Raw genomic sequence first — 115,343 nt, forward strand, 5'->3', positions numbered from 1 at the left:
GTAATAATTTGATTAGTAAAAAAGCAAATAACCAGTAGATAATTATTAGTATTATAGTTATAATTTGACTTAGGAATGCAGTTTCATAAAGCTATATTTTGACGCACTACACTTATATTAATGCACCGGAGGATGTTTTTGCAATAATTGCTTCTAGATATGCAGAGGAAGAAATAATTACTGTGGATGAAATGGCTAAAGATTGTGTAGGTGAATTTTTAAATTTAAATAATGGATTGTATCTTGTAGGTATGTCTAATGATGGAATAGAATTAGACATGGAGCCTCAGAGTGAATTTTTTGACAAAACAATTTATTCTACATATGTACTTCCGATACAATTACCTTTTGGAAGGGTAGAACTTATAATATCTCATTTGTAATATAAATAAATTAGCTATAGTAAATATAACAGCTAAGAAGCCTAAATTGCTTCTTAGCTGTTATATTATTTATATTAAGTTTAAATGAAGCATGGCCTAATTAAAAGCGAATATATTTGAATATAGTATAGGAACAGGATATAATATACTAAACATAATATATATTATTTATATATTTAAATAGATATATATTATGTTTAATATATATTATATATAGTTATATAAATATTTGGAGGTCACAAATGATTTGCATAAGTTGTAAGAATGAATTCACTAATATTAACGGATTAAAATTTTGCCCATATTGCGGAGAGAAAATAGATGGAAAACTAAATTTAGAAGGTGAAGAAAATCCTATTAGTACTGGAGAAGTTGATGCAGAAAGCATAAATAAATCGGACGTAAATAAAAAAGAACGTCAATTTACACAAGCCATGCCTGTGATATCACAGAAAGACATAAATAAGTATAAAAGAGATAAAATTTTTGCAACTTTTAAAAATACATTTATAAAAATGAAAGTAATTGTACCTATACTATTATTGCTGGCAATTATAGGGATAGGAACGTTTGTATACGCATTTTTTATTGTTAAGCCTGTAAATGATGCGCGTATAAAGGATGACTTGATAGGGAAGGTAGTTACGCTTCCAAAAGGGACAAGTATAAAAATAGATAAGGATAACATTGAAAGTTTTAGTATAAAGAGTAGGAATACAGAAAAGAGCAAGGATAACATAAAATTAGCAGTAACATTTAACAATGGTTATGTTGAGGCCAAAACAATTTTATCACTAGTATACTTAGATGAAGGCAAAAATCAATGGAAGGCTAGTGGAGGAATTGTATTAGATAGCCTTACTTCATTAAAACCTGTTGTAGGTATGGACGAGGTTAAATTCAAAACTGATTTAAAGAAGTTGAGTATTCCTATATCAGATGCAACAGTGACATTAGGTGATCAAGTTGTTAAAAAGCTTGATATTTCGCTCAGAACACCGGAACTAGAAAACTCAAAAGAAGAAATTTTGGTGTCAACGTCTATAGACAGTGGAATTATATCGTCTACGGGAACGATAAAGTGTAATCTTGTTTTTGAAAATGAGAAGTGGTCTATTGATACAATTGATAAAAATGGTATTCAAAAAGATGATATAGAGAACTTTAAATTAGTAATATCGAAAACTTTTTCTGATGAAACAGTTGTTAAGATTATAAGTGAACATGGACTTTCTGAAACGGTAGTTTATCCAAATCTTTTCGATGGCAAAGGTTTTATAATAAATGATAAATTTACTAAAAATATAAAAATAATTAATAAAAAATTTGATTCACAAAAAAATACATTAACTGTTACAGCTAACAGACAAAATTCAGCAGGAGAAATTAAATCAGTATTATCAACTGATTATACTTTCTCAATGTCATTTAATAAATTGTCATTTTTAAGTGGGTCAAAAACTACAGTTGATAGTGGAACTGTAGCTAATATATCAAAAGAAAAAATAATATCTACAATTGAAAGTGCTGAAATTCAAGGGAGTAATTTATTATTTTGGTGGTCTAATAGCCATAAAATAACGACTGAAGAAGCAAAGACTTTTAAAATAGATAAGACAATATCAAAAAAAGGATCACGTAATATAAAATATGTTTATGGAAGTATCGATTACGTCGATAAGAAAAAGAACGAAAATAAAAACACATCTTTTGTAGCACTATATTTTCTTGTTTATGATGTAGATAATGGTTACAATTGGAAGCTAGACAAACTATATGGTGAGGATTCACCTAACTATGATGTGTATAATAAGGAAAATGAAAATTAATAAGAAATAAGGGAATGAATTAATATTCATTCCCTTATTTCTTGAATAATTCTAAGTAATTACCGTATCCTTCATCCTCGAGTTTGGTAACAGGTATAAATTTAAGTGATGCGCTATTTATACAATATCTTAATCCACCTTCAGAGAGCGGACCGTCGTTAAATAAATGCCCTAAGTGACTATCTCCATACTTGCTTCTAACTTCAGTTCTCATCATTCCATGTGATACATCTTTATTTTCTTTCACATTCTCATCTTCTACTGGTTTTGTAAAACTAGGCCAACCGCAGCCTGAATCAAATTTATCAATTGATGTAAATAATGGCTCTCCGCTGTTGATGTCTACGTAAATTCCTGCTTCTTTATTATTCCAAAATTCATTTTCAAAAGATCTTTCCGTTCCGTTTTCCTGAGTTGTTTCAAACTGAACTTTAGTTAAAACCTTTTTTAGTTCTTCTTTACTTCTTTTAGTATAAACTTTTTTATCCATATTAAAACCTTTTTTATCCATATTAAACCTCCGATTATAATAAATATATAAATTTATGTTATTTGTAATTATACTCTTATATTTTATTGTATCAATTTATACGTATTATATACTAAAAACACTGTAAATAATAGGGCAAATATCTTAGAAATATAGTATTAGGTTTAGTAATAATCTTTTAATGTAGACAATATTATTTATAAAATGATGAAGATAAATTTGACGTATAGTACTTTATCTAATATAATAAAATTAATGGTTTACTGAATGCATTCAGTGAATTGATTATACAGACTTATAATTAATAATTTGGAGGGGTTAAGATGACGCATAAATACAAAAAGTTATTTGAATCAATAAAAATAGGATCTTTAGAAATAAAAAACAGATTTGTTATGGCACCTATGGGTCCGTTAGGCTTATCAGATTCTGAGGGCGGATTTAACCAGCGTGGTATAGATTATTACGTTGCCCGTGCTCGTGGAGGTACTGGTTTAATAATTACAGGTGTAACATTTATAGATAATGTAATTGAGGAACATGGTATGCCTAATTGTCCTTGTTCTACTCATAATCCTGTTCACTTTATACGTACAAGCCGTGAGATGACTGAACGTATACATGCATATGATAGTAAAATATTTCTTCAAATTAGTGGTGGATTTGGAAGAGTTACTATCCCTACTAACTTAGGTGATTTTCCACCAGTTGCTCCATCTCCCATTCAACATCGCTGGCTAGATAAAACTTGTAGGGAACTCACAAAAGACGAAATACACACTATTGTTAAACAGTTTGGTGAAGGAGCATATAATGCAAAACGTGCAGGGTTTGATGGCATTCAAATACATGCAGTGCATGAAGGCTATCTTATTGATCAATTTGCAATGGAGCTTTTTAATAAGAGAACAGACGAATATGGTGGCTCTTTAGATAATAGATTAAGGTTTGCTAGAGAAATTGTGGAAGAAATTAAGAAAAGATGTGGAGATACGTTCCCTGTTACTTTAAGATATAGTGCGAAAAGTTTTATTAAAGGCCTTCGCGATGGAGCTTTGCCGGGCGAGGTATTTGAAGAAAAGGGTAGAGATATTCCAGAAGGCATAGATGCAGCAAAATTACTTGTATCCTATGGGTATGATGCATTAGATGTTGATGCAGGTTCTTATGATGCATGGTGGTGGAGTCACCCACCGATGTACCAAGATAAAGGTCTTTATATTCCATTTGCGAAAATAATAAAAGACGTTGTAAATGTACCTATAATTTGTGCAGGGCGTATGGACAATCCTGATTTAGCAATGAGTGCTTTAGAGGATGGAGCCTGTGATATGATTGGTCTAGGTCGACCACTGTTAGCTGATCCGGATTATGTAAATAAACTTCGAGTAGGCAATGTACAGGATATTAGACCATGCTTGTCTTGCCATGAGGGCTGTATGGGACGTATTCAGGAGTATTCAGCTTTGAATTGCGCTGTAAACCCAGCAACTTGCAGAGAGAGAGTGGCGACACTTATCCAAGCAGCTAAAAGCAAAAATGTTATTATTATAGGTGGTGGGGTTGCCGGTTGTGAAGCCGCAAGAGTTCTTGCTCTACGTGGTCATAGACCAGTAATTTATGAAAAAACTAGTAGTCTTGGTGGGAATTTAATACCTGGTGGAGCACCGGACTTTAAGGAAGATGATTTAGCATTAGTTGCTTGGTATGAACATACACTTAAGCAATTAAATGTTGAAATAAAGTATAATTCAGAGGCAACTGCTGATATTATAAAAAGCAGTGGTGCAGAGGCTGTAATTATAGCAACTGGATCAAAACCAAAAATATTTGATCTAGGAGATAATAATAAGGTTTTCACTGCAGCTGATGTATTAGTTGGTAAGGCGACTCCTGGTGATAATGTAGTAATTATTGGAGCGGGATTAGTTGGATGCGAACTTGCATTATGGCTTGCGCGTAAAGGTAAAAAAGTCACTATTGTTGAATTACAAAATAAAGTACTAGCGGTCAATGGGCCCCTTTGTCATTCTAATTATGATATGCTTGAAAAGTTAATACCTTATAATGGTGTGGAGGTATTAACGTCATCAAAGGTTGTTAAAGCAACTGAAAATGGTGTACTGGTGGATACAAATGGAAGCAGGTACGAGATTTTAGCAGATACTGTTGTTTTAGCTGTTGGATACAGTGCAGAAAAATCTCTTTATGAAGAGATTAAATTTGAAATTAGTGAGCTACACTTAATTGGAGATGCTAGGAATGTTTCAAACATAATGTATGCAATTTGGGATGCGTATGAGGTTGCATCTAACCTTTAATATTTACTTGTTTTTCTAAATAAATTAAAGTATTATCTATATGTGAATTAAAATAGAAGCCTTGTTTAAAATGGCTTCTGTTTTAAACTTATTATGAGGTGATTATGATATGATTAAAATAACGAGCCGTACAAAACAGGCTGAGACAACTAAAAATAAAATTTATGAATGCGGAGTAAAACTTATACGTATTAATGGGTTTGATGGGGTTACGGTTGAGCAGATTGCTAAAGAGGCAGGGGTCAGTGTAGGCACATACTATTATTATTTTGAGTCAAAGTTTGAGCTCTTGCGTGAAATTTTTAAGCAGGCAGATGATTATTTCCTAAAAGAAGTTAAAGGGCATTTGAAGGCAGAAGATTTTAAAGGTCAAATTGTAGAGTTCTTTGGAAAATATGCTGATTTTAATTATCTAAATGGATTAGAGATGGTAAAAAAACTATATACTTGTGATAACAAAATGTTTAATATCAAAGGACGCGCTATGCAAAACATATTAGAGGATATTATTAAAAATGCTCAAGTTAAAGGTGAATTTTCTAATACTTACGTAGCTACTGAGATAACGCGTGTACTTTTTGTTGTAGCACGTGGGATAGTTTTTGAGTGGTGCCTTTTTGATGGAGAAATAGATTTGAAAAGTGAAATGGAGAAAATTATATCTAATATGGTAGTAGGATATATGTTTATTAAGTAAATGAGTATAAAACCTTTGAGATAGTTTTATTCGTATGTTATACAATGATGCTATTTTTATTGCAATTGTTTTATATATGTCACAAAGTAAATTTTTTTAGTTGTGGGTATACATCTGTAATATCTAAAATGACTCGTCAATAAATGTAGTTTATGTAAAAAACAATATTATCTTAAATCTAGCATAATAATATATGCTAGATTTTTTTATTTCCTTTTGCAAACTAATATAAAGAAAACTAACACTAAAAAATATTATAATATAAAAGGTTTAACAATAAATGGTGTTTGATGTTAAGCATACATTCATATTTGCTGAATATATTTCTAAAAATATAATAAATAAAATTATTAAAGTTCGTAAAAGCCTTTCATATAGCCAATTTTATAAATATATGAAATAAATAGAAAGATTCAAACAATTGAATGCTTGACAAAAGAACAATTATAATTTAATATTATATAAATCGTACAAGTAAACGCGATATGGAGTTTTTATAAACCTTTGGTACTACTATTTAAAAGAAATTATATTATACGAGGACATGTATTCAAATATTTTAGGATACATGTCGTAAATTAGGGGGGATTTTTATGTATTCATCAGTAGATACCATATGGGTTCTATTAGGAACGGTTTTAGTATTTTTTATGCAAGCAGGATTCGCAATGGTAGAGACCGGATTTACTAGGGCAAAAAATGCAGGAAACATTATAATGAAAAATTTAATGGATTTTGCAATAGGAACTATTGTATATTGGATTTTAGGTTTTGGACTTATGTTTGGAGCTAGTAAGTATGGAATTATTGGATCACTAGATTTCTTCGTAAAAGGTGATTATTCATCAACTATTCCAACATATGCATTTTTAATTTTTCAAACAGTGTTTTGTGCAACGGCTGCTACTATAGTATCTGGAGCAATGGCAGAAAGAACTAAGTTTATCTCTTACCTGATATATTCTGCTGTAATTAGTGCAGTTATATATCCTATATCAGGTCACTGGATATGGGGTGGCGGATGGTTATCACAACTCGGTTTCCATGATTTTGCCGGATCTACAGCAGTTCACATGGTTGGTGGTGTTGCAGCTTTTGTGGGAGCTAAAATTCTTGGAGCTCGTATTGGTAAATATGATAAAAATGGGGACGCTAAAGCGATTCCAGGTCATAGTGTTACACTTGGAGCTCTTGGAGTATTTATACTTTGGTTTGCATGGTTTGGATTTAATGGAGGGTCAACTGTATCTGCAACTGGTGACGCTACTATAATTTTAATGAGTAAAATATTTGTTACTACAAATATATCGGCAGCAGTAGCTACAACGGCTGTAATGATTATAACTTGGATTCGTTATAAAAAGCCGGATGTTTCAATGACTCTTAATGGCTCGCTTGCAGGCCTTGTTGCAATAACTGCTGGTTGTGATGTAGTATCTCCAGTTGGTGCATTTTTTATAGGTTTAATTGCAGCATTTGTAGTTGTATTTGGAATTGAATTTGTAGATAAAACTTTAAAAGTTGATGATCCAGTTGGTGCAATTGGAGTTCATGGAATGTGTGGTGCTACAGGTACATTATTAGTAGGTTTATTCTCATTAGATAAAGGATTATTTTACGGACATGGTGCTAGCTTTTTAGGAATTCAATTAATTGGAGTTCTATCTGTAATGGCTTGGGTTGCTATAACTATGACAATTGTATTTAAAATAATTAAAGCTACTGTTGGCCTAAGAGTTTCTAAAGAAGAAGAAATCATAGGTCTTGATATTGAAGAACATGGATTAATGAGTTGTTATGCTGACTTTATGCCAATAACTGCAGAATTTGCTACACCGGTATCCGAAGCAATTCCTGTTAGAATTGAGAAGGGTGATGAAGTTTCAGATGGCAAGGTAAGACAAGTAGTGGTAGTGATGAATCAAAACAAATTTGAGATATTTAAATCATCTATGGAAGCAATAGGTGTAACTGGTATGACGGTTATAAATGCTCAAGGCTGTGGAATGCAAAAGGGAAATACCGAATTCTACAGGGGTGTTGAACTTGAAATGCAACTACTTCCAAAACTTAAGGTTGAGATAGTGATTGCCGAAGTTCCATTAGAATTAGTTATTAATACTGCTAAGAAGGCTTTATATACTGGAAACATCGGTGACGGTAAGATTTTTGTATATAATGTAGAAAAAGTTATAAAAATTAGAACAGGTGAAGAAGGAGTAGATGCTATTAAATAGTTAGCTCCATGAATTAGAAAATATTACAATATTGATAATAAAAAGATCAAGAATGGCTAAGAGTCATTCTTGATCTTTTTATTACGCCATAAAAACAATTAAATATTAGTACGCTATTCCTTGGGAATACATAGCGGTAGCTACTTTAATAAAGCCTGCAATGTTAGCTCCTGCAAGTAAATTACCTTCAAATCCGAATTCTTTTGCTGCATTACTAGATTTTATATAAATATCTGACATTATAGCCTTTAATTTATCATCAACTTCTTCAAATGTCCACGAGTATCTTATACTGTTTTGTGACATTTCAAGTGCTGAGGTAGCGACCCCACCAGCATTAGCTGCTTTTGCAGGTCCGAAAAGTACTTTGCTTTTTAAAAATTCTTCAATTGCTTCTGGAGTCGACGGCATGTTTGCACCTTCTCCAACTGCTATACAACCATTTGCTATAAGAATTTTTGCAGATGATCCATCTAATTCATTTTGTGTAGCGCAAGGAAGTGCAATATCGCATTTTATTTTCCAAATTCCTATACAACCTTCATGATACTCTGCTGTAGGATGAAATTTAACGTATTCACTTATTCTTTTCCTTTCAACTTCTTTAATTCTTTTAACTGTATCCAAATTAATTCCGTTAGCATCATATATGTATCCACTAGAGTCACTTAATGCAACTACATTTGCTCCAAGCTGTATAGCTTTTTCTGCTCCATATATAGCGACGTTACCTGAACCTGAAATTACGACAGTTTTGTTTTTAAATGATTTGTCATTAGCTTTAAGCATCTCTTCAACAAAATAACACATACCATAACCGGTAGCTTCAGTTCGTGCAAGACTGCCGCCGTAAGAGAGACCTTTTCCGGTTAATACACCTGTAAATTCGTTTCGGAGTCTTTTATATTGACCATACATGAAACCAATTTCTCGGCCGCCAACGCCGATATCTCCAGCAGGTACATCGGTATCAGCTCCAATATGTTTTGAAAGTTCAGTCATAAAACTTTGACAAAATGACATTATTTCTCTATCTGATTTTCCTTTAGGATCAAAGTCGCTTCCGCCTTTGGCACCTCCAATTGGTAGGCCTGTTAATGAGTTTTTAAAAGTTTGCTCAAACCCTAGGAATTTAATAATGCTAAGATTAACTGATGGATGAAGTCTTAATCCGCCTTTATAAGGTCCGATGGCACTATTAAATTGGACGCGAAAACCTCTATTTACTTTGACTACGCCTTTGTCGTCAATCCAGGAAATTCTAAATATAATTTGTCTTTCTGGTTCTACAATTCTATCAAATATACCGGCATCCATCCACTCGGGATGAGCTGCAGCTACTGGTTCTAGCGACTCCAAAATTTCCTTTACTGCTTGCTGAAATTCTGGCTCATTTGGATTTTTATTAATTACTTGTTGTGATAAACCTGATAATAAATTCATTATATGGCCTCCTAAAATTATATAAATAACTATTATATTAGTTTTAAAATAATAGTTAGATCATTGATGAATTCAATTGTTTAAAAATTGAATTTATCTATTTGTATATTCTACCATTTTGATAACCTTATTACAACTTTTTTTAAAAGTAGAATTTGTTTATACTAAGTAGTGACAAGGGGTTGTGGTGAAGTGGTGGATAATAACTAATTAGTTCGAAATGATTTTTGTGAATCGTTTTATAAAATATGTTGCACAAATAAATTGCAATATATTTAATGGTCTTATATAAGTATATTTTTTTGAATGGACTCTAATGAGGTTATTAATAAGTTTTATATGGAATAATGAATTAATATTAAATGTTTTATGCAAAATATAAAATTTTATAATTAAATAAAATATATAAATAGATAAAATCGATGGAATAATAATATGCCTTAGGCTTAGAAAGCCTTTGATCAATGGAAAATAGAGATAGGATAATATAATTAACAGAACATTGAAAAACTTGACTTTTGTCGAAAAAGTAAGTAAAATGACATTTATAATAAATAAAAAATCATTGTAAAAACAATATGACATTATTTATAAGAAGAATTAATATTTAATTAGGGGGTATTATTATGAACGCAATAAATACAGCGGATACGTCATTTATAATTTTTGCAACGGCATTAGTAATGTTAATGACGCCGGGACTTGCTTTATTTTATGGTGGTATGGTTAGACGGAAAAATGTTCTTAGTACTACTGTTCACAGTTATGCAGCAATGGTGATTATATCACTTCAATGGGTACTAATAGGTTATACTTTATGCTTCGGAAAAGATATTGCTGGATTTATAGGCGATTTTCAATTTATTGGATTGCAGGGCGTGGGTTTTCTTCCAAATCCTGATTATGCAGCTACAATTCCGCAATCGTTATTTATGTTATTTCAGCTTATGTTTGCAATAATTACCCCAGCTTTAATTTCAGGAGCTATAGCTGAACGTATGAAGTTTATTGCTTTTGCTGTATTCATCTTATTCTGGTCACTAATTGTTTATGATCCGATAGCACACTGGGTTTGGGGTACTGGAGGATGGCTTAAAAATTTAGGGGCATTAGATTTTGCAGGTGGAAATGTTGTTCATATAAGTTCAGGTGTATCTGCACTTGTAGCAGCACTAGTAATAGGAAAGAGAAAAAAAATGAAATCAATTACTCCTCATAATATTCCTATGACACTTTTAGGCGCTGGCATATTGTGGTTTGGTTGGTTTGGGTTTAATGCAGGAAGTGCACTTGCTATAAACGGAGTGGCATTAAACGCATTTATTACAACTAATACATCAGCTGCGGCTGGTGCTATAGCTTGGAGCATATGTGAATTAGTTGTTAGAAAAAAAGTTACATCACTCGGCATTGCAAGTGGTATAATTGTAGGGCTTGTAGCAATAACGCCAGGAGCTGGTTTTGTAAGCCCATTATCCTCAATATTAATAGGAGGAATTGGAGGTACAATATGCTTCTTTTGTGTAACAGTTGTTAAACAAAAATTTGGATATGATGATGCATTAGATGCTTTCGGATGCCATGGAGTTGGAGGGATTTGGGGAGGCATAGCTGTTGGTATTTTCGCTTCAGAAGGTATAAATCCTGCTGGCGCAAATGGGTTGATATATGGTAATATAAAGTTGCTAGGAATTCAACTTATAGCAATTGTAGCAACTATAGCATATTCTGCAATAATGACATTTATAATATTAAAAGTAATAGGTAAATTTATGAGTTTAAGAGCAACAAGTGATGAAGAAATGGATGGATTAGATGTTTCGGAGCATAGTGAAGAGGCTTATGGTTCGATAGATATTTAGAGTAATTAAATTGTTAGCTTAACATTTATAAAATAAAAGGGGATATGAGCATGGATGAAAAATTTTCAAAAATTGACATTATTACGTCTTCGAGCAAGTTTGATGAATTAAAGGAAGCATTAAATGCAATTGGTGTTAGTGGCATGACTGTATCAAATGTATTAGGATGCGGAATTCAAAAGGGGCATAAGGAATTTTACCGAGGACTCGCTTTAGATATTAATTTATTGCCTAAAATCAAAGTAGAAATAGTGGTTTGTGATATTCCAACAGATTTAGTTGTTGAAACAGCAAAGAAAGTACTTCACACCGGGAAAATGGGTGATGGAAAAATATTTATATATGATGTGAAAAATATCATTAGAATCAGCAATGGTGCGGAAGGCCGGGATGCTCTTCGCTATAATGATTAATAAATTTAAATACCCATTAGTGAAGACGTAAAAACTAAATTAATTTTAGTTTTTACGTCTTTTTTATTTTTTTTAAATTTAGTTTTAATATAAAGCAAATATTTTTTATATAGTATACAATACCCGTTTTGATAGTTTTTACAATTTTACATTCATATTATATGATAATAAATAATAAAAGTTCCCGTTTTTATCTAAAAAGGTGTAAATACATAGAAAAATCTATTAAATATAAATAAATATGATTTATTTATAAAAACATATTGCAATTAACTGAAAACGTGATATTATAATAATTATATTATTAGTATAATTAAAAAATGGTAATTATAATATAAGTTTCTAAATTAAGTAAAACTTAAAAGGAGGGATTGTATGAAAAAAAAATACTTTATTTTGGTATTGATGGTTTTAAATAGTTTGATATTACTATCAGGATGTATATTTATCGCTTATAGCATATACTTCGAAATAAGTTTTAAAGTAATTAACACAAATGTTCCAGGTGCAATTGTTGGTCTAACAGTTTTATATTTTTCAGCCCGGTATTACAAAATGATTTTTAAATTAAAAGAGGACATAAATAAACAAAGTAATAGATTTTCTTGGTCAAACTTTAAAAAAATAAAAAAACAATAAAAATGGGGGGAGATAATATGAAAAAAATTAGAAGAGTTTCTTTAATTACTTTGCTAACTGTATTGTTATTAAGCATTTTTTCCATTGTTGTATTTGCGCAGGGTGGGGACCCAACTGGTATAAAATCTGCTACGGTAGATCAGATAACATCACAAATTGCGGGTAAACCCTCGCAGGATGAAATAATTACACAAATAGCAAAAAATAAATTGGCAGTTAACTATGTTTGGGTTCTAATGACCGGAATGTTAATATTCTTCTTCCAGTGTGGATTTGCAATGGTTGAAACAGGTTTTTGTAGGTCTAAAAATGCATTGCACACAATGGCAATGAATTTTATGGTATTTATTGTTGGCGCAATAGGATATTTTTTAGTTGGTTTTGCAATCCAGTTTGGAGGTGTAGGAGGCTGGGCATCACTTGGTTCAGGCCTTGCTACATTAAGTCATGAGGTAACTATTGGTGGATGGGGAATTCTTGGTACAAAAGGATTTGCACTTGCGAGTGGAGGTACTTATGATGTAGGGGTTTATGCATTATTTTTCTTCCAAATGGTATTTATGGATACAACTTGTACAATACCTACAGGATCAATGGCAGAAAGAGTTAAATTTTCAGTGTTTGTCATAAATTCTTTCTTTGTTTCAATGTTTTTTTATCCTTTATTTGGTAATTGGATGTGGGGCGGTGGTTGGTTATCACAAATGGGTGTGAAACTAGGCCTTGGACATGGGGCAGTAGATTTTGCAGGATCTGCAGTAGTACACTCCATGGGAGGCATGATGGCTCTAGCGGGGGCTATTGTTATAGGACCTAGAATTGGTAAGTTTAGAAAAGATGGTACGGCAGTTGCTTTTCCAGGACATGACATACCGATGGCGATAATTGGAACCATAATATTGTTTTTCTGTTGGTTTGCTTTTAATGCAGGAAGTACAACTAATGCTACTGATTTAAGACTCGCAGTAGTAGCGACAAATACAATGATAGCCGGAGCTGTAGGTGGATTTACATCAATGATGTATATGTGGATAAGGTATGGTAAGCCTGACCCATCAATGATGTGTAATGGTGCTTTAGCAGGACTTGTTGCAATAACAGCTCCTTGTGCTTTTGTAAATGGAATATCATCTTTTATAATTGGAATTATATCCGGCATACTTGTATGTATATCAGTAAGAGTGGTTGAGGATAAATTCAAGATTGATGATCCTGTTGGTGCTATCTCTGTTCACTGCGTTAATGGTGTATGGGGTGTAATTGCTGTAGGACTATTTGCGGATGGAACTTATGGTGATGGTCTTAACGGAGTTAAAGATGGAGTTATTGGTTTATTCTACGGTGGTGGATTCAGCCAATTGATAGCTCAATTAATATGTGTTGCGGTCTTGATAGTTTGGGGATTTGGACTGTCTTATGGATTTTACAAGTTACTTGACAAAACAATGGGACTTAGAGTATCAGCAAAGGCAGAAATTGAAGGTTTAGATATTCCGGAAATGGGTATGCTTGCGTACCCTGACTTTGCATTAGTTCCTGAAAATATTGAAATATCAAGTTCCGTAAAAGAAGGTAAACTAGGCAAAAAAAAATAGGAGGTTAGATGATGAATGATATATTTTCCAAAGTAGATATTATAACTTCTCCAAGCAAATTTGAAGAACTCAAGGAAGCTTTAAATGCTATTGGCATAAGCGGAATGACTGTTTCTAATGTCTTGGGGTGCGGGGTCCAAAAGGGACATAAAGAGAACTATCGTGGGTTAAGTATAGACATAAATTTATTACCAAAATTAAAAATAGAAATAGTTGTTTGTGGTGTCCCTGTAGATTTGGTTGTTGAAACAGCAAAAAAAGTATTACACACAGGAAATATGGGTGATGGAAAAATATTCATTTATGATGTGAAAAATATTATTAGGATTAGCAATGGAGCGGAGGGGCGTGATTCTCTTCGTTATGAAGAAGAGTAAAATTTAAAAATTAATAGTGATGGACCAACTTAATTGAATTAGTTGGTCCATTTTCTAATTAAATTAAAAGACTTTTTTGTTATTTGTTGTTATAATTTTATTAATACTTACCCACGAGATACAATATATATTGAGAGGAGTCTTATAATTATGAAATTTGTTCTATATATTAATGATAGTGAAGAAAAAGTAGGAATTGTTATTGGAGAAAAGGTTATAGCTATTAATGAAATATTTAAAGTTATAAGTAAAAACGTTGTTACTACTATGAACCAGCTAATAGAAGAGTTTGATGAATCTACTATATCTGAAATTGAAGCGGCAGTTAGTAATAATAATTTCAATTATGTACTACTTGATTCTATAAAATTACTTGCCCCAATACCGAATCCAAAAAGAAATGTATTTTGTCTTGGTAAAAACTATGTGGATCATGTGAACGAAATTAAAATGACAAAAATATCAGGGACTGGTATTCCTGAGTTTCCTATATATTTTACTAAGGTGGCATCCCCTGCAATCGGAAATTGCGATAATATTAAATTTTCTTATGAGGTTACTAGTGAAGTAGATTATGAAGTTGAGTTAGCTATAGTAATTGGTAAGGAAGGAATTAATATTAAGCCTGAAAACGCGGAGGAATATATTTTTGGATACACAATAGTTAACGATGTTTCTGCTAGAGATTTGCAAGGAAAACATACTCAGTGGTTTAAAGGGAAAGGGTTAGATACATTCTGTCCTATGGGACCATACATTGTACATAAGAGTGAAATTAAATTTCCGGTTGAGTTAAATATTCAGAGTAGAATTAATGGGGAATTAAGGCAGAATTCAAATACTAAAAAATTAATTTTTGACATACCTTATATAATCAGCGATTTATCAAAAGGACTAACTTTAAAGCCGGGGGATATAATTTGTACTGGAACCCCTAGTGGTGTGGGAATGGGATTTGTTCCTCATAAACTTTTGAAAAATAATGACGTTATAGAATGTTATATTGAAAATATAGGGAAATTAGTTAATAAAGTTGTAGTTGTTTAAGAAAATCGAATTATTATTATTATGTTGAGCAGTTAGATAACGTATTAATCGTTTATCTTGCTGCTTTACTTTGTTAGATAAATAGTTAAAAAATTACAAACTATAATAACAAAAGGCTATCAGTAGAGTATTATAATAATTATACTCAAAAATAAAATGTGTATTATTTACAAGGGAATTATTTTCAAGGAAATAATATATATATTATCATTATAAATATAGAATGTTTATGTAATTTAAGGAAAAGCTATGTTATACTATTGCTCATATACAAGAGCTTAAAAAAATGCGCACACACAAATTAAAGGTGTTCTTAAATAATTTAGAGGGGTTAAATTTTATGGAGAATGAAGCATTGCTTAAAATTACTAATAATTTAGAAGAAAAACTTATAGAAGTACGACATGATTTTCATAGACATCCAGAGTTATCAAATGAAGAAATTAACACAACAAAGACTTTACGTAAACTATTAAATGAGGCCGGTATTCGTATACTTGAGTTGCCACTTAAAACAGGATTAGTTGCAGAAGTAACAGGATTAAAAAAAGGACCTATTATCGCGATTCGAGGGGATATTGATGCGTTACCTATTATTGAAGAAACAAATTTAGATTATAAGTCAGAAGTTTTTGGGAAAATGCATGCTTGCGGTCATGATTTTCATACAACTGTTATTTTAGGTGCAGCTTATTTATTAAAACAGCAGGAATCGAACTTATCAGGAACGGTACGATTCATATTTCAACCTGCAGAGGAAACAGGAAAGGGTGCCGAAGATGTTTTAGCAACGGTTGCTTTATCAGGTGTTAAAGCTATTTTTGGATTGCATAGCGCACCCGATTTAGAGGTAGGTTCTTTTGGAACAAATGTGGGACCTTTGACTGCCGCAGTTGATCGTTTTGAAATTGAGATTAAGGGTGTCGGGACACATGCTTCATCGCCAGAAAAGGGAATAGACCCAATTATTGTTGCAGCTAATATAATTACAGCACTACAAACTATTGTAAGCCGTAGTGTTAGTGCATTTGATCAAGTGCTCGTTAGTGTTACGCACTTAAATAGTGGTAATACATGGAATGTAATTCCGACTACAGCTTATCTTGAGGGAACAGTGAGGACGGTTAATGCAAAGTCTCGTGAGTTTGTTCCTCAAAGAATGCGTCAAATAGTTAAAGGAATGGCTGACTCATTTGGAGCAACTGCTGAACTTAAATGGTATGCGGGGCCACCAGCAACAAATAACACAGCGCAGTGGGCGACTGTTGCATTAGAGGTAGCGAAGGAGCAAGGCTACGTTATTAAAAAACTACCTTCAACTCTAATTGGTGAAGATTTTGCATATTATCAAGAAAAAATACCGGGTGCATTTGTAAACATTGGAACCGGCGTGTCATATTCACTTCATCATCCTAAATTTCAAGTTGATGATGCTGCAATTCTGCCAGGTTCCAAGTATTTTGCGCAACTCTCAAAGCGAGTTTTGGATATACTAAGCCAAAAATAAAGTTGTAATCATATATGAATATTCAAATGCCATTTAAAGTGAGTTAATCATTTTAAATGGCATTTCAAGTTCAGTCAGACAAGGTTATTGTAGAAGTTACAAAGACAAGAACGCAAGGAGCGGAGAAAGACAGACCAAGTGGTACAGAAGGGAAAGATAAACCAACTGGAACACCACCAGAGATAAAATATTGTTATTTGACATTAATGAAAATCCGCTGTAAAATTTTATATAGCATATGCCACTCGAAAATAACATATAAAAATTCTAAACGGTATATGAAAAGTGAGGATAATATTTATGGCAAGACCAGTGAAGAATAGAAGAGTAGAGAATTTACCGGAATATACATACTTTGTACCTGCAGGAAGACGAAAATGTGAAATTCAGGAAATACTCATAAAGGTTGAAGAGTTTGAAGCAATGAGGCTTAAGGATGTCGAAGACCTAAATCAAGAAGAATGTGCTGAGCGAATGCTCGTTTCGAGACAAACGTTTCAAAATATAATCGACAGTGCAAGGAAAAAAATTGCTATAGCTCTAATAGAGGGAAAAGCAATAAATATAAGTGGTGGTAACTATACAAGAAATGTATGTCAATTTAAATGTTTAACTTGCTCTAATACCTACGAAATAAAATATGAAGAAGATAGAAAAGTTTGTCCTTCATGTGGTTCGAAAGAAGTAACTTGTTATAAACGAAATAGCTTTTGTCATGGACAATGTAATAAACAAATAGTAGACAGTAAATAGTTTTATAAATCAAAAGCGATTATTGTCTTAGTATTGAGTGAAAGTTTTGTTATCGAAACTATAGAAGATAAAAAGATAATTGAAGAATATATTAATGGAATCTTAGGAAATAAAGATGTTACTTGTAATCATCACAGGGAACACCATCACCAATAAACTAAAGGGGCACAAATGTGCTCCTTTTGATGTTCTTTTAGTGCATTAAAAAGCATAAGTTATTTTTAAAAAAATAGGTAAAACTTAATCATAAATATTTCTTAATTTCTTCTGCTGAGGGCACTTTTCCCATTATTTTAACTTTTTCATTTACTACTAGCGCCGGTGTTTTCATAACTCCATAAGCCATTATTTGTTTAAAATCAGTAACCTTTTCTATAGTTGCCTCAATACCTAACTCCTCTATTGCCTTTCTTGTATTTTCTTCTAGTTTTTTACAATTAGAACATCCTGAACCTAAAACTTTAATTATCATAATAACTCCTCCTTTAAAATTTATAATTATTTAAACAAGCAAAAATGAAAAGGCATTAAATAAATATCCTATTATAATTATACCTGTTGCAACTATAGCCACAAATATAGCTAATAATTTAGGTTTAACAACTTTACTAAGCATAATTATTGATGGGAGTGAAAGTGCTGTTACTGCCATCATAAAGGATAATACTGTACCGATACCTACCCCCTTTTGGAATAATGCTTCTGCTATTGGCAATGTGCCAAATATGTCAGCATACATTGGGATACCTACAGCCGTAGCTAGTAATACTGCAAAAGGGTTATTATTTCCGACTACATCCTCAATTATAGACTGGGGTATCCAGTTGTGAATTGCAGCGCCAATACCAACACCAATCAAAACATATAGCCAAACCTTATGGAATACATCCTTAACTTGCTGCCTTGAATAAGATATTCGATCTTTTCTTGTAAGTTCACCTACTTCAACATCCACATTTTCTATTTTTTTAACATAAGCCTCTACATAATCTTCAAGCCCTAATTTATCAATAATGGTTCCTCCCACCACTGCTAAAATTAGTCCTACAAGAACATAAGCTATTGCAATTTTAGCACCAAAGAAAGACGTTAAAATTAATAGTGATGCTAAATCTACTAAAGGTGAAGAAATAAGGAAAGAAAAAGTTATTCCGAGGGGTAGTCCCGCTGAGTTAAACCCTATAAATATTGGAATACTAGAGCAACTACAAAACGGTGTAATAGTTCCAAGTAATGCCCCTAGTATATTTCCCTTAATCCCCTTAATGTTACCAAGAAGTTTTTTAGTTCTTTCTGGTGGGAAATAACTTTGAATATAGGATATAAGAAAGATCAACACAGACAAAAGTATAAATATTTTTATAGTGTCATAAATAAAAAAATGTACGCTTCCACCTAATCTTTCTTTAATTGAATATCCGAATGCATTTTCTACTAGCCATCGAATAAGATTTGAGAGCCAATTCATTTTTAAAATCTCATTATTAAGCCAACTAAATATCTGTGATATTACATTCATTTTTGTCACCTACCTGTATAATATTTCGTATCATTAATGTCAATTTAGCTATTAGGGTTACATTTTTTTTTAAACATTTCCGCGTATTCATCACCTTTTTGAAGGTTTTCTAAATCACGTTGCAGCGTTAAGTGATTTTCTGAATTAAATATTATTTTCTCGAGTATCTCTTTAAGAAGAGTATTATCGTTGTCAATGTAATAGTATATAAATTGTTCTTGTCTTTCATCCTTTACAAAACCCATATCCCGAAGCTTACCTAGGTGCTTTGAGATTTTCGGTTGTGGTTCCTCTAATATTCCTTGAATCTGGCATACACATAGTTTTTTATGATATAGCAAGACTAATATTCTAAGTCTTGTTTCATCAGATAGTACTTTAAATAAATTCGTAAGTTTTTCCATTATTTTCACATCCTTTGAGTTAAATTAAATAATACTATACTTATATACGCATGTGGGTATATAAGTATAGTATTCCTTAGCAGAGCATTTGTCAACTATTTATTAACTGATTTTAATTTCAAGTATAAATCTATATTTTTGTATTAGTTATTTAATCTGTTCTAATCCTTTTTCCTTTAAAACTTTATTTAATATAGTTAGATTAAATAAATCCTTGGTGTCAGGATCTGATTTTAAGAAACCTTCGTTAACTGAAGATTTAACAAATTCAAGTACCGAATCATTTTCGGGATCATTTGTAACTGTTAGTCTTGCAAATGCAGCATCTAAAACATCTTTCGCTATTGATTTCTTAGTTAACTCTGTAATTTGTTTATTTACTATTTCTTTAGCTTTATCTGGGTTTTTATTAATATACTCTGTTACCTCTACATGGTTTTTTATGAAATTTTCAACTATTTCAGGATGATCTTTCTGAAATTCAGCTCTAACAACTACCACAGCGGTAGTATATTTTCCATCTCTAAATACTTCTTTGTAATCTAAAATAACATTTGCTCCAGCTTCTTTAATAAGTCTAGAACCCCAAGGTTCTGGTACTAAAGCAGCATCAATTTCTCCTTTTTGGAGTAGGCTTAAAATATCTGCGTTAGCAGCTTGGCGTACCTCGACAGTCCCACCCTTAGTTTTATCTTTAAGTCCATTATCTGATAATATTTTTCTAAGTGTTAAATCTTGAGTGTTTCCGAACTGTGGAACTGCGATTTTCTTACCACTTAAATCTTTTAAATCCTTAATTACTACTCCTTTTTTAGATACAAATATTGCACCTGCGTCAGTTGCTCCAGCTATAATCTGAATATCACCTTTAGATTTAGCGTAGGCATTAATTGCTGGTCCGGGTCCTATATATCCGATATCAATAGCTCCTGCAAAAAGTGCCTCAACTTCTGCTGGGCCAGCGTTAAATAGTTTCCAGTCTATTTTGTTCTCGGTTCCTATAGCCTTTTGAAAGCTTCCTTGATCCCTTACTACAAGGGCTTGTGAATGAGTTATATTTGGGAAATATCCAATTCTAACATTAACGGCGTTACCTTCGGATTTTTTGGATGAGCATCCCGCTAACCCCCCAAGGACTGAAATACCTACTAACATTGCTAATGAAAATTTGAAAGCTTTTGAATTTTTCAATTTAAATCCCCCTTATTTTTGATATAGTTTGAAAGATATAATACAATTCCTATAAAATAAGTATGTTTAGTTGTGTATGTAATGATTAATATATTAATACTTAAATAAAAATATGTCAATAGACATTAAAATTTTTTTTAATTAAGGTAAACAATAACAATATGGAGCATATAATAAAATATAACTAATCCGATATGAATACTAAAAGATACAATGAAAAAGGAAAGTAGTATGTAGCATAGGTTACAGAGAGGAAGTGTTGATGAAAGGCTTCTACCTAAATATATATGAAGTGCCCTTTGGAGTATGGACCCGAAATAATAGTAGGGGACTACGGGTTCGCCCGTTAAAGCGATAGAGCATTTAGTGCTTGGATTTAAGTGGGATTCTATATTTAATTAGAGTGGGATCGCGAGGTTTATATAGCTTCGTCTCTAAAAAGAGATGAAGTTTTTTGACGTCAAAAATAAATAAATGGAGGCAATATTATGAGTTCATTAGATTATTTTAACGAAATAGCAGAGAGTTGGAATGTAATAAGGAGTGAGTATTTTGAAGAAAGATTAAAGTACAAGGTATTATCAAAAACTAGTATAAAAGATAAGGTAGTGGCTGACCTTGGATGTGGGACTGGATTTTTATCCTTGGCTCTAGCCCTTGATGCAAGTATTGTGTTTTGTATAGATCAATCAGTGAATATGCTTAAAGAATCAAGAAAATTAATGGAAAGTAAAAAATTCGACAATGTATATCCAATAAAGGCATCCATAGATAACTTGGTTTTATTTGATGAATCTGTAGATGTTGTCTTTATTAATATGGCACTGCATCATGTAAAGGATGCTAAAAAAGCTATTGATGAGATGTTTAGAATAATTAAAAAGGATGGAACTTTAATAATTTCAGATGTTGAGGAGCACAATGGAGAGTGGGCAAGGGTAGAAATGTTTGATGAATGGTTAGGTTTTTCAAATGATCAGATTAAAGAGTGGTTAACAGATGCTGGGTTTAATAATGTTAGCATTGAGAACACAGATTTAAAATGTAAAGGGTATTCTAGTAAAGGTGAATTTACGGAGACTGGAATTTTCATTGCAGTAGCAAATAAAGGAGGAATAAATTATGAAATTTAATTCATTACTAATACATGGAGGAGTTGATGGTGACGAGTTTACAGGGGCTGTTAACATTCCTATATATCAAACATCAACGTACAAGCAAGAAACTTTAGGAGTAACTAAAGGCTATGAGTATTCAAGAACTGGAAATCCTACAAGAGATGCTTTAGAAAAACTAATTGCGCAGCTTGAGGGAGGAATTAGAGGATTTGCTTTTGCTTCGGGACTAGCAGGTATAACCGCAGTATTAACTCTATTTAAAGCAGGGGATAGAGTTTTAATATCTGATAATTTATATGGTGGAACATTTAGAGTACTAGACAAAATATTTAGCAATTTCGATATTAAATATTCAATTATAGATACCTCAGAATTAGAGCAGGTAAAAGATAATATTAAAGAGGATGTTAAAGCTATTTTTATAGAAACTCCTACAAATCCTCTAGCCGATATAACTGATATTAAAAAGGTATCGAATATAGCTAAGGAAAAAGGTATTTTAACAATTGTTGATAATACTTTTATGACGCCATATTTTCAAAGGCCGATTACGCTTGGTGCGGACATTGTTATCCATAGTGGTACTAAATATTTAGGTGGACATAGTGACCTAGTAGCAGGACTTGTTGTTGTAAATGATGAAGCTATAGGAGAAAAACTTCATTTTATTCAAAATTCTACTGGAGGAGTCCTTGGACCTTTTGATTCATTCCTTCTAATTAGAGGAATTAAGACAGTGGGGGTTAGAATGGATAGGCATAATAATAACGCAATAAAAATAGCCTTGTTTTTACAAAAGCGAGAAGAAGTTGAAAAAGTATATTATCCAGGACTTATTGATCACCCATCACATGAGGTTCATAAAGCACAAGCTTCTGGTTTTGGTGGTATGGTATCTTTTGTTATCAAAAAGGAATATGATTACAAAAAGTTTTTAGAATCATTAAAGATTATAACCCTGGCGGAGAGTCTAGGAGGCGTTGAATCCCTTATTTGCCATCCAGCTTCTATGACTCATGCTGCAATACCTAAAGAACTTAGAGATAAGGTAGGAATAAGTGATAATTTAGTAAGGTTATCAGTAGGGATTGAAGATGTTTCCGATATAGAAGAAGACCTAATTAATGCATTTAATTTTAAGTAGAGGTGTTAGTAGTGAAATATATAAATAGTATATTAGAGAATATCGGAAATACACCACTTATAAAACTAAACAATTTAGGTATAAAAGATGGTGTAAATATCTTTGCAAAACTAGAGGGGGAGAACCCAGGTGGTAGCGTAAAGGATAGAGTGGGTATTTACATGATACAAGATGCAGAAAATAGGGGCATACTTAAGCAAGGATATACAATTGTTGAAGCAACCGCCGGAAATACTGGTATAGGAGTGGCCCTTGCAGCTATAAATAAAGGTTACAATATAATATTAGTGGTTCCAGAAAAATTCTCTGTAGAAAAATTAACTTTGATGATGGCATTAGGTGCAACAATTGTTAGCACACCTAGGAGCGACGGAATGCTTGGTGCAATTAATAAGGCAAAAGAGTTATTGAATGAAATACCTAATTCTATTTCACTTAAGCAATTTGAAAATAATGCCAATCCAAAAGCTCATTATGAAACCACAGGTCCAGAAATATATGATGCATTAGAAGGTGAGATTGATTACTTTCTTGCTGGAGCAGGAAGTGGTGGAACCTTTAGTGGGGTTATGAAATATTTGAGGGAAAAAAACAAAAATATAAAAGGTGTTTTAGTTGATCCTTATGGGTCAATTATCGGTGGAGGAGAAGAGCACTGTTATGATATTGAAGGAATAGGAAATAATTTCCTGCCGACTACGATGGATATGGATTTAGTTGAGAGTGTTATTAAGATTACTGATACACAAGCTAAAGAGATGGTAAAGCTAATTGCACTTAAAGAAGGATTAATTGTAGGGAGTTCTTCAGGGGCGGCAATAGCAGCTGCTTTAGAACTTTCCAAAACAATTGATCGCGGTAATATTGTTATAATATTACCAGATAGAGGCGATAGGTACTTTAGTAAAAATATTTTTGATTAATAAATAGATGTTATGGAAAAGTGACGGGTTCAGTATATAAATTGTCAAATAGTTTAAGTGATAAATTAAATTTAGTTGCAACGAATAGTAGCAGTGATTATAAAATTATGGATAAAGTAAGTAAAATTTCACATGAATTAAAATAAAGTATATTAAGATTTAAAACACAAGAGTATGAAATACGTGCATTTACTAAACCGTGGATGCACATTTTTCAATTAAAGACCTACTAAACCAATACGAACAATAAAAATTTATTGTGAAATAGAAGAAATAGTTTGAATTGTACACTTATTTGTATTAGAATGAACTATGTGAATATGGTTTAATTCAAAGTTCAATAAAAGCTCAAATTAGAAATTAAAGAATAAGGAACATTTTCAATTGAAAAAATATAGAGAGTTAACAGCAATTATTAAAAAAACAATAAGATTATTGAAACTATAGGAGGAATAAATATGAATATTAAAGTGAATGGTGAAGCAAAAGAAATTAAAGATGGTGTTAGTGTAACTGATATGTTGAAAATTGAGAATGTTGAAATGCCAGATATGGTGTCTGTTCAATTGAATGGTGAATTTGTGGAGAGAGAAAATTTTCCTAAAACTATATTAAAAGAAAATGATGAAATAGAAGTTTTATACTTTATGGGAGGCGGAAGCTTTGGACTTTAATGAAGAGCGAATTGAAAGATATTCAAGACATATATTATTAGAAGAGGTTGGAGTTGAAGGACAAGAAAAATTACTAGAATCGAAGGTGCTAATTATCGGAACCGGAGGCCTCGGAGCTCCTGCTGCTATGTATTTGGCTGCTGCAGGAATAGGAACAATAGGCCTTGTAGATGGAGATGTGGTAGATCTTTCAAATCTTCAAAGACAAATTATACACCAGACTAAAGATGTGGGTAAACTTAAAGTTGAATCAGGCAAAGATACTATAAATGAGCTTAATCCAGATGTAAATGTTATTACCTACAATGAATTTGCAACATCTGAGAATATATTAAGAATTATAAAAGATCAGGATTATGATTTTATAATAGATGGAACGGATAACTTTGCAGCAAAATTTCTAATAAATGATGCCTGCGTACTCGCTAAGAAACCATTTTCTCATGCTGGTATTATTAGGTTCCAAGGTCAACTTACTACTTATATTCCAGGAAACAATACTCCTTGTTACAGATGTATATTCCAATCACCACCACCAGAAGGTATGGTTCCAACATGCAGAGAGGCCGGCGTTTTAGGGGTAATGGGTGGAGTTGTTGGAACTCTTCAAGCAACTGAAGCTATTAAATATATACTAGGACTTGGGCAAACACTAGCAGGATATTTATTAACTTATGATGGACTTAAGATGGAATTTAAGAAAATAAAAATAAATCATAATAAAAGATGTGGAGTTTGTGGAGATGCGCCAACTATAACTGAGCTTATAGATTATGCTAATCCATCGTGTGATTTAAAAACGGGAAAGTTAAACGGATGATTAATATGATATATATAGAAGATTTAGAACTTCAAAGGATTATTGCGCAGGCAAAACATGAATTCCCAAATGAGTGTTGTGGATTTTTATCAGGAACTAAAAGTGGCGATACGATTAATATAGAAAAAATATATCCACTTACAAATTTAGATAAAAGTAGTGAACACTTCTCAATGGATCCAAAAGAACAATTTAATACAATAAAAATTATAAGAGGGGAAGAGATGATATTTATTGGAAATTATCATTCTCATCCATATACTCCTTCAAGGCCATCTGAGGAAGATATAAGACTAGCCTATGACCCAAATATAATTTATGGAATTTTATCACTTGAAAAAGAAGAACCAGTTTTTAATTTATTTAAGATAACTAAGGACGGGGTTCTTAAACTTGAATACCAAATTATTAATAAATAAATTCTAATAAGTATAAAGGGGAGCGATTAGGGATGATTACAATTAATGACGAGAGTTACAAAGTTATAGAAGACTTTAAAGAAAAAGCTAATCAATACATAGCTGGAAGACTTGATCCTATTAGATTTAAGGCATTTAGAGTATCTATGGGTGTATACGAACAAAGAACTTCAGAAAGTTACATGGTAAGGACTAGAATTCCTGGTGGCGTAATTACTTTAAAGCAGTTTCAGGGTATAAGCGATATTGCAAATAAGTATGCAGCTGGTAAGGTACGTTTTACATCAAGACAGGATATTCAATTTCAAAGCGTAGCAATAACAGATGTCTATAAAATTATGAAGGAACTTATAGAGGTAGGTATTATTACAAAAGGAACTGGTGGAAACACAGTGAGAAATGTTGAATGTTCTCCTCTTTCTGGAGTTTCAATGGATGATGTATTTGACGTAACTGAGTATATGAAAGAAGTTACTAATTACTTACTTAAAGATCCTAGTACTATGAATCTTCCAAGGAAATATAAAATAGGGTTTTCAAACAGTGCAGAGGATACTGGAAATGCTACAATATCTGACCTAGGTTTTATTGCAAAAATTGAAGGCGGCACAAAAGGCTTTGAGGTTTACGGTGGTGGAGGGTTTGGTGGAAATCCAAAAGTGGCACTAAAACTTGAAGACTTTATAAACGCTAAAGATGTAATATATTATGTTCAGGCAATGAAGGAACTCTTTGAAAAAGAGGGAGATAGAAATAATAAACACAGAGCAAGAATAAGATATATTGTAGAAAGGCTAGGAAAAGAAAAATTTATCTTAGCATTTAATGAGGAGCTAAACAGGATAAAAGCTGATAGAAATTTAGATTTAATAATAAATATTATTAAAGAAGAAAAAATCATTGGAAATGCCAAAGCTACCGAGATAGATAAGACTTATAATAATAGCTTATTCCCACAAAAACAAGAAGGGTATTCTTGTGTGTATGTACATCCAGAAGGAGGAAGTCTAGAAACAAAGAATCTTCAAAGTATTTTAGATTTCGTTTCTAAATTAGATTATAGCGTGTCTGTAAGACTTGCTAATACTCAGAGCTTTTTTGTTAGAGATTTATTAGAGAGTGATGCAAAGAAGTTACTTGAAATAACAGCACCTTTTTCATCAAACTTTAACATATACAATTCAGTAACATGTGTTGGAGCATCAACATGTCAATTGGGACTTTGTTTGTCACAAAATCTCTTAAAGGCAGTAATTGAAGAATTTAAAGAACTAAGTGATGATATTAAAGCATCTCTACCTAGAGTGTATATATCTGGATGCCCTAATTCCTGTGCAAGACATCAAATAGGTAAAATAGGACTTAGTGGAAGAGCTAAAAGGACGGATGACGGCCTAGTACCTTCTTATTCTGTATCATTTGGTGGCAGTATTGGTTTTGGCGTTGCCAAAATGGGAGAGGTATATGGGGATGTTCCTGCGAAGAAGGTTCCAAAGTACCTAGTAGAATTAGCTAAACTTAAAAATGCTTCGGGGTATGAATGTTTTGATGAATTTATAGAAAATAAAGAAGCTGAGATAAAAGCATTAATTAATGAATATGCTGTTATAGAAACATTTAAAGTGGATCCTGATCTTTATTATGATTTTGGATCAAATGAAAAATTCTCTATAGAAGGAAGAGGACCAGGAGAATGTAGTACAGGAGTGTTTGATGTCATTAAACTTGATTTATCAAATTCAGAAAACTCTCTTCTTAAATATAAAAATAGCAAAGAATCACAACATCTTTATGATGCCTGCGTATCTTCAGCTAGAACTCTTTTAGTATTAAAGGGAATAGATACAGCAAAAGATAGAGAGATTTTCAAAGAATTTAATAAAAATTTCATTGAGACCGGATTTGTTAAGAAAGATATAGTTATTCTTTTCGATATATTAATTGATTATAAAATCGGAGATGTACTTGATTTAACAAGTTATGCTCAAGAGGTTGAGTACCTTTATAATAAAGTGAAAGCAATGTACGAATCTTTAAATGGACAGCTTGAAATAACTCTCCAAAAGGAAATTGATATCGAGAATTCTATTGAGGATTCAACTATTAAAGAATTTGAAATTATTGATTTTAGAGGCGTAAAATGTCCTATAAACTTTGTAAAAGTTAAGATTCAATTATCCAAAATAAAGTCCGGTGAAAAAAGAGGATTTTATTTAGATGACGGCGATCCTATAAAAAACGTTCCTTTAAGTGTTGAAAAAGAAGGTAACAAGATAATATCAATAGATAATAATTATGAAGGCTACAATTTGATTGTGGTTGAGAAAAAATAAGTGAAAATAGAACATATTAAATAAATGTTAGGGGTGTAATATGAAATTTAGCACTAAATTAATACATGGTAATTTAAAGATAGATGAAACAGGGGCTACTAATACACCACTGCATTTATCAAATGCTTTTGCTCACACGGCTGCAGAGGAACTAGAAGGAATTATGAAAGGTACAAGTATGGGATTTGCTTATACTAGAATCTCTAACCCTACGGTTACATCTTTTGAGCGAAGAATAGCAAGCATAGAGGGCGGGTTTGCTGCTACCGCAACTGCATCAGGCATGAGTGCTATTTACCTTGCAATAATGAATGTAGTTGAAAGTGGAGATGAGATAATTGCCTCAAGTGGTCTTTTTGGAGGCACATATACGCTTTTAAGAAATTTAAAGAGTTATGGAATAAAAGTTATATTTTTAGAAACTATAAATGAGGAAAGTTTAAAAAATGTTATAAATGACAATACTAAAATTGTATTTGCAGAAACTTTAGGAAATCCAAAACTTGATGTGCTTGATATAGAGTCTGTAGCTAAGGTTTGCAATGATAATAATGTGATTTTTATTGTAGATTCTACTATGACAACTCCTTATCTTATAAATCCAATTGAATATGGAGTTGATGTTGTAATACATTCAACTTCTAAATATATAAATGGTACTTCAAATTCTATTGGCGGAGTAATCGTTGATGGAGGAAGTAGTAAGTATAAGGATGTTAAGTATAAGAATTTTAATGAGTATAGCAAAAAGTTTGGTAAAATGGCCTATACTGCGAAGCTTAGGGATACTGTAGGCAAGGATATTGGAGCGGCGCTATCACCTTTTAACGCTTTCCTAAATCTAACTGGAGTAGAGACATTATCACTTAGAATGAGACAACATAACTTAAATACTATGGCAGTGGCTAAATTTTTAAGTATTAATAGTAAGGTGGCATCTGTAAATTATCCGAATTTGCCAAGTTCTAAGTATTATACGCTTGCACAAAAGTATTATAAAAATGGAGCTAGTGGAGTTTTGACATTTAGGCTTGGAAGCAAGGAGAATGCATTTAATTTTATAAATAATCTTAAAATGATATTAAATATCACAAATATCGGTGATGCTAAAACTTTAATTATTCATCCGGCGTCTACTATTTGTGCTAATAATACGCAGGAAGAAAAAGAGCAAATGGGTGTTTATGATGATTTATTAAGGCTTTCCGTCGGGATAGAAGATATTGAGGACATACTAGTTGATGTAGAAAATGCATTAAAATTCGTTAATTAGAATAATCAGTTAAGGTGATGTTAAATCACTTTAACTGTTTTTTATTTATTTATTTGTTAAATAAACAAAGGAATTGACAATATATAGTCGAATTAGTATACTAGTAATAATAATTTCATTAAAAAAAATTATGTATACGAAAGGAATCTATTTATGATTGATAATAATAATGATAGTAAGAATATAAAAATTATGCAGATTGATCCATACCTAAAACCCTTTGAAAAGGATATTAAACTTAGAGTAGAGAGCTATAAAGTTACTAAAAAGAAAGTACTTGGTAGTAATCAAAGTTTCAAGTCTTTTGCAAATGGAGATTTATTTTATGGATTTCATTTAACCGCTGATGGATGGGTTTATAGGGAGTGGGCTCCTAATGCTGATGCTCTATATTTAATTGGTGATTTTAATAATTGGAATCCTCAATCTCATCAATTACAAAAAATAGAAAATGGGAATTGGGAAATCTATTTAGACGGTGCGCAGGCACTAAAACATATGTCTTATGTTAAAGTAAGGGTTGTTGCTAATGGTGTATCAAGAGATAGAATACCTCTCTATATTAAGAGGACGGTTCAGAATCCTAATACTCACGACTTTGTAGGACAAATTTGGCAACCAGATTATGAGTTTGAATGGAAAGATAGCAATTTCCATATTGAAAATACAAAAACATTGTTCATATATGAGGCACATGTAGGAATGGCTCAGGAAAAAGAAGGTATTGGTACATTTAATGAGTTTACAGAAATTATACTTCCAAGGATAGCGGCTGAGGGGTATAACACAATTCAGCTTATGGCTGTAATGCAACACCCGTATTATGCATCCTTTGGGTATCAGGTATCTAATTTCTTTGCTGTTTCATCATGGTTTGGAACTCCAGATGAGCTAAAAGCATTAATTAATGCTGCTCATATTATGGGAATTGCAGTATTACTTGATATAGTGCATTCTCATTCTATTAAAAATATATCTGAGGGTATTAATGAGTTCGATGGAACAGACTATCAATTTTTTAATGCCGGAACTCGCGGAAGTCATCCGGCTTGGGATACAAAATTATTTAATTATGGAAAACCTGAGGTTCTTCATTTCCTTTTGTCAAACATTAAGTTTTGGCTTGAGGAATATCATTTTGATGGATATCGATTTGATGGTGTATCATCCATGTTGTACCATCATCATGGACTTGGAGTAGCATTTACTGATTATAGTAAATACTTTAGCTTGGATACGAATATAGAGGCAATCACATACCTTCAATTTGCTAATGACCTTGTGCGGCAGGTAAAGCCAGGTGCAATAACAATAGCTGAGGATATGAGTGGTCTGCCTGGAATGTGTTTGCCGGTGGATTTTGGTGGTCTAGGCTTTGACTATAGGTTATCTATGGGAGTTCCCGATCTTTGGGTTAAAATACTAAAAGAAATACCTGATGAAAAATGGAGTATGGGACAATTGTGGCACGAGTTAACTAGCAGAAGACCTAGTGAGAAAAATATAGGATACTCTGAATCTCACGATCAGGCACTTGTAGGTGACAAAACATTAATGCTCCAACTAGGTGGAAAAGAAATGTATTCTCATATGCTTAAAACAGATGATAATATAATAATAAGAAGAGCTATGGAACTTCATAAACTAATTAAGTTTATTACTATAACTTTGGGGGGAGAGGGCTATTTGAACTTTATGGGTAATGAGTTTGGTCACCCAGACTGGATTGACTTCCCAAGAATCGGAAACAATTGGAGTTATAAATATGCAAGAAGGCAATGGAGTTTAATGGAAAATAAAGAGCTTAAGTATGATTATTTAGCCAATTTTGATAGAGAAATGTTGAGTTTAATGAAAAGACATAATGTTTTAAGCTCAACTGATTTGCAAAATCTTTGGACTGATGAGGAAAATAAGTTACTTGCCTTTAAAAAGGGTGGATTGGTATTTTTATTTAATTTTAATACTGATATTTCTTATCCAGAATATGAACTTCCAACTGATGAAATGGGTGAATTTGAAGTTGTGTTTAATAGTGATGAACTTATGTTTGGTGGACTTAACAGAATTGGGACAGATTATATCTATAATGCTAAAAAATTAGGTGGAAAGGGCAATAAGCCTGGGGTAGTAATATACTCTCCAAGTAGGACTGTACTGGTTCTAAAAAAGGTGTAAAATAAATAAAAATAATATAAAAGGGGCGGTTCACTAATATATTCTCGAAAGATACGAGTTTATATTAATGAACCGCCCTAGATATTATAAGCTTATTATCCCCTTAATGAAGTTTCGCCCATTAAGTACTTATCAATATTTTTAGTAACTGCTCTGCCTTCACATATTGCCCAAACAACTAATGATTGACCTTTTTTCATATCACCAGCTGCAAAAACACCTTTCAAATTAGTCATAGAGTTGTCATCTACAATAACATTTCCTCGACGATCAAATTCTACTCCTAAATTTGTAAGAAGTCCTTCATGTTGTGGATGTAAAAATCCCATTGCGAGTATTACTAAGTCAACTTTAAGCTCAAGTTCTGAGCCTGGCACCTCAACCATTTGTTGGCCACCTTTTTCACTAGTTATCCATTCAACTTTAGATGCGTGAAGTGTATTAACTCTGCCATCAACACCGGTGAATTTTCTAGTAGTAATATTCCAATCACGGTTACATCCTTCTTCATGAGAAGTAGTAGTTTTTAACGTTCTAGGATAAGAAGGCCATGGCATTGAATCATCTCTATCTACAGGAGGTTTAGGCATAATTTCATATTGATATACGCTCTTAGCTCCTTGCCTTATAGCAGTTCCGATACAATCAGAACCTGTATCTCCTCCGCCTAGAACTAGGACTACTTTGTCTTTAGCAGTTATTTCTTCATCTACTATTTCTTTTCCTGAAACTCGTTTGTTTTGTTGTTTTAGGTAATCCATAGCAAAATGTACACCCTTAAGTTCACGTCCTTCAACATTTAAATCTCTAGGAATAGTACTTCCACCAGTTAAAGCCACTGCATCGAATTCAGATAAAAGACGCTCAGAGCTATAATCAACTCCTACATTTACATTAGTCTTAAACTTAACTCCTTCGCTAGCCATAAAATTTACTCTTCGCTCAACTATATCTTTGTCTAATTTGAAATCTGGTATTCCATATCTTAAAAGTCCGCCTATTTCATCGTCCCGCTCAAACACTGTAACATCATGTCCTACAGAATTAAGTTCAGCAGCGGCAGAAAGGCCAGCTGGCCCAGAGCCGACTACAGCAACCTTTTTACCGGTTCTTACTCTAGGTGAAATAGGTTTTGTCCATCCTTCTTCAAATGCTTTTTCTATTATATTGAGTTCGATTTCTTTTATTGCAACTGGATCTCTATTAACACCTAATGTACATGAACCTTCACAAGGGGCAGGGCACACTCTTCCAGTAAACTCTGGAAAGTTATTTGTTAGAGCTAGCCTGTTATATGCTTTTTCCCATTTTTCTTTGTATACCATGTCATTCCAATCTGGAATTAGGTTTCCTAGAGGACAACCCCAGTTACAAAAGGGAACACCACATTCCATACACCTTGCACCTTGCTGGCGTAATTTTTCAACTGGAAATTTTACAAATAATTCTTTGGAGTCCTTAATTCTTTCCTTTACAAGGCGCTTTTTTGCTGTTTCTCTTTTAAATTCTCTGAAACCATCCAATTTTCCCAAATTTAACACCTCCCTATATATTCTATTTGCCTTCTAATATTGCTTTGTACGCGGTTGGTATTATTTTCTTGAATTTTAATTTATATTCGTCCCAATTTTCTAGGATCTTAGCTGCTTTATGACTGTTAGTTGCTTCGAAATGTTCTTTTATTATGGAGTAAAGCTGTAATGAATCTGATTCTGAAGTTACTTTTTCTACTTCAATCATTTCCATATTACATTTTGAAGTTAGCGTTTCATTCTCATCGATAACATATGCTATACCGCCGCTCATACCAGCTGCAAAATTCCTGCCTGTTCTTCCAATAATAACTACAACTCCACCTGTCATGTATTCACAACCGTGGTCTCCAACTCCTTCAACTACAGCTTGTGCTCCTGAATTTCTTACAGCAAAACGTTCACCAACTAGTCCATTTATAAATAACTTACCAGAAGTTGCTCCATAAAGAATTGTATTACCTGCTATGAAATTCTCATCTTGCTTAAAGGTACAATTTTCTGGTGTCTTCACAATTATTTTAGCACCTGATAATCCCTTACCAACATAGTCATTTGCATCTCCTACTAATTTTAGTGTTAATCCATTAGCTCCAAATGCTCCAAAACTTTGACCAGCTGCGCCAACAAAATTAAATGTTATAGTATCGTCTGGTAGTCCAATAGCTCCAAATTTCATAGCAATTCTTCCACTAAGCATTGCGCCAACAGAACGATTGACATTCTCAATTTCTAAATTAGAGGTGCTTTTCATTCCGTTTTCAAGTGAAGCTTTTGCCATTTCAATTAATTTAAAATCTAAAGAATTATCTAATCCATGATCCTGAGCTATAACACAGTACCTTTTAATTCTCTTTGGCATATCTGGTTTGTACAGGATATTTGATAAATCTAAATCTTTTGCTTTCCAATGAGCTATTGCTTTCTTCTGACTGATTTTATCTACGCGGCCTACCATTTCATTCATAGTTCTAAAACCAAGTTTAGCCATATGCTCTCTTATTTCCATAGCGATAAATGTAAAGAAGTTTACCACATACTCTGGTTTTCCTTTGAAATTCTTACGAAGTTCTGGATCTTGAGTTGCTATTCCCATATCGCAAGTATTTAAATGACAATTTCTTAGCATTGTACATCCTAGTACTACAAGTGCAGTAGTTGCAAATCCAAATTCTTCTGCGCCAAGAAGTGCTGCTATAACAACATCACGACCTGTTTTAAGCTGACCATCAGTTTGAACTGTTACTCTGCTTCTTAAATTATTTAAAAGAAGTACCTGTTGGGTTTCGGCAAGGCCTAGCTCCCAAGGTAGTCCGGCATGTTTAATTGATGAAAGTGGGGAAGCACCAGTTCCGCCATCATGACCACTTATTACTATAGCATCTGAATGTGCCTTAACAACTCCAGCAGCTATAGTTCCAACGCCTAATTCTGAAACTAATTTCGTACTTATACGTGCACGAGGATTTACGCTTTTTAAATCATGAATAAGTTGAGCTAAATCTTCAATAGAATATATATCATGATGAGGTGGAGGGGATATTAAATCAATTCCAGGGGTTGAGTGTCTAAGTCTTGCAATATTTGCATCAACTTTTTTGCCTGGAAGTTGTCCACCTTCACCGGGTTTTGCTCCTTGAGCTATCTTTATTTGTAATTCATCTGCATTTACAAGGTACTCTGCAGTAACTCCAAATCTAGCAGAAGCTATTTGTTTAATTGCACTTCTTCTTAAATCACCATTTTCATCAACTATGAACCTTGAAGCGTCTTCTCCACCTTCACCAGTATTGCTTTTTCCACCAAGTCTATTCATTGCTATAGCCATAGTTTCGTGGGCTTCTTTACTGATTGATCCAAAGGACATTGCGCCAGAGCAGAATCTTTTTACAATTTCACTAATCGGCTCTACTTTTTCTATTGGAATCTCGTTTCCATAATTAAGTTCAAACAAACCTCTAATTGTACATAAATGTTTATCTTGATCATTTATAATTTTAGAATATTCTTTATATAAGTCATAATCATTTGTTCTTGCAGCAACTTGAAGTTTGAAAATTGTATCAGGGTTAAATAAATGGTATTCACCATCTTTTCTCCAAGAATATTTACCGCCAACTTCTAGTTCTGCTATAGGTTTTCTTAACTTGTTGAAAGCATTTTTATGTCTAATTAATACTTCTTTTGCAATTGTATCTAAACCAATTCCACCAATTCTTGAAGGAGTTCCACCAAAATGTTTTTCAAGTAACTCGGAGCTTAGTCCAACTGCATCAAAAATCTGAGCTCCATGATAACTTTGTATAGTTGAAATTCCCATTTTTGATAATATTTTAAGAAGTCCTTGGGAAATTGCATTTATATAGTTTTCGTGTGCTTTTTCTTTAGATAGATTTTCTAAATCACCTTCGCTAATAATATTATCAATAGACTTAAGTGCAAGATAAGGATTAACACCTGTGGCACCATAACCAATTAATAAGGCAAAATGCATGGTTTCTCTTGCTTCTCCAGTTTCTACAATGATAGATACAGAAGTTCTGGTTTTTTCTCTAGTTAAATGCTGCTGAACAGCTGATAATGCAAGTAAACTTGGAATCGCAGCGTCATAAGAATCAACTGATTTATCACTTAGAACAATGATGTTGTAGCCTTCTTCAATCCTTGCAGATGCACGAGCACAAAGTTTATCAAGGGCATCTTTAAAACCTTCAATTCCAGTGTCTGCTTTAAAAGTTATTGGAATTGTTGTGGTTTTAAATGCGTTATCTTTCAAATTTTTAATTTTAGCTAGTTCTAAATTAGTCAAGATAGGACTACTTATTTCTATAAATGGATTATCGTTAAGTTCTTGATTTAAAACATTATCTTGAGAACCCACAAAGTTCATTAAAGACATAACCATTTTTTCTCTAATTGGGTCTATTGGTGGATTAGTAACTTGAGCAAAAAGTTGCTTGAAATAAGCAAATAGAAGCTGTGGTTCATTTGACAATACAGCAAGAGGTGTATCGTTTCCCATAGAACCAATTGGTTCCTTACCATCTTTTGCCATCGGAGCCAAAATAATTTTCAAATCTTCTAGTGTATATCCAAAGGCTTGCTGCCTTTCTTTTAATATTTCTTTATCTATTTTAACTTCGTCAATTACTGCATCAAAATCTTCTAGGTAAAGTTTATTTTTTGAAATCATTTCACCATAAGGTTTATTTGTGCAGATTTTCTTTTTAACTTCTTCGTCTTTAATTATTCTTCCTTCATTTGTATCAATTAAAAACATCTTTCCTGGTTGAAGTTTACCTTTTTTCTCGATATCCTCTGGTTTAAACTTAAGTACACCAGCTTCAGACGCAAGAACAGCAAAACCATCTTTTGTTATTACATATCTTGCAGGCCTAAGTCCATTTCTATCTAAGGTGGCACCTATTCTAATACCATCTGTAAATGCAACAACTGCAGGCCCGTCCCAAGGTTCAATTAAAGAAGCATGGTACTCATAAAAAGCTTTCTTATAATCTTCCATACCATCATTCGTCATCCAAACTTCAGGAATTAACATCATCATGCTATGAGGAAGAGATCTACCATCCATCTTTAAGAGTTCTGTTATATTGTCAAGGGAAGCTGAGTCACTTCCATTAGGACTTATAATAGGAAACAATTTCTTTAAATTTTCTCCATATACTTTAGATTTTAGAACTCCTTCGCGGGCATTCATCCAGTTTCTATTTCCTCTAATTGTATTTATCTCACCATTATGAGCTAAATATCTAAATGGCTGGGCTAAATCCCAAGTTGGAAATGTATTTGTACTATATCTCTGATGAACAAGGCAGAGTGCACTTTTGAAATTTATGTCTTGTAAATCTACATAGAAGCCTTTTATTTGTTCTGCAAGTAATAGTCCTTTGTATACAATGGTCCTACTAGAAAGACTACAGATATAGAAATATTCTGTGCTTCTATCAACTAATTTGACTACTTCTTTTTCTGCTCTTTTTCTTATAACATAAAGTCTTCTTTCAAACTCTTCTTGAAGTTCATCGTCTGTTAGATCATCATCTTTAAAAGTTGACCCTAGAAAAATCTGTCTTATAATTGGTTCAGTTCCTTTTGCTGTATCACCAATATTTCTATTATCGATGGGAACGGATCTCCAACCTAATATTTTCTGGCCTTCTTCTTCTGCAATTCTTTCAAGTATGCCTTCGCATTGAAACCTTAGCGCAGGTTCTTTTGGAAGGAATACCATTCCTACTGCATATTTACCTGCTCTTGGAAGTTCTAGTCCTAAGTTGTCGCAACTAATTCTAAAAAATTCATCAGGAATTTGTACAAGAATACCTGCACCATCTCCGGTTTTAGGATCTGCTCCAACTGCACCTCTATGTGTTAAGTTCACAAGAACCTTTAATCCCTTTTTTATAATTCCGTTAGTTTTTTCACCTCTGATATTTGCTACAAAGCCAACACCACAATTATCTTTTTCAAAAGCAGGATCGTACAATCCTTGCTTTTCAGGATAACCAATGCTATTATTCACAATATTACCCCCTTTTTATTATATAAACGATTATATAAATTGTACCACGATTCTGTAAATATGCAAGTTTCATTTTTTTATAATTCAAAATTACCAATTTACACACTATAATTAATTATTCTACAAGAAAGTAGATATAATTCAACTAAAGATATAATTGGTAGTGAGTATATTTTATTTATATTCATACATAGCTGAGTATAGTTATCATATTTTTATATATAAAAATAGAAGGGAGTTGAAATTTAATTTCAACTCCCTTCTATTAAATAATATGATATTTTATTTTTGTAATAAAAAGTTATAGTTTTCTTTTATAAAATTTAATATTGTATTTGCAATTAATGATTGTCCTTCAATGTTTGGATGGATTCCATCCCTACATAAAAATTTACTGTAATTGTTATACTTTAGAAATTCTGATCTTACATCTATAAGTACGGTATTAGTTTCAATAGCTACTTGCGTTATAGTTTTACTATAGGAATTATGCCAATTGAAAAGAGTTTCCTTTGTACCTAACCAATGTAGAATATTCATCTCGTTAGTATTATCTTCTTTTGAAATCCATTTAAAATATTTTAAAGGATCAAGTGGTGGTAGTGTCATAAGTACGGGCAATATATGGTTGCTTTTTAATGTATCTATCATAGCGAGTAGTGTTTCGCGAAAAGTTATTATATCTGTGTTTGGTTTGTATTCCATGTCAGGATTTTTAGCGATGTCATTCCAATTATAGTCACAGTCATTACCGCCAAATTCAATTAATACTATGTCAGGGGACTTTTTTATAACATCATTGTACATCTTACGTGCACCCCTTATTATAGTACTACCAAATTTACCTGCATTATATACTGGACCTTTTATTTTATTTTCAATGATGCTCGTAAAGTTCTCTTTTAAAATTGCATATTTAGATTTTTCATCATCGTAAATAATGCCCTTTGTAATAGAATCACCATATGCTAAAAAAACATAATTATCTTTTATCTTCATAATACTATACCTCCATAAAACTAAATTCTAAATTATAAGTAAAAAAAATTGATTTAATTAATTTACTTAATGTATATTAACAATATATCACATGAATGTCTATAATACAATACGTAGTTATGAAAACTATATATCAAATTTAGGATTTCTTATTTTTATATAACATCTATATTTCCTTCATAACATCTACATAATTATTTTCTATAATATAGTTAGTGTAGTTTGTGTTTATACATTAAGAAGTATGTAAATGAGTTATCGATTTAATAAATATTATGTTTTATGTTGACAATTTATTAAACTAATGATAACATACACCTAACCTATAGGATAAGTATGTAAACCCTATAAGGACAATATTAAAGATATTAAGAATTGATATCATTTTTATTATAACAGGATGTTTATTGAATATTATACTAATATTAAATAGAGGAGGACAAGATGAAGAATCAAAGGGTCTTTAAATTTTCGTCAACACTATTGGTAGGCCTTTCATTAATGGTGGTATTGGCAGGATGCTCCTCTAAAAAAGTAAAAAGTGATAATGTTAGAGTAGGGTACTTCCCAAGCATAACCCATTCTCAAGCTCTTGTAGGTCGCGAACAAGGAAGTTTTCAAAAGGCTTTAGGAACATCAAAAAAAATAGAATGGAAATTATTTAATGCAGGACCAGCAGAAGTAGAGGCACTTTTTGCAGAGGCTATTGATATAGCTTATATAGGACCTGGGCCAGCAATTAATGGATATGCAAAATCTAAAGGTGATATTCAAATTATTGCAGGGGCAACAGATGCAGGAGCAATATTTGTATCTAAAAAAGGATTGATTATTAAGGATATGAAAGATTTAAGCGGCAGGAAAATTGCAGTTCCACAGTTTGGAAACACTCAGGATTTGACGCTTAGACATTTAATGTCTAAGAATGGGTTAAAGGATACAACAAAGGGTGGAACTGTTGAAGTAAGGCAAGCCTCAAATGCAGATATTCTATCTCTAATGCAAAAGGGAGATATAGATGCAGCTTTAGTACCAGAACCTTGGGGTTCAAGGTTAATAGAAGAAGCAAAAGCAAATATTATTTTAGATTATAAAGATTTATTTAGAGAAGGAAACTATACCACTGCTGTAGTAGTTGTTAGAACTGAATTTTTAAAATATAATCCAGAAATTGTTGAAAAATTTATAAGAAACCATGTAGAAGTAACAGACTATATTAATAAAAATCCAGAAGAAGCTAAAGTTATAGTTAATAAACAAATTACTGAATTAACTAAAAAAGGATTATCGAAAGAAATTTTAGATAATTCATTTAAAAGATTAACAATTACAAATAATCCAGAAAAAGACTCAGTTTTAGATTTTGTTAAATTTTCACTAGATGAAAAGTTTTTAAAAATAAAGCCAGATACTAAGGATTTATTTAATCTTGCTATTTTAAATAAGGTTTTAAAAGAAAAGGGATTAGAGCAAATAAAATATTAGTATAAATAAAATTAGAGGTGATAAATGTGGGCCTTATAGTTAAGGACGTAAGTAAGGAGTTTATTTCAAAACATAAAAAGACAAGCACACTTGAAAATTTTAATATAGAAATAAAAAAAGGTGACTTCGTATGTATATTAGGCCCTTCTGGTTGTGGTAAATCTACTTTGCTAAATATTTTAGCAGGACTTGAAAAGGCAACTAAAGGCGTGGTTGTACTTAACGGTAATGAGATAACTGGGCCAGGACCGGATAGAACAGTTATGTTTCAGGAGGCTGCATTATTTCCTTGGCTTAAGGTTATTGATAATGTAGAATTTGGAATGAAGATGGCTGGTATTTCAAAGGAAGTTAGATACGAGAAAGCAATTCATTATTTAAAAATGGTACATTTATCAAAGTTTCAAGATTCCTACGTGTATGAGCTTTCAGGTGGTATGAAGCAGAGAGTTGCACTAGCGAGGGCACTATCTCTTGATTCTGAAATACTTCTAATGGACGAACCTTTTGCGGCACTTGATAGTCAGACTAAAATGATGTTACGGCAAGAACTTCAGCGTATATGGGTAAATACTAAAAAAACAATTGTGTTTATTACGCATGATGCAGAAGAAGCAGTTTATTTAGCAAATAGAGTTGTAGTTATGGCAGCGAACCCAGGACGTATAAAACAGGAATTTGCTATAGAACTTTCAAGGCCAAGACAAATGGAAAGTTGTGATATTACTTATTATACTTCCAAAATAATGAAAGCATTAAAAGAGGAGGTGGAGAAAGTTGCAAAAGCAGAGTACGACGGTGATTGGAATATTGAAGAAAATCCTGTTCTATATTCTTCTGATACTGATATGGGAAGGGATTTATAAATTAGGTGTTGATATTTTAAGAATTTGGAGACCATATATTTTACCTTCACCTATAGATGTTTTTAAGACTTTGGCAGTTCTAATTGAAGACAATACAATAGGAATAGCAATTATTGCAAGTTTAAAACGAATTATAGTGGGTTATTTTATTTCAGTAATAATAGGAGTTTCTCTTGGACTTATAATTGCTAGATTTAAATATTTAGAAGAAAATTTAGGACCACTAATTTTAGGACTTCAGACTTTACCTAGTATTTGTTGGTTGCCGTTTGCTATTCTTTGGTTTGGACTTAGTGAGGGTTCGATTATTTTTGTAATTGCAATTGGTTCAACATTTGCCGTTGCTATGTCAGTTAAATATGCAATAAAAAATGTTAATCCCTTATATATAAGAGCTTCAAGAACTATGGGAGCAAAGGGTAGTAAAATTTATACTCATGTAATATTGCCGGCGGCACTCCCAGATATAGTTAGCGGACTTAAGCAAGGTTGGTCTTTTGCCTGGAGAGCTCTAATGGCTGGTGAAATGCTTTCTTCTACAAAGGGGCTTGGACAGGTGCTTATGGTTGGTAGAGATTTAGCAGATATTAGCCAAGTTGTAGCTGTAATGATAGTAATAATAGTTCTTGGTTTATTAGTGGATAAACTTGTTTTTGAAAGGCTTGAGAAAAATATGAGACATAAATGGGGTCTTGATAGAGTTTAGTTAAAAAACTATGGAGGTGAAAGCGTATGAGTATTAAAAATCTAACATGGCATGATACATCCGTAAGTAGAGAAAAAAGGGAAATATTACTTAAGCAAAAGGCTAAGCTTTTGTGGTTTACTGGGTTATCAGGTTCTGGAAAGTCAACAGTTGCAAATGCCTTAGATATAAGATTAAATCAGAGAGGCGCGGCAACTTATCTACTTGATGGTGATAATATTCGCCTTGGCATTAATTCAGATCTTGGATTTTCTCTGGAAGATAGAAATGAGAATATAAGGCGAATTAGTGAAATTGGCAAATTATTTGTAGATGCAGGCCTAATAACTATAGCTTGTTTCATATCCCCTCTGAAAGTAAATCGTCAAATGGCAAGGGAGACCTTAGGAGAAGATTTTATTGAAGTATTTGTAGATTGCCCAATAGAGGAATGTGAGAAAAGGGATCCTAAAAACTTATATAAAAAAGCTAGACTTGGCGAAATTAAGGAATTTACAGGAATAACATCCCCTTATGAAAAACCTGAAAATCCAGAGATTATTGTGAATACAAAGGATCAAACAATAGATCAATGTGTAGATAAAATATTAGATTATTTAAGGCTATAGCTAGGAGGGTATAATGAAGCTAGAAACAAAAATATTAGAAACTGATATATTAGTTGTCGGTGGCGGCACTTCTGGATGTTATGCTGCATTAACTCTAAGCCAGCATGAAGACATGAATATTATAGTTGTAGATAAAGCTAATATAAAAAGAAGTGGATGTTTAGCTGCAGGAGTTAATGCAATCAATGCATATATTAATGAAGGGTATACTCCAGAAGACTTTGTTGACTACGTAAAAAAGGAAGCGGAAGGAATTATAAGGGAAGACTTAGTATACTCTATAGCTAAAAATTTAAATAAAGTTACCAGAAACATGGAAAAATTAGGCCTTACTATTTTAAAAGATTCTGGCGGAAAGTATGTTACTCGTGGCAAAAGAAGTATTAAGATAAATGGAGAAAACATAAAACCCCTTCTTGCAAATGAGGTAGAATCTAAGAGAAATATACAGGTTTTAAACAAGGTAAATATAATAGATTACATTATTAAAGATAAGGTTGTTATCGGTGTTTATGGATTCCATGTAGAAGAAAACATTTTTTATGTAATTTATTCTAAAGCTGTTATTTGTACAACGGGTGGAGCGTCAGGCCTATATAAACCAAATAATTCTGGCTTTTCTAAACATAAGATGTGGTATTCTCCATTTAACACAGGTGCAGGTTATGCTATGGGTATAAGAGCGGGGGCTGAGATGACTTCTTTTGAAATGAGGTTCATAGCACTCAGGTGTAAGGATACTATTGCACCAACTGGTACTGTAGCTCAAGGAATAGGTGCAAAGCAAGTTAATGGTAATAATGAAAATTACGTAAGAAATTATGGAAAGCCACTAACGACAACGCGTTTATTTGCAACTGTTGAGGAAAATCGGAAAGGGTTAGGGCCTTGTTATTTAAATACTAAGGGTATATCAAAGGTCGTTGAAGAGGAACTTTATAAGGCGTATCTTAATATGGCACCAGCCCAAACCTTAAAATGGATTGAAAATGGAATTGGTCCTAGCACTGAAAATCTGGAAATAGAAGGTACAGAACCTTATATAGTTGGAGGTCACGCAGCTAGTGGATATTGGGTAGATGTTAACCGAGCTACTAGTATTTCAGGCTTATATGCAGCTGGGGATGTAGCAGGTGGAAGTCCTAAAAAATATGTAACTGGTTGTTTTGTTGAAGGTGAAATTGCAGCTGTTGCTGCAACTGAGTTTATAAAAAACAAGAAAAATGAGTTGTTAAAAGAAGATGAAATTAACTCTAAAGTTTTATTTTTAGAAACTTTGCTTGAAGATGTTTGCGGAATGTTTTCTGTAAATGAAATTGAAGAAGCTATGCAAAAGGTAATGGACGAATATGCAGGTGGTATATCTAAAAACTATGTATATAATTCTAAAAGATTATACATTGCAAGTGTAAAAATAGAGGAACTCTTAACTCTATCCAAGGATCTTCACGCAAACGATATGAGGGATTTACTTCAAATATTTGAAGTTATTGATAGATTATATGTTTGCAAAGTTTTAATAGTTCATCTTTTAAATAGGACAGAAACCCGCTGGAAATGTTATGGCGAGAATGCAGATTTCCCAGAGAAGGATGAAAATATGCTTAAATATGTAAATTCAATTTATAAGGATGGGAAAGTAAAGGTTGTACTTAGAAATTTAATAAAGAGAGATGAAGTTTATGAGCATTAAAATAATCCCGCAAAAATGTGTAGGTTGTGGAAAATGCCTCAATGTCTGCCCTGGGAATCTTATATATAAGAAAGAAAACTCAAAAGCATATATAAAATATCCCGAGGAGTGCTGGGGATGTTGCGCATGTGTTAAAGAGTGCCCAGCCTCTGCCATAAATTATTATCTTGGAGTTGACATTGGAGGAAAAGGAACTTATTTAAATACAAAAAAAGAAAAGAATCTCCTTCATTGGCATATACATAAACCAAAAGGTGAAGAGATAATTATTACAACAAATGAAACAGAAGCTAATAAATATTAGGAGGTAGAATTATGAATCATTTAGATACATTAGAAGCAGAAAGTATTTTCATACTAAGAGAATCATATAAAAAATTAGGTAAACTAGGAATGTTATGGTCGATTGGAAAAGACTCAACAGTATTATTGTGGCTTGCTAAGAAAGCCTTTTTTGGACATTGTCCTTTCCCTTTTATTCATGTGGATACTAAACATAAAATACCAGCAATGATTGAATATAGAGATATGATTGCTAAAGAGTTTAATATTGACCTTATAGTTCATACAAATCAGGAAGCAATCGACGCAGGTATGGGACCAGATAAAGGAAGACTTGTTTGTTGTAAAGCTCTAAAAACAGATGGCCTTCAACAAGTGGTTACGAAATATGAATTTGACGGATTAATTCTAGGAATTAGAAGTGATGAGGAAGGTTCCCGCTCTAAAGAAAGAGTATTTAGTGAAAGAAATAAGGATTCCGAATGGGATTACACTAATCAAGCACCAGAACTTTGGGATCAATTTAAAACTGACTTTCCAAAGGGAAATCATATTAGGGTTCATCCTATACTTCATTGGAATGAAATAGATATATGGTCTTATATACAAAGAGAAAATATACCACTTATAGATTTATATTTCGCAAAGGATGGAGAAAGATATAGAAGTCTTGGCTGTGCTGAGTGTACTGGTAAGATAAAGTCTAATGCTACAACAATAGATGACATAATTGAAGAATTAAAACACACAACTACTGGTGAGAGAGCAGGAAGAGCTCAGGATCAAGAAGATTCATATGCTATGCAAAAGCTTCGTAAAGATGGATATATGTAAGGGAGGTCATACTAATGGAAAATACAAGAGAACAATTAAGAATAGTTGCAGTAGGACACGTAGATCACGGTAAATCTACAGTAATTGGAAGATTATTGTATGATACAAAATCACTACCAGAAGGCGCAATTGAAAAAGTTAAAAAAATTGCTAAAGAAACTGGTAAACCTTTTGAATATGCATATTTATTAGATGCTTTTGAAGAAGAACAAAAACAAGGAATTACAATAGATACAACATCTCTTCAATTTCACACTGACAAAAGAGATTATGTAATTATAGATGCACCAGGACATATAGAATTTCTTAAAAACATGATAACAGGTGCAGCTAGTGCTGAAGCAGCATTGCTTATAATTGATGCTAAAGAAGGAATTCAAGAACAATCTAAAAGACATGGTTATATATTATCGCTCCTTGGAATTAAACAGGTTTGTGTTGTAGTTAATAAAATGGATCTTATAAACTATAGTCAAGAAAAGTTTAATATTATAAAAAAACAAATGGACGATTTTTTAAAGAATTTAAATGTACACCCTATGAGTTATATTCCTATTTCAGCATTTTATGGTGAGAACTTGACTTCAAAATCTGAAAAATTATCATGGTATACGGGACCAACAGTGCTTGAAGCATTAGATTTATTCTCTCAAGAAGAGGGACTTGAAGCAAAACCTTTAAGATTCCCTATTCAAGACGTATATAAGTTTGATGATAGGAGAATAATTGCAGGAAGAATAGAAGCAGGTAGCCTTAAGATTGGAGATGAAATTCTTATTTCACCATCAAACAGAACTACAAAAGTTAAGAGTATAGAAGCTTTTGTAGAAAAAGACAGGGTTGATATATTATCTGCAGGAATGTCAGTCGGAATTACTTTTGAAGATGAGTTTTTTAATAAACGAGGAGAGATAATTTCCCACAAATCAAATGCTCCTATTACTTCTGACCTCTTTAAAACGAACATATTTTGGATGGGAAAAAATAATTTTGTAAAAGGTAAAAAATATAAGATTAAGCTTGTAACCCAAGAAGTGGAATGCGAAATTATATCATTTGATAAGGTTATAGATGCGAGTACTTTAGCAACTTATGAAAATGCGCTTGAAGCAAAAACTAATGACGTTGCAGAAGTTACTATAAAGACAAAGGAAAAGATATGTTTTGATAAATTTTCCGATAACCAAAACACTGGTAGATTTGTAATAGTAGATGGTTATGATGTAAGTGGTGGTGGAATTATTTCAGGCGTTGTAGAGGCGGATGAAGTGGTTGCAACTAGCTTTAACAAAGATGGAATTAATCTCCCAATAAATTGTTTTGACGAATATTATTTTGATATTAAAGCGTTAGACATTAAGAAAAAAATATTAAAGTCGACTCAATATAAAGTTGGAGAGATCATACCTTTCCTTGGACAAAGTTATGACTTTACAGAAAACTTTGATGTAATAGCCTTAAATGCAAGACTTGTTGCTAAAATAAGAGCGGGCAAGTTAATTGATGTTATATCAGTTAAAGACTATTCTTATGATTCTATAGCCTTAATTAATGAAAAAGGGTTTGGTATCAACTTAACCTCAGAAAAAGATTTATTAGACTACAAGAATGATTATAAAGATGGAGTTAATGAAACTTTTGCAGATAAATGGCTTAATTTTACAAAGTATAGAACTATAAAGTTTAGTGATATTATAGAAGAAATACTAGAATATGAAATCTAAATCATAATAAATGCCGGCTAATATGAATATTAATCATCTTAGCCGGCATTTTTATATTTCGTTTTCTATTTGTCTAGATACATAACTAGAAGGCAATATCTTACTAGTTTTAATTTTAAAAATGAAATAATAAAATTTAAATAATATAATTATTATTAATACAATTTTCATAATTATACTGTCCATTAGTATTAGTGGAAAAGCTATCATACTGTCCGCAAATAATAATATTAAAACCTTTTGCTTTATTGTTAAGGATCTATGTATAATTAGTTTATAATTTGTACTTATTTTGATATAATGTTTATTATATCATTAATAAATTGAAATATTTTGTATCTTGAAATATTTTATGAAATATAAGAGGAGAGTTACATGAAGAATTCTGAAACATTAAAAAAAGATCTAGATAGAATTGATGGGAAAAGTTATAGATTATATAAAGAATTAGAAGGTGAATATGATTTCGGTGATTATGTGCTTTGCATAGATCATGTTCAAGGCGACCCTTTTGCAGCTCCGTCTAGAATTAGAATAGTAGTAAATCAGAATATATCTAAATTCCCAAAGGAAATTTTTGATAATAAAAACAAAAATATAGCAGTAAGCGATTATTTAACAAGAGAATTTTACTTAAATATTAATAAATGCTCACAAAAAGTTTTTGGATCTGGAAAAAGTGGTCTTATAGCGATAAGTAAATGCCCACAAGAGATATTAGAGAGGACTTCAATAATAATAGATGAGAATAAAATAGAAGCTAGATTTTATGTTGGGTTCCCAGCAAGAGGAAGAAGTGTTTTATCAAAAGAGCTTGAGAAAATTTTATATAATGTTATACCCAGTATAATAGAGAAAACTTTATTATATAAAAACATTAATAGTGAAAAATTGATAAGTAGAGTAAGACTTGTTGAAGATCAAGAAGCTATAAGAACACATCTGGATAGTCGTGGACTAGTTGCATTTGTAGCTAATGGATCAATGTTGCCTCGCGAGAGTGGCATATCTTCCAAGGCATTGACTCTTGGCAAAGCCTTTATATCACCTAAAGAATTAGAAGTAGAGTTTAATACAAAAAGCAAAGGAATAATAAGAGGTATGGGTATTAAAAAAGGAATAACTCTTATTGTAGGTGGAGGATATCACGGTAAATCTACACTACTAAGGGCACTAGAGCTTGGGGTTTATAATCATATTGAAGGTGATGGTAGAGAATTAGTTATAACAGATGGGACAGCTTTAAAAGTAAGGGCAGAAGATAGTAGAAGTATAACTAAAACGGATATATCCCTATTTATAAGTAACTTACCTAGTGGTCAAGGTACTACTCAGTTTTCTACTCAAAATGCAAGTGGTAGTACATCACAAGCAGCAAGTATTATAGAAGGTTTAGAAAGCGGAGCAAAGGTTTTATTAATAGATGAGGATACTTCAGCTACTAATTTCATGATGCGTGATGACTTAATGCAGAGACTAGTATCTAAAGAAAAGGAGCCAATAACGCCATTTATTGAAATTGCGGGACCTTTATATAAGCAAAAATGTATTTCAACAATTATGGTTGTAGGAAGTTCAGGGGATTTTTTTGATATAGCGGATTGTGTGGTTCAATTGGATAATTATAGGGCAATGGACGTTACAAAAGAGGCTATAGATTTAAGCCTTGGTCATATTACTAAAAGAGTTTCTGAAAGGGCGTTAACTATAAATATTACATTTAACAGAATAATAAAAGCAGGAACAATTACTCAAGGGGATAAGGGTATTAAAATAAAAGCAACGTGCCTTAGTACATTAAGTATAAATCGAGAGGATATAGATTTAAGGGCAGTAGAGCAGATAGTAGATAATGAACAAGTAAATGCAATTGGCTTAATTATGAAATGGGCAGAAGTTAACATTATGAGTAAGGGATTAGGTTTTGATAAAATGGTGGATAATATATTTTGTAAGTTGAATAAGGATGGGTTAAAGTCCATAGATAATTTAAAAGGTGGAAGTGGAAACTTAGCTATGCCTAGAAGGCAAGAAATAATGGCCACATATAATAGATATAGAAATCTTAAAGTATAAAAAATTGATTTTAGCAATTTCAAATATAGCAATTTGAGATAAGAATAACATAAGATATCGAAAGGGGAATAACAAATGTATAGTTTTAAAAATGATTATAGTGAAGGTGCTCACCCTAGTATTTTAAAAGCATTAATGGAAACAAATATGGAGCAAGAAGATGGGTATGGAGAAGACAAGTATTGCGAGAAAGCAATCAAACTGTTAAAGGGAAAACTAGAATGTGATGATGTTGATATACATATGTTTTGCGGTGGAACTCAAACAAATCTTACTTCAATTTCTGCTTTTTTAAGACCACATGAGGCTGTTATTTCAGCAAACACAGGACATGTACTAGTTCATGAAACTGGTGCAATAGAAGCAACAGGACATAAAGTTATTTCTATGTTAGTTGATGACGGAAAACTTAAACCTAAACACATAAAAATGGCATTAGACGAGCATAATGACGAGCACATGGTAAAACCTAAAATGGTTTACATATCCAATCCGACAGAAATAGGAACTATATATAAGAAACAAGAATTAAAAGATTTAAGTGATTTCTGCAACAAAAACGAAATAATTTTATATATGGATGGAGCTAGGCTAGGATCTGCACTGTGTTCAAAAGAAAATGATATAGAAATTTCGGATCTACCAAAACTTACTGACGCTTTCTACATAGGTGGAACTAAAAATGGTGCACTAATGGGAGAAGCTCTTGTGTTATGTAATGATTCTCTTAAGGAAGATTTTAGGTATCATATAAAGCAAAAGGGTGGGTTACTTGCAAAGGGTAGGGTAATCGGAATACAATTTTTGGAGTTATTTAAAGATGATATTTACTTTGAATTAGCAAAACATGCCAATGGTATGGCGGAGATGTTAAAAATAGGGATAACTAACTGTGGGCATAAGTTTTTAATAGATTCATATACAAATCAAATATTTCCAATAATTCCAAACAAAATAATTGAAAAACTTGAAGAAAAGTATTCATTTATTGTATGGCAAAAAATTGATGAAGGAAATTCTGCTATAAGGCTTGTAACATCATGGGCAACAAGGGATGATATGGTTAAGGCATTTATTGAGGATTTGGGGTTGTTAGAAAGAATATAAGCGTTTTATGTATAATGAACGTGTTAGCGATGATAGCTAATTACAATTAAATTGAGATTTCATAACTGAAAAGATAGTAAAACCTTAAGATAAGGTCTTGCTATCTTTTTTATTTTGATGAATTTACAAGGTATAAATGTATTATGTGCGGAGTTTGCCGAAAGTTGCGAACGATTTTTAGCAATTGATAAACAATAAATGAAGGAAATTATGGATATTTGTAGAAATATAAATATAATAAATGTAAATATAGTGAGTAATGTATTGATAAAAATATGATTAAACTCACTATTTAAATAACTAATAAAAGGAGATATGCATTATGAAAAATATAATGCCAAGTATATATTTAGATTATAATAACGAGAATGTTGATGCAAATGAATTTATAGGAAAAGATATTATAGAAAAAGATGATATAGAAAAAAAGTTAAATGAAAAAATATTACAACTTGAAGAGGAGTTGCAGTATACAAAGGAATGCCTCCAAACATCAAATGAGGAGCAACTTGTTTATAATGAAGAGATTCTAAGCACAAACGAAGAAATTAAATCAGTAAATAATGAACTTATAAAAATTAACAGCCAGTATCAACAAAAGAATGAAGAATTGGCTGATCTATATAATGACATGAAAAATTACCTTAATAGTACTGATATAGGTACAGTTTTTCTTGATGAAAATTTATGCATTAGAAAGTTTACGCCGAGTATTACTAAAGAGATAAACCTTAAGGGAAAGGATATTGGGAGGCCACTAAATCATATAGTAAGTAATCTGATTAATGACGATCTAAACATTGGTGCAAGTGAAGTATTAAGCAGTGGCATGATGTATGAGAAAGAAACTCAAAGTAAAAATGGAAACTGGTATTTGTTGAAATGTGTGCCAGACCGTACAACACAGAATTTAATTAAAGGAGTAGTCTTATCTCTTGTAGATATAACAAATAAGAAATTATTGAATGAAACAATTTTATCTGAGAATTTAAAAACAGAGTTTTTCACGAACCTTTCTCATGAACTGAAAACACCGTTAAATGTAATTTTATCTGCACTTCAACTTTTGGATACATTTACAGGTCGCGAAGATATTAAAGATAAAGAAATAAAAACTAAAAAGTATAATAACATAATGAAACAGAATTGTTATAGACAATTAAGACTAGTTAATAATATGATTGATATTACAAAACTTGATGCTGGATTTTATGAATTAAATCTACAAAATTGTAATATAGTAAATATTGTTGAGAGTGTTGCTTTGTCAGTATCCGAATATATTAAAACTAAATCAATTGAATTGATTTTTGATACTGATATTGAGGAGTGTATAATATCCTGCGATCCAGAAAAGATTGAAAGAGTAATATTAAATCTACTTTCCAATTCAATAAAGTTTACAAAACCGGGTGGGAGTATGACAGTAAACATGTATGATAAAGGAGAAAATATTATAATATCAATAAAAGATACAGGAATAGGTATTCCAAATGATAAGTTAGATATTATTTTTGATAGGTTTAGGCAGGTAGATAGGTCACTAACGCGTAAGCAAGAGGGCAGTGGTATTGGGCTTTCTATTGTAAAATCATTAGTGGAATTACACGGGGGCCAAATTTCTGTAACTAGTGAATACGGAAAAGGAACAGAGTTTATAATTATACTTCCAGTGATGACATTGCCAATAGAAAATGATAAATATGGGGTGTTTGAGGTTGAATCACAGGACAGAATTGAGAGAGTTCATATTGAATTTTCAGATATCTATTCTTTAAATTAGAAACTCAATTATATGAAATAATAAACTATACCCTCTAAAATGCCTTTAAAATGGAATGTTGCTATAAACAACATGGGAATTTATAAACTATTATATCCTAGTTACGAATACTTTGTTATAATGGGAAGATAAATGGCGTGTTTTTAATTTGCGAATGGAGGAATATAATGAAAGAGAATAATAAGATAGATAAAAATAAAAAGAATATAAACTCTGGAGGTAATGCTCTTAAAATAGATACAATAAAATTAGACTTTTCAATAGTTGGAATTGGAGCCTCTGCAGGAGGACTAGATGCACTGTCTATTTTCCTCGGAAGTGTGCCTAGAGATAGTGGATTGGCCTTCGTTATAGTTCAACACATGGAGAAGAATAGTAAGACTATTTTGGTGAATCTACTTCAAAATGCTACAACTATGAAAGTTATACAGGCATATGAGAATGTATCTATTGAGCCAAATGTGGTCTACGTAATTCCCCCAGACAAGAACATGTCTATTAAAAATAATCTGATACATATTTCCGACTTTATTGAGCCCCATAATCTGCGTCTGCCAATAGATTTCTTTTTTTCTTCCCTAGCAAAGGATAAGCAGGAGAGGAGTATTGGAATCATACTTTCAGGAATGGGAAAGGATGGTACAGCTGGACTTAGAGAAATTAAGGAAAATGGAGGAATCGTTTTTATCCAGGAACCGTCTTCAGCTAAATTTGGGGACATGCCTTCCAGTGCTATAAGGGAAGGTTTAGCAGACATTATATCTACGGTAGATATAATGCCCTCAAAGATTATTTCATACATTGAGGATAAGCCTCAGGTGATTATGGCTGACAAAGAGAGCGCAGTTAAATTCATGAACTACATTGACAAGATTATAGTCATGTTACGAACACATACAGGACATGATTTTTCTTCATATAAAAAACACACCATACAACGTAGGATTGAGAGGTGTATGAGTATCCATCAAATTGACGATATATCAACATATGTCGATTTTTTGAAAGCTAATCCTCAGGAATTAAATTTATTATTTAAAGAATTTTTAATTGGTGTTACTAATTTCTTTAGAGAACCCATAGAGTGGGAATTACTAAGGGAGAAAGTTATACCAGCACTCTTAAATAATCGTTCGGCCACTGATACAGTGAGGGTTTGGATATCTGGCTGTTCCACTGGCGAAGAGGCTTACTCCTTGGCGATAGTCTTCAAAGAGGTAATGGAGCAATTAAAACCTACCCAGAATTTTTCTGTGCAAATTTTTGCTACTGATCTGGACAATGAGGCTATTGATAAAGCACGGGAGGGGATTTTCACTGGTAATATCGCAAAAGATATGTCCGCGGAGCGTTTAAACAAATATTTCGCCAAGGTGGATCGTGGTTATCAGGTTTCTACAGAAATTCGGGACATGATTATTTTCGCTCAGCAAAACATGATCAAGGATCCACCATTTACAAAAGTTGATGTAATGATTTGCCGGAACCTTCTTATATACCTAACCCCAGAAATTCAAAAAAAACTTATTCCTCTTTTTCACTACAGTCTTAATAGTGGCGGATTTTTGTTTTTAGGAAGTGCAGAGTCTGTGGGTAATTTTACTAATCTATTTAAACCACTTGATCTTAAATCGCGAATTTACCAGAGACTTAGACCATTAATTCAGACGGAGCCTATAGAATTTCCAAACTCCTTTGCTCCGTATCAACCAGAAGTGAACCATCCGTCGGATGATGTTCAAAATATGCAGTCACTTGCGGATAAACTGATTTTGCAATGTTATTCACCGGCCACAGTACTAGTCAACGGTAAAGGCGATATCCTATACATTACTGGTAGGACAGGTAAATACCTAGAACCAGCTGCAGGTAAGGTTAATTGGAATATTTTTGCCATGGCCCGTGAAGGGATAAACTATAAACTGAATGACGCCTTCTACAAGGCTGTTAGGCAGGGAGAGACGGTTACTTCCAAGAATATTGTTGTGCTAAACGAAGGTGGAACGCTGGTGGTTGATATTTCTGTCAATCCTCTCAAAGATCCAGAGGCATTGCGTGGAATGGTAATGATCATCTTTACCGATGTTACCAGCACTAATGCAACAGGATTAGTAAACACAGCTGGACCAATAAGCACAATTGGAATGATTTCGGAAGGTAACACGCGTGAGGAGGAACTTGAGAGGGAACTACTCCAAACTCGCCAAATGTGGCAAGTTGCTGGTGCAGAAATGCAGATATCACAAGAGAAATTCAAATCCAGCAATGAGGAATTACAGTCATGCAATGAAGAGCTGCAGTCGACAAATGAGGAACTTACCACAACTAAGGAAGAAGTACAGTCATCAAATGAAGAGCTGAAGACTATAAATTTCGAACTGCAAACCAAGTTAGATGATCTGTCACTTGTCACCAGCGATATGATGAATTTAATGGACAGCACTAAAATTGCTACATTGTTTTTAGATAACACATTGCTAGTTAAGCACTTTACAAGCCAGATGACTGTAGTATCTAGACTTATTCTAAGTGACGTAGGGAGGCCAATTACTGATATCGCGTCAGACCTTATTTATCCTGAACTGACAGAGGACGCTCTGGAGGTGCAACGTACGCTGACTACTATTGAAAAACAGATTATGTCTCGTAATGGGAGTTGGTTTAACTCGTGCATTATGCCTTACCACACGTTAAATGGTGAGAACGATGGTGTGGTGATCACTTTTGTAAATATCACTAAATCAAAGGAGCTAGAGACGGAGATCAATAAGACAAATTTGGATTTGGAAAAGAAGATTGTGGATCAAGAGAGCCAGTTATTATTGGTAAATGATAGGCTAATAGATGAAGTAGCACGAAATCATAATGAAGTTGCTGCAACAATAGACCAAAAGCATAGTAAGTTGTAAATATTTCATCCCTCAAAGTATAGTTATAAGTTGTTTTACGCATACTAATAACAATATACAATTGAGGGGTGAAGGTATTGGATATAATTTCATTAATAAAGAAAGTTACGAAGAGAGATGACGTTATAGATATTCAGGAGGCATATAATATATATGGTCTTCTAAGAGCAAGATATGTAAGTACTCAAACAGTTCAATTATTTAAGAACTTTGTTCATGATGTAAGTTGGGAAGTAGTTTTAAATGAATTTCAGAAAAATTTTGAAAATCAAATAAATAATCTAGAAAAATTAGGTGAAAAATTTCGTATAATTATGCCAAATAGACCACCTGTTGACGTTAAGTTTGCAACCCGTCTTAATGATGTAACAGATGATTATATCTATAAAAAGATATACCATGACCTTGTAGCGCAGCTGATGTCTCTTAGTCATGCAGTTCGATCAAGTAGTACTAATGATAATTTAAGAGGTATTATCATACAAGATTTAAAAACTCATTTTCAGGACTTTGATATACTTTATAAGTTTGGTAAATTGAAGGGCTGGGAAGAAGCTTATCCTACATATAAGACAGCTATTCTACAAGAAAAAGAAGCGCTTTCCACGTCGGAAGCATTTCATATTTGGGATCATATTGTTATGCGATATGAACAAATTGAACTCATTGGTGTATTCTCAAGTTTTGCTCATGATACTGAGTTTAAGGTAATACTTCAACATGGGTCATATGTTTATAACAAGCAGGTTAAAAAGCTAGAGGACTTAGCTCTAAAGCTTAATATTCCGCTTCCTAACAGATCGGCACTACCAGTAACGACGCCAATAGATCCTGAAATGATTACGGATAAGTTTATGTACCGAATAATTTTGAGTTGGCAATTATCAGCCTTAGATGCACACCTTAGAGCAATCATTGAGACTATTAGGAATGAGTCACTGCGTAAGTTATGGACCAGTCTCCTTGATGTAGAGTTAGCGTATTACGATAAATATCTTAAATATGGAAAAATGAAGGGGTGGACAAGAGTAGTCCCAATTTATGGTGAGCCTGTAACATAAATTTAAAAAAGCTACGTTGATCATTAATAAAATTACATAAAAAAGCCTATAATAACACAGATAGTTGTGTCAATAAGTTATATGGTTGATAACAAAAGAGAGTTTAAGAGCAGTAACCTGCCTTTTAACTCTCTTTTGTTTATTTAATCCTTTTTTTCCATGTGTTCAAAAACTACTCTAGCACTTTCTTCATGGCCGTGTTTAATATTTTTTTTCTTGAAGTTTTTATCTTCTTTTTTATTGTTTTTAGTTGATGCCATTTTATTATCCATATACACTTCTCCAATCTTAAGTATTTTATTTAACAGAATCTAATTACACTTTAGTAAACTGATGATCTAAATAGTTTTAACTATTTAAACTTTAATATACTTAATTTATATTTTGATTTATATAAGTCGAAAATAAATAAGTAATGCCATATTTATTTCATTGCATTTTCACTTAAAATCATGTATTCTAATGAATAATGATTAAGCTATAATTAAATGATTTATAAATTATATATTACGGATTAAAGGATAAATAAGGAGGTAACAAAATTGAAAAAATTTAAGAGAGTATTAGTAGCAAATAGAGGAGAAATCGCTATAAGAGTTTTTAGAGCTTGTAACGAACTTGGAATTCGTACAGTAGCAATTTATTCAAATGAGGATAAATATTCATTGTTCAAAACTAAGGCAGATGAAGCATATCTAATCGGGAAAAACAGAAGTCCTGTTGAGGCATATTTAAATATTGAAGAGATAATCAGTATTGCACTTAAAAAGGGTGTAGATGCTATTCATCCTGGATACGGATTTTTATCGGAAAATCCTGAATTTGCGAAAAAGTGTGCTAAGGCCGGTATAGAATTTATTGGACCAACAGCTGAAATGATGGATAGTCTTGGTGATAAAATTAAATCTAAAATTGTTGCAAATTCAGTTGGAGTTCCAACTATACCTGGAGATAAAAAAGAAGTTGAAACAGTTGAGGAAGCAAAGATACTCGCTGGAAAATGTGGATACCCAGTTATGATAAAGGCGGTTGCTGGCGGCGGCGGACGAGGTATGAGAATTGTTCGAACGGAAGACGAATTACCTTCTGCTTATAGAAGTGCTAAAAGTGAAGCAAAGAAAGCATTTGGTATTGACTATCTTTATATAGAAAAATATCTTGAAAAGGCAAAACATATTGAAGTACAGGTTCTCGGAGATAAATTTGGTAATATTGTTCATTTACATGAGCGTGATTGCTCTATCCAAAGAAGGCATCAAAAGGTAGTCGAATATACTCCTGCTTTTTCTATATCAGAAGAAATAAGAAATAGTATCTGTAATGATGCTTTAAAAATAGCTAAATCAGTAAATTATAGAAGTGCTGGAACATTGGAGTTTTTAGTAGATACTAATGGGAATCATTATTTTATAGAAATGAACCCTAGAATTCAAGTTGAACATACTGTTACGGAAATGGTAACAGGCATTGATATAGTACAAAGTCAAATACTTATAGCAGAAGATTACGCATTAAATTCTCCTGAGATAGGAATTAACTCCCAAGAAGATGTTAAGGTTAATGGTTATTCTATTCAGTGTCGTATAACAACAGAGGATCCATCTAATAACTTTGCACCTGATACTGGGAAAATAGAAGAATATAGAACAGGATCTGGTTTTGGAATAAGGCTTGATGGTGGTAATGGGTTTGCGGGAGCAATAATTAGTCCTTACTATGATAGTTTACTCGTAAAAAATATATCATGGTCTAGAACATTCCATGATGCTATAAAGAAGTCTATAAGGGCTGTTGAAGAAACCAGAATTACAGGAGTAAAGACTAACATAGGCTTCCTAATCAATGTACTAAATCATCCTACTTTTTTAAAGGGCGAGTGTAATACAAGTTTTATTGAGGATAATCCTGAATTGATATCTATTAATCCTCAGGCAGATGAAGAAAGTAGAGTTCTGAAGTTTATTGGTGAAAAAATGGTAAATGAAACTAATGGCGTTAAAAAGCTTTACGATGTTCCAGTAGTACCTAAAATTATAATGCCAGGTGAACTTAGTGGTACAAAACAGATTTTAGATACGCAGGGAACAGAGGGACTTTTAAAATGGATCAAAGGACAAAACAAATTATTGTTAACTGATACTACTATGAGAGATGCTCATCAATCATTAATGGCAACTAGAGTGAGAACAAAGGATATGTTAAAGATAGCAACTGCTACCTCAGTTTATGGAGCAGATTTATTTTCTCTTGAGATGTGGGGTGGAGCTACTTTTGATGTAGCATATAGGTATTTAAATGAATCCCCATGGGAAAGACTCACAGAACTTCGAAAGAAAATTCCTAATGTGCTTTTTCAGATGCTTATACGTGGAGCAAATGCAGTAGGGTATAAAAATTATCCTGATAATATAATTCGTGAATTTATTAAAGAGTCAGCAAGTTCTGGTATTGATGTGTTTAGAATATTTGATTCTCTAAACTGGTTAAAAGGAATGGAAATTTCAATAGAAGAGGTTATTAAAAGCGGTAAAGTGGCAGAGGCTTGTATCTGCTATACCGGGGATATCTTAAATGATAAAAAAGATAAATACAATTTAGATTATTATATTAAGCTTGCTAAGGAAATTGAAAAAACAGGAGCTCATATTTTAGGAATAAAAGATATGTCAGCGCTGCTTAAACCTCACGCTGCTTTTAAATTAATTAATGCTTTAAAGCAGGAAGTAGGAATGCCTATTCATCTGCATACTCATGATACTACAGGAAATGGGGTTGCTACAGTTCTAATGGCGGCGCAAGCAGGGGTAGATATTGTAGATACAGCATTTAACAGTATGTCAGGGCTCACTAGTCAACCCGCTTTAAACTCGGTTGTTGCAGCACTTAAAAATACTGATAGAGACACAGGTTTAGACCTCAAAGGAATTCAGGGTATTTCAGATTACTGGGATGCGGTAAGACCTGTTTATGAAGGATTTAAATCTGACCTAAATTCTGGTTCTGCTGAAATTTATAGATATGAAATTCCAGGAGGTCAATACTCTAATCTTAAACCTCAGGTTGAGAGTTTTGGACTTGCACATAAATTTAATGAAATTAAAGAAATGTATAAAGAGGTAAATGATATGGTAGGGGATATTGTAAAGGTAACTCCATCATCTAAGATGGTTGGGGATTTTGCAATATTTATGGTCCAAAATGACCTTACACCAGAAAATATATATGATAAAGCAACAAAAATGTCTTTCCCGGATTCAGTTGTATCATATTTTAAAGGGATGATGGGTCAACCAATGGGTGGATTCCCAGAAAGACTTCAAAAATTAGTGCTAAAAGGTGAGGAGCCAATTACATGTAGACCTGGTGAACTACTTCCAGATGAGGATTTCGCGAAGATAGAAAAACACTTAATAGAGAAGTTTGATATCACTCCAGGTAAAAAAGATATACTTAGTTATGCATTATACCCTGATGTATTTGATGGATATATAAAATATATTAAGGAATTTGGAGATTTAAGTAGGATCGGAAGCGATATTTATTTCCATGGTCTCAATGAGGGCGAAACTTGCGAAGTTGAGATTGCTGATGGAAAATCTCATATGATAAAATTACTACACATTAGTAAACTGGATTTAGAAGGTAACAAAGTTCTTATTTTTGAGGTAGATGGGAATAGGCGTGAAATAAAAATAAAAGATAGAAATAATAAAGTTGCTTTAGCTTTCCAATCCTCAGAAATGGCTGATTCATCAAATCCACTTGAGGTTGGATCACCTATACCTGGAACTGTTTTGTCTATCCTTGTTTCAGAAGGGGATGAAGTAGTCGAAAATCAACCTATAATGGTAGTTGAGGCTATGAAGATGGAGACTAGGGTAATAGCTTCAATAACAGGCAAGGTTGAGTCTATTAATGTTAAAGAAGGTCAGCAAGTAAAGGCCGGAGAATTATTAATGAATTTGAAATAAAAAAGTAGAATAAGATAAACGCCTTTTACTATTGCAGAAAAACTGTATATAGTATAGGGCGTTTTTTTAATGGCATCTAAAAATTGACATTGTAATAATGAAATGTATATGTTACCATAGACACAGAAAAGGTTTTCTTTACTAAAAATAAATTATTTTAGTAAAATAATTTATTGACAAGCGTACTATAAAAGTACGTATTAAATTTAGGAAAATAGAAAAGGTTTTCTATAACTTTATTTGAAAAGCTTTTCTATTTAATAAACTAAGATATGGAGATGTAATATGCAAGTCTTAATTATTGGTTCATTTTTATTTTTTACAATTTTAGTTGCAGTATATACTTATTTTAAATTAAAAGGGAACAACAAAAAAAAGGTATCTAAGGATTCGTATTTCCTAGGAGGACGTAGTTTAACTGCGGGAGTTATTGGATCATCACTTTTACTTGCAAATTTGAGTGCTGCAAATTTTGTTGGTATGAGCGCACAATCTTACAGTGGGAATATGAGTAACATGGCATATGAAGTTACATCAGGACTTGTTCTTGTTGTTGTTGCTATGTTTTTATTACCAAAGTATTTGAAACAAGGAATAACAACTGTACCAGATTTCCTTGAAGACAGGTTTGATTCTGGTGTTAAAAAAACAGTTTCAATATTGTTTTTATTGTTATACATATTAAATTTATTGCCAACTACTCTTTATTCAGGAGCTATTGCACTAAGTCAAATATTTGATTTGCAAAACGCTTTTGGAATAAGTTATGAGGCAAGCATTTGGATTACTGTATGGGTTATAGGCATAATTGGTTTTTTCTACGCAATAATAGGAGGACTCAAAGCAATGGCAATAGCTGATACATTAAATGGTATTGCACTTGCCATTGGAGGACTCATGGTACCTTTCTTTGGATTTTTATATCTTGGCAAAGGTAACTTTTCTACAGGAGTATCAAATTTTATTATGACTTCACCAGAAAAGTTTAATGCAGTTGGTTCATCAACTGATCCGGTTCCTTTTGGAGCAGCGTTTACAGGATTGATATTAGTTAATCTTTATTATTGGGGAACTGACCAATCTATTATACAAAGAGCTCTAGCTGCTAAAAATCTTAAAGAAGGCCAAAAGGGAGTAATCTTTGCAGGGTTTTTAAAAGTAATGACGCCACTAATTGTAATAATACCTGGAATAATAGCTTTTCAAATATTTGGAGGGTCGGCAATAAACCCTGACCTTATGTATTCTAAACTTGTTAATGTAGTGCTTCCTAAACCATTAACAGGATTCTTTGCAGCAGCAATGTTTGGTGCAGTATTAAGTACATTTACTGGAGTTTTAAATAGCGCTTCAACATTATTTGCTTTGAATGTATATGGACCAATTTTTGGAAAAGGTAAAAGCGATGAAGAAGTTGTTTCTAAAGCTAAATACTTTGGTATAATAATAGCAATAGTATCAATGTTTATAGGACCATTTATAATGTATGTACCACAAGGGTTATTTCAATATTTACAAACAATAAATGGATATTTTAATGTTCCTATATTTGCTGTAGTGTTCATTGGATATGTTACAAAAAGAGTTCCAGCAATTGCAGCAAAGATATCATTAGTATTTTTCGTAGGGACTTATGGTATATTGCAACTAGTGATAAAACCCGATCTTAATTTCCTTTATCAGCTAGCAATATTATTTGTAGTAAGTTGTCTACTTATGCTTATAATAGGTAAAATTAAGCCACGAGAAACTCCATATGTAATGAAAATGAAAAATGTAGTTAATGTAGAACCTTGGAAGTTTCGTTATGAAGCTAGTGGAGTAGTTGTATTTCTTATGATATCAATGTATATAGTATGCTCAAAACTTGGTATCGCAGCTGCTAATGGAGCTACAATTTATACATTTATATATGTTTTAATAGTAGGGGTAATTACAGTACTTACAGTTTTCATTATAAAAAAGAAAGGTTTAGAGAAAATTAAAAATAGCGAAGATAAACTTAATTTAAATTAATATTCGAATCATATTCATTGATATAAACACTTTGATTTTGGGGAGGACATAATGAGAGTTAATATAAGGGATGTTGCAAAGGAAGCAAATGTTTCTATGAGTACTGTATCTAGAGTTCTAAACGAAAATTACCCTGTTAAAGAGGAAACTAGAATTAGAGTTGAAAAAGCAGTAAGTAAATTAAATTTCAGTCCTAATTTGCTCGCTAGATCTTTAATTAGTCAAAATACAAAAACAATAGGAATAATAGTTCCGAGTATAAACAATCTTTTTTTTCCAACTGTAATTAAAGCTATTGAATATGAACTTAGAATAAAAGGTTATTCTATTTATTTATGTGATACGGATGAGAATGCTAGCGAAGAAGTAAAATATATAAAATCTCTAATGGGCAGGCAGGTAGACGGAATTATACTTATTGATCCGAAAACAGAAAATATGAAAAATGGTTTTTATGAGACCGTGGGAAAAGATGTACCACTTGTATCAATAAATGGATACAATAATAACATAAATTGTAATTTCGTGCTTAACGATGAAGCTGGTGGTGCAAGACAAGTTATGTCATATCTTTTAGAACTTGGACATAAGAATATAGTTTTTGTAAGAGGCAAGGAAAGTTATTCATATGATATAAAAGAAGATGTTTATAATAAATTCATGGACGAGCATAATTTAACAAACCAAAAGAAAATTATAGATATCGGTGAAGGCAATAGTAATGAAACCGTTGAAGGTACAATGAATATATTGAGTATAGAATTATCTAAACTAAAGGGACCAATAGCTGTTTTTGCTTGCAATGATTTAATGGCTCTTGGAGTTTTGAATGCTTGTAAAATAATTAATCTAAATGTACCTAGGGATGTTTCTATAATAGGTTTTGACAATATTTGCATTTCAAACATGGTTGAACCAAAGATTACAACAGTTGATCAAAATATGTATTTACTTGGAGAGCATGCTTCAAAGATGTTACTTAACTTAATTGAAAGTAATAACTCAAAAGTTAGTAGAATTGAGTTGAAAACACAACTTATTATCAGAAATAGTTGTCATGCTATTTAAAATTCTCTAAAACATTAACCACAATTTTTATTGTGGTTAATGTTTTATTTTTTTATTAGTACACTACAATATTTAGTAACATTATTAAATAAAAACATATATAGTTTAAATTGGAGTTGACAAGAAATTACATAGAATAGCAAAAAAGTTTATGATATATTATATTAAGAAAACGTTTGCGACGTACAACGTAAATTCTAATGTATAAAGTATCTACAGGTTTTTATAAAAGGTAAACCAGGGGGGCATAAAATCAAATGAAAAAGATTAGTACTAAAATAGTTTTAATTGCTATCTCAATTGTAGTTTGTACTGCACTAATAATTGGGTCATTTGTTGCGTTTCAAAATTACAATACTAATTCTAAAATAACTGCTAAGTTAGAAAAAACTATGAGAAGTAATTTTGATCTTCAAATAAAATATCAGGTTGAAACAGTAATAGGGTTGCTAAGTTCAGTAAACCAAAAGGTTGAGAATGGTCAAAGTACAATTGAAGAAGGTAAGTTTGAAGCAAAAACATTATTAAGAGGCCTTAAATATGGGCAAGATGGTTTTTTTACAGTAGACACTGAAGAGGGGATTAATGTTGTATCAAATGGTACATCTGAAGAAGGTAAAAATCGTCTTGATAGTAAAGATGCAAGTGGTAAGTTATATATAAAAGATATTATAGCTCAAGGAATGAAAGAAAATGGAGGATATTCTGATTATTCGTTCCCAAAGGTTTCACAAACAAATCCGCTTCCAAAGAGGGGATATAGTCTCGAATTTATACCATTTAAATGGATAATTAGCACTGGTAATTATGTTAATGATATAAATATCACCATTGAGGCAAACAAGAAGGAACTTCAAGATGATTTTATTCAAGGAGTGGGTATACTTTTAGGAATAATATTAATCTTAATAGTTTTGTCTTCTACTGTTGCATATTACTTTAGTAAAAAGATAACTAAACCAATACTTCTAGTAAAAGAACTAGTAGATAAGACAGCGAATTTTGATTTATCTATTGAAAACAGATTTGAAGTATTAAAAAATTACAAAGACGAAACTGGAGAAATTGCTAAATCTGCTCTTAATTTAAGGTCCGAACTTAGAAACATTGTCAAACTCATTAAGAGTGATTCAAATGATGTTTTAAATTTTGCACAAGGACTATCAATATCTACAGGGGAAACAGTTATTTCTATACAAGGGGTTACTCAAACTGTTGAGGAACTTGCAAATGGGTGTAATTCACAAGCTAAAGATGCACAGGAAAGTGTAGAAAAGTTAAATGGTTTGTCAAGCGAAATTGACATTACTGTTGATAGCGCTATAAAGGCAAAAGTGTTTTCACAGGAAGTTAAAGGAATTAATAAATCAAGCAAGGACACATTTAAGGTGTTAAAAGTTAAGCTTGTTCAAAACAACTCAGCAACAATGGAGGTCTCAAGTAATATTGAAATTCTTTCAACAAAATCAGAATCTATTGGCAAGATAGTAAGTGCAATTGAGGCAATAGCAGCTCAAACTAATCTACTTGCACTAAATGCAGCCATTGAAGCTGCAAGGGCAGGGGAAGCTGGCAAGGGATTTGCCGTAGTGGCAGATGAAGTAAGAAAGCTAGCGGAACAAACCGCATCTTCAACTAAAGAAATTGGGATGGTGGTTAATGAAATTCAAAAGGAAATTATGAATTCTAAAACAAGTATGAGGGTAGGCGAAGGATTAGTAAGTGAGGTAGATGTTGCAATTGTTGACACTGATAAAGCGTTCTCTTTAATCGAGGAATCAATAGATAATGCATTGATTAAAATTACGCAGCTTACTGAGAATGTGTTGAAAATTGCTGAGGATAAAAATGAAGTTATACGTTTTATTGAATGTATTTCGGCGGTTTCGGAGGAAGCTGCCGCTGCAACGCAAGAGGTTTCTGCATCAATGGATTTACAATCTGAGAGTATGGAGAAAATTTCAACTACTAGTGAAGAATTAAAGACTATTTCAAATAGCTTAGAAAATTTGGTGAATAAATTTAAAATTTAATCCCAATAGACCTTAAAGATGTTAGTCTTTAAGGTCTGTTTTTTTATAAAAATATTATTGTTTACAATTATGAAACAATAAATTTACAAAAATATGAGTCTTAAGGGAAAGTTTGTATATTTAAAAAAAGGTATTTTGTGTTATAATGTAGATTGTTAAAGAAATAAGGAGGGTTTACAATGGCAATACTTACGTCTATTAAGGATGCACTAAACGCAAAGCAATATAAAACTGAGATTGAAAATTTAATTGAGGCTAATAAAAATTTGAAGTATATAAAACTAACTCCATCACAAATGGGGATGAGCCAAATATTATCTAGAACTAAAGAACTTGAAATTGAACTTGAAGGATATAATAATTTAATTGAGACTAAAACAAAAGATATAGAAGAACTCAAATTGGAATATAATAACCAAGCAAAATATCAATCAAAAGAATTTGAAGAAAAATTAAGTGAATATGATAATTTAATTGAACAAAAAAGAAAAGAGCTCGAAGATAAATCAGCAGAGTATGACGAGTTTAAAGAAAATAAAAGTAAGGAATACGAAGATTTAATTGGATTAAAATCTAATGAACTTAATGATAAATCTAATGAATTTGAAACCTTAATTGATACTAAAACTAAATCTATTGATGAACTTAATGTTCAATACAATAACTTAAAAACATCTGTAGATAGTTTGAAGACTCAAGTAATAAACTTAGATGCTGAAGTTTTAATGCAAAGTTTTGGAATTTCTAAACCTAAATACAATTTATTGGACACTGAAAAATCCTCTAAAATGCTTGAAGATATTAGAGAAAAGCAAATGGGAATGATTAAATCTAAAGAAGCTATAGAATTTAAGCAATGGGTTATTAATGGAAATTTAAAAGAAGATAGTCAAATAGTGGATGATAAGTCAGAAGATATGGTGAAACTAGTACTAAGGATCTTCAATGATGAGTGTGATGCTATAATTGATAAAGTAAAATATAGCAATGTAGAGGTAATAGAGAATATAATTAAAAAATTCTTCGGTGATTTAAATAAACTTGGCAATATAACACAGGTTAAGATATCTCCTAAGTTTTTTAATACTAAAATAGAAGAACTTTACCTTGCTTATGAATACAAACTAAAAAAACAAGAAGAAAAAGAAGAACAAAGAAGAATGGCAGAATAATACTTAACTATTTTTAAAAGGCCTATGCATTTTGCATAGGCCTTTACTTGTGCGATAACGTAATTAACAATTAAAATAAAAAACATAATTTACACTATTTAAGTAAACGTTCCAAGTGTTATAATAAGTAGGAGGTGATAAAAAAATGTCAAAAAAGAATCTGAAGATAATTTTGTTTGTTATATTAGGCATTATATTAGTAATATTAGGGGTATTTATGTTTAACATTTTTACAAAAGGTGAGAGTGCAACTAAAACATTCAATACATATAAGAATAACTGGGTAAAGCAGGACTATAAAAGTATGTATAACTTGCTTTCATCGGAAACTAAAAAAACAGTTACACAAAAGCAATTTGTGGATAAATACACTGCCATTTATAGTGGAATAGAAGCAAAAAACATATCAATTAAAGTTGAAAATGAGGATCAAATTAAGGAAGGAAACAAAAAAAATATTAACATACCATTTTCTATAGATATGGATACAACTGCGGGAAAATTAACGATGCCTGGATATAAAGCATCTATGGTAAAGGAAAAAATTGATAATAAAAAGCAGTGGACAATAGTTTGGGATGAGAAAATGATATTCCCTAGTATGGAAACTGGTGACAAGGTTAGGATAACTCCAGACTTAGCTGTACGAGGGGAAATTATCGATAGAGATGGAAAAGGACTTGCAATAAATGGCACGATGAATACCGTTGGTATTCACCCTAGTAGGTTTAATGCAAATAAGGAAACTAACATATCTGAAATGGCAAAGATATTAGATATTGATGTTTCTTTAATAGAAGATAAACTAAAAGCTAATTCAAATCCTGAGCAACTTGTACCGATTGTTAATATATTAAGTAGTGAAACAGCAAAAAAAGATGGACTTGATAAACTTATAGGTGTAAATGTAGTACCAACTACAGGAAGGGTTTATCCAGGTGGAGAAGCATTTGGGGCACTTATAGGTTACATTAGACCAATAACTGCAGAAGAACTAAAAAAGAACGCTAACAAGGGGTATAGCTCTGTGAGTTTAATAGGTGCAAAAGGGCTAGAGCAGGTTAATGAAGATAGACTTAAGGGAGAAAATGGAGCAACAATATATATATCCAAAGTAAAGGATGATAGTAAAGTTGTAATTCTTAAAAAAGAATCCAAAGCTGGTGAAAATATAAAATTATCAGTAAATACTGATTTGCAGAAGAAAATATATGAAGGAATGAAAAAAGAGCCAGGAGCCTCTGCTGCAATAAATCCAAAAACTGGAGAAGTATTGGCTTTAGTAAGTTCACCGTCATTTGATTCAAATGCTTATACCACATATAAATCTAATGCTCAACTTTTAGCATGGAAAAATGAAAGTGCTAAGGAACCATTTAAAAATAGATTTAGTGCTGCTTATTCACCGGGATCTACATTTAAATTAATAACAGCTGCAATTGGATTAGATAATGGGAAGATAAAACCTGATGAACTTGTAGGTATAACAGGAAAAAAATGGCAACTGGATGGCTCATGGGGACCACATATGGTTACTAGAGTTAATGATAAGGTAAGCTCAGTGAATTTAAACAGTGCATTTGTGTATTCTGATAATATATACTTTGCAAAGTCAGCAATTAATATTGGCGCTGAGGAATTTATAAAAGGAAGTAATAAATTTGGAATAGGTGAAAAGCTTCCAATAGGTTATCCTATAGCAAATTCACAAATAGCAAATGGTAACAAAATTAAAAACGACTCGGCACTTGCAGATACTGGGTATGGTCAAGGAGAAGTCCTAATGAGTCCACTCCAACTTGCACTTTCTTATAGCGCAGTGGTTAACGATGGAACTATTATGTCACCAACTTTAGAGTTCTTTAATGAAAAGGTAACATCTAAGGTATGGAAAGAAAGTGTAATATCTAAGGATAATATAAACATTATAAAAAATGATCTAACTGCAGTTATTGAGGACCCAAATGGTACTGCACATGATGTGAAAATTGATGGGGTAGCTCTTGCAGGTAAAACGGGAACAGCAGAGCTTAAAAAAGATGACAGCGATACAACAGGAAAAGAAAATGGGTGGTTTGTATGTATGGATACAGCTAATCCTAAAATAGTAGTATCCATGTTAATTGAAGATGTAAAAGATAAACACGGAAGTCACTTTGTTACGCCAATGGTAAAAGGTGTAATGGATTATTACATGCATAGTGAAGTGAAGTAGCTTTAATCATGAAAAAAACTAGTAATCTTCAATAATGAAGATTACTAGTTTTTTTAATTTGTGGGTGTAATGTAAGTAGTATATATACTATAATTTACATTTTTTAAGTGCTTGTTCTATATCGGAAATTATATCATCTGATGCCTCAAGGCCAACACTAAATCTTAGATGTCCATTTTTAAATTCATTTGGATAGAAATGATTTCTCTCATCTGTTGGACCTGTATAAACTATAAGACTTTCATCGTGACCAATAGATACAGCAGAAATTATAAGTTCTAAAGAATTTACAAATTTGTTATGTGTTTTAACGTCAGCTTTAAGACCAAAGGATATCACTCCTGAGAATGCACTCATCTGTTTTTTTGCTAGTTCATGTTGTGGATGGCTTTTTAGTCCTGGATAGGCAACAAAACTTACTGATGGACTAGCTTCTAAAAATTCAGCTATTCTTAAAGCACTTTTACTGTGCTGTTCCATCCTAAGAGGTAATGTAACAGCACCTCTCATTATTAGCCAAGCATTGAATGGACTTATAGACCCACCCATATTTACCATAGCTTGACGTTTGATTTTGTCTATTAATACTTTATTTCCTATTACAGCGCCGCCCATAGCATCCCCATGTCCATTAATGTATTTTGTTAGGCTATGAATAACTAAATCAGCTCCAAGGGATAAAGGCCTTTGAAGATAAGGTGTTGCAAAAGTACTATCAACACTTAAAAGTATGCCTGCGGCTTTTGCTATTTTCGATATTTCTTCTATATCACTTATTCTAGTAGTAGGATTTCCAGGAGTTTCTATATGTATAAGTTTGGTGTTTGGTCTTATAGCATCCTTTATTTCTTGTAAATTTGATGTATCTACTAATGTAACTTCTATACCATATTTATCAGGAAAATATTCATTAAGTAGTCTATAAACAGCAACATAAGAAACATTTGTACAAATTATATGTGAATCTGAGGTTAGAAAAGTAAAAAAAACTCCAGATAATGCAGCTACACCTGTAGCAAGTACCACACAATCTTCTCCTCCCTCTAGAACTGCGAGTTTCTCCTGCAAATATATTTGATTTGCTGATGTTGTTCTAGTGTAAATAAGTTCATCAGTACCACTCCAATCAAGTGTGGATGCATCATTAGGTAACCTATAGCTATTTGCCATTGTAATTGGTCTTCGTATAGCCCCTGTTTCTTTGTCAATATCATTTCCGGCATGAACACAATTTGTTATAAAGTTTGAATAACGTTTGTTAGTCATTACAATTCCCCCTTAACCAATATGAATAATATTTTTTATTAACAAGATTATAAGTCTATTAGGAGGGTGTGTCAATATCTTAATATTTTAAGCACTTTATTATATGCAAAAGTTAAATATTATGGTACATTGAATATGTCGGAATATTTTTATAATAAACAGCTATAGTGTTTTAAGATGAGGAGGATGAAATATGGATTTAGATTTAAAGTTTCAAAACCTAAAGAATAACATTAAGAGATTAGGAAGTGTAGCAATAGCATATTCAGGTGGGGTTGATAGTACATTTCTTTTAAAGGTAGCAGCTGATGTGCTAGGTGATAAAGTTATAGCAATTACTGCAAAATCAACAACATATCCAGAAAGAGAATTTAAAGAAGCTGTTAAATATATTGGAGACATTGGAGCAAAACACATAGTTATAATTTCTGAGGAATTAGAAATTGAAGGGTTTGCTAAAAACCCTATTGATAGATGTTATTTCTGTAAAAAGGAACTTTTTTCAAAAGTAAGAAAAGTTGCTGATGATAATAATATTAACGCAGTTTTGGATGGATCAAATGCCGATGATGTTTCCGATTTTAGACCAGGTATGAAGGCAGCTAATGAATTAAAAGTTATTAGTCCTTTAAAGGATGCTGGGCTTACAAAAGATAATATAAGAGAATTATCTAAGAATTTAGGACTACCGACTTGGAACAAACCTGCTTTTGCATGTTTATCTTCAAGATTCCCTTATGGTAATGAGATAACAGTTGAAAAGTTAAGTATGGTTGAAAGAGCAGAACAGTTTTTAATGGATTTAGGATTTAGACAAATACGGGTAAGACATCATGGAGATATAGCAAGAGTTGAGGTTAATGCCCAGGAAAGAAATAAATTTTTTGACATTGAACTTATGGATAAGGTTGCAAATGAATTAAAAAGTTTCGGATTTAAATATGTAACCCTTGATTTATTAGGATATAGAACAGGTAGTATGAATGAAGTACTAAGTGAAAAAGAAAAGAATTCAGCAAAAGCTCTTGATTAACATCAAGAGCTTTTTTTATTATCCAATCCTTTTTTATAAATTATTGATTTATTTATCTATAGGTGGGAGTTTAGGTAAAGTGTTTGCGCCATGAGGCATTATGTATGTTTTTAAATTTTTACCTTTTTCGGCGTAAGTTAAATTTAGAGCTTCATCTATTGTTTTAACTATTTTAACACCAGTATTTTCAAGAAATTTAGGATCTAAGTTTGAGACAAGAATTAGATTAAGAGTTTGAGCAGTTTCACAAGCAAGACACCCTACATGTTTGGATATAGTATAACGTTCTCTTAATGATTTTTCTCTGTCAATTAAACTATCAAAGTTTGCAAGAATAGATCTAACATCATCATCACCACCAAGTCCTTCACTACATTCCGTTAATGCTATTAATGTACCACCTTTTTTTACAGCTTCTCTTGCGTTTAATATAAGTTTAGATGATTGATAAAAATTTATATCTTTGGGAAAACCACCTGCGGTTGCTATTACTAAATCAGCTTTTTCTGTTATATCTGAGCTATCAAAGTTATCAACATATTTTCTTCCTTGTTCATGTGCTTTTAGGTAATTACCTGCAACAGCAGCTGATATATCACCGTTACTTGCCATAATAACATTGAACATAAATGATGGATTTACCATAGCAGTGGCCTCTGCCATATCTAAATGGACAGGGTTATTTGTAATATTTCCACATTTGATTTCAGATCGGGTACCTTCCCCTAAATTTTCATTAAGTGCAAGACCATGATTTTTCATTATTGTATTATAAGCTGCAATTCCAGGTAAGATTGATTTTTTTCCTCCAGACCAACCAACTAAGAAATGATATACTATGCCTCCAGTAATTATAATATGGTCACAATCCATAGCTTTTTTATTAATACTTACTGGCGTACCGTAGCTTGTCGTGCCTACATAAACTAAGTTATCTATGTCATTACAATCATGATCAATTATTTTATATTTTCCATATAGTTTATCTCCAAGCAATTGCTTATATTCATCTTCCGTTTGATTTCTATGGGAGCCAGTAGCGCTAATAAACAATATGTTTTTAGGTTTTATTCCAACTTCCAAAAGTTCATCAACGATAATAGGTAGATATAAATATGGTTTTTGCCAAATTCTAGTAATGTCCGGTATAACTATACAAATAGTTTCATCAACTTGTACTATTTCTTTTAACAGGCCACTTGATATAGGGTGCTTTAATGCATTTTTTATTATTTCTTCCTCAGTTTTAGAACTTGTCGAAGGTTTATTATCAATTACACCAATGATATCTTTTTCATCAATGGAAAATTTAACAGTGCCTCTTCCTTGTTTCAATTCAAATTCTCTCATATTATTTACCTCCACATTTTCTCTTTCCATATATTAAACATGATATCTTATATAATGTCAACGCAAGAGATTACATAATAAAATAAATTAAGTATATAAAAGGAATTTATTCATGAAAAAAGCAATATATGAGAAGCATTGAGCAATTCATGGGGAGTAATTCAAAGGAAAGTGTTATAAAATAAGGTTGTAAACGTTAAACAGTTTATGAAAGCAAATATATTTTAGAAAAGGAGCGATTTTATGGAAAAGAAACTAAAGGTTGCAATAATAGGGTGCGGTGGAATAGCAAATGGTAAACATATGCCAAGTCTTGCAAAAATTAATGAAATAGAAATGGTAGCTTTTTGTGACCTACAGATAGATAAAGCAGAAGATGCTGCAAAAAAATATGGAATCATAGGGTCAAAGGTTTATACGGATTATAAGGAACTATTAAAAGATGAAAGTATTGATGTTGTTCATGTGTGTACACCTAATAGATCACATAGCTTTATAACAGTAGATGTGCTTGAGGCAGGTAAACATGTTATGTGTGAGAAACCAATGGCAAAAACATCAGGAGAAGCAAGAAAAATGCTTGATGCGGCAAAAAAAACTGGTAAAAAACTCACTATAGGTTATCAAAATCGATTTAGAGCGGATTCTAAATACCTTAAAAGTATTTGCGTAAATGGAGACTTAGGAGATATATATTTTGCTAAAGCACATGCAATAAGAAGAAGAGCAGTTCCAACTTGGGGAGTTTTTCTAAATGAATTCGAACAGGGTGGAGGACCATTAATAGATATTGGAACACATGCTTTAGATTTAACTCTTTGGATGTTAGATAATTACAAGCCTAAGTATGTTGTAGGAAATGTATACCATAAGCTTAGCAAAAAAGAAAATGCTGCTAATGCATGGGGACCTTGGGATCCAAGTAAGTTCAATGTTGAGGACTCAGCTTTTGGTTTTATCACTATGGAAAATGGGGCTACAATTGTTGTGGAATCAAGTTGGGCATTAAATAGCCTAGAGGTGGGAGAAGCTCAGACAAGTCTGTGTGGAACAGAAGGTGGGGCTGATATGAAGGATGGTCTTAGGATAAATGGAGAAAACCTAAGTAGACTTTATGAAACTAAAGTAGATTTTGAATCTTCTGGAGTGGCATTTAATGAAGGTATTTCTGAAGATCCAGCAGATACAGAAGCTAGGCAGTGGATTGATTGTATTTTAAACGATAAAGAGCCAGTAGTAAAACCTGAAGAGGCTTTAGTAGTTACGCAAATATTAGAGGCAATATATGAGTCATCAAAAACGGGAAAACCAGTATACTTTAACTAATAATAAAGGAGGCACAAATTATGAGTTTATCTATAGCTCTTCAGCTTTATAGTATTAAAGATGAGACTGAGAAAAACTTTGAATTATCATTAAGAAAAGTTGCAAAAATAGGCTATGAGGGAGTAGAATTTGCAGGTTATGGAGGATTAACTAGTACAAGACTTAAGGAATTACTTGATGAGTTAGGTCTAAAAGCATGTGGAAGTCATGTTAGTTTAGATGAATTAGAAGATAATATTGATGATGTAATAAAATATAGTTTAGAAATTGGAAACCAGTATATAATATGTCCTTATGCTACATATAACACTAAGGAAGATTTTGAGAAGATGGCAGAAAAACTTAACGAATTCGCCTTAAAGTGTAGTGAAAAGGGAATAATGTTTGGTTATCATAATCATGGCCATGAATTTCAAAAATTTGATGGAGAATACGGATTAGATATATTATATAAGAGAACGAATTCTATACTTGTAAAAGCTGAAATTGATACCTATTGGGTTCAGTATGCTGGGCTAAACCCAGTAGAATATATTAAAAAATATGTTGGACGTTGCGATCTTATTCATATAAAAGATATGGAAATAATAGATGGTGAAAAACGTTCAACTGAAGTTGGAAATGGAATAATGGATATTAAAGCTATAATAGTTGAGGCTGAAAAACAAGGGACTAAATGGCTTATTGTTGAACAGGAATTTTTCAACAAACCAAGTATAAAAAGTGTTGAAATAGGGTATAAAAACTTAAAAAAATTAATATAAAAAATTAAAAGGATGGTGTTTTAATATGTATATAGGATTTTTAACAGGGTGCCTTGGTGGTATTCCATTAAAAGAAAAAGCAAAATGGGCAAGTGAACATGGATTTAAAGCTTTAGAACTTTCTTGTTGGCCAAGGACTAATGCTCGTGATTATTCTGGAAGTGAGATAGATGTAGCTAATTTCACAAAGGAAGAAGCCGAAGAAATAAAATTATATTTCAAGGAATATGGGCTTACAATATCCTCGATTGCCTATTATGATAATAATTTAGATAGGGACCCTAAAAAAAGGGAATTTATAAATAATCATTTTAAAAAATGTGTTGATGCTGCAGTTTTACTAGGAGTTTCTACCGTTGGAACATTTATTGGAAGGAATATAGATAAATCTTTAGAGGAAAATTTTGATGAGTTTGAAGTTGTATTTAAAGGTTTAGTAAAATATGCAGAGGATAAGGACATAAAGGTGGTAATTGAAAATTGTCAAATGAATGGATGGCAAATAAAAGGGTTACCAGGAACTATTTCATTTACTCCAGAGCTTTGGAGAGAAATGTTTAAAAGAGTACCTAATAAGAATTTTGGATTAAATTACGATCCTTCTCATTTACATGCAATGCTAATTGACTATATAACCCCAATAAAGGAATTTAAAGATAGAATATTCCATGTACATGCAAAGGATGCTGAAGTTTTTGAGGAAAATTTAAAGGCTTATGGAATATTTAACAAACTGCTAAATGTCTCAAGTGAAGATTTTGGATATTGGAGATATAGAATGCCTGGACTTGGTCAGGTTAATTGGGAGATGCTACTCAATGAGCTAAAAGAAATTGGATACGAGGGTGTAGTAAGTATTGAACATGAAGATCCGCTTTTTGAAGGCAGTGAAGAAAAAGTCAAAGAGGGATTACAACTTGGAATAGATCATCTTGAAAAATTAATATAGTTTTATTTAGGAGAGATTAATTATGAAAATACTAAAAGTAGCTATTATTGGGTGTGGCAATATATTTCCAATGCATGCCCAATCTATAAAAGAAGTTGAAAATGCAAAAATTGTCTCAGTTTGTGATATAAAAGAGGACAGAGCAAAGGATAAGGCAAATCAGTATGATTGTAGTTACTATGTTGATTATAAAGAAATGCTTTCAAAGGAAGATATAGATGTGGTGCATATATGTCTTCCACATTTCCTTCATGCACAGGTTGCGATATATGTTGCAAAGCTTGGTAAACATATATTAACGGAAAAACCTATGTCTATAAAACTATCTGATGCAGAAGAGATGATTGAAACTGCAAAGAATAATAAGGTAACACTTGGAGTTATATTTCAAAACAGGTATAATCCTGGATCTCGACTTATAAAAAAGACACTGAAATCAGGAGAACTAGGAAAGATATTAGGAGGAAAGATTGAAGTTACATGGAAACGAACAGATGAATATTATAGTCACAGTGATTGGAAGGGTACATGGGATAAGGAGGGTGGCGGAGTTATAATAGATCAAGCTATTCATACAATGGATCATATGAGGTGGTTTGTTGATAGTGACATCGATTATATAGATGCAAATATAAGTAATAGGGATCATGAAATTATACAAGTTGAGGACTCTGCGGAGGGTGTTATTAAATATAAGAACGGAGTGTTAACTGCGTTTCATGCTATTAATTACTATACTTATGATGCACCAGTAAAAATCGAACTTCATTGTGAAAAAGGTATGGTAAATATGGTTGGGGATAGAGCTGATATAAAATTTAAAGATGGTAGAGAACTAATTGCGGACAATGACCCAGAGGATACATTTGATTATGGAAATGGAGCAATGGGATATTGGGGAACAAGTCACACTAAACAGATAAAAAATTATTATGCATCCATTAGTGCTGGGCTACAACCGGATATAACTGGTGATGAAGCAATAAAAACTCAAAAGATGATATGTTCTATCTATGAATCTGGTAACAAAAGAGTTAGAATTAACCTGTAATAATTTAATTATTAACTTTGAATTGGATGAAAGGCTTATGAGTTTAATAAGCTTTTGGAGGAATGTATGCAGGGTAGCTTTGAAAAAACTGTATTGGAACCCGATTTTCCCTTTAGATTATTTTTAAATGATGGTTATGAGAGTACACCCCATCATTGGCATGAAGATATCGAAATAATATATCTTGTAGAAGGTAGCGTAAAAGTAGGTATAGGCAATGATTTATATCACCTTAAAGTAAGAGATATTTTAATAATAGGTCCTGGAGAGGTGCATTTCTTTTTAAAAGAGATGCGGCCCAGCAAAAGGGCGGTAATACAATTTAGAATGTCAATTTATGATACCTTTCTTTCGGGGTCTAAGGACAGCAGAGTTATAAGACCTATGTTTACTCATTCTAAATATCTTACGCCAAGTACTGAAATCCATAATCTTATGGAAAAGCAAATTCAACTACTCATAAGAGAAAATAGTGAAGCACGAGATGGGTATAAACTTATAATGAAAGCTAGACTTTATGATTTAGCTGGAATATTAATTAGATACATGCCTAAAGGTGAGTATTCATCTGATGTAGAGAGTCATCATATGGAAAAACTACAAAAACTAGATAAAGTATTTGAACATGTGGACAAGTATTATCAAACAAATATTAACTTAGAGGAAATTTCGAAGGTAGCTGGATTTAGCTTATATTATTTCACAAGATTTTTCAAGGAGAATACAGGAGTAACGTTTGTAGATTATTTGAATAATTTTAGGATAACAAAAGCAGAATGGCATCTAATGGAGGAAATGGATTCCATTACTGAGGTTGCATATAAATCGGGGTTTAATAGTGTTAAAACATTTAATAGAGTATTTAAACACTTAAAAGGCTGTGCTCCAATGGAGTATAGAAGAGGTATGAAATAACAGAGGAGAGTTTATATGTTTTTTGCAGAAACTTATAGCTGATTCAAGCGGTTTAATAGTTCCTTTTTTAACAATAGGGTGTTCTTTTATTATTGCAAAAATATTTGCTAAGATATTAAAGGTTAAGAGTGATAGACGTGGACTATTTGTTTCTATGTTTTTTAATTCAAACACTATATTTATGGGTATTCCAGTTAATATGGCTTTATTCGGTGAGAAAAGTGTGCCATATGTTCTGCTTTATTATATAGCTAATAGTGCTTTTTTCTGGACAATAGGTGTATATGAAATAACTAGGGATGGAAATAAGAAGGCTTTTAGAGTTTTTTCAATTTATTTAATAAATTTAAAATCAGTAAAGTTTAGCTTGGATATAATTTGGGTATTAATAGGTAGATTTTTAATATCTCCAGCGTTAGTGTTATTAATTGTGCCCATGTTCCCCATACCGAATCTTATGCGCTCAGTTTTTGTTATACAAGCGGCTATGCCTGTAATGGCTAACTCTGCAATAATTGCAAAAGCTTATGATTCCGACTATAATTTTGCTTCATTGATGATTGCAATTACAACAATAGGTACTCTAATAGTGATACCTATTTTAATGGTAGTCCTTTAGTGGATATAGTAAAATGCTCTAGCAAAAATGCTAGGGTATTTTTGCTTTAAATACCATAAAAAATATATAATAAAATAATAATATTTTATTATATAAAATAGAAGGAATTATTTACTATTTATAGAAGTATTATTAATGACAAGATAATTTTATACTAAAAATATTTAGGAGGTAGTTATTATGAGTTTATTGATTTTGGCCCCAATTTGTTCCATATTAGCCCTTGCTTTTGCTGGATATCTTGCATCTAAAGTATTAAAAGAAGACGAAGGAACCGATCAAATGAAAAAAATTGCTAATGATATTAGAAAGGGTGCAGATGCTTATCTAAAAAGGCAGTACACTGGAGTGGCTTTTTTCTTTGTAGCTATGTTTATAATACTAGGGATACTGGTAGGGTTTGGATTTCTTACCCCATTTGTACCTTTTGCATTTATAAGTGGGGGTTTCTTCTCAGGTCTCTCAGGATTTATAGGTATGAAGATTGCAACGCGTGCAAATGTTAGAACAACGCATGCAGCTTCAAAAAGTCTAAACAGTGCATTAAATGTTGCTTTTTCTAGTGGTGCAGTAATGGGTCTTACAGTTGTAGGCCTTGGACTTCTTGATATTAGTATATGGTATTTTTTACTTGATTTCTTCTATAGAAATTTAGAACCCGCATTAAGAATTCAAAATATAACAAGCGCAATGATTACTTTTGGAATGGGAGCAAGTTCTATGGCTTTATTTGCACGTGTTGGTGGTGGTATATTCACTAAAGCTGCAGACGTAGGTGCAGATCTTGTTGGTAAGGTAGAAGCCGGAATTCCGGAAGATGATCCAAGAAATCCTGCAGTTATAGCTGATAATGTTGGAGACAATGTTGGAGACGTAGCAGGTATGGGTGCAGATCTTTATGAGTCATATGTTGGATCTATAGTATCCACTGCCGCACTTGCAGTTGCAGCTGGTCTTGGAGTTTCTGGAGTTGCGATTCCTATGACTATAGCAGCCATAGGAGTAGTTGCATCAATTATTGGAACCTTCTTTGTTAAAGCAGGGGAGAAAGCTGAGCAAAAGGCACTTTTAGCTGCGCTTAGACGTGGTGTATACGTCAGTTCTGCAATAATTGCAGTGCTATCATTCTTCTTAGTTTGGAATGTACTTGGAATGGAGCGAATAGGAGTTTATTTTGCAATATTAAGTGGACTTATAGCAGGTAACTTAATCGGATTTTGTACAGAGTACTTTACGTCCGACACGTATAAGCCTACTAAAAAATTAGCTCAAACAACAACTACTGGTGCAGCCACAGTTATTATAGGTGGGTTATCACTAGGAATGATGTCGACTTTCCTTCCTGTTATAATAGTAGCTATAGCTATAGCGGCTAGTTTTTATTTTGCTGGAGGAGCAGCAGATTACAATATGGGTTTATACGGCGTAGGTATTGCTGCGGTAGGTATGCTTAGTACATTAGGTATAACATTAGCTACTGATGCTTATGGTCCTGTGGCAGACAATGCTGGTGGGATTGCAGAAATGACTCATCAAGAGCCGATAGTGCGTGATCGTACAGATGCTCTTGATTCTTTAGGGAATACTACTGCAGCTACAGGTAAAGGGTTTGCTATAGGTTCCGCAGCTTTAACAGCTCTTGCGCTAATTGCAGCATATAGAGATCAGGTTGAGATTATAGTGAAAAAAGAAAATTTAGATTTTGTTTTTAATTTATCAATATTAAACCCTCAGGTACTTATAGGGTTATTTATAGGTGGAATGGTGCCTTTTGTATTTGCAGCACTTACCATGGATGCTGTAGGAAAAGCAGCACAACTTATAGTGGTAGAAGTTAGAAGACAATTTAAAGAGATAGTGGGACTTATGGAGGGAAAAGCAGAAGCTGATTATGCTCAATGTGTTGATATATGCACAAAATCAGCCCAAAAGGAAATGATTCTTCCTGCATTACTCGCTATTATTATACCAATAACAGTAGGTTTGCTCTTAGGCGTAAATGGTGTAGCTGGTTTACTTGCAGGAGCAACTGTAACAGGTTTTGTACTTGCTGTTATGATGGCAAATTCTGGTGGAGCTTGGGATAATGCTAAAAAGCATATTGAAGCTGGAAACCTAGGCGGAAAGGGATCAGATTGTCATAAAGCTGCAGTTATTGGTGATACTGTAGGAGATCCATTCAAGGATACCTCAGGCCCTTCAATAAATATACTAATTAAGTTACTTTCAATGGTATCAATTGTATTTGCAGCATTCATCTTAAAATTCTCTATTTTTTAACTAGATAAATGCTAGGCAAATATCATTATAAAAACATCCAATATAGCTATATTGGATGTTTTTATTTCGTTAATTTTCTATACTATTTATTAGCTTGTTGAATTCTGGGCTTTGTCGTACATTATCAAAATCGGCTTCATTTCTTGCAGTATTCCTAACACCTGGATTTATTTCTATTGCAAGTTTCAAGTACTTTACAGTGTTTGCTACATCGCCTTTTCTTCCATATATACTAGCAATACCATAATAACTCCATTCGAATTTTTCAATTTCTAATGCTTTATTATACCATATGATAGCTTCGTCATAATGATTGTATAATTCATTAGCCAATGCTTTGTTAAATCTAGCATAACCATAATTTGGATTGAGGTTTAATGATAAATCAATTTGCTCTATTCCTTTTTCAAAATTACCACTATAAGCTAATGCTATTCCTTCAACAGCATATGCTTTATAAAAAGTAGGATCTTCTTGTATTACTTGCCTTTCAGTTTGAATAGCATTATTATACTCTTTCCTAAAAAATTGATCATATCCAGTTTTCCATTTTTTTTCTAAAGATTTATTTTTTTCGTTTAATTCTTCCTGCTTTTTTAGTTCTTTTTCGTTTATTTGTTGTTTTTTTAGTTCTTCATTTTTATTAGTTATTGCTTGTGTTTTAGCTTTTGCTGCAATAAGATTGTTTGTTATTGTATTTTTTTTTATAATAGAATTTACTACTGTTGCAATAATTATTCCTGAGATAATTGCAATCGTTATTGCCATAATTTTGAATGATTTTGATTTCATATTCGTCACCTATTCCTTCGATAAAAAACTATAGGTTTAATATACCACTATTTTGATGTCTTATTTAATAAATATCGAAATAGATCGAACTTAATGAAATTAAATGATAAAATGATAAATGCTATGCAAAGAAATTTGCAAGTGTCGATAATTATTACACATAGGAGGAAAATGAAGTGAAAAAGAAAACAAGTTTCGTTGGGTTATTACCTTTAGTATTTTTCTTAATATTTTTTATGGGTGCTGGTATATTAACTGGGAGTTTCTCTAGTATGCCTTTATTATTAGCATTCGTATTGGCTGCGGCTTTTTCTTTATTACTTGATAAAAGAGGTGCAAAGACATCATTATCTGACAAAATTGATATATTTGCAAAAGCTGCAGGAGAACCTACTATTATGTTAATGGTAATTATATTTATATTAGCTGGCGCTTTTTATTCTATTGCAGATGCAATGGGAGCTGTAACATCAATAGTAAATATGGGGTTAAGTATCTTGCCATCTAATATGTTACTACCAGGGCTATTTATAGTTGGATCAATTTTATCCTTTTCTATGGGTACATCAATGGGGACTGTAACTGCGCTCGCACCAATTGGTGTTGGAATAGCGTCGCAAACTGGTATGGGTTTACCTTTGGTTTTAGGTACAGTTGTTGGAGGAGCAATGTTTGGTGATAATTTATCTTTTATTTCAGATACGACAATTGCAGCTACAAGAACACAAGGGGTAGAAATGAGAGATAAGTTTAAGTCAAACGGATTAATTGTATTACCTGCTTTTATTATTACTGTAATAATATTAACTTTTCTATCAGGTGGAAATGTGGAGCTCCAATCACATGAATATTCATTGATTAGAATAATTCCTTATATATCGATTATTGTTAGTGCGGCAATTGGATTGAATGTTATGGTTGTTTTAGCAATAGGTATAGGTGCGGGAGCATTAATAGGTGTTTCAATGGGGAGTTTTGGTATAGTCGATATGTTAACAACATTACAAAGTGGTATGGCTTCAATGGAAGATTTAGCACTAATTTCTATTATGGTAGGAGGATTAGTTGGTTTAATGCACTACTATGGTGGAATTGAGTTTTTATTAGAAAAAATAACATCTAAAGTAAAAACAAAGAAGGGAGCTGAAATGGGCATAGCAGTTCTTGTAAGTTTAATAGATATAACTACAACAAATAATACAATATCTATTATTACAGCAGGACCACTTGCAAAGGATTTGTCAGATGAATATGGAGTTAGTAAAGTAAAAACAGCAAGTATTTTAGATATATTTTCATCTGCTTTTCAAGGGATAAGTCCCTATGCAGCACAAATATTATTGGCTGCAACAATCGGGAAGATATCGCCTATGAAGATTGTTCCTTTTTCAATATATTCCTATCTAATGATAGTTTGCGGTATACTTTCAATATTATTAAATTTACCAAAACGAAAACCACTAAATTTATAGTGGTTTTTATTAAGTTAATTTGCATATATGTTTCAATAAAAATGTAAAATATTATTGACAGATTTAATAAATATAAGTACAATATAATTAAACCTAGAGGAATTGTAGGGATGAATTTACCGCGAAATGTGTTAATATACAGTGAAATTTATGTAAAATAGGTGTGGACATTAACGGCAATTAAAGAAAATGTAATGAAAAGGTGATGATAAAATGAGTATTGACTGGGAATTTATAGTAAGTAGTTTACCTCTATATGAAAAGGCCATATGGATCACCTTGAAATTAGCTTTTGGGGGGATACTTATATCATTTCTTATTGGGCTTTTATGTAGCGTGATATTATACTTCAAAGTAAAAGCTATGGATATTATTGTTAAGGCATATATTGAACTTTCAAGAAATACTCCATTACTAGTGCAAATATTTTTTCTGTATTATGGACTTCCAAAACTAGGATTAAAGATGAGTGCAAATTCTTGCGCAATAATAGGATTATCTTTTTTAGGCGGAAGTTATATGGCAGAAGCATTTAGAAGTGGAATAGAAGCTGTGAGTAAATCGCAAATTGAATCTGGTCTAAGCATTGGGTTATCAAAGTTCCAACTAGCTAGATATGTAATAATTCCTCAGGCTTTTTCTGTTAGTTTGCCATCTTTAGGTGCAAACTGTATATTTTTATTAAAAGAAACATCAATACTTGGCGCTATATCGATATTAGATGTTATGAATGTAACAAAAGACTTGATAGGGATGTACTATAAAACATTCGAATCATTAGCCATGTTAGTAGTTGTTTATCTTGTCTTACTTTTACCTCTGTCATTTGCATTGTCTTGGCTGGAAAGGAAGGTGCGATATGCAGAGTTTGGGAATTAGAGCTATTTTTCAGGGAAGAAACTTTTATAGACTATTTGAGGGTTTATTTGTAACAGTTGAAATAGCATTTATTTCAATTATTATAGCATCATTATTAGGTATAATTATTGGGTTAAGTAGAACAACAAAATATAAACCAATACTTTTTATCAATCGAGTTTATTTGGAATTATTCAGAGTGATACCTACTCTAGTTTGGCTTTTTATTTTTTATTTTGGTGTAACTACGGCTCTAAACGTTGATATTAGTGGAAAAGTTATTTCAATTATTGTTTTTAGCCTTTGGGGTGCCGCAGAAATGGGAGATATTGTACGTGGGGCATTACAATCACTTCCCAAACATCAAATTGAATCAGGTAAGGCTCTAGGGCTTAGCTATTACGGGCTTTATAGGTATGTTCTTCTTCCTCAAGCAATAAGAAGAATGCTTCCAGGAACTATAAATTTAGCTACAAGGATGATTAAGACTACTTCACTTGTAGTTTTAATAGGTGTTATAGAGGTAGTTAAGGTGGGACAACAGATTATAGAAAGTTCACGTTTTGAATTTCCTACTGCATCGTTTTGGGTTTATGCATTTATATTTATATTGTACTTTATAATATGTTATCCGCTATCGCGAATATCAAAAAAATTAGAAACTAAATGGAATTCTTAGGAGTGATTATAATGGATGCAAATAACAAAAATCTCCTGCTTGACATACAGGATATTCATAAAGAATTTGATAATAAGGAAGTACTAAAAGGAGTTAGCCTCAGCCTACATAAAGGGGAAGTTCTAGTTATTCTAGGGCCTTCAGGCTGCGGGAAAAGCACACTTTTAAGATGTCTTAATGGACTTGAAAAGATTCAAAGTGGAGATATTAAGTTCAAGGACAAAAGCCTTATACAAAAAAATGTTGATTGGCAAGAAATTCGAGAAAAAATAGGCATGGTTTTTCAAAATTATGATTTATTCCCTCATATGACAGTTATAGAAAATATTCTTCTTGGCCCATTAAAGGTCCAGAAAAGGGATAAAACGGAAGCTCTTGCTCAGGCGGAAGAGCTTTTAGATAGAGTAGGACTCCTAGGCCGCAAGGATGCTTATCCACGCCAACTTTCTGGTGGTCAAAAGCAGAGAATAGCAATTGTACGAGCTTTGTGTATGAATCCAGAAATAATGCTTTTCGATGAGGTTACTGCATCTCTTGATCCTGAAGTGGTTAGAGAAGTTTTGGATGTTATTCTAGGACTTGCAAAGCAGGGAATGACAATGGTAATTGTTACTCATGAAATGGGATTTGCTCATTCTGTTGCAGACAGAATAATATTTATGGATGAAGGGAAAATATGTGAAACGTCCGGACCAGATGAGTTTTTTAATAGTCCAAAGACAGAGCGTGCAAAGCACTTTCTAAATATATTTCAGTATTAATAATAATTATAAATTAGGAGACGATGAATTATGGGAAATATTAAAAAGATTATGTCAGCTTTAGTTGTTATAACTATTGTAATTGGAGGTCTAGTAGGTTGTAGTAGTGGTTCTAAGAAAGATGATTCATCTAGCGCTGAAGCTAACTCTATTTCACAAATTAAGAAACGTGGGACTATAAAAATTGGTGTGTTTAGTGATAAAGCTCCATTCGGATACGTAGATTCAAATGGAAAAAATCAAGGATTTGATGTAGTTATTGCTAAAAGGTTTGCAAAAGATCTTTTAGGTGATGAATCTAAGGTCGAATTTGTTTTAGTTGATGCAGCAAGTAGAGTAGCTTACCTTGAATCTAAAAAGGTTGATATAATAATGGCTAATTTCACTGTAACAGCTGAAAGAGCTGAAAAGGTTGATTTTACAAATCCGTACATGAAAGTATCTTTAGGTATTGTATCACCAGATAGCGCTAAAATTACTTCAGTGGATCAACTAAAAGGTAAAAAAGTTATAATAGCAAAGGGAACAACTGCAGAAACATTCCTTACAAAAAATTACCCTGATATAGAGCTTGTAAAATATGAACAATATTCAGAAATATTTCAGGCATTAAAAGATAAACGTGGAGATGCTATTGTAAATGATAATACAGAAGTTATTGCATGGGCTAAAGAAAATCCAGGTTATACTGTTGGTGTTGCATCTCTTGGTGGTGAAGATACAATTGCGCCTGCTGTTTCTAAGGGGAATAAAGAACTTCTAGATTGGGTTAATACTGAACTTGTAACTCTTGGCAAAGAGAATTTTATTCACAAAGCGTATGAGGCAACATTAACTCCTGTATATGGTAAAGACTATGAAGAAAACCTTGTAATTGAGGGCGGTAAAACAAAATAATATAAATCATTAGTAGAAACTGGTATCAATAGACAATCACATTGAGTGATAATCTATAAGTGCCAGTTTATTTTTTAATATACAGTTAAATAAATAATTGTATATCCGATTCAAGAGCATCCTTTAGATAATCTTTAGCCTCAATTACTTCTAACTCGGATATAAGTTCTTCTTTTTTAAAACCCATAACATCCATTGATAGTTTACATCCGTAAAATTTGACACCTTTTTTAACAGCGCCATCTAAGAATTTTGAAAGAGTTGGTGTTCCATCTTCCTTCATCATAGCTTCAAGCATCTTTTTTCCGAAACCACTAAAATTCATATTAGATAGGGGGAGTTCATCCGGTCCTTTAGGTGCCATAACACCCATGAGCTTCTCAAGTGACGACTTACCTTCATTTGAATTTTTATCTGGGTCCCTTAATAAAAGTAGTCCCCAAAAGGCGAAAAACATTGATACTTCCATTCCTAATTCCTTAGCTGAATTAGCAAGTATTAATCCAGCCAAAGCTTTGTCATATTCGCAACTAAACATTATAAGGCTAAGCTTTTTATTCATTAAAACACCTCATTTTAGTTTAGTTTGTGTATATATTTCCTTGTTTATTCTTATTTATAGTATTAATAATAAGTATGGAAATAGAATTTTTTTATGGTAAGATGGAAAGAATAAAATAAAGATCGTAAAAAAATTATTATATTTGGAGGGTGAACATGACTTATTTAGATAAAATATCAAAAAATATTAAAAGTAAAAAAAGAAAACAAATGGGAAATTATAGCAACAGTGTTATGGTTTATGCCGTTTTAGGAGTTGCAATCGGAGGAATAATTGCAGGGTTAGTCGCTCGAAAATGCACAGATGAAATCAAAAATATTATAATTAATAATGCAAATAATAATATTGATGAAGAGATAAACACTAAGAGAGATGAAATTAAGGAAACGCTTTTAAAAGCAGATGTTAAATCTGTAGGTGATGTGGGAATGGCTATGGAAGATGCACTTGAGGACTTGGAAGAAGAACAATATAAAGAGAATGAAGAGAAAAGGTAATCTAAAAATTATAATTAATTATTTATGTATATACATTATGTTTAAAGCCCACATTGAACTGATATTCAATGTGGGCTTTAAACTATTAAATTATTAAGAAGCTAGTAAATTTATTATATATTCTTGCCTTTCTCTTTTAGAAATGAGATTAAGCTATCTTCATTTGTATTAATAATAAGGTCTTCAGGCATATTTATATCTTTAAGCATTTCTTCAACAACAGCAAAATTCCCTATAGAATAACAGAAATGGGCATCACTGTTTACAATGATTTTCACTCCATGTTCTTTACAAAGTTTTGCAATTTTAGTGCAATTTACATCACTGCCTTTTCTTGAAGTTAGAAAAGAGCTATTGTTTATTTCTATAAGTATATTTTTTTCTTTTGCTTTCTTTACTATAACTTCAGCATTTATAGGAAATCTTGGATTGCCTATATGGCCTAAAATATTTACAGAAGGATTATCCATAGCTTTTAAAATAGTAGTTGTATTTAAGTTTATATCATTTCCGCCTTCCATTAGTGGCTCGTGCAAACTTACTATCATGATGTCGAGAAGCTTTTGCCTTTCTATTTCGATATCTAGATTACCTTCATAATCAATTATATTAGCTTCACAGCCATAAAGCATTTTAACTCCAAACAATTTTCTTGGTAAAACTTGAAAATTACCAAAATACCAAGGATCAGGGGCGCCTGGCATATTGGGACCATGATCTGTAACTCCTAATATTTTAAGCTTTATATCACTGGCATATTTAGCATTTTCTAGTAAAGTGCTATATGCGTGTCCACTTACTATAGTGTGAGTATGTAAATCAGCAACAAAATTCATAAAATTTCTCATCTCCTACTTTCATTTGTATATCTTTAATTGTATACCAAAATTAGAGTTTATGTTTAAAATGTTTAGATTTTTACTAAATAACTCTGAATTCTCCTCCATAAACTATAAAACCAATTACCACTACAATTAATAATAGTATAATGTAGATTACTTCAAATAAATTTCCAAGTTCAGAGCCAGTGGTAATGTGTGGTGGCAATTTAAGTTTAATCTTACCTATTTTCTCTAATGTTATAATAAATTTATTATGCATTCCTAATTTTCTTAGTGCCTTTGCAATAAACCTCGGTAGAGAAAGCACCGGAACTCCCTCCTTAGTAAATATATCAGCCCAATATATATGACTGATATATCCAACAAAAAAACATCCTGTTAGATATTCATAACCTAATTTACTAAACACATATGATGCAGAAATAGTAAAAACAATCACACCTTCTACTGAATGTAAAAAAGATCTGTGGGGGAAGGTAGCAATACATATTAGTAAGACGCAAATTAGGTACACATAAATATCATTTTGATTAACAACGTTATAAATTGCTAATATAACACTTGAGCAAACATATGTTAAGAATATAGCTATTCTTTTGAAATTATTTGAGCTTTTATTTATTGAGAAAGACAGTTTTTTATAAATTAGCCCTATTATAGGGATTTTTTTATATGTTCTTTCAGATATTATCCCTATGATTAAAAAAACAAAGGATGTAAAATATGTAAATATCTCAGCATATGTATATATATAAGCATACTCACTGAGATATTTAATTCTTGATAACGAGCTTATAATAGTTTTTGAATTCCATAAAATTAGTGCGCAGGATCCAATCCCTAACAATAACCTTAATAGTAGTTTTAATACATTTTCTATAGAATTTATTGCTTTATTGCTAGTACCTGTAAGTGGATTTATGTGGTTTATTTTACTGCTATGACTATCTGCATCCACAAGCAAGCCTGAAAGAGCTGCAGTACCAAGGCCTATAATGCTTATTCCCATTGGAATATGTATATATTTATTGTTGAAAATCATCAGTGAATTAATTGTAGGTATTGTAGCTACAATTGCATATGATAGCATTGCTATCTTTTGGTGTGCTCGCCCATTCATCTTATGTACTCCTAACTTCATCAAATGTCATTTTAATAGTTAATTACATGTTGTTTTTAAGATATTTTACTATATAACTTAATGTGTGAAAATCACAATTTAAATCAGTTTCTATGATATTTAAACCCTTGATTAAAGTTTCTTCGTCGAAATGTGTTAGTAATATCATTAAATTTATAACATTAATACCACCATCTTTTGTATCTAGAACTCTAGCAGATTTTACAAATTTGTTTTTCATTACATTTAAGACAGAGGTCCTAAGCTCATCACTAATTTCTAATACAGGCATTTCATCATAAATTTTAATGCCAGGAGTATTAACGCTAAGATTTATAGCCTTTGTAATGTCGGTAGACAAAAATATAGTGTTTATAAATTCCGCATCTTTAAAATCAACACCTTCTAAATTAACAGAATCAAATAGTGTATTTTCAAATTTAGCATTTTCAAAGTCACTACCCTTTAGGTTTGTGCCAATGAATTCAGCCCACATAAAGGTACATTCAAAGAAAACACATGATTTAAAATGTGCACCTCTAAAATTTACAAAATTAAAATTTGATCCTGAAAATTCACAATTATAGCAATTGCTTCTCTCGAGATTTTTATACATAAAGTTCTTATCTAATTTCTCTATATTGTTGTAAATAAAATTACCCTTAACGCTTTGATTTTTACCCATTTTTACCTCCATGGCAAATACATTTATTTGCCTTCTTAATTTATTAAACTTCAAAAAACTCCTAACCAATTATTATAAACGGTTAGAAGTTTTCATATTCATACTAAATACTATACACAATTCTACTAAATGTCAATGATTAATTAAAGTTTTTATTTGATCTCGGTCCATATTTTGTCGAGGTCTGTTACTGATTTTCCTATATCCCTTAAGTATTCACCTTTTTTTACAGCTTCTTCTGGTGGATATACAGCTTTATCATCTAATATTTTTTTATCTATATATTTGTAAGCAGAGGTATTGGGATTTCCATAAGGGAAACTTCGTGAAATTTCAGCACTTATTTCTGGATCCATTATAAAATTCATAAAGAGTTCTGCTGACTTTATATTTTTTGCAGCTTTTGGAATTACAAAGTTGTCTTGTTGAAGGAATAAACCTTCACTTGGAACTACATATTTTATATTTAGATTTTCACGACTAGCAAGACTTCCCTCTGCCCCCCAAGCAAATATTGCTTTTGCCTCTCCGTTTATAAGGCTGGTTTTAGGACTATCACTATCATAAGATTTAATGTTAGGTTGAAGCTTTTTTAGTGCTTCTTTTGCTTTTAAAAGAGCTTCTGGACTAGTTTCGTTTAATGGATATCCAAGCATCTTAAGCGTCATACCAATTATAACTCTTTCGTCATCGAGGACTGTTAAAGAGCTTTTAAGTTCTGGTTTCCATAAGTCCTTATAACCCTTTATTGTACCCTCAGGGATCTTTGAACTATCATAGGATATTATACCTGCAAGCCACATATAGGGTGTACTGTACCTATTACCTCTGTCAAAGGGTAGGTTTAAGTACTGTGGGCCTATATTACTTAAATTTGTTAGATTATCTTTATTTATTTGAGTTATTAGCCCTTGTTTACTTAATACCTCTACCATAAAATCACTAGCAACTGTTAGGTCATAATTTCCACCACCTGCCATAAGTTTTGCCAGCATCTCCTCGTTAGAAGAAAAAGTACTGTAATTTACTTTAATATTATAGGTTTTTTCAAACTTCTCTATAACAGATTGAGGTAGATATTCAGACCAATTGAAAACATTTAAAACTTCCTTTGGGCTAGCATTGTTTTTAGTATAAGTGAATATACCGCCACCGATACTTGCAATCACAAGGAAAATTGATGTCAGTATAGCTGTAATTTTCTTTGAATTTATATTTACATTTCGAATTAAAAGTGCAAAAGACAATACTATAATAGTTAAAAGTATTATAAGGGTTGAAAGAGCGTTGATTTCTGGTGTAACGCCGAATTTTACCATTGAAAATACTTTAAGTGGCAAAGTTACGCTTGAAGGCCCTGCTACAAAAAAACTAATTATTACATCGTCAAGTGATAATGTAAAGGCAAGCAGTGCTCCTGCTATAACACCAGGCATAATAATTGGAAGTGTTACGTAAAAAAAGGTTTTTAATGGAGATGCTCCAAGGTCCATTGCTACCTCTTCAACAGATTTATCAAAGCCATCAAGCCTAGTTTTAACTACTGCAACAACGTATGCTATGCTAAAGGTTACATGAGCAATGATTAATGAAATTTTTCCTAGTGGAATCTTTACAATTGAAAAGAAGGCAAGAAGCGATATACCCATAACTATCTCAGGTATAACTAGTGGCACATATAAAATTGTATCAACTATTCTTTTTCCCCTGAATTTATATCTATACATTCCGACAGCAGCTAATGTACCTATAATTACAGAAATAATCGTGCTAATTATAGCGATAATGAAAGAGTTTTTCACAGCTTCCAAAATTCCAGCATTGTGAAGAAGGCTTTGATACCATTTAAATGTGAAGCCTGTCCATACTACATTTAATTTTGATTGATTAAAAGAAAATGTGATTAGTACCATTATTGGTATATATAAAAACATGAATATTAAAAGTAAATATATAAATCTTATTAAAGTTGTTTTTTTTGTTTTCATATTTATAACATCCCCTTAGTTCCAGATGCCCGTGAGTTAAAGGTAATAACAGAAAGCATAACAATTATTAAAACAACGGATATTGCGCTACCGAAGGGCCAATCTCTTGCGGTTAGGAACTGATTTTTAATTAGGTTGCTCATAAGAATGACTTTACTTCCACCCATAAGGTCAGTTACAAAGAAAAGCCCTAGAGTAGGAATAAAAACTAGAATACAACCTGATATAATTCCGCCTTTTGTAAGTGGAAGTGTAATCTTTAAAAATTTATTAACTGGCCCTGCCCCTAAATCTGATGCAGCATCTAATATCCTCTTATCTAGTTTTTCAAGGGAAGTATAAAGAGGAAGTACCATAAATGGAAACATCATATACAACATACCAATCATAACAGCAATATTGTTATACATTAAATGAAGTGGTTGATTTATTATGTTCATGTGTAATAGTAAAGTATTTATTATTCCTTCCGTTCTAAGTAATACTATCATTGCATAGGTTCTAACTAAAGAATTTGTCCAAAATGGAAGTATTATAAGCAAAAGCAATAGTGGTTTATATTTCTTAGGTGATGTAGCTATTATAAATGCAAATGGATATCCTATTATTAAACATAACGCAGTAGTATATATAGCAATTAAAATAGATTTAATAAAAATGTTAATATACAGAGGATCTAAAAGCTTTATATAGTTTGATAGAGTGAATTTATATACTATATTTCCAACATCTCCTCTAGTAGAAAAACTAACTACAACTATAAATATAAGTGGTAAAACGAAAAAGAAAACCATCCATAGCAGAGCAGGAAATATTGTTGTTAAGTACTTAATGACTGATGTTAAATATTTTGTGAAAAGATTTTTTGATCTATTAATTTTCATTTATCTGCTCCATTCTCATTTAATTCTTTTAAAACTATGCTTTAATAACTATGGTATGATTTGAATTCCAGGTAATAAAATATTCTTTTATTTCATCCTTGAATACAAAGCTTTGTTCTATGGGTTCATTTACAATAATTTCTTTGCCATTATCTAGAAGCATAACAACTTTAATAATAGAACCTACATAAATTCTTTCCTTGAATTTGCATGTAAGCCAAACATCTCCTTCTTGGGCATGGTCTTTTATTCTAATTCGTTCTGGTCTTACAGAGACAATAAATTTATCCCCAAGCGTATAGCCCATATTGGGTATTCTGATTATGTCTTCTTGTCCTATATTTAGTAAAACCTCATTTTCTTTTATCTTAATTACTTTTCCTTCTAAGATGTTTGTTTCACCTAGAAAATCAGCAACAAATCTAGTTTTAGGGTGTTCATAAAGTTCCTCAGGAGTTCCAATTTGCTCAATAAATCCTTTGTTCATAACAACAATTCGGTCAGACATTGTTAAAGCCTCTTCCTGATCATGGGTTACAAATACAAAGGTTATACCTAGAATTTTCTGAAGGTGTTTAAGTTCTAATTGCATTTGTTTGCGAAGTTTTAAATCAAGCGCTCCTAATGGCTCATCTAAAAGAAGAACCTTTGGACTGTTAATAACAGCTCTTGCTATAGCAACACGTTGCATTTGGCCGCCACTAAGTTGAGAGGGCATTCTATTTTCATAACCTACAAGTTGTACCATTTTTAACATCTCATTTACTTTATCTTTGATAGCTTTTTTTGGAATCTTTTTCATTTTAAGGCCAAAAGCTATATTATCAAAGATATTCATATGAGGAAATAAGGCATAGTTTTGAAATACAGTGTTAACACATCTGAGGTAAGGTGGCTGCTGCGTAATATTTTCTCCGTCAATTATAATTTCGCCACTTGTGGGTAATTCAAAACCTGCAATCATTCTTAAGGTAGTGGTTTTTCCGCAACCACTTGGTCCAAGTAGTGTTAAGAACTCACCCTTTTTAATATCGAGGTCTAAGTTCTTAATAATAGCCTCATCTTGATCAAAACTTTTACAAATATTTTTCAATTTTACAAAAACACTTTTTGTCACACCGTAACATCTCCTTTTTAATGAACATTTAAATACAATAATTATTACTTCAAGAATAATAGCATAATAATTTTTAAATTTCAATATTCTTAGTATATTTAACTAAAGTTTTTTTATGTGGAAGGTGCACTTGATTGCATGATATAATTGTCTGATAATTAAGTAATCAAAATAGAGTTTAGCTATTGACTTTCTTAAAAAAAAATGGTAATATTTTATTACATTATCAATACACAGTGGTAAAGCGTTAAAGTAATAAAGCAAAATTGGAGGAGTGAAATTTTGAATAATTGGAAAAGACATATACCGGAAGGTTCAAGAGATATACTTTTTGAAGATTGTAATAATAAAATTAAGATTATAGATAAACTTAGGAAATTAAATATAGATGCAGGGTATTTAGAAGTGTTGTCACCAACCCTAGAATTTTACGATGTTTTTCAGGGCGATGACGTGTCTATCGAGCAAGAAAAAATGTATAAGCTTTTTGATAATGCAGGAAGAATATTAGTCTTAAGACCAGATATGACAATGCCTATAGCGAGAATTACTGCGACAAAGCTTCGAGATTCGACGTTTCCACTTAGAATTTGTTATAGCGGGAATATATTTAGAATAAATGAAAACTGGAATGGAAAGGTCAGTGAGATGACCCAGTCTGGAATTGAAATAATAGGAAGTGAAAGTCCTAAGGCGGATGCAGAAGTAATAATAACTGCAATTAAAGCTCTTATTGATGTAGGGGTACAAAAATTCGAACTAGAAATTGGCCAGGCTGAGTTTTTTAAAGGTCTTATTGAAGATATTGAGCTTACGGAAGGTGAAACAGAAAAATTAAGAGGACTTGTAGAAAGTAAGAATTTTGGAACACTTCGAGAGTTTATACAGGAAAAGGAAGACCTTCTTGGAATAAAAAATGTAGAGGCACTAAAAAAATTGCCAGAGCTATTTGGAGGTATTGAAATACTTGAAAAGGCAAGAACGTTAACTCAAAATAAAAGAGCACTTAGTGCAATAGATACTATAGAAAAGATTTATCAAAGAATAGAAAGTGTAGGCCTTGGAGAATATATTTCTATTGACTTAGGGATGGTACAGCATATTGATTATTACACAGGGATAACCTTTAGAGGATATAGTAGTGAAGTTGGAACAACAATTATAAGTGGAGGCAGATACGATAATCTAATTTCAAAATTTGGTGCATCTATGCCAGCAGTTGGATTCGCAATAGATGTGGACAATATACTATCTGTTCTTGAAAAACAAGGGAATTCTAATGACAAGGAAACTGAAAAAGTACTCATACATTATGAAGATTCATTAGTGGGAAGTGTATATCAATTTGCGGCTTCAATTAGAGCAAAAGGAATTACTTGCGAGTTAAGTTTATTTGAAGAAAAGGAAAAGGCATTTATTTATGCTGAGCAAAAGAAAATAAACAAAATGATTTGTATGGTTGTAAATGATGAAGTTGAAATAATAGATATTTTAAATAAAAATAGCTTTAAGACCAGCACAGAGGAATTTATTAGAAGTTTGGGGGAATTATAATGAAGGCGATAAGAATAGCATTAACAAAAGGACGATTAGAAAAGTATGCTATTTCAATGTTTGAGGAGATTGGGATCGATTGTACGCAGCTTAGAAACAAAGGGAGAAAATTAATTCTTAAAGATGAGAAAAATGATATAGAATTTGTACTAGTTAAATCCACAGATGTTTTGACTTATGTAGAGCATGGAGCAGCAGATATTGGAATTGTTGGTAAGGATACTTTAATGGAACAGAATAAAGAGTTTTATGAAGTAGTTGATTTGAAGGTTGGAAAATGTATGTTTGCTGTGGCAGCATTACCAAGTTTTAAAAGTTATGATGGGTATAACCGTAAAAAGATTGCTACTAAATATCCATCAGTTGCAAAGGAATATTTTAAAAAAAATAATGAAGATGTTGAAATTATTAAACTTGATGGATCTGTAGAACTTGCTCCAATACTGGAGTTATCTGATGCAATTGTAGATTTGGTAGAAACAGGAGACACTTTAAAAGAAAATGGATTAATTATAATAGAAAAAATATGCGATATAAGTGCAAGAATGATAGTAAATAGAGCAAGTATGAAGATGAAAAAAGAAAAGATAAGCAAATTAATACTTAAGGTTCAAAAATACGTTGATGAGAATGAGGTGACGACGCTTTGATAAAAATTACAGAGGCAAATAGTAATGAGGGAAAAGAATATATAGAATTTTTAAAAAAACGTTCAGAAGAGGTAGAAAAGGATGTAAGTATAGTTGTTGACAAAATTCTAGCAGATGTAAAAACTAGGGGCGACGATGCTATAATAGAGTATACTCAAAGGTTTGATAGTGAATATGTTACCACTGAAAATATTATAGTTACAGATGCTGAAATTGAAAATGCTTATAAAATGGTAGATCAGGATTTTCTGGATGCAATAACCCTTGCGAAAAAAAATGTTTTAGAATTTCATGAAAAACAAAAACGGAACGCTTGGATGATGACTAAAGAAAAGGGTGTGATTTTAGGCCAGACTGTAAGAGGACTTGAAAGCGTTGGAATATATGTTCCTGGAGGTACAGCGTCTTATCCGAGCTCAGTTATTATGAATGCAATTCCAGCAAAAGTAGCAGGAGTTGAGAACCTAGTAATGGTAACACCACCTCTAAAAGACGGAAGTATTAATCCTCATATTCTTGTTGCAGCTGATATAGCAGGAGTAGATAAAATTTATAAAGTTGGTGGTGCTCAGGCAATTGCGGGACTTGCATATGGAACAGAAAAAATTAATAAAGTAGACAAAATAGTTGGTCCTGGAAATATATACGTTGCTATTGCAAAAAAAAGTGTATTTGGGTTTGTTGCCATAGATATGATAGCAGGACCAAGTGAAATTCTAATTATTGCAGATGAACTTGCAAATGAAAAATTCATTGCTGCGGATTTAATGTCTCAGGCAGAACATGATGTTCTTGCGTCATCTATGCTTATAACAACTTCAAGGGAACTTGCAAGTAAAGTAGTGAGTCAGCTAGAAATTCAGATAAAAGATATGAGCAGACGCAATATTATTAAAGAATCTTTAGAAAAATATGGAGTTATTTTAATAACTCAAAACATGAGTGAGTCGATAGAACTTGCAAATAAAATTGCGCCAGAACATCTTGAACTTATGGTACGTGAACCATTTAATTATCTTGGAGATATAAAAAATGCAGGTTCAATATTTTTAGGTGAATATGCACCAGAACCTTTAGGTGATTATGTAGCAGGCCCAAATCATGTTCTTCCAACTAGTGGAACTGCAAAATTCTTTTCGCCGTTATCAGTAGATGATTTTATTAAAAAATCAAGTTATATATATTACACTAAAGAAGCACTTCAAGAAGTTAAAAAAGAGGTAGTAACGCTAACAGAAGTTGAAGGGCTTACTGCACACGGGAATTCTATTAAAGTGAGGTTTAAATAATGATACAAGATTTTTTTAGAAAAGACTTAAGTGATTTTGAATCATATAACGCAGGTAAAACTGATTATAAAGTTAGGCTAAATGCAAATGAAAGTTTTGATAATTTAGGAGAAGCGGTTAGGCGTGAAATAGGCAAGGTAATAGAAAATTCTATTTATAATAGATATCCAGATGCAGATGCATTAGAGGTATGTGAGCTTTATTCGTTATATGCAAATGTGAATAAAACAAATGTGATGGCTGGAAATGGCTCAGATGAGTGCATACAAATAATTGCACATACATTTTTAAATACTGGGGAGAAGGTAGCTATGCAAAGTCCAGATTTTTCAATGTATGGTTTATATACTAAAGTTGCAGGAGGAATTCCAATTGAATTCCCACTAAGCGACGAATTAGAATTAGATGTACAAGGTTTTATTTCTATGGCTAATAGGGAAAAGGTTAAAATTGTATTTTTATCTAACCCAAATAATCCTACAGGCAATATTATTAAAAGAGAAGATATTATTAGTATTATAGAAGGATGTAAATGTATTGTGGTTATTGATGAGGCATACTTTGAATTTTATGGACAGAGTATATTAGATAAGATAGATACATACGATAATTTGATTGTACTTAGAACTTGTTCAAAAATTGGACTTGCAGCTATTAGAATTGGATTTATGATTACTAATAATGTATTAATGTTAGAACTAAAAAAAGTAAAACCGCCTTATAATGTAAATGCTATAACACAAAGCATAACTTCTGTTATTTTAAAGAATCCTGAAATAATAAATAACAATGTAAAAAACATAATTGTCGAACGATCATATTTATGGGAAAAACTAAGCAATATAGATGGGTTAAGGCTATATAAAGCAGAAGCAAATTTTATATTAGTAGAGGTTCCAAATGCAATAAAAGTTAAAAAAAGACTTATAGAAGAAAGCATAAATGTTCGAAGCTTTTCAACAGGCCCATTAAAAAATTGTTTGAGAATAACTATTGGAAGTAGACAAGAAAATGATTCTTTATTAACTAATTTAATTTAAATAAATAATCTTAAATTAGTTAAAAGGATAATGATTTAATGAGTCCAAAACAAAAGGAGAGAGATATATGATAGAGAGGAAAGCTAAAATTTTAAGAGAAAGTAATGAAACAAATATTGAGGTTAATATAGATTTAGATGGATCTGGAAATTATCAGGGAGATACAGGTATAGGTTTCTTTGATCATATGTTAAATCTTTTTACAAAACATGGACTGCTCGATTTACAAGTTAAGGCTGTAGGTGATTTATTTGTGGATTCTCATCATACAATTGAAGATGTAGGAATAGTAATCGGATTAGCTATTAAAGAGGCACTAAAGGGCAAAGAAGGGATAAAACGGTATGGTACAAGTTTTGTACCTATGGATGAGTCACTAGCAACAGTGTCGCTAGATTTAAGTGGTAGAGCGTATCTTGTATTCGATGCAGAGTTTACTGTAGATAAAATTGGTGGGTTTGACTCGGAAATGGTAGAAGAGTTCTTTAGGGCAGTTGCAACTAACGGTGGAATAACACTGCATGCAAGAGTAATTTACGGAAAAAACAATCATCATATGGTGGAGGCTTTATTCAAAGCTTTAGGAAAAGCATTAAGTGAGGCTTTAACTTATGATAAAAGGATAAAAGGAGTATTATCTACAAAAGGAACTTTATAAGGAGGAAAACAATGATAGGGATAGTTGATTATGGTGTTGGAAATCTAAATAGTGTTCAAAATGCACTTAATTCTATGAATATTAAGTCCATAATATCGTCGTCTGCGCAGGAGATATCAAAGTGTAGAAGTATTATTGTTCCTGGTGTAGGTGCATTTCCAGATGCAATGGAAAATATGAAGAATTCAGGATTAGATAAGGTAATTAAAGAAGCAGCTAAGGAGGGTAAACCAATACTTGGCATATGTCTAGGCATGCAGCTTTTCTTTGAAGAAAGCGATGAGGTTGAAAAATGCCAGGGATTAGGATTATTAAAAGGAAACATTATAAAACTCGAAGGATCTATAAAAATTCCACATATGGGTTGGAATAGTCTATCTTTCGAAACTCCTTCACCACTCCTAAGTGGAATAGAAGAAAATCAATATGTATATTTTGTTCACTCTTATTACGCGGTAAATTGTGAAGATGGCATTATAAATGCATATAGTACTTATGAGAAGAAGATACCTGCGATTGTAAGTCGTGGTAATATATTTGGAATGCAGTTTCATCCAGAGAAAAGTGGCGAGTTTGGTCAAAAATTACTTAAAAACTTTGTGGAGGTAATATAATGAAGATATTTCCAGCAATAGATTTAAAGGGTGGACAATGTGTTAGACTTTTTCAAGGTGAATTTACGTCAGCGAAAGTTGTAGGGGAAGATCCACTACAAACTGCATTAAGTTTTATGGACAAGGGAGCAGAATATTTACATATGGTAGATCTAGATGGAGCATTAAATGGATCCATTGAAAATTTAAATAGTATAAATAAAATTATAAGGGATTTAAAGATTCCTATTCAACTCGGCGGCGGAATTAGAAACATAGAAACTATAGAAATGTTAATTAATAAGGGCTTAAGTAGAGTAATACTTGGCACTGCAGCATTAAACAATCCGTCACTAGTAAAAGAAGCAGTTAAAAAATTTGGAGATAGAATTGCTATCGGAATTGACGCTAGGGATGGATTTGTAGCAGTAGAAGGTTGGCAAAAAAGCAGTAAAGTGGAATATATAGATTTTGCAAAACAAATGGAGAGTATAGGTATAAAAACTATAATTTTCACAGATATAAGTCGTGATGGAACATTGACTGGACCTAATTTTGAAGCAACTGGGAAAATGAATGATGAGGTTACTTGTGACATTATTGCATCTGGTGGTATGAAATGCATCGAAGATATAAAAAAGCTTAAGAAAATGAATATATATGGAGCAATTATAGGGAAAGCACTTTACAGTGGAAATATTTCCCTTGAGAGAGCGATTCTAGAGGGGAGGGGTTAGAAGAATGCTTACTAAAAGAATCATTCCTTGCCTTGATGTAACAATGGGACGGGTAATGAAAGGAATAAATTTTATAAATCTGACTGATGTAGGAGACCCCGTAGAAATAGCAGAGTTTTATAATAAAGAGGGCGCAGATGAAATTGTTTTTCTAGACATAACTGCAACCCATGATGGTAGAAAAACAATGATTGATGTTATAAAAAGGACTGCAGAAAAGGTGTTTATTCCTCTGACTGTAGGTGGAGGAGTTAAAACTATAGAGGATTTCAAAGAAATTCTTAGAGCTGGAGCAGATAAGATATCTGTAAACTCTGCTGCTATTAGAAATCCTGATCTCATTACAGAGGCATCGAAGAAATATGGAAGCCAATGTGTAGTAGTTGCTATAGATGGAAAAAAGAATGATGACGGTTTAGGGTGGCATGTAGTTATAAATGGTGGAAGAATAAATACAGGCCTTGATGCAGTTAAGTGGGCAAAAAAAGTTGAGGAACTTGGCGCAGGTGAAATACTCTTAACAAGTATGGATGCAGATGGAACAAAACAAGGGTATGATATAGAGTTTATAAATGCAATTACGGACATTGTTAATATACCTGTAATAGCATCAGGTGGATGTGGAAAATTAGAGGATTTTTCTGAAGTTTTTGAAAAAAGTGGTGCAGATGCAGCACTTGCGGCTTCTTTATTTCATTATAAAGAACTATCGATTAAACAAGTAAAAGAGTATCTTAAACATGAAGGTGTAGAAATTAGGTTATAATAGTATTAGAATAAATAAAGAAATGTGGTGAAATAAGTGGATTACATAAAAGAAATTCAATTTAACAATGGATTAATTCCTGCCATAGTACAAGAAGAGTGCACGGGAGAGGTTTTGATGCTGGCATACATGAATGAGGAATCTTTTAAAAAAACTTTGGAAACTAAAACAACTTGGTTTTGGAGTAGGTCGAGGAAAAAATTATGGAATAAAGGAGAAACCTCAGGACATTTTCAATATGTTAAAAAAATAAGTTTTGACTGTGATGGAGACACAATTCTATTGCAAGTAGAGCAAGTGGGAGCAGCTTGCCATACTGGAAATAAAAGTTGTTTTTACCGAGATATATTATAATTTAATAGAAAAGGGGAACTGTAAAATGAGTGAAAACAATATAGTAGAGCAGCTTTATAAAGTAATCCAGGAAAGAAAAGAAAACCCTACAGAGGGTTCATATACTAGTTATCTATTTGAAGAAGGTATTGATAAAATTCTAAAAAAAGTAGGAGAAGAAAGTGCTGAAGTAATAATTAGTAGCAAAAACAGTGACAATAAGGAAACTGTTGGGGAAATATCAGATTTATTTTATCATACATTGGTACTTATGGTAGCAAAGGGTATAGAAATAGAGGATGTAGTAGCTGAACTTGAAAAGAGACGAGAAAAGATAGGTAATAAAAAACCAAAGAGAGTAGATAAATAATTTAATGCTATAGATTGACAAATAGTTTGTGTATGTTATAATATCTTAATATTAAGAAAATTTAAGTAATTACAATTCAAATTTAGGGAGGTATTCTAATGAATAACAACATTATTAAGGGAATTTCTAAAAATGTATATTTTTTCTATTTTAGCTTTAGCTATCGTTATTTTAGCATGGGCTACTATTTGTGCAAAAAAATATATAAGAATTCTTTAAATAATGAGTTAAAGAATAACATTAGGATACCGGTTTATCTTGTTTTGTAAAGGTAAACTAGATACGCACAAGGAAGACTCATTATAATGAGGCTTCCTTTTTTTTATAATTTTTTATATTTAATTATTTTACAAAAAAATTAAATTTATGAGTGGGTAGTAAATAATAAGAGCACTTTATTTTATTAAAGCAAGAAAAAAATATTTAGGAGGAATTTTATATGGTAATCGTAATGAAAACTAATGCAAAACAAGAACAAGTTAATATACTTAAGAAAAAAATAGAAAGGTTAGGTTGTGCAGTTCATATTACTCAGGGTGAGAACTGTTGTATATTTGGACTTGTTGGAGATACAAGCATGATAAACATAAGTCAGTTTGAGGCAGAAGAGTGTGTTGATAAGGTTGTAAGGGTTCAAGCACCTTACAAAAGAGCAAATAGACTTTTTCATCCTAATAATTCAATAATAAAGGTAGATAATCAAACAATTGGTGGCAAAGAGCTTGCAATAATTGCTGGGCCTTGCGCAGTTGAAAGTGAAGAGCAGCTTATAACTATTGCTAAAGACGTAAAAAGGGCAGGTGCTAACTTCCTAAGAGGGGGCGCGTACAAACCTAGAACTTCTCCATACAGCTTTCAAGGAATGGAAGAAGAAGGACTTAGAATATTACTAGAAGCAAAGAAATTAACAGGACTCCCAGTAGTAACTGAAGTTATGAGCGTAGAACTTGTTGATAAAATATGTGGTTATGCTGATGTATTGCAAATTGGAGCTAGAAATATGCAAAACTTTGATCTTTTAAAGGAAGTTGGAAGATGTAATAAGACAATACTTTTAAAAAGAGGTATGAGTGCAACAATTGAAGAACTTCTAATGTCTGCAGAATATATAATGGCTGGAGGTAATCAAAATGTAGTTTTATGTGAAAGAGGGATTAGGACCTTTGAAACTTTTACTAGAAATACTCTAGACTTAAGTGCTATTCCAGTACTTAAGAAACTTAGTCATTTGCCTGTAATAGTGGATCCAAGTCATGCTGCTGGTAAATGGTGGCTTGTAGAACCACTTGCAAAGGCTGCAATAGCTGTAGGTGCAGATGGTCTTGAAATTGAAGTGCACAATGATCCTGCTAATGCATTTAGTGATGGACCTCAATCGTTATTACCAGAGAAGTTTGAGTCTCTTGTAAATGACTTAAGAGTAATTGCACAAACACAAAATAGAACAATCTAAGATATCAAAAAAACATCCAATATTATAATTGGATGTTTTTGTTTTAATTAGATTTAGCCAAACATTGCAACTACAGCGAATGCACCACAAATACCACCACAAATTGGGGCAATTACTGGTATCCATGCATATCCCCAATCAGAATCGCCTTTACCGGCTATTGGTAATATCGCATGGGCTATTCTTGGTCCAAGATCTCTTGCAGGATTTATAGCATAGCCAGTTGTACCACCGAGGCTTAAGCCTATTACTAAAATCACAAATGCAGCAATAAGTGGACCGAATCCAGGAGCTGACTTTGTTTGAGCAACTCCTAGTAATGAAAATACTAATACAAATGTACCAATAAATTCAGATAGAAAATTTGAAGGTGTGTGTTTTATTGCAGGTCCAGTACAGAATATAGCAAGTTTGGCTGCTTTGTCGTCTGTAACAGCCCAATGAGGATAATACATTAACCAAACTAGAATCCCACCTAGGATTCCTCCTAGCATCTCAGCTAATATATAACCAGGGACAACTGACCATGATAATTTACCGATTGCAGCTAGAGCTAGAGTAAGTGCGGGATTAAATGATGCTCCACTTGCTGTTCCAAAGATGTAAGCTGGAATACCAACTGCAAATGCCCAACCAAATGCTATAACTATTAAACCTGAATCATGTCCTTTAGTTTTGGATAGTAGTACATTTGCAACTACACCATCACCAAGTAGAATGAGTAATGCTGTTCCGAAAAATTCTGCATAGTATTGTAACATATTATTTTACCCCCTAAATATTCTTGTGCTTATTTTTCCCAATCTCTAGATCTTCCAACTGCTTTATGCCATCCTTTTAGAAGGTTAGTTCTATTTTCTTCTTCCATGTTTGGGTTAAATGATCTTGATAAGGCCCAGTTTTTTGAAATCTCTTCTTGATCTTTCCAATATCCAACTGCAAGTCCTGCAAGGTAAGCAGCACCTAATGCTGTTGTTTCAATAACTTCAGGTCTATCAACTTGAACATCTAATATATCTGATTGGAACTGCATTAAGAAGTTATTAGCACATGCTCCACCATCAACTTTTAAAGCTTTAAGTATGATGCCTGAATCTTCTTGCATAGCTTTTAAGACATCATTTGTCTGGTATGCGATTGATTCAAGTGCTGCCCTTATAAAGTGCTCCTTCTTAGTTCCACGAGTTAATCCAACTATTGTTCCTCTAGCATATGGATCCCAATAAGGTGCGCCAAGTCCAACGAAGGCTGGTACCATATATACACCATCTGTACTATCAACATCAGTAGCATACTCTTCTGAATCAGGAGCGCTTTTAATCATTCTTAATTCATCCCTCAACCATTGAATTGCAGCTCCAGCAACAAATACACTTCCTTCAAGAGCATAATTAACTTTACCATTAATGCCATAAGCTATAGTTGTAAGTAAACCATTATGCGAATCCACGGCTTTCTCACCAGTATTCATCAATAAGAAGCAACCAGTACCATAAGTGTTTTTAGCTGTTCCTGCTTGAAAACAAGCTTGACCAAACAGCGCAGCTTGTTGATCTCCAGCAGCTCCTGCTAATGCTATTTGTGATCCGAATATTGAAGGATCAGTATAACCATATACACAACTTGATGGTTTAACTTCTGCAAGCATAGATTTAGGAATATCTAAAGTGTCAAGTATTTCATCATCCCATTTTAATTCATGTATATTATATAACATTGTTCTAGAAGCATTAGTATAATCAGTTACATGAACAGCTCCTTTTGTTAATTTCCAAATTAACCATGTATCAATAGTACCAAATAATAAATTGCCTTTTTCAGCCTCTTCTCTAGCACCAGCTACATTATCAAGTATCCATTTTACTTTTGTTCCAGAAAAATATGCATCAAGTATAAGCCCAGTTTTAGCTTGTACTACTTTATCAAAGCCTTCAGCTTTTAATTTATCACATGTATCTGCTGTTCTTCTACATTGCCACACAATAGCATTGTATACAGGAACTCCAGTATGCTTATTCCATACAACTGTAGTTTCTCTTTGATTTGTGATTCCAATTGCGGATATATCTTGAGCTGTTGCCCCAATTTTTGCCATTGCTTCTTGCGTTACACCTAATTGTGTTGCCCATATTTCCATAGGATCATGTTCAACCCAACCTGGTTTTGGGAATATTTGAGTGAATTCCTTTTGAGCTACACTGGCGATTAATCCTTCTTTATTAAATAAGATACATCTTGAACTTGTAGTTCCTTGATCTAGTGCAATTACATACTGTGGCATAATTAATACACTCCTTATTAGTTTATTAGTAACCGTTTACTCAAAATTTATAAAAACACGATATTATATATATATTAAATAATATCGTGAAATTTATCTAAATAATTCCTTCATAGAATATTAGTCTACTTTTTTTACATTTTTAGTTGCTATAATATCTACTCCAGTGCCGAGTACATTTTTGAGTACTACATCACCGATAAGTATAGGCGCTTTAACTATAACACCTTTTAATGCTTTTACGCAATCATAAATAACATTTTTAGGAATATCTGACTCGGTTTTGACTGGAAGAGTAGTAATATCACCACCTGTAACTATTACAGATGAAGTAACTACTCTTGTTGGATTAGTGCATTCTTTTTTACCGTAGTTTTCACCAATCTTACAAGCGTTTCCAGTTACTTTTAGTACATTATCACCATCAAGCTCTACTTCAAGAGCACAACCTACGGGGCACCCTATGCATGTTAATTCTCTTATGCTCATAATCTCTACTCCTTTTCTACTTTTATAGTAATTTTAGTGCATTCACTATATTTATCAAAAATTGCTTTAGTAAGTTTAATACTTTCCATCTCACCAGGGGTTAGTATTTTCTTCTTTATATGCATTTCACGAGTATCATCAAAATAAACAGATATATATGCAGCTTTATGAACTTCTCCTACTCTAAATCTAACATCTATTCCGTTCCCAATATTTTCAGGGTTTATAGTAGTTGGTACTGTATATCTAACTCCATCAGTTGCAAAAACTTCAACAGTTTTTCCGGAGTGGAATATTCCCTTTATGCTGTCCGCAGCATTTTTACCAGCTGTATAACTCTCAGTGGTTACATTATCTACTAAATCATGAACGTGAAGAACATTACCACAGGTAAATATTCCAGGAATACTTGTCTGCATGCGTTCATCAACTAAAGGACCACCAGTGACTTTTGAAAGATTAACATTTGCTTTCCTAGATAGTTCATTTTCAGGTAGGAGGCCAACAGATAAGAGTAGTGTATCACATGCGATATATTCCTCAGTGCCATTTATTGGTTTCCTATTATTATCAACCTTAGCTATAGTAACTCCTTCAAGTCTAGCGTGTCCGTGAATATTGATTATAGTTGTGCTTAATTTTAACGGAATGTCGAAATCATCTAAACACTGTACAATATTTCTTTTAAGTCCACTTGAATGTGGCATCAACTCTACGCATGCCTTCACATTTGCGCCTTCAAGTGTCATTCTCCTTGCCATTATAAGGCCGATATCTCCAGAACCAAGTATAACTACTTCTTTACCAGGCATTAAGCCTTCAACATTAACATATTTTTGAGCGGTTCCAGCTGTATAAATACCTGCACATCTTGAACCTGGTATGTTAAGTGCTCCTCTTGGTCTTTCTCTGCATCCCATTGCAAGTATAATTGCTTTTGCTTTAAGTTCTAAAATTCCATCTGCTGAATTTACTGCAGTAACTTGTTTATTATCATTTACATCAAGCACCATGGTATCTAGCTTATATTCAATGCCAAGATCATTAACCTTGTCAATAAATCGTTGTGAGTACTCTGGGCCAGTAAGTTCTTCTTTAAAAGTGTGAAGACCAAAACCATTATGAATACATTGGTTTAAAATACCGCCTAATTGATTATCTCTTTCTAAAATTAAAATGCTATCTATTCCTTGTTCCTTTGCGGAAACTGCAGCTGCAAGTCCTGCTGGACCACCACCAATTATAATTAAATCATAGTCTAACATATATATCCCATCCTCTCTAAACTTTAAATTCCATTATTATAAAGATTGTTTATTTTTGCCAGTTAGTAAAATAGATTTACCACCTGATTTTGTAACTTCAGAGCGAGGTATATTAAGTTCTTTTGCTAAAATGTCCAAAACTTTTGTTTGGCAGAAACCTGATTGACATCTACCCATTCCAGCTCTTGTCCTAAGTTTAACACCATCAAGTGTTCTTGCTCCAAGAGGTCTTCTTATAGAATCTATAATTTCACCTTCTGTTACAGTTTCACATCTACAAATAACTGTTCCATATTCAGGTATTTCTTTTATTATTTCTCTTCGCTCGTCATTTGACATTTCTCTAAATTTTCTTATGCCTTTTCTTATAGGGTTAAACTTTGCATTATCTGAAGGGATTAATCTTTCTTTTATCATATCTACTACCATTGTAGCAATACTTGGAGCACTACTTAATCCTGGAGATGCAATTCCAGCAGCATTAATGAAGTTTTTAGCATCTTTTGCTTCTTCAATTATAAAATCATCTGTGTCACTTGTTGATCTATTACCTGAGAAAGAAGTTATAACCATATTCATAGGAAATTGCAATTGGATGCTTTGTTGAGCCTTTAAAACGATATCATCAATTCCCTCGCGAGTTGTATCAAGATTAGTTTTGTCTTCAAGATCAATAGCATTTGGTCCAATTAATAGATTACCATCAACAGTAGGGGTTACTAGAACTCCTTTTCCAAGTTTCGTTGGAAGTTGAAAGATAGTCTTTTTTATTAGATCGCCAGCAACTCTGTCAAATAAAACGTATTCTCCACGCCTTGGATTTATATTGATTTTGTTTTCGCTCACCATGTTATTGATATCACCTGAAAATAAACCTGCTGCATTTATTACCATCTTTGTTTCAATGTCATCTTTGTTTGTTTTTATAATATAATAATCTGAATTTTTTTCTATATTTTTTACTTCAGTTTCAAATTTAAATTCCACACCATTATTATTAGCGTTCTCAGCTAGAGCAATAGTCATCTCATATGGGCAAACGATTCCACCGGTTGGAGAATAAAGCGCAGCAACGCAGTTTTCAGTAACGTTAGGTTCCATTTCTCTAACCTGATCACCACTTAGAATAACTAAATCAGGTACTCCATTTTCTTTTCCTTGAGTTATTAAATTTTCAAGATCTACCATGTTTTTTTTATCAAAACACAATACCAATGATCCATTTCTCTTAAAAGGGAAGTCTAATTCCTTTGCAAGATCCGTAAACATTGCATTGCCCTTAGCATTTAATTTACCCTTCATAGTACTTGGTTTAGCATCATAACCACCATGTACTATTGCACTATTTGCTTTTGTAGTACCAGAAGCAACATCACTAGATCTTTCAATTACGCATGTATTTAAATTATATTTAGATAGTTCTCTGGCTATCGAACAGCCAATAACACCAGCACCAACAATTGTTACATCATACATTAATTTACCTCCTAAGTGCAAATAAAAAGAGAGCCTTGACTAATAGGTATATAGATACCAACTAGTCAAGGCTCTCTTTTCTCCGCCTTTACTTATTAATTACATAATAACATAATAAAAAGGTAAGTACAAGTCCAAATATAAAACATTTCATAATTTTCTGCTAATAAGATAATAATATAATTTGGCTTGAATGAAAAATAAGACTATGATAATATTATGTAATTAAGATTTCTTTTAATGGAAGAGAATTGTAATTCAAGTTAAAGTAGACTTAATTTGTATTGATTTTTTTATGTTGATTTATAGTTTTATCTTAATTTGTGTAGACTAAAATAAAATTTTGGAGGATATAGCAATGGAGCAACTAGAAGAATTATTAATTGAAAACCCGGTTATAGCAGCAATACGAAGTGATAATGATTTAGAAAAAGTAATTTCAAGTAAAGTACTTATTGTATTTGTTTTATATGGTAGCATAATAAATCTAAAGCAGATATGTGAGAGTCTTAAAAAGGCTGGAAAGATAGTGTTTGTACATGTTGATTTAATAGAAGGATTAAAAGGAGATCATACAGGACTTCTTTTTATAAAGGAATGTGGACAACCAGATGGAATCATAACTACAAGAGCAACAAATATAAAAAACGGGAAAAAGTTAGGGTTCTGCGTTATACAGAGAATATTTGCTGTAGATTCTCTGTCACTTGAAACAGGAATGAGAAATATACATTCAGTACTCCCAGATGCTGTAGAAATTATGCCAGGGCTTGCAAGTAAAATTATTAAAAGTATGGGAACCCAAGTGAGAGTTCCGATTATAGCAGGTGGACTTATTCAAACTAAGAAGGATATAATGGAATCAATTGGTGCAGGAGCAATGGCTGTTTCAACATCAAAACAAGAATTATGGAGTTTATCAGAGGAATAGCATAAGGAAGTTATCCTATATTATAAGAATATTTCGAAAAGTGAGTCCTTGACAATTTTCACAAGCATGTTATAATTATTTAATATTAAAAAATTACAGAGACTAATTTGAGGTATGTGAGGTATTATTATGAAAAATATCATTATGAAGGAAATCACTAAAAAAGTATATTTTTATCTTAGCTGGGGCTATCGTTATTTTAGCGTTAGTTACTTTTTGTGCAAAAAAATATATATGATTTCATTGAATAATGAGTTTAACAATAAAACTATAATTTTGCCTTATGCTAATTTATAGAAAGTGAACTAAGTCTGTACGCAAGGAGGACTCATTATAAGGGCCCTTCTTTTTTTAGGGAAGACCCATTATAAAGGGTCTTCCTTTTTTTATAATTTTTTATTGGAAAGTTATCAGATAAACGAATGATTTGTTAAATGCATTGTCAAAAGTAAGTTTCATTTAAAACTTAGGAGGAATAATATATGGTAATAGTAATGAAATCAAATGCAAGCAGAGATCAAATTTTGGCTATTAAGAAAAAATTGGAGGGATTAGGTTGCATAGTTCATGTTTCTAAAGGGGAAAATCATTGTGTTCTAGGTCTTGTTGGGGACACAAGTACAATAAACGAAAGCCAAATTGAAGCAGAGCAGTGTGTTGATAAGGTTATGAGAGTTCAAGCTCCTTACAAAAGAGGTAATAGACTTTTTCATCCAGATGATTCAATAATAAAGGTAGATGACAGAACAATAGGAGGAAAACAACTAGCTATAATAGCCGGACCTTGCGCTGTTGAAAGTGAAGAACAATTAATACATATTGCAAAGGATGTAAAAAAAGCAGGTGCAAATTTCCTAAGAGGAGGAGCTTATAAACCAAGGACCTCTCCGTATAGCTTCCAAGGAATGGAGGAGGAAGGATTAAGAATATTATTAGAAGCAAAGAAGATAACGGGACTTCCAATAGTAACTGAAGTCATGAGTGTTGAACTAGTTGAAAAAATAACTGGATATGCAGATGTTTTACAGATTGGTGCTAGAAACATGCAAAACTTCGATCTTTTAAAGGAAGTGGGAAGATGCAATAAGACAATACTTTTAAAAAGGGGTATGAGTGCTACAATCGAGGAGCTTCTTATGTCTGCAGAGTACATAATGTCTGAGGGCAATGAGAATGTAGTTCTATGTGAAAGAGGAATTAGAACGTTTGAAACTTTCACAAGAAATACTTTAGATTTAAGTTCAATTCCTGTTCTTAAAAGACTAAGTCATTTACCCGTTATAGTAGATCCAAGTCATGCTGCTGGTAAATGGTGGTTAGTAGAGCCATTAGCAAAAGCTGCTATAGCAGTTGGTGCAGATGGTCTTGAAATTGAAGTGCATTACGATCCTGCTAATGCTTTAAGTGATGGACCTCAATCTTTAAAACCAGAAAAATTTGAGGCACTTATGGATTCAATAAGAGTAATTGCGAATACACAAAATAGAATAATTTAGGAGGTGGTAAATTTGGATTGTACAGACTTTAATATTACAATTGTAGGGCTCGGGCTTATAGGAGGTTCATTTGCTATGGCACTAAGAGAATTAAAGCCTAAAAACATTTGGGCGATTGACATTGACAAAAATACTTTGAGAGCTGCGGAAAAAATGAATATTATTGATAAAGGATATACAAATCCAGAAATACCCCTTAGGAGTTCAGATATTGTTATAATTGCAGTTTATCCTCAAAAGACTATAAATTTTGTAAAGAATAATATGAATTTATTTAAAAGTGGGGCAATTATCACAGACACTGCTGGAATTAAGAGTAAGTTAATACATGATATCATGCCTGTACTAAGAAAAGATTTAGATTTTATTGGTGGGCACCCTATGGCAGGAAAAGAAGAATCAGGCCTAAAGGCTGCATCAAAAGATATGTTTAAAAATGCTAATTATATTTTAACTCCGATAAATGGGAATAAGGAAGAAAATATAAATCTAGTAACAGAGATAGCTAGGGGTATGGGTTGCAAAAGAGTAGTTCATCTTACTCCTAAAGAGCATGACGACATAATAGCTTACACAAGCCAGCTACCACATGTTATAGCAGTTTCATTAATAGATTGTAATAATTCAATAGATGGAATATCTCAGTTTATTGGAGGAGGATTTAAGGATACTACTAGAGTTGCTACAGTTAATGTTGAATTATGGCCGGAATTACTTCTCAATAACAAAGAAAATATAATTAGTAAGATAGAAGACTTTGAAAGAAATATAAAGGAAATAAAAACAGCAATAATTAATAATGATGAAGGTTTTCTAAAGGAAAGATTTGAGGATGCAACTAAGAAGAGGAAGGAGATTGGTAAGGGTGTATAACATAGAAGTTAAAGCAACAAGCGGAAATTATCCAATATATATTAAGAATGGATTGCTTAAAGATATTGGAGAAGGAGTTAAGAATATTTATAATGGTAAGAAAATAGCTGTAATAACAGATGCAAATGTTAATGAATTATACGGAGCAAAGGTTATTGCTTCATTAAAAGAAGTTGGTTTTGAATCTTTTAAAATAGTTGTTAAAGCAGGTGAAGAGAGCAAGTCATTTGGAACTCTTTTAGAGGTATATGATAAACTCCTAGATTATAAGATTAATAGAGGCGATATGATAATTGCTCTAGGCGGTGGCGTAGTAGGGGATATGGCTGGATTTGCAGCATCCACTTTCCTAAGGGGAATATCACTTATACAAATTCCGACTACACTCCTTGCACAGGTGGATAGTAGTGTAGGTGGTAAGGTTGCAGTAGATCTTCCGCGTGGAAAGAATCTTGTGGGTAGTTTTTATATGCCAAAGGCAGTTTTTATTGATCCAATGTTACTTAGGACATTAAACGATAAGTTTTTTAACGACGGAATGGGTGAAGTTATAAAATATGGAGCTATTAAGGATAAGGAACTATTTTATAAATTAATGAATTATGAAAACAAAGAAGATCTATTAAAAGAGATAGATAGGATTATTTATACTTGTTGCACTATCAAGGCTAATATTGTTGAAGTTGATGAGAAGGATACCGGAGAGCGAATGTTATTAAATTATGGTCATACAATTGGTCATGCAATTGAACAATTCTTCAATTTTACTAAATATTCTCATGGAGAAGCTGTAGCTATGGGGATGTACGCAATAACAAAACTTGGAGAAGAACTAGGGAAAACTGAAATTGGGACATCAATTGCTATAAAAGATATTTTAAAAAGGTATAATTTGCCTTGGAGGTTGCCTGAAATAAAAAGTGAAGATATAATTAGAGCTATAAGGCATGATAAAAAAAATATTGGTGAAGCTATGAATTTCATATTAATAAAGTCAATTGGAAATAGCTTTATTGAAAAAATTAATGAAGATAAGATAAATGATTATATGCAAAAAATTCTTAAAAAAACTACTATATAAAAGTGAGGTGTTTAGCCATGAAGTCAGTTACAATTCAACCTTTTTCTTTAAATGGAAGAGTTAAAATTCCACCTTCAAAATCATTATCCCATAGAGCAGTTATAGCTGCAGGATTAAGTATTGGTGAGTGCGCTATTGATAATATAAGTATGTCAGAGGATATAATAGCCACTTGTGAAATAATGGAAAAACTTGGAGTTGATATTAAACAATTACCAAGTGGCCTCAAGGTATGTGGAAAAGGTAAACCTCGACTAATTAATGAAGAAACTGATAGCAATGTTCTACAATGCAATGAAAGTGGTTCAACATTACGTTTTTTAATTCCTATAGCGATGATTACTGGTGAAAAAGTAATTTTTAAGGGTAAATCTAAACTAGTACAGAGAACACTTAAACCTTATTATGAGATATTTGATAGAAAAAATATAAAATATACTACAAGTAATGGTAATCTTCCTCTAGAAATTGATGGTGGACTTAAATCTGGTATTTTTGAACTTAGAGGAGATGTAAGTTCTCAGTTTGTAACTGGTCTTATTTATGCATTGCCTTTATTAGATGGAGACTCAACAATTAAAATTACTACGCAAATGGAATCTATTGGTTACATAGATTTAACTTTAGATGTACTTTCTAAATTCGGAATAAAGGTACAAAACAATAATTATAGTGAATTTAAAATAGAAGGTAATCAACATTATAAAAAAACAGATTACAGAGTTGAAGGAGATTTTTCTCAAGCAGCTTTTTATCTAGCCGCTGGTGTTTTAGGTGGGGAAGTTGAATGCAGTGATTTAAATATGGAATCACTTCAAGGAGATAGAGTAATAATTGATATAATTAAAAACATGGGTGGAGATATAATTATAAAAGACGGTAAGTTAAGAGCGTCAAAATCGGATTTAAAAGGTACTATAATTGATGCATCTCAATGCCCTGACCTTGTACCAATAGTTGCAGTGCTTGCTGCATTAAGTGATGGAACAACTGAAATTATAAATGCGTCTAGAGTTAGGATTAAAGAATCCGATAGATTAAAAGCTATGGCAACAGAGCTAAATAAAATTGGAGCAGATGTTATCGAAAGAGAGGATTCGCTTATAATTCATGGTAAACCATGGCTTAAGGGTGGAGTTGTAAGTAGTTGGAATGATCATAGAATAGCTATGGCTATGGCAATTGCATCAATTAGGTGCACCGAAGAGCTTATAATTGAGGATAGTGGAGCAGTTAAGAAGTCATACCCAGAGTTTTATGAAGATTTTAAGAGCTTAGGAGGTAAAGTAAATGAGCGGACAATGGGGTAAAAAAGTTAAGTATTCAATTTTTGGTGAGTCTCATGGAAGAGGAATAGGTATAACTATTGATGGATTGCCACCAGGCATTAAGCTCGATATGGATTTTATTAATGGTGAAATGCAAAGACGAGCACCAGGACGTGATGAATTTTCAACTAAAAGAAAAGAAGGGGATAAGGTCGAAATTCTAAGTGGATATTTTAACGGATTTACCACAGGAACACCTCTTTGCGCTGTTATCTTCAATGAAAATCAACATTCAAAGGATTATGATAAGCTAAAGGATTTAGCTCGCCCGGGTCATGCAGATTTCACAGGAAAAGTTAAATATTCAGGTTTTAACGACTATAGAGGTGGAGGACATTTTTCAGGTAGAATTACAGCACCTCTTGTTTTTGCAGGGGCAGTAGCGAAACAAATTCTCTTTGACCAGGGAATTGTAGTAGGAAGTCATATTTTAAGTATTGGAAATGCCTTTGACAGTTATTATGATAGTGTTAATTTAAAAGTACAGATGCTAGCAGATGTTTTAAGAAAAGATTTTCCTGTTCTTGATGATTTAAAAGCTGCAGAAATGAAAAAAACTATTATAAAAGCAAAGGAAGAAATGGATTCTGTTGGAGGTATAATTGAAGCTACTATATTAAATGTGCCTTGTGGACTAGGTGAGCCGTTCTTTGATTCAATAGAAAGTAATTTAGCTCAATTACTGTTTTCTGTTCCCGCAGTAAAGGGTGTAGAATTTGGTATGGGATTTGAAATAACAAAACTCAGTGGAAGTAAAGCTAATGATGTTCCATACATAGATAATTCAAGGGTATTAACAAAAACTAATAATAACGGCGGAATTAACGGTGGTATCTCAAATGGAATGCCAATAGTTTTTAGGGTTGCAATGAAACCAACACCATCTATTGCAAAAAATCAAAGTACTATTAATATGGCAACAGGTGAAAATTCAGAGATGTCGGTTACGGGTAGGCATGACCCATGTATAGTATTAAGAGCGTTACCAGTAATTGAAGCTTGCGCTGCAATGAGTATTTTAGATTTTCTTTAACAATATATCGACTTCAAAGAAGATGATAAGGGGGTGTTTTAATGAGTGATTTAGATAATTTTGATATAGATTATTTGAGAAATCAAATTGATGAAATTGATGCAAGTCTTGTTTTACTATTTGAAAAACGTATGGATATAGTTGTAAAGGTAGCAGAATATAAAAAGAAAAATAATGTTGTAGTTTTAAATAGTCAAAGAGAAGAAGCCGTTATAAAAAAGAATATAGATCTAGTTAAAAATAAAGATATTTTGCTTGAGGTAGAAGAATTCTTCAAATCTGTTATGGAAATAAGTAGAGGTTTTCAGAACAAAAGTTTAAATATGGAGAAAGTTTTAATTAATACAAAAATGCAAACTGTTGGATTTTATGGTGTTACAGGTTCATTCAGCGAACAAGCACTAAATGAGTATTTCGGTGAAAAGGTAAGCCAAAAGGCAATTAGCGAGTTTGAAGATATATTTCTAGAACTAAGTTATGGAAAAATAAATTATGGTGTTATTCCAATAGAAAATTCTTCTACAGGTGCGATATCTGAGGTTTATGATCTTCTTAATAAATACAATTTTTATATAACTGGTGAAAAATATCTCAAAATAAGTCAAAATTTAATGGGAATAAGAGGTTCGACCTTAGATGATATCAAAGAGGTTTATTCTCACTCCCAG

At 32.3% G+C, this 115,343-nt stretch carries 100 protein-coding genes and 1 other annotated feature (1 of these 101 running past the window's edge); of the genes, 75 read left to right on the forward strand and 25 right to left on the reverse strand.

Annotated features, from left to right (window positions below):
• Positions 1–98 precede the first annotated feature (98 nt).
• On the forward strand, positions 99–383 hold the full coding sequence (locus KPL55_RS06010; RefSeq protein WP_216305800.1) for a hypothetical protein: 285 nt from the start codon (positions 99–101) through the stop codon (positions 381–383).
• 242 nt (positions 384–625) lie between these two features.
• On the forward strand, positions 626–2,212 hold the full coding sequence (locus tag KPL55_RS06015) for a hypothetical protein (protein WP_216305801.1): 1,587 nt from the start codon (positions 626–628) through the stop codon (positions 2,210–2,212).
• Positions 2,213–2,246: 34 nt separating this feature from the next.
• On the opposite strand, the gene msrB is transcribed toward KPL55_RS06015, so the two are convergent.
• A complete protein-coding gene (msrB, locus tag KPL55_RS06020) occupies positions 2,247–2,702 on the reverse strand; it encodes a peptide-methionine (R)-S-oxide reductase MsrB (RefSeq protein WP_216305911.1) in 456 nt (151 codons plus the stop codon).
• Between the two features lie 323 nt (positions 2,703–3,025).
• On the opposite strand from msrB, the gene KPL55_RS06025 reads away from it, so the two are divergent.
• The 3 genes from KPL55_RS06025 (at position 3,026) to KPL55_RS06035 (ending at position 7,957) form a co-directional block, all read left to right on the forward strand.
• Positions 3,026–5,023: an oxidoreductase gene (locus KPL55_RS06025; RefSeq protein ID WP_216305802.1), complete on the forward strand. Its 1,998-nt coding sequence runs from the start codon at positions 3,026–3,028 to the stop codon at positions 5,021–5,023.
• 109 nt (positions 5,024–5,132) lie between these two features.
• Positions 5,133–5,720 carry a TetR/AcrR family transcriptional regulator gene (locus KPL55_RS06030; protein ID WP_216305803.1) on the forward strand — a complete coding sequence of 196 codons (588 nt, stop codon included), beginning with the start codon at positions 5,133–5,135 and terminating at the stop codon, positions 5,718–5,720.
• Positions 5,721–6,313: 593 nt separating this feature from the next.
• Positions 6,314–7,957: an ammonium transporter gene (locus tag KPL55_RS06035; protein WP_216305804.1), complete on the forward strand. Its 1,644-nt coding sequence runs from the start codon at positions 6,314–6,316 to the stop codon at positions 7,955–7,957.
• Between the two features lie 105 nt (positions 7,958–8,062).
• Here KPL55_RS06035 and gdhA read toward each other — a convergent pair whose 3' ends face one another.
• The gene (gene gdhA, locus KPL55_RS06040; RefSeq protein WP_512699264.1) at positions 8,063–9,418 is read right to left on the reverse strand and encodes an NADP-specific glutamate dehydrogenase; all 1,356 of its coding nucleotides are present in this window, start codon (positions 9,416–9,418) and stop codon (positions 8,063–8,065) included.
• Positions 9,419–10,026: 608 nt separating this feature from the next.
• Here gdhA and KPL55_RS06045 point away from each other — a divergent pair.
• The 10 genes from KPL55_RS06045 (at position 10,027) to KPL55_RS26310 (ending at position 17,749) form a co-directional block, all read left to right on the forward strand.
• On the forward strand, positions 10,027–11,262 hold the full coding sequence (locus KPL55_RS06045; RefSeq protein WP_246599322.1) for an ammonium transporter: 1,236 nt from the start codon (positions 10,027–10,029) through the stop codon (positions 11,260–11,262).
• Between the two features lie 50 nt (positions 11,263–11,312).
• Entirely contained in the window at positions 11,313–11,675 is a 363-nt protein-coding gene (locus KPL55_RS06050; RefSeq protein WP_216305806.1) for a P-II family nitrogen regulator, read from the forward strand.
• Positions 11,676–12,050: 375 nt separating this feature from the next.
• Positions 12,051–12,314, forward strand: coding sequence for a hypothetical protein (locus tag KPL55_RS06055; protein WP_216305807.1), 264 nt, complete (start codon positions 12,051–12,053; stop codon positions 12,312–12,314).
• A gap of 17 nt (positions 12,315–12,331) precedes the next feature.
• Positions 12,332–13,909, forward strand: a complete 1,578-nt coding sequence (locus KPL55_RS06060) for an ammonium transporter (protein WP_216305808.1) — start codon at positions 12,332–12,334, stop codon at positions 13,907–13,909.
• Positions 13,910–13,920: 11 nt separating this feature from the next.
• Positions 13,921–14,286, forward strand: coding sequence for a P-II family nitrogen regulator (locus KPL55_RS06065; RefSeq protein ID WP_216305809.1), 366 nt, complete (start codon positions 13,921–13,923; stop codon positions 14,284–14,286).
• 150 nt (positions 14,287–14,436) lie between these two features.
• Entirely contained in the window at positions 14,437–15,333 is an 897-nt protein-coding gene (locus KPL55_RS06070; protein WP_216305810.1) for a fumarylacetoacetate hydrolase family protein, read from the forward strand.
• Positions 15,334–15,673: 340 nt separating this feature from the next.
• Complete coding sequence (locus tag KPL55_RS06075; protein WP_216305811.1) at positions 15,674–16,840, forward strand: amidohydrolase; 1,167 nt, start codon at positions 15,674–15,676, stop codon at positions 16,838–16,840.
• Positions 16,841–16,896: 56 nt separating this feature from the next.
• On the forward strand, positions 16,897–17,163 hold the full coding sequence (locus KPL55_RS06080) for a hypothetical protein (protein WP_216305812.1): 267 nt from the start codon (positions 16,897–16,899) through the stop codon (positions 17,161–17,163).
• A complete protein-coding gene (locus KPL55_RS06085) occupies positions 17,141–17,593 on the forward strand; it encodes a DUF134 domain-containing protein (protein WP_216305813.1) in 453 nt (150 codons plus the stop codon). Before KPL55_RS06080 ends, KPL55_RS06085 begins: the two co-directional genes overlap by 23 nt.
• Before the next feature lie 33 nt (positions 17,594–17,626).
• Positions 17,627–17,749 (forward strand): hypothetical protein, encoded by a 123-nt coding sequence (locus KPL55_RS26310; protein WP_281418813.1) that lies wholly within the window; start codon positions 17,627–17,629, stop codon positions 17,747–17,749.
• Positions 17,750–17,837: 88 nt separating this feature from the next.
• On the opposite strand, the gene KPL55_RS06090 is transcribed toward KPL55_RS26310, so the two are convergent.
• The 4 genes from KPL55_RS06090 to KPL55_RS06105 form a co-directional block, all read right to left on the reverse strand.
• Positions 17,838–18,065, reverse strand: coding sequence for a thioredoxin family protein (locus KPL55_RS06090; protein WP_216305814.1), 228 nt, complete (start codon positions 18,063–18,065; stop codon positions 17,838–17,840).
• A 30-nt stretch (positions 18,066–18,095) separates the two neighbouring features.
• Positions 18,096–19,112 (reverse strand): permease, encoded by a 1,017-nt coding sequence (locus KPL55_RS06095; RefSeq protein ID WP_216305815.1) that lies wholly within the window; start codon positions 19,110–19,112, stop codon positions 18,096–18,098.
• Between the two features lie 44 nt (positions 19,113–19,156).
• Positions 19,157–19,516, reverse strand: a complete 360-nt coding sequence (locus KPL55_RS06100) for an ArsR/SmtB family transcription factor (protein WP_216305816.1) — start codon at positions 19,514–19,516, stop codon at positions 19,157–19,159.
• 147 nt (positions 19,517–19,663) lie between these two features.
• Entirely contained in the window at positions 19,664–20,707 is a 1,044-nt protein-coding gene (locus tag KPL55_RS06105; RefSeq protein WP_246599323.1) for an aliphatic sulfonate ABC transporter substrate-binding protein, read from the reverse strand.
• Between the two features lie 204 nt (positions 20,708–20,911).
• Positions 20,912–21,146 (forward strand) — a binding site (T-box leader).
• A 49-nt stretch (positions 21,147–21,195) separates the two neighbouring features.
• Between KPL55_RS06105 and KPL55_RS06110 the strand changes: the two genes are divergently transcribed.
• The 9 genes from KPL55_RS06110 to KPL55_RS06150 all read left to right on the forward strand — a co-directional run bounded on the left by KPL55_RS06110 (position 21,196) and on the right by KPL55_RS06150 (position 31,589).
• Positions 21,196–21,840, forward strand: a complete 645-nt coding sequence (locus tag KPL55_RS06110) for a class I SAM-dependent methyltransferase (RefSeq protein ID WP_216305817.1) — start codon at positions 21,196–21,198, stop codon at positions 21,838–21,840.
• Complete coding sequence (locus tag KPL55_RS06115) at positions 21,830–22,969, forward strand: trans-sulfuration enzyme family protein (protein WP_216305818.1); 1,140 nt, start codon at positions 21,830–21,832, stop codon at positions 22,967–22,969. Before KPL55_RS06110 ends, KPL55_RS06115 begins: the two co-directional genes overlap by 11 nt.
• Before the next feature lie 11 nt (positions 22,970–22,980).
• Positions 22,981–23,892: a PLP-dependent cysteine synthase family protein gene (locus tag KPL55_RS06120; RefSeq protein WP_216305819.1), complete on the forward strand. Its 912-nt coding sequence runs from the start codon at positions 22,981–22,983 to the stop codon at positions 23,890–23,892.
• 458 nt (positions 23,893–24,350) lie between these two features.
• Complete coding sequence (thiS, locus tag KPL55_RS06125; RefSeq protein ID WP_216305820.1) at positions 24,351–24,566, forward strand: sulfur carrier protein ThiS; 216 nt, start codon at positions 24,351–24,353, stop codon at positions 24,564–24,566.
• Positions 24,556–25,386 carry a HesA/MoeB/ThiF family protein gene (locus KPL55_RS06130; RefSeq protein WP_216305821.1) on the forward strand — a complete coding sequence of 277 codons (831 nt, stop codon included), beginning with the start codon at positions 24,556–24,558 and terminating at the stop codon, positions 25,384–25,386. Before thiS ends, KPL55_RS06130 begins: the two co-directional genes overlap by 11 nt.
• A gap of 5 nt (positions 25,387–25,391) precedes the next feature.
• Positions 25,392–25,805 carry a M67 family metallopeptidase gene (locus tag KPL55_RS06135; RefSeq protein ID WP_216305822.1) on the forward strand — a complete coding sequence of 138 codons (414 nt, stop codon included), beginning with the start codon at positions 25,392–25,394 and terminating at the stop codon, positions 25,803–25,805.
• A 32-nt stretch (positions 25,806–25,837) separates the two neighbouring features.
• Positions 25,838–28,138, forward strand: a complete 2,301-nt coding sequence (locus KPL55_RS06140; RefSeq protein ID WP_216305823.1) for a ferredoxin-like domain-containing protein — start codon at positions 25,838–25,840, stop codon at positions 28,136–28,138.
• 40 nt (positions 28,139–28,178) lie between these two features.
• Positions 28,179–29,411, forward strand: a complete 1,233-nt coding sequence (locus tag KPL55_RS06145; RefSeq protein ID WP_216305824.1) for an O-acetylhomoserine aminocarboxypropyltransferase/cysteine synthase family protein — start codon at positions 28,179–28,181, stop codon at positions 29,409–29,411.
• Positions 29,412–29,564: 153 nt separating this feature from the next.
• The gene (locus KPL55_RS06150; RefSeq protein ID WP_216305825.1) at positions 29,565–31,589 is read left to right on the forward strand and encodes an alpha-amylase family glycosyl hydrolase; all 2,025 of its coding nucleotides are present in this window, start codon (positions 29,565–29,567) and stop codon (positions 31,587–31,589) included.
• A 95-nt stretch (positions 31,590–31,684) separates the two neighbouring features.
• Here KPL55_RS06150 and KPL55_RS06155 read toward each other — a convergent pair whose 3' ends face one another.
• From KPL55_RS06155 to KPL55_RS06165, 3 genes are all read right to left on the reverse strand, one after another.
• The gene (locus KPL55_RS06155) at positions 31,685–33,121 is read right to left on the reverse strand and encodes a glutamate synthase subunit beta (protein WP_216305826.1); all 1,437 of its coding nucleotides are present in this window, start codon (positions 33,119–33,121) and stop codon (positions 31,685–31,687) included.
• A 22-nt stretch (positions 33,122–33,143) separates the two neighbouring features.
• Positions 33,144–37,664: a glutamate synthase large subunit gene (gene gltB, locus KPL55_RS06160; protein ID WP_216305827.1), complete on the reverse strand. Its 4,521-nt coding sequence runs from the start codon at positions 37,662–37,664 to the stop codon at positions 33,144–33,146.
• Between the two features lie 282 nt (positions 37,665–37,946).
• The gene (locus KPL55_RS06165; protein WP_216305828.1) at positions 37,947–38,663 is read right to left on the reverse strand and encodes an SGNH/GDSL hydrolase family protein; all 717 of its coding nucleotides are present in this window, start codon (positions 38,661–38,663) and stop codon (positions 37,947–37,949) included.
• A 444-nt stretch (positions 38,664–39,107) separates the two neighbouring features.
• Between KPL55_RS06165 and KPL55_RS06170 the strand changes: the two genes are divergently transcribed.
• From KPL55_RS06170 to KPL55_RS06230, 13 genes are all read left to right on the forward strand, one after another.
• A complete protein-coding gene (locus tag KPL55_RS06170; RefSeq protein WP_216305829.1) occupies positions 39,108–40,148 on the forward strand; it encodes an aliphatic sulfonate ABC transporter substrate-binding protein in 1,041 nt (346 codons plus the stop codon).
• Between the two features lie 26 nt (positions 40,149–40,174).
• Complete coding sequence (locus KPL55_RS06175) at positions 40,175–41,014, forward strand: ABC transporter ATP-binding protein (protein WP_216305830.1); 840 nt, start codon at positions 40,175–40,177, stop codon at positions 41,012–41,014.
• On the forward strand, positions 40,968–41,720 hold the full coding sequence (locus KPL55_RS06180) for an ABC transporter permease (RefSeq protein ID WP_312887234.1): 753 nt from the start codon (positions 40,968–40,970) through the stop codon (positions 41,718–41,720). The genes KPL55_RS06175 and KPL55_RS06180 overlap by 47 nt, the downstream gene beginning before the upstream one ends.
• A 26-nt stretch (positions 41,721–41,746) precedes the next feature.
• On the forward strand, positions 41,747–42,328 hold the full coding sequence (gene cysC, locus KPL55_RS06185; protein WP_216305832.1) for an adenylyl-sulfate kinase: 582 nt from the start codon (positions 41,747–41,749) through the stop codon (positions 42,326–42,328).
• A gap of 13 nt (positions 42,329–42,341) precedes the next feature.
• Positions 42,342–44,021 carry an adenylyl-sulfate reductase subunit alpha gene (locus tag KPL55_RS06190; protein WP_216305833.1) on the forward strand — a complete coding sequence of 560 codons (1,680 nt, stop codon included), beginning with the start codon at positions 42,342–42,344 and terminating at the stop codon, positions 44,019–44,021.
• Positions 44,011–44,325 (forward strand): 4Fe-4S dicluster domain-containing protein, encoded by a 315-nt coding sequence (locus tag KPL55_RS06195; RefSeq protein WP_216305834.1) that lies wholly within the window; start codon positions 44,011–44,013, stop codon positions 44,323–44,325. Before KPL55_RS06190 ends, KPL55_RS06195 begins: the two co-directional genes overlap by 11 nt.
• A gap of 11 nt (positions 44,326–44,336) precedes the next feature.
• Positions 44,337–45,137, forward strand: a complete 801-nt coding sequence (gene cysD / locus KPL55_RS06200) for a sulfate adenylyltransferase subunit CysD (RefSeq protein ID WP_216305835.1) — start codon at positions 44,337–44,339, stop codon at positions 45,135–45,137.
• A gap of 14 nt (positions 45,138–45,151) precedes the next feature.
• The gene (locus KPL55_RS06205; protein WP_216305836.1) at positions 45,152–46,861 is read left to right on the forward strand and encodes a sulfate adenylyltransferase subunit 1; all 1,710 of its coding nucleotides are present in this window, start codon (positions 45,152–45,154) and stop codon (positions 46,859–46,861) included.
• Positions 46,862–47,236: 375 nt separating this feature from the next.
• A complete protein-coding gene (locus KPL55_RS06210) occupies positions 47,237–48,937 on the forward strand; it encodes an ABC-ATPase domain-containing protein (protein WP_216305837.1) in 1,701 nt (566 codons plus the stop codon).
• A 75-nt stretch (positions 48,938–49,012) separates the two neighbouring features.
• Positions 49,013–50,044, forward strand: a complete 1,032-nt coding sequence (locus KPL55_RS06215) for a threonine aldolase family protein (protein WP_216305838.1) — start codon at positions 49,013–49,015, stop codon at positions 50,042–50,044.
• Positions 50,045–50,366: 322 nt separating this feature from the next.
• Positions 50,367–51,827, forward strand: coding sequence for an ATP-binding protein (locus KPL55_RS06220; protein WP_246599325.1), 1,461 nt, complete (start codon positions 50,367–50,369; stop codon positions 51,825–51,827).
• Positions 51,828–51,994: 167 nt separating this feature from the next.
• Positions 51,995–54,736 (forward strand): chemotaxis protein CheB, encoded by a 2,742-nt coding sequence (locus tag KPL55_RS06225; protein WP_216305839.1) that lies wholly within the window; start codon positions 51,995–51,997, stop codon positions 54,734–54,736.
• Positions 54,737–54,813: 77 nt separating this feature from the next.
• Positions 54,814–55,797, forward strand: coding sequence for a DUF3231 family protein (locus tag KPL55_RS06230; RefSeq protein ID WP_216305840.1), 984 nt, complete (start codon positions 54,814–54,816; stop codon positions 55,795–55,797).
• A gap of 143 nt (positions 55,798–55,940) precedes the next feature.
• Here KPL55_RS06230 and KPL55_RS26315 read toward each other — a convergent pair whose 3' ends face one another.
• Positions 55,941–56,069, reverse strand: a complete 129-nt coding sequence (locus KPL55_RS26315; protein WP_281418815.1) for a CPC_1213 family protein — start codon at positions 56,067–56,069, stop codon at positions 55,941–55,943.
• A 270-nt stretch (positions 56,070–56,339) separates the two neighbouring features.
• Between KPL55_RS26315 and KPL55_RS06235 the strand changes: the two genes are divergently transcribed.
• The 6 genes from KPL55_RS06235 (at position 56,340) to KPL55_RS06260 (ending at position 68,272) form a co-directional block, all read left to right on the forward strand.
• Positions 56,340–59,768, forward strand: coding sequence for a pyruvate carboxylase (locus KPL55_RS06235; protein ID WP_216305841.1), 3,429 nt, complete (start codon positions 56,340–56,342; stop codon positions 59,766–59,768).
• Between the two features lie 285 nt (positions 59,769–60,053).
• Positions 60,054–61,784 (forward strand): solute:sodium symporter family transporter, encoded by a 1,731-nt coding sequence (locus tag KPL55_RS06240; protein WP_216305842.1) that lies wholly within the window; start codon positions 60,054–60,056, stop codon positions 61,782–61,784.
• 51 nt (positions 61,785–61,835) lie between these two features.
• A complete protein-coding gene (locus KPL55_RS06245) occupies positions 61,836–62,852 on the forward strand; it encodes a LacI family DNA-binding transcriptional regulator (RefSeq protein ID WP_216305843.1) in 1,017 nt (338 codons plus the stop codon).
• Between the two features lie 257 nt (positions 62,853–63,109).
• Entirely contained in the window at positions 63,110–64,885 is a 1,776-nt protein-coding gene (locus KPL55_RS06250) for a methyl-accepting chemotaxis protein (protein ID WP_216305844.1), read from the forward strand.
• 179 nt (positions 64,886–65,064) lie between these two features.
• Entirely contained in the window at positions 65,065–66,057 is a 993-nt protein-coding gene (locus KPL55_RS06255) for an SNIPE associated domain-containing protein (RefSeq protein WP_216305845.1), read from the forward strand.
• A 145-nt stretch (positions 66,058–66,202) separates the two neighbouring features.
• Positions 66,203–68,272 (forward strand): penicillin-binding transpeptidase domain-containing protein, encoded by a 2,070-nt coding sequence (locus tag KPL55_RS06260; RefSeq protein WP_216305846.1) that lies wholly within the window; start codon positions 66,203–66,205, stop codon positions 68,270–68,272.
• Positions 68,273–68,359: 87 nt separating this feature from the next.
• Here KPL55_RS06260 and KPL55_RS06265 read toward each other — a convergent pair whose 3' ends face one another.
• On the reverse strand, positions 68,360–69,538 hold the full coding sequence (locus KPL55_RS06265) for a trans-sulfuration enzyme family protein (RefSeq protein WP_216305847.1): 1,179 nt from the start codon (positions 69,536–69,538) through the stop codon (positions 68,360–68,362).
• Between the two features lie 193 nt (positions 69,539–69,731).
• Here KPL55_RS06265 and larE point away from each other — a divergent pair, with 193 nt between their 5' ends.
• Positions 69,732–70,571 (forward strand): ATP-dependent sacrificial sulfur transferase LarE, encoded by an 840-nt coding sequence (gene larE / locus KPL55_RS06270; protein ID WP_216305848.1) that lies wholly within the window; start codon positions 69,732–69,734, stop codon positions 70,569–70,571.
• A gap of 48 nt (positions 70,572–70,619) precedes the next feature.
• Here larE and KPL55_RS06275 read toward each other — a convergent pair whose 3' ends face one another.
• A complete protein-coding gene (locus tag KPL55_RS06275) occupies positions 70,620–71,921 on the reverse strand; it encodes a lactate racemase domain-containing protein (RefSeq protein WP_216305849.1) in 1,302 nt (433 codons plus the stop codon).
• Positions 71,922–72,164: 243 nt separating this feature from the next.
• On the opposite strand from KPL55_RS06275, the gene KPL55_RS06280 reads away from it, so the two are divergent.
• The 7 genes from KPL55_RS06280 (at position 72,165) to KPL55_RS06310 (ending at position 79,825) form a co-directional block, all read left to right on the forward strand.
• Entirely contained in the window at positions 72,165–73,247 is a 1,083-nt protein-coding gene (locus KPL55_RS06280; RefSeq protein ID WP_216305850.1) for a Gfo/Idh/MocA family protein, read from the forward strand.
• Positions 73,248–73,267: 20 nt separating this feature from the next.
• Positions 73,268–74,011: a sugar phosphate isomerase/epimerase family protein gene (locus KPL55_RS06285; protein WP_216305851.1), complete on the forward strand. Its 744-nt coding sequence runs from the start codon at positions 73,268–73,270 to the stop codon at positions 74,009–74,011.
• A gap of 25 nt (positions 74,012–74,036) precedes the next feature.
• Positions 74,037–74,960 carry a sugar phosphate isomerase/epimerase family protein gene (locus KPL55_RS06290; RefSeq protein ID WP_216305852.1) on the forward strand — a complete coding sequence of 308 codons (924 nt, stop codon included), beginning with the start codon at positions 74,037–74,039 and terminating at the stop codon, positions 74,958–74,960.
• Positions 74,961–74,982: 22 nt separating this feature from the next.
• Entirely contained in the window at positions 74,983–76,011 is a 1,029-nt protein-coding gene (locus KPL55_RS06295; RefSeq protein ID WP_216305853.1) for a Gfo/Idh/MocA family protein, read from the forward strand.
• Positions 76,012–76,077: 66 nt separating this feature from the next.
• Positions 76,078–76,926 (forward strand): AraC family transcriptional regulator, encoded by an 849-nt coding sequence (locus tag KPL55_RS06300; RefSeq protein WP_216305854.1) that lies wholly within the window; start codon positions 76,078–76,080, stop codon positions 76,924–76,926.
• Between the two features lie 22 nt (positions 76,927–76,948).
• Entirely contained in the window at positions 76,949–77,545 is a 597-nt protein-coding gene (locus KPL55_RS06305; protein ID WP_216305855.1) for an AEC family transporter, read from the forward strand.
• Positions 77,546–77,725: 180 nt separating this feature from the next.
• On the forward strand, positions 77,726–79,825 hold the full coding sequence (locus KPL55_RS06310; RefSeq protein ID WP_216305856.1) for a sodium-translocating pyrophosphatase: 2,100 nt from the start codon (positions 77,726–77,728) through the stop codon (positions 79,823–79,825).
• Positions 79,826–79,894: 69 nt separating this feature from the next.
• Here KPL55_RS06310 and KPL55_RS06315 read toward each other — a convergent pair whose 3' ends face one another.
• A complete protein-coding gene (locus KPL55_RS06315; RefSeq protein WP_216305857.1) occupies positions 79,895–80,617 on the reverse strand; it encodes a tetratricopeptide repeat protein in 723 nt (240 codons plus the stop codon).
• Positions 80,618–80,853: 236 nt separating this feature from the next.
• On the opposite strand from KPL55_RS06315, the gene KPL55_RS06320 reads away from it, so the two are divergent.
• The 5 genes from KPL55_RS06320 to KPL55_RS06340 all read left to right on the forward strand — a co-directional run bounded on the left by KPL55_RS06320 (position 80,854) and on the right by KPL55_RS06340 (position 85,284).
• On the forward strand, positions 80,854–82,089 hold the full coding sequence (locus KPL55_RS06320; RefSeq protein ID WP_216305915.1) for a Na+/H+ antiporter NhaC family protein: 1,236 nt from the start codon (positions 80,854–80,856) through the stop codon (positions 82,087–82,089).
• 213 nt (positions 82,090–82,302) lie between these two features.
• On the forward strand, positions 82,303–82,968 hold the full coding sequence (locus tag KPL55_RS06325; protein ID WP_216305858.1) for an amino acid ABC transporter permease: 666 nt from the start codon (positions 82,303–82,305) through the stop codon (positions 82,966–82,968).
• On the forward strand, positions 82,949–83,626 hold the full coding sequence (locus KPL55_RS06330; RefSeq protein ID WP_216305859.1) for an amino acid ABC transporter permease: 678 nt from the start codon (positions 82,949–82,951) through the stop codon (positions 83,624–83,626). The genes KPL55_RS06325 and KPL55_RS06330 overlap by 20 nt, the downstream gene beginning before the upstream one ends.
• 11 nt (positions 83,627–83,637) lie before the next feature.
• Positions 83,638–84,387, forward strand: coding sequence for an amino acid ABC transporter ATP-binding protein (locus KPL55_RS06335; RefSeq protein WP_281418816.1), 750 nt, complete (start codon positions 83,638–83,640; stop codon positions 84,385–84,387).
• A 30-nt stretch (positions 84,388–84,417) separates the two neighbouring features.
• Complete coding sequence (locus KPL55_RS06340; RefSeq protein WP_216305860.1) at positions 84,418–85,284, forward strand: cysteine ABC transporter substrate-binding protein; 867 nt, start codon at positions 84,418–84,420, stop codon at positions 85,282–85,284.
• Positions 85,285–85,369: 85 nt separating this feature from the next.
• Here the strand turns inward: KPL55_RS06340 and KPL55_RS06345 are convergent, their stop codons facing one another.
• A complete protein-coding gene (locus KPL55_RS06345) occupies positions 85,370–85,846 on the reverse strand; it encodes a DsrE/DsrF/DrsH-like family protein (protein ID WP_216305861.1) in 477 nt (158 codons plus the stop codon).
• Between the two features lie 155 nt (positions 85,847–86,001).
• Here KPL55_RS06345 and KPL55_RS06350 point away from each other — a divergent pair, with 155 nt between their 5' ends.
• Complete coding sequence (locus KPL55_RS06350) at positions 86,002–86,343, forward strand: hypothetical protein (protein WP_216305862.1); 342 nt, start codon at positions 86,002–86,004, stop codon at positions 86,341–86,343.
• Positions 86,344–86,456: 113 nt separating this feature from the next.
• Here KPL55_RS06350 and KPL55_RS06355 read toward each other — a convergent pair whose 3' ends face one another.
• The 6 genes from KPL55_RS06355 to KPL55_RS06380 all read right to left on the reverse strand — a co-directional run bounded on the left by KPL55_RS06355 (position 86,457) and on the right by KPL55_RS06380 (position 92,979).
• The gene (locus tag KPL55_RS06355) at positions 86,457–87,179 is read right to left on the reverse strand and encodes a phosphatase (protein WP_216305863.1); all 723 of its coding nucleotides are present in this window, start codon (positions 87,177–87,179) and stop codon (positions 86,457–86,459) included.
• Between the two features lie 85 nt (positions 87,180–87,264).
• Positions 87,265–88,305 carry a metal-dependent hydrolase gene (locus tag KPL55_RS06360; protein ID WP_216305864.1) on the reverse strand — a complete coding sequence of 347 codons (1,041 nt, stop codon included), beginning with the start codon at positions 88,303–88,305 and terminating at the stop codon, positions 87,265–87,267.
• Positions 88,306–88,348: 43 nt separating this feature from the next.
• On the reverse strand, positions 88,349–88,990 hold the full coding sequence (locus KPL55_RS06365) for a pentapeptide repeat-containing protein (RefSeq protein ID WP_216305865.1): 642 nt from the start codon (positions 88,988–88,990) through the stop codon (positions 88,349–88,351).
• Positions 88,991–89,142: 152 nt separating this feature from the next.
• Positions 89,143–90,978 (reverse strand): extracellular solute-binding protein, encoded by a 1,836-nt coding sequence (locus KPL55_RS06370; protein ID WP_216305866.1) that lies wholly within the window; start codon positions 90,976–90,978, stop codon positions 89,143–89,145.
• A 2-nt stretch (positions 90,979–90,980) separates the two neighbouring features.
• Positions 90,981–91,772 carry an ABC transporter permease gene (locus KPL55_RS06375; protein ID WP_246599329.1) on the reverse strand — a complete coding sequence of 264 codons (792 nt, stop codon included), beginning with the start codon at positions 91,770–91,772 and terminating at the stop codon, positions 90,981–90,983.
• Between the two features lie 124 nt (positions 91,773–91,896).
• On the reverse strand, positions 91,897–92,979 hold the full coding sequence (locus KPL55_RS06380) for an ABC transporter ATP-binding protein (protein ID WP_216305868.1): 1,083 nt from the start codon (positions 92,977–92,979) through the stop codon (positions 91,897–91,899).
• Between the two features lie 282 nt (positions 92,980–93,261).
• Between KPL55_RS06380 and KPL55_RS06385 the strand changes: the two genes are divergently transcribed.
• The 11 genes from KPL55_RS06385 (at position 93,262) to aroF (KPL55_RS06435) (ending at position 102,422) form a co-directional block, all read left to right on the forward strand.
• The gene (locus tag KPL55_RS06385) at positions 93,262–94,533 is read left to right on the forward strand and encodes an ATP phosphoribosyltransferase regulatory subunit (RefSeq protein ID WP_216305869.1); all 1,272 of its coding nucleotides are present in this window, start codon (positions 93,262–93,264) and stop codon (positions 94,531–94,533) included.
• Positions 94,533–95,183, forward strand: coding sequence for an ATP phosphoribosyltransferase (gene hisG / locus KPL55_RS06390; RefSeq protein ID WP_216305870.1), 651 nt, complete (start codon positions 94,533–94,535; stop codon positions 95,181–95,183). Before KPL55_RS06385 ends, hisG begins: the two co-directional genes overlap by 1 nt.
• Entirely contained in the window at positions 95,180–96,472 is a 1,293-nt protein-coding gene (gene hisD / locus KPL55_RS06395) for a histidinol dehydrogenase (protein WP_216305871.1), read from the forward strand. The genes hisG and hisD overlap by 4 nt, the downstream gene beginning before the upstream one ends.
• Positions 96,472–97,512, forward strand: coding sequence for a histidinol-phosphate transaminase (hisC, locus tag KPL55_RS06400; RefSeq protein ID WP_216305872.1), 1,041 nt, complete (start codon positions 96,472–96,474; stop codon positions 97,510–97,512). Before hisD ends, hisC begins: the two co-directional genes overlap by 1 nt.
• Before the next feature lie 67 nt (positions 97,513–97,579).
• Positions 97,580–98,170 carry an imidazoleglycerol-phosphate dehydratase HisB gene (gene hisB, locus KPL55_RS06405; protein WP_216305873.1) on the forward strand — a complete coding sequence of 197 codons (591 nt, stop codon included), beginning with the start codon at positions 97,580–97,582 and terminating at the stop codon, positions 98,168–98,170.
• Between the two features lie 11 nt (positions 98,171–98,181).
• The gene (hisH, locus tag KPL55_RS06410; RefSeq protein ID WP_216305874.1) at positions 98,182–98,784 is read left to right on the forward strand and encodes an imidazole glycerol phosphate synthase subunit HisH; all 603 of its coding nucleotides are present in this window, start codon (positions 98,182–98,184) and stop codon (positions 98,782–98,784) included.
• On the forward strand, positions 98,784–99,500 hold the full coding sequence (gene hisA, locus KPL55_RS06415; protein WP_216305875.1) for a 1-(5-phosphoribosyl)-5-[(5-phosphoribosylamino)methylideneamino]imidazole-4-carboxamide isomerase: 717 nt from the start codon (positions 98,784–98,786) through the stop codon (positions 99,498–99,500). The genes hisH and hisA overlap by 1 nt, the downstream gene beginning before the upstream one ends.
• 4 nt (positions 99,501–99,504) lie before the next feature.
• Positions 99,505–100,266, forward strand: a complete 762-nt coding sequence (gene hisF / locus KPL55_RS06420; RefSeq protein ID WP_216305876.1) for an imidazole glycerol phosphate synthase subunit HisF — start codon at positions 99,505–99,507, stop codon at positions 100,264–100,266.
• A gap of 36 nt (positions 100,267–100,302) precedes the next feature.
• Positions 100,303–100,620: a phosphoribosyl-AMP cyclohydrolase gene (gene hisI, locus KPL55_RS06425; RefSeq protein WP_216305877.1), complete on the forward strand. Its 318-nt coding sequence runs from the start codon at positions 100,303–100,305 to the stop codon at positions 100,618–100,620.
• Positions 100,621–100,645: 25 nt separating this feature from the next.
• Positions 100,646–100,969 (forward strand): phosphoribosyl-ATP diphosphatase, encoded by a 324-nt coding sequence (gene hisE, locus KPL55_RS06430; protein WP_216305878.1) that lies wholly within the window; start codon positions 100,646–100,648, stop codon positions 100,967–100,969.
• A gap of 439 nt (positions 100,970–101,408) precedes the next feature.
• Positions 101,409–102,422, forward strand: a complete 1,014-nt coding sequence (gene aroF / locus KPL55_RS06435; RefSeq protein WP_216305879.1) for a 3-deoxy-7-phosphoheptulonate synthase — start codon at positions 101,409–101,411, stop codon at positions 102,420–102,422.
• A gap of 53 nt (positions 102,423–102,475) precedes the next feature.
• Here aroF (KPL55_RS06435) and KPL55_RS06440 read toward each other — a convergent pair whose 3' ends face one another.
• The 5 genes from KPL55_RS06440 to KPL55_RS06460 form a co-directional block, all read right to left on the reverse strand.
• A complete protein-coding gene (locus KPL55_RS06440) occupies positions 102,476–103,183 on the reverse strand; it encodes an MIP/aquaporin family protein (protein WP_216305880.1) in 708 nt (235 codons plus the stop codon).
• A 29-nt stretch (positions 103,184–103,212) separates the two neighbouring features.
• On the reverse strand, positions 103,213–104,703 hold the full coding sequence (gene glpK, locus KPL55_RS06445) for a glycerol kinase GlpK (protein WP_216305881.1): 1,491 nt from the start codon (positions 104,701–104,703) through the stop codon (positions 103,213–103,215).
• 120 nt (positions 104,704–104,823) lie between these two features.
• Positions 104,824–105,192 (reverse strand): DUF1667 domain-containing protein, encoded by a 369-nt coding sequence (locus tag KPL55_RS06450; RefSeq protein ID WP_216305882.1) that lies wholly within the window; start codon positions 105,190–105,192, stop codon positions 104,824–104,826.
• Between the two features lie 5 nt (positions 105,193–105,197).
• Complete coding sequence (locus KPL55_RS06455) at positions 105,198–106,457, reverse strand: NAD(P)/FAD-dependent oxidoreductase (protein WP_216305883.1); 1,260 nt, start codon at positions 106,455–106,457, stop codon at positions 105,198–105,200.
• Positions 106,458–106,493: 36 nt separating this feature from the next.
• Entirely contained in the window at positions 106,494–107,933 is a 1,440-nt protein-coding gene (locus KPL55_RS06460) for an NAD(P)/FAD-dependent oxidoreductase (protein ID WP_216305884.1), read from the reverse strand.
• Between the two features lie 358 nt (positions 107,934–108,291).
• Between KPL55_RS06460 and KPL55_RS06465 the strand changes: the two genes are divergently transcribed.
• The 7 genes from KPL55_RS06465 to pheA all read left to right on the forward strand — a co-directional run.
• Positions 108,292–108,864: a glycerol-3-phosphate responsive antiterminator gene (locus tag KPL55_RS06465; protein WP_216305885.1), complete on the forward strand. Its 573-nt coding sequence runs from the start codon at positions 108,292–108,294 to the stop codon at positions 108,862–108,864.
• A 482-nt stretch (positions 108,865–109,346) separates the two neighbouring features.
• The gene (gene aroF / locus KPL55_RS06470) at positions 109,347–110,360 is read left to right on the forward strand and encodes a 3-deoxy-7-phosphoheptulonate synthase (RefSeq protein ID WP_216305886.1); all 1,014 of its coding nucleotides are present in this window, start codon (positions 109,347–109,349) and stop codon (positions 110,358–110,360) included.
• A gap of 12 nt (positions 110,361–110,372) precedes the next feature.
• Positions 110,373–111,233, forward strand: coding sequence for a prephenate dehydrogenase (locus tag KPL55_RS06475; RefSeq protein WP_216305887.1), 861 nt, complete (start codon positions 110,373–110,375; stop codon positions 111,231–111,233).
• On the forward strand, positions 111,226–112,314 hold the full coding sequence (gene aroB / locus KPL55_RS06480; protein WP_216305888.1) for a 3-dehydroquinate synthase: 1,089 nt from the start codon (positions 111,226–111,228) through the stop codon (positions 112,312–112,314). Before KPL55_RS06475 ends, aroB begins: the two co-directional genes overlap by 8 nt.
• 17 nt (positions 112,315–112,331) lie before the next feature.
• On the forward strand, positions 112,332–113,624 hold the full coding sequence (aroA, locus tag KPL55_RS06485) for a 3-phosphoshikimate 1-carboxyvinyltransferase (protein ID WP_216305889.1): 1,293 nt from the start codon (positions 112,332–112,334) through the stop codon (positions 113,622–113,624).
• The gene (gene aroC, locus KPL55_RS06490; protein WP_216305890.1) at positions 113,605–114,675 is read left to right on the forward strand and encodes a chorismate synthase; all 1,071 of its coding nucleotides are present in this window, start codon (positions 113,605–113,607) and stop codon (positions 114,673–114,675) included. The genes aroA and aroC overlap by 20 nt, the downstream gene beginning before the upstream one ends.
• A gap of 41 nt (positions 114,676–114,716) precedes the next feature.
• Positions 114,717–115,343: the 5' portion of a prephenate dehydratase gene (gene pheA / locus KPL55_RS06495; protein ID WP_216305891.1), read on the forward strand. The gene runs 513 nt beyond the window's last position; only the first 627 of its 1,140 coding nucleotides appear in the window; the start codon lies at positions 114,717–114,719; its stop codon lies beyond the right edge, outside the window.

This window comes from Clostridium lacusfryxellense, from assembly GCF_018861735.1.
Taxonomy (GTDB): domain Bacteria; phylum Bacillota; class Clostridia; order Clostridiales; family Clostridiaceae; genus Clostridium_AD; species Clostridium_AD lacusfryxellense.

What these genes read in the sequence shown, in the direction of transcription:
- KPL55_RS06215 (WP_216305838.1), top strand. Translation starts at nt 49,013, where the DNA reads ATGTATAGTTTTAAAAATGATTATAGTGAAGGTGCTCACCCTAGTATT.
- KPL55_RS06070 (WP_216305810.1), top strand. Translation starts at nt 14,437, where the DNA reads ATGAAATTTGTTCTATATATTAATGATAGTGAAGAAAAAGTAGGAATT.
- KPL55_RS06095 (WP_216305815.1), bottom strand. Translation starts at nt 19,112, where the DNA reads ATGAATGTAATATCACAGATATTTAGTTGGCTTAATAATGAGATTTTA.
- hisB (WP_216305873.1), top strand. Translation starts at nt 97,580, where the DNA reads ATGATAGAGAGGAAAGCTAAAATTTTAAGAGAAAGTAATGAAACAAAT.
- thiS (WP_216305820.1), top strand. Translation starts at nt 24,351, where the DNA reads ATGAATATTAAAGTGAATGGTGAAGCAAAAGAAATTAAAGATGGTGTT.
- KPL55_RS06110 (WP_216305817.1), top strand. Translation starts at nt 21,196, where the DNA reads ATGAGTTCATTAGATTATTTTAACGAAATAGCAGAGAGTTGGAATGTA.
- KPL55_RS06080 (WP_216305812.1), top strand. Translation starts at nt 16,897, where the DNA reads ATGGCATTTCAAGTTCAGTCAGACAAGGTTATTGTAGAAGTTACAAAG.
- KPL55_RS06460 (WP_216305884.1), bottom strand. Translation starts at nt 107,933, where the DNA reads ATGTATGATGTAACAATTGTTGGTGCTGGTGTTATTGGCTGTTCGATA.
- KPL55_RS06055 (WP_216305807.1), top strand. Translation starts at nt 12,051, where the DNA reads ATGAAAAAAAAATACTTTATTTTGGTATTGATGGTTTTAAATAGTTTG.
- KPL55_RS06375 (WP_246599329.1), bottom strand. Translation starts at nt 91,772, where the DNA reads ATGGTTTTCTTTTTCGTTTTACCACTTATATTTATAGTTGTAGTTAGT.
- KPL55_RS06340 (WP_216305860.1), top strand. Translation starts at nt 84,418, where the DNA reads ATGGGAAATATTAAAAAGATTATGTCAGCTTTAGTTGTTATAACTATT.
- KPL55_RS06320 (WP_216305915.1), top strand. Translation starts at nt 80,854, where the DNA reads ATGGGTGCTGGTATATTAACTGGGAGTTTCTCTAGTATGCCTTTATTA.
- KPL55_RS06245 (WP_216305843.1), top strand. Translation starts at nt 61,836, where the DNA reads ATGAGAGTTAATATAAGGGATGTTGCAAAGGAAGCAAATGTTTCTATG.
- KPL55_RS06325 (WP_216305858.1), top strand. Translation starts at nt 82,303, where the DNA reads ATGAGTATTGACTGGGAATTTATAGTAAGTAGTTTACCTCTATATGAA.
- KPL55_RS06170 (WP_216305829.1), top strand. Translation starts at nt 39,108, where the DNA reads ATGAAGAATCAAAGGGTCTTTAAATTTTCGTCAACACTATTGGTAGGC.
- KPL55_RS06335 (WP_281418816.1), top strand. Translation starts at nt 83,638, where the DNA reads ATGGATGCAAATAACAAAAATCTCCTGCTTGACATACAGGATATTCAT.
- KPL55_RS06030 (WP_216305803.1), top strand. Translation starts at nt 5,133, where the DNA reads ATGATTAAAATAACGAGCCGTACAAAACAGGCTGAGACAACTAAAAAT.
- KPL55_RS06190 (WP_216305833.1), top strand. Translation starts at nt 42,342, where the DNA reads ATGAAGCTAGAAACAAAAATATTAGAAACTGATATATTAGTTGTCGGT.
- KPL55_RS06265 (WP_216305847.1), bottom strand. Translation starts at nt 69,538, where the DNA reads ATGACTAACAAACGTTATTCAAACTTTATAACAAATTGTGTTCATGCC.
- glpK (WP_216305881.1), bottom strand. Translation starts at nt 104,703, where the DNA reads ATGCCACAGTATGTAATTGCACTAGATCAAGGAACTACAAGTTCAAGA.
- KPL55_RS06370 (WP_216305866.1), bottom strand. Translation starts at nt 90,978, where the DNA reads ATGAAAACAAAAAAAACAACTTTAATAAGATTTATATATTTACTTTTA.
- KPL55_RS26315 (WP_281418815.1), bottom strand. Translation starts at nt 56,069, where the DNA reads ATGGATAATAAAATGGCATCAACTAAAAACAATAAAAAAGAAGATAAA.
- KPL55_RS06075 (WP_216305811.1), top strand. Translation starts at nt 15,674, where the DNA reads ATGGAGAATGAAGCATTGCTTAAAATTACTAATAATTTAGAAGAAAAA.
- KPL55_RS06100 (WP_216305816.1), bottom strand. Translation starts at nt 19,516, where the DNA reads ATGGAAAAACTTACGAATTTATTTAAAGTACTATCTGATGAAACAAGA.
- hisF (WP_216305876.1), top strand. Translation starts at nt 99,505, where the DNA reads ATGCTTACTAAAAGAATCATTCCTTGCCTTGATGTAACAATGGGACGG.
- aroF (WP_216305886.1), top strand. Translation starts at nt 109,347, where the DNA reads ATGGTAATAGTAATGAAATCAAATGCAAGCAGAGATCAAATTTTGGCT.
- KPL55_RS06275 (WP_216305849.1), bottom strand. Translation starts at nt 71,921, where the DNA reads ATGAGAGAATTTGAATTGAAACAAGGAAGAGGCACTGTTAAATTTTCC.
- hisH (WP_216305874.1), top strand. Translation starts at nt 98,182, where the DNA reads ATGATAGGGATAGTTGATTATGGTGTTGGAAATCTAAATAGTGTTCAA.
- KPL55_RS06450 (WP_216305882.1), bottom strand. Translation starts at nt 105,192, where the DNA reads ATGAGCATAAGAGAATTAACATGCATAGGGTGCCCCGTAGGTTGTGCT.
- cysD (WP_216305835.1), top strand. Translation starts at nt 44,337, where the DNA reads ATGAATCATTTAGATACATTAGAAGCAGAAAGTATTTTCATACTAAGA.
- KPL55_RS06115 (WP_216305818.1), top strand. Translation starts at nt 21,830, where the DNA reads ATGAAATTTAATTCATTACTAATACATGGAGGAGTTGATGGTGACGAG.
- KPL55_RS06295 (WP_216305853.1), top strand. Translation starts at nt 74,983, where the DNA reads ATGAAAATACTAAAAGTAGCTATTATTGGGTGTGGCAATATATTTCCA.
- KPL55_RS06140 (WP_216305823.1), top strand. Translation starts at nt 25,838, where the DNA reads ATGATTACAATTAATGACGAGAGTTACAAAGTTATAGAAGACTTTAAA.
- KPL55_RS06025 (WP_216305802.1), top strand. Translation starts at nt 3,026, where the DNA reads ATGACGCATAAATACAAAAAGTTATTTGAATCAATAAAAATAGGATCT.
- KPL55_RS06250 (WP_216305844.1), top strand. Translation starts at nt 63,110, where the DNA reads ATGAAAAAGATTAGTACTAAAATAGTTTTAATTGCTATCTCAATTGTA.
- aroF (WP_216305879.1), top strand. Translation starts at nt 101,409, where the DNA reads ATGGTAATCGTAATGAAAACTAATGCAAAACAAGAACAAGTTAATATA.
- hisC (WP_216305872.1), top strand. Translation starts at nt 96,472, where the DNA reads ATGATACAAGATTTTTTTAGAAAAGACTTAAGTGATTTTGAATCATAT.
- cysC (WP_216305832.1), top strand. Translation starts at nt 41,747, where the DNA reads ATGAGTATTAAAAATCTAACATGGCATGATACATCCGTAAGTAGAGAA.
- KPL55_RS06355 (WP_216305863.1), bottom strand. Translation starts at nt 87,179, where the DNA reads ATGAATTTTGTTGCTGATTTACATACTCACACTATAGTAAGTGGACAC.
- aroA (WP_216305889.1), top strand. Translation starts at nt 112,332, where the DNA reads ATGAAGTCAGTTACAATTCAACCTTTTTCTTTAAATGGAAGAGTTAAA.
- hisA (WP_216305875.1), top strand. Translation starts at nt 98,784, where the DNA reads ATGAAGATATTTCCAGCAATAGATTTAAAGGGTGGACAATGTGTTAGA.
- KPL55_RS06260 (WP_216305846.1), top strand. Translation starts at nt 66,203, where the DNA reads ATGTCAAAAAAGAATCTGAAGATAATTTTGTTTGTTATATTAGGCATT.
- KPL55_RS06360 (WP_216305864.1), bottom strand. Translation starts at nt 88,305, where the DNA reads ATGAATGGGCGAGCACACCAAAAGATAGCAATGCTATCATATGCAATT.
- KPL55_RS06280 (WP_216305850.1), top strand. Translation starts at nt 72,165, where the DNA reads ATGGAAAAGAAACTAAAGGTTGCAATAATAGGGTGCGGTGGAATAGCA.
- KPL55_RS06195 (WP_216305834.1), top strand. Translation starts at nt 44,011, where the DNA reads ATGAGCATTAAAATAATCCCGCAAAAATGTGTAGGTTGTGGAAAATGC.
- KPL55_RS06090 (WP_216305814.1), bottom strand. Translation starts at nt 18,065, where the DNA reads ATGATAATTAAAGTTTTAGGTTCAGGATGTTCTAATTGTAAAAAACTA.
- KPL55_RS06465 (WP_216305885.1), top strand. Translation starts at nt 108,292, where the DNA reads ATGGAGCAACTAGAAGAATTATTAATTGAAAACCCGGTTATAGCAGCA.
- KPL55_RS06330 (WP_216305859.1), top strand. Translation starts at nt 82,949, where the DNA reads ATGCAGAGTTTGGGAATTAGAGCTATTTTTCAGGGAAGAAACTTTTAT.
- KPL55_RS06220 (WP_246599325.1), top strand. Translation starts at nt 50,367, where the DNA reads ATGAAAAATATAATGCCAAGTATATATTTAGATTATAATAACGAGAAT.
- KPL55_RS06165 (WP_216305828.1), bottom strand. Translation starts at nt 38,663, where the DNA reads ATGAAGATAAAAGATAATTATGTTTTTTTAGCATATGGTGATTCTATT.
- hisE (WP_216305878.1), top strand. Translation starts at nt 100,646, where the DNA reads ATGAGTGAAAACAATATAGTAGAGCAGCTTTATAAAGTAATCCAGGAA.
- KPL55_RS06350 (WP_216305862.1), top strand. Translation starts at nt 86,002, where the DNA reads ATGACTTATTTAGATAAAATATCAAAAAATATTAAAAGTAAAAAAAGA.
- KPL55_RS06085 (WP_216305813.1), top strand. Translation starts at nt 17,141, where the DNA reads ATGGCAAGACCAGTGAAGAATAGAAGAGTAGAGAATTTACCGGAATAT.
- KPL55_RS06060 (WP_216305808.1), top strand. Translation starts at nt 12,332, where the DNA reads ATGAAAAAAATTAGAAGAGTTTCTTTAATTACTTTGCTAACTGTATTG.
- KPL55_RS06300 (WP_216305854.1), top strand. Translation starts at nt 76,078, where the DNA reads ATGCAGGGTAGCTTTGAAAAAACTGTATTGGAACCCGATTTTCCCTTT.
- hisG (WP_216305870.1), top strand. Translation starts at nt 94,533, where the DNA reads ATGAAGGCGATAAGAATAGCATTAACAAAAGGACGATTAGAAAAGTAT.
- KPL55_RS06050 (WP_216305806.1), top strand. Translation starts at nt 11,313, where the DNA reads ATGGATGAAAAATTTTCAAAAATTGACATTATTACGTCTTCGAGCAAG.
- KPL55_RS06255 (WP_216305845.1), top strand. Translation starts at nt 65,065, where the DNA reads ATGGCAATACTTACGTCTATTAAGGATGCACTAAACGCAAAGCAATAT.
- larE (WP_216305848.1), top strand. Translation starts at nt 69,732, where the DNA reads ATGGATTTAGATTTAAAGTTTCAAAACCTAAAGAATAACATTAAGAGA.
- KPL55_RS06240 (WP_216305842.1), top strand. Translation starts at nt 60,054, where the DNA reads ATGCAAGTCTTAATTATTGGTTCATTTTTATTTTTTACAATTTTAGTT.
- KPL55_RS06150 (WP_216305825.1), top strand. Translation starts at nt 29,565, where the DNA reads ATGATTGATAATAATAATGATAGTAAGAATATAAAAATTATGCAGATT.
- msrB (WP_216305911.1), bottom strand. Translation starts at nt 2,702, where the DNA reads ATGGATAAAAAAGTTTATACTAAAAGAAGTAAAGAAGAACTAAAAAAG.
- KPL55_RS06065 (WP_216305809.1), top strand. Translation starts at nt 13,921, where the DNA reads ATGAATGATATATTTTCCAAAGTAGATATTATAACTTCTCCAAGCAAA.
- KPL55_RS06310 (WP_216305856.1), top strand. Translation starts at nt 77,726, where the DNA reads ATGAGTTTATTGATTTTGGCCCCAATTTGTTCCATATTAGCCCTTGCT.
- KPL55_RS06045 (WP_246599322.1), top strand. Translation starts at nt 10,027, where the DNA reads ATGAACGCAATAAATACAGCGGATACGTCATTTATAATTTTTGCAACG.
- aroC (WP_216305890.1), top strand. Translation starts at nt 113,605, where the DNA reads ATGAGCGGACAATGGGGTAAAAAAGTTAAGTATTCAATTTTTGGTGAG.
- KPL55_RS06365 (WP_216305865.1), bottom strand. Translation starts at nt 88,990, where the DNA reads ATGGGTAAAAATCAAAGCGTTAAGGGTAATTTTATTTACAACAATATA.
- KPL55_RS06205 (WP_216305836.1), top strand. Translation starts at nt 45,152, where the DNA reads ATGGAAAATACAAGAGAACAATTAAGAATAGTTGCAGTAGGACACGTA.
- KPL55_RS06285 (WP_216305851.1), top strand. Translation starts at nt 73,268, where the DNA reads ATGAGTTTATCTATAGCTCTTCAGCTTTATAGTATTAAAGATGAGACT.
- KPL55_RS06210 (WP_216305837.1), top strand. Translation starts at nt 47,237, where the DNA reads ATGAAGAATTCTGAAACATTAAAAAAAGATCTAGATAGAATTGATGGG.
- KPL55_RS06135 (WP_216305822.1), top strand. Translation starts at nt 25,392, where the DNA reads ATGATATATATAGAAGATTTAGAACTTCAAAGGATTATTGCGCAGGCA.
- KPL55_RS06035 (WP_216305804.1), top strand. Translation starts at nt 6,314, where the DNA reads ATGTATTCATCAGTAGATACCATATGGGTTCTATTAGGAACGGTTTTA.
- KPL55_RS06290 (WP_216305852.1), top strand. Translation starts at nt 74,037, where the DNA reads ATGTATATAGGATTTTTAACAGGGTGCCTTGGTGGTATTCCATTAAAA.
- KPL55_RS06225 (WP_216305839.1), top strand. Translation starts at nt 51,995, where the DNA reads ATGAAAGAGAATAATAAGATAGATAAAAATAAAAAGAATATAAACTCT.
- KPL55_RS06440 (WP_216305880.1), bottom strand. Translation starts at nt 103,183, where the DNA reads ATGTTACAATACTATGCAGAATTTTTCGGAACAGCATTACTCATTCTA.
- KPL55_RS06345 (WP_216305861.1), bottom strand. Translation starts at nt 85,846, where the DNA reads ATGAATAAAAAGCTTAGCCTTATAATGTTTAGTTGCGAATATGACAAA.
- KPL55_RS06455 (WP_216305883.1), bottom strand. Translation starts at nt 106,457, where the DNA reads ATGTTAGACTATGATTTAATTATAATTGGTGGTGGTCCAGCAGGACTT.
- KPL55_RS06145 (WP_216305824.1), top strand. Translation starts at nt 28,179, where the DNA reads ATGAAATTTAGCACTAAATTAATACATGGTAATTTAAAGATAGATGAA.
- KPL55_RS06015 (WP_216305801.1), top strand. Translation starts at nt 626, where the DNA reads ATGATTTGCATAAGTTGTAAGAATGAATTCACTAATATTAACGGATTA.
- KPL55_RS06315 (WP_216305857.1), bottom strand. Translation starts at nt 80,617, where the DNA reads ATGAAATCAAAATCATTCAAAATTATGGCAATAACGATTGCAATTATC.